The sequence below is a fragment of the Ralstonia sp. 22086 genome, from assembly GCF_052045975.1.
Lineage (GTDB): Bacteria > Pseudomonadota > Gammaproteobacteria > Burkholderiales > Burkholderiaceae > Ralstonia > Ralstonia wenshanensis.
The window spans coordinates 56,072-168,906 of the sequence record NZ_JBQEPZ010000006.1 but is presented as its reverse complement, the minus strand read 5'-3'; the positions used below and the strand labels follow the sequence as shown (position 1 = coordinate 168,906).

The 112,835-nt window shown below is 64.2% G+C and carries 110 protein-coding genes and 1 tRNA gene (2 of these 111 running past the window's edge); 41 read left to right on the top strand and 70 right to left on the bottom strand.

Annotated features, from left to right (window positions below; translation table 11 throughout):
* From rpe to ACTJK6_RS23600, 9 genes are all read left to right on the top strand, one after another.
* Positions 1-562: the 3' portion of a ribulose-phosphate 3-epimerase gene (gene rpe / locus ACTJK6_RS23640; RefSeq protein ID WP_232041111.1), read on the top strand. 164 nt of this gene lie to the left of the window's left edge; the window shows 562 of its 726 coding nt (coding positions 165-726); its start codon lies off the left edge, out of view; it ends in the stop codon at positions 560-562.
* Positions 559-1,290 (top strand): phosphoglycolate phosphatase, encoded by a 732-nt coding sequence (locus ACTJK6_RS23635; RefSeq protein WP_440840290.1) that lies wholly within the window; start codon positions 559-561, stop codon positions 1,288-1,290. Before rpe ends, ACTJK6_RS23635 begins: the two co-directional genes overlap by 4 nt.
* A gap of 401 nt (positions 1,291-1,691) precedes the next feature.
* Positions 1,692-3,224 (top strand): anthranilate synthase component I, encoded by a 1,533-nt coding sequence (trpE, locus tag ACTJK6_RS23630; protein ID WP_316659215.1) that lies wholly within the window; start codon positions 1,692-1,694, stop codon positions 3,222-3,224.
* A 16-nt stretch (positions 3,225-3,240) separates the two neighbouring features.
* Complete coding sequence (locus ACTJK6_RS23625) at positions 3,241-3,810, top strand: aminodeoxychorismate/anthranilate synthase component II (protein WP_232041114.1); 570 nt, start codon at positions 3,241-3,243, stop codon at positions 3,808-3,810.
* Positions 3,810-4,241, top strand: a complete 432-nt coding sequence (locus ACTJK6_RS23620) for a lysozyme inhibitor LprI family protein (protein WP_232041115.1) — start codon at positions 3,810-3,812, stop codon at positions 4,239-4,241. Before ACTJK6_RS23625 ends, ACTJK6_RS23620 begins: the two co-directional genes overlap by 1 nt.
* 13 nt (positions 4,242-4,254) lie before the next feature.
* Entirely contained in the window at positions 4,255-5,292 is a 1,038-nt protein-coding gene (gene trpD, locus ACTJK6_RS23615; protein ID WP_012436495.1) for an anthranilate phosphoribosyltransferase, read from the top strand.
* 1 nt (position 5,293) lies between these two features.
* Complete coding sequence (gene trpC / locus ACTJK6_RS23610) at positions 5,294-6,097, top strand: indole-3-glycerol phosphate synthase TrpC (protein WP_440840289.1); 804 nt, start codon at positions 5,294-5,296, stop codon at positions 6,095-6,097.
* A gap of 10 nt (positions 6,098-6,107) precedes the next feature.
* Positions 6,108-6,767: a CYTH domain-containing protein gene (locus tag ACTJK6_RS23605; protein WP_440840288.1), complete on the top strand. Its 660-nt coding sequence runs from the start codon at positions 6,108-6,110 to the stop codon at positions 6,765-6,767.
* The gene (locus tag ACTJK6_RS23600) at positions 6,764-7,555 is read left to right on the top strand and encodes a uracil-DNA glycosylase (protein WP_440840287.1); all 792 of its coding nucleotides are present in this window, start codon (positions 6,764-6,766) and stop codon (positions 7,553-7,555) included. The genes ACTJK6_RS23605 and ACTJK6_RS23600 overlap by 4 nt, the downstream gene beginning before the upstream one ends.
* 377 nt (positions 7,556-7,932) lie before the next feature.
* On the opposite strand, the gene ACTJK6_RS23595 is transcribed toward ACTJK6_RS23600, so the two are convergent.
* The 5 genes from ACTJK6_RS23595 to ACTJK6_RS23575 all read right to left on the bottom strand — a co-directional run bounded on the left by ACTJK6_RS23595 (position 7,933) and on the right by ACTJK6_RS23575 (position 15,275).
* A complete protein-coding gene (locus tag ACTJK6_RS23595) occupies positions 7,933-10,149 on the bottom strand; it encodes an FUSC family protein (RefSeq protein ID WP_260804130.1) in 2,217 nt (738 codons plus the stop codon).
* Positions 10,150-10,167: 18 nt separating this feature from the next.
* Positions 10,168-12,024, bottom strand: a complete 1,857-nt coding sequence (locus ACTJK6_RS23590; RefSeq protein ID WP_440840293.1) for a M61 family metallopeptidase — start codon at positions 12,022-12,024, stop codon at positions 10,168-10,170.
* A 67-nt stretch (positions 12,025-12,091) separates the two neighbouring features.
* The gene (gene acuI, locus ACTJK6_RS23585; RefSeq protein ID WP_440840286.1) at positions 12,092-13,108 is read right to left on the bottom strand and encodes an acrylyl-CoA reductase (NADPH); all 1,017 of its coding nucleotides are present in this window, start codon (positions 13,106-13,108) and stop codon (positions 12,092-12,094) included.
* Between the two features lie 78 nt (positions 13,109-13,186).
* Positions 13,187-13,933, bottom strand: coding sequence for a DsbC family protein (locus tag ACTJK6_RS23580; RefSeq protein WP_045203090.1), 747 nt, complete (start codon positions 13,931-13,933; stop codon positions 13,187-13,189).
* A gap of 46 nt (positions 13,934-13,979) precedes the next feature.
* Positions 13,980-15,275 carry a UbiH/UbiF family hydroxylase gene (locus tag ACTJK6_RS23575; RefSeq protein WP_260804128.1) on the bottom strand — a complete coding sequence of 432 codons (1,296 nt, stop codon included), beginning with the start codon at positions 15,273-15,275 and terminating at the stop codon, positions 13,980-13,982.
* Between the two features lie 366 nt (positions 15,276-15,641).
* On the opposite strand from ACTJK6_RS23575, the gene ACTJK6_RS23570 reads away from it, so the two are divergent.
* Genes ACTJK6_RS23570 through ACTJK6_RS23560 form a run of 3 tightly spaced genes read left to right on the top strand, consistent with a single transcriptional unit; the run spans position 15,642 to position 16,875 of the window.
* A complete protein-coding gene (locus tag ACTJK6_RS23570; RefSeq protein ID WP_232041122.1) occupies positions 15,642-16,031 on the top strand; it encodes a hypothetical protein in 390 nt (129 codons plus the stop codon).
* A 10-nt stretch (positions 16,032-16,041) separates the two neighbouring features.
* Positions 16,042-16,380 carry a hypothetical protein gene (locus ACTJK6_RS23565; RefSeq protein ID WP_260804127.1) on the top strand — a complete coding sequence of 113 codons (339 nt, stop codon included), beginning with the start codon at positions 16,042-16,044 and terminating at the stop codon, positions 16,378-16,380.
* Between the two features lie 21 nt (positions 16,381-16,401).
* Complete coding sequence (locus ACTJK6_RS23560) at positions 16,402-16,875, top strand: lytic transglycosylase domain-containing protein (RefSeq protein WP_232041124.1); 474 nt, start codon at positions 16,402-16,404, stop codon at positions 16,873-16,875.
* Between the two features lie 31 nt (positions 16,876-16,906).
* Here ACTJK6_RS23560 and ACTJK6_RS23555 read toward each other — a convergent pair whose 3' ends face one another.
* On the bottom strand, positions 16,907-17,284 hold the full coding sequence (locus ACTJK6_RS23555; RefSeq protein ID WP_092975627.1) for a flagellar protein FliT: 378 nt from the start codon (positions 17,282-17,284) through the stop codon (positions 16,907-16,909).
* 357 nt (positions 17,285-17,641) lie between these two features.
* Here ACTJK6_RS23555 and ACTJK6_RS23550 point away from each other — a divergent pair, with 357 nt between their 5' ends.
* The 5 genes from ACTJK6_RS23550 (at position 17,642) to ACTJK6_RS23530 (ending at position 24,861) form a co-directional block, all read left to right on the top strand.
* Complete coding sequence (locus tag ACTJK6_RS23550) at positions 17,642-18,535, top strand: DMT family transporter (protein ID WP_433865418.1); 894 nt, start codon at positions 17,642-17,644, stop codon at positions 18,533-18,535.
* Between the two features lie 118 nt (positions 18,536-18,653).
* Positions 18,654-19,748, top strand: a complete 1,095-nt coding sequence (ychF, locus tag ACTJK6_RS23545; RefSeq protein ID WP_252694972.1) for a redox-regulated ATPase YchF — start codon at positions 18,654-18,656, stop codon at positions 19,746-19,748.
* A 346-nt stretch (positions 19,749-20,094) separates the two neighbouring features.
* Positions 20,095-22,383: an ATP-binding protein gene (locus ACTJK6_RS23540; protein ID WP_440840285.1), complete on the top strand. Its 2,289-nt coding sequence runs from the start codon at positions 20,095-20,097 to the stop codon at positions 22,381-22,383.
* A 26-nt stretch (positions 22,384-22,409) separates the two neighbouring features.
* Positions 22,410-22,877, top strand: coding sequence for a response regulator (locus tag ACTJK6_RS23535; protein WP_009241984.1), 468 nt, complete (start codon positions 22,410-22,412; stop codon positions 22,875-22,877).
* Positions 22,878-22,902: 25 nt separating this feature from the next.
* Entirely contained in the window at positions 22,903-24,861 is a 1,959-nt protein-coding gene (locus ACTJK6_RS23530; protein ID WP_260804124.1) for a hybrid sensor histidine kinase/response regulator, read from the top strand.
* A gap of 32 nt (positions 24,862-24,893) precedes the next feature.
* Here ACTJK6_RS23530 and ACTJK6_RS23525 read toward each other — a convergent pair whose 3' ends face one another.
* Complete coding sequence (locus tag ACTJK6_RS23525; RefSeq protein ID WP_440840284.1) at positions 24,894-25,136, bottom strand: GlsB/YeaQ/YmgE family stress response membrane protein; 243 nt, start codon at positions 25,134-25,136, stop codon at positions 24,894-24,896.
* Positions 25,137-25,359: 223 nt separating this feature from the next.
* On the opposite strand from ACTJK6_RS23525, the gene hemA reads away from it, so the two are divergent.
* From hemA to ACTJK6_RS23495, 6 genes are all read left to right on the top strand, one after another.
* Positions 25,360-26,667, top strand: coding sequence for a glutamyl-tRNA reductase (hemA, locus tag ACTJK6_RS23520; RefSeq protein ID WP_116576406.1), 1,308 nt, complete (start codon positions 25,360-25,362; stop codon positions 26,665-26,667).
* A 109-nt stretch (positions 26,668-26,776) separates the two neighbouring features.
* Entirely contained in the window at positions 26,777-27,859 is a 1,083-nt protein-coding gene (prfA, locus tag ACTJK6_RS23515) for a peptide chain release factor 1 (RefSeq protein WP_260804122.1), read from the top strand.
* Between the two features lie 181 nt (positions 27,860-28,040).
* On the top strand, positions 28,041-28,409 hold the full coding sequence (locus tag ACTJK6_RS23510) for a hypothetical protein (protein WP_232041132.1): 369 nt from the start codon (positions 28,041-28,043) through the stop codon (positions 28,407-28,409).
* A gap of 98 nt (positions 28,410-28,507) precedes the next feature.
* Positions 28,508-29,410 (top strand): peptide chain release factor N(5)-glutamine methyltransferase, encoded by a 903-nt coding sequence (prmC, locus tag ACTJK6_RS23505; RefSeq protein WP_440840283.1) that lies wholly within the window; start codon positions 28,508-28,510, stop codon positions 29,408-29,410.
* A gap of 68 nt (positions 29,411-29,478) precedes the next feature.
* A complete protein-coding gene (gene grxD, locus ACTJK6_RS23500) occupies positions 29,479-29,790 on the top strand; it encodes a Grx4 family monothiol glutaredoxin (protein WP_024977796.1) in 312 nt (103 codons plus the stop codon).
* A gap of 19 nt (positions 29,791-29,809) precedes the next feature.
* Positions 29,810-30,433 carry a UbiX family flavin prenyltransferase gene (locus ACTJK6_RS23495; RefSeq protein ID WP_313903715.1) on the top strand — a complete coding sequence of 208 codons (624 nt, stop codon included), beginning with the start codon at positions 29,810-29,812 and terminating at the stop codon, positions 30,431-30,433.
* A gap of 22 nt (positions 30,434-30,455) precedes the next feature.
* On the opposite strand, the gene ACTJK6_RS23490 is transcribed toward ACTJK6_RS23495, so the two are convergent.
* The gene (locus ACTJK6_RS23490) at positions 30,456-30,626 is read right to left on the bottom strand and encodes a hypothetical protein (RefSeq protein WP_175537192.1); all 171 of its coding nucleotides are present in this window, start codon (positions 30,624-30,626) and stop codon (positions 30,456-30,458) included.
* A gap of 121 nt (positions 30,627-30,747) precedes the next feature.
* Complete coding sequence (locus tag ACTJK6_RS23485) at positions 30,748-31,488, bottom strand: hypothetical protein (RefSeq protein ID WP_440840282.1); 741 nt, start codon at positions 31,486-31,488, stop codon at positions 30,748-30,750.
* Positions 31,489-31,798: 310 nt separating this feature from the next.
* Here ACTJK6_RS23485 and ACTJK6_RS23480 point away from each other — a divergent pair, with 310 nt between their 5' ends.
* From ACTJK6_RS23480 to ACTJK6_RS23460, 5 genes are all read left to right on the top strand, one after another.
* Complete coding sequence (locus ACTJK6_RS23480; RefSeq protein WP_313903717.1) at positions 31,799-33,385, top strand: glucan biosynthesis protein G; 1,587 nt, start codon at positions 31,799-31,801, stop codon at positions 33,383-33,385.
* Positions 33,358-35,946 (top strand): glucans biosynthesis glucosyltransferase MdoH, encoded by a 2,589-nt coding sequence (gene mdoH / locus ACTJK6_RS23475; protein WP_440840281.1) that lies wholly within the window; start codon positions 33,358-33,360, stop codon positions 35,944-35,946. Before ACTJK6_RS23480 ends, mdoH begins: the two co-directional genes overlap by 28 nt.
* Before the next feature lie 191 nt (positions 35,947-36,137).
* Positions 36,138-36,446, top strand: coding sequence for a hypothetical protein (locus ACTJK6_RS23470; protein ID WP_414561142.1), 309 nt, complete (start codon positions 36,138-36,140; stop codon positions 36,444-36,446).
* A 170-nt stretch (positions 36,447-36,616) separates the two neighbouring features.
* Positions 36,617-37,105 carry an aminoacyl-tRNA deacylase gene (locus ACTJK6_RS23465; RefSeq protein ID WP_232041137.1) on the top strand — a complete coding sequence of 163 codons (489 nt, stop codon included), beginning with the start codon at positions 36,617-36,619 and terminating at the stop codon, positions 37,103-37,105.
* Positions 37,106-37,115: 10 nt separating this feature from the next.
* Positions 37,116-37,340: a CDGSH iron-sulfur domain-containing protein gene (locus ACTJK6_RS23460; RefSeq protein WP_232041138.1), complete on the top strand. Its 225-nt coding sequence runs from the start codon at positions 37,116-37,118 to the stop codon at positions 37,338-37,340.
* A gap of 117 nt (positions 37,341-37,457) precedes the next feature.
* Here the strand turns inward: ACTJK6_RS23460 and ettA are convergent, their stop codons facing one another.
* From ettA to ACTJK6_RS23420, 8 genes are all read right to left on the bottom strand, one after another.
* Positions 37,458-39,125 (bottom strand): energy-dependent translational throttle protein EttA, encoded by a 1,668-nt coding sequence (gene ettA, locus ACTJK6_RS23455; protein ID WP_232041139.1) that lies wholly within the window; start codon positions 39,123-39,125, stop codon positions 37,458-37,460.
* A 148-nt stretch (positions 39,126-39,273) separates the two neighbouring features.
* Complete coding sequence (locus ACTJK6_RS23450) at positions 39,274-39,642, bottom strand: cytochrome o ubiquinol oxidase subunit IV (RefSeq protein ID WP_232041140.1); 369 nt, start codon at positions 39,640-39,642, stop codon at positions 39,274-39,276.
* Positions 39,643-40,284 (bottom strand): cytochrome o ubiquinol oxidase subunit III, encoded by a 642-nt coding sequence (cyoC, locus tag ACTJK6_RS23445; protein ID WP_232041141.1) that lies wholly within the window; start codon positions 40,282-40,284, stop codon positions 39,643-39,645. It abuts the gene before it with no gap.
* Between the two features lie 3 nt (positions 40,285-40,287).
* Complete coding sequence (gene cyoB, locus ACTJK6_RS23440) at positions 40,288-42,267, bottom strand: cytochrome o ubiquinol oxidase subunit I (protein ID WP_024542173.1); 1,980 nt, start codon at positions 42,265-42,267, stop codon at positions 40,288-40,290.
* A 9-nt stretch (positions 42,268-42,276) separates the two neighbouring features.
* On the bottom strand, positions 42,277-43,263 hold the full coding sequence (cyoA, locus tag ACTJK6_RS23435; protein ID WP_232041142.1) for a ubiquinol oxidase subunit II: 987 nt from the start codon (positions 43,261-43,263) through the stop codon (positions 42,277-42,279).
* A 632-nt stretch (positions 43,264-43,895) separates the two neighbouring features.
* On the bottom strand, positions 43,896-45,539 hold the full coding sequence (locus tag ACTJK6_RS23430; protein WP_440840280.1) for an Nramp family divalent metal transporter: 1,644 nt from the start codon (positions 45,537-45,539) through the stop codon (positions 43,896-43,898).
* Positions 45,540-45,584: 45 nt separating this feature from the next.
* Positions 45,585-45,791 carry a hypothetical protein gene (locus ACTJK6_RS23425; RefSeq protein ID WP_232041144.1) on the bottom strand — a complete coding sequence of 69 codons (207 nt, stop codon included), beginning with the start codon at positions 45,789-45,791 and terminating at the stop codon, positions 45,585-45,587.
* Positions 45,792-46,015: 224 nt separating this feature from the next.
* Positions 46,016-47,428, bottom strand: a complete 1,413-nt coding sequence (locus ACTJK6_RS23420; protein ID WP_440840279.1) for a carbohydrate porin — start codon at positions 47,426-47,428, stop codon at positions 46,016-46,018.
* Positions 47,429-47,895: 467 nt separating this feature from the next.
* On the opposite strand from ACTJK6_RS23420, the gene ACTJK6_RS23415 reads away from it, so the two are divergent.
* Positions 47,896-48,225, top strand: coding sequence for a hypothetical protein (locus tag ACTJK6_RS23415; RefSeq protein WP_232041146.1), 330 nt, complete (start codon positions 47,896-47,898; stop codon positions 48,223-48,225).
* Between the two features lie 108 nt (positions 48,226-48,333).
* Entirely contained in the window at positions 48,334-48,765 is a 432-nt protein-coding gene (locus ACTJK6_RS23410; RefSeq protein ID WP_440840278.1) for a nuclear transport factor 2 family protein, read from the top strand.
* Between the two features lie 61 nt (positions 48,766-48,826).
* Here ACTJK6_RS23410 and ACTJK6_RS23405 read toward each other — a convergent pair.
* The 6 genes from ACTJK6_RS23405 to petA form a co-directional block, all read right to left on the bottom strand.
* Positions 48,827-48,902, bottom strand: a tRNA-Thr gene (locus ACTJK6_RS23405).
* A 29-nt stretch (positions 48,903-48,931) separates the two neighbouring features.
* Complete coding sequence (locus ACTJK6_RS23400) at positions 48,932-49,429, bottom strand: ClpXP protease specificity-enhancing factor (protein ID WP_232041148.1); 498 nt, start codon at positions 49,427-49,429, stop codon at positions 48,932-48,934.
* Between the two features lie 72 nt (positions 49,430-49,501).
* Positions 49,502-50,113 (bottom strand): glutathione S-transferase N-terminal domain-containing protein, encoded by a 612-nt coding sequence (locus tag ACTJK6_RS23395; protein WP_004634649.1) that lies wholly within the window; start codon positions 50,111-50,113, stop codon positions 49,502-49,504.
* 150 nt (positions 50,114-50,263) lie between these two features.
* Complete coding sequence (locus ACTJK6_RS23390; protein WP_440840277.1) at positions 50,264-51,007, bottom strand: cytochrome c1; 744 nt, start codon at positions 51,005-51,007, stop codon at positions 50,264-50,266.
* 37 nt (positions 51,008-51,044) lie between these two features.
* Complete coding sequence (locus ACTJK6_RS23385) at positions 51,045-52,448, bottom strand: cytochrome b (RefSeq protein ID WP_232043059.1); 1,404 nt, start codon at positions 52,446-52,448, stop codon at positions 51,045-51,047.
* Complete coding sequence (gene petA / locus ACTJK6_RS23380; protein ID WP_009241960.1) at positions 52,448-53,056, bottom strand: ubiquinol-cytochrome c reductase iron-sulfur subunit; 609 nt, start codon at positions 53,054-53,056, stop codon at positions 52,448-52,450. The genes ACTJK6_RS23385 and petA overlap by 1 nt, the downstream gene beginning before the upstream one ends.
* A 245-nt stretch (positions 53,057-53,301) precedes the next feature.
* Here petA and mscL point away from each other — a divergent pair, with 245 nt between their 5' ends.
* Positions 53,302-53,730 (top strand): large conductance mechanosensitive channel protein MscL, encoded by a 429-nt coding sequence (mscL, locus tag ACTJK6_RS23375; protein WP_232041149.1) that lies wholly within the window; start codon positions 53,302-53,304, stop codon positions 53,728-53,730.
* A 12-nt stretch (positions 53,731-53,742) separates the two neighbouring features.
* On the opposite strand, the gene ACTJK6_RS23370 is transcribed toward mscL, so the two are convergent.
* The gene (locus tag ACTJK6_RS23370; RefSeq protein ID WP_440840276.1) at positions 53,743-54,489 is read right to left on the bottom strand and encodes a Nif3-like dinuclear metal center hexameric protein; all 747 of its coding nucleotides are present in this window, start codon (positions 54,487-54,489) and stop codon (positions 53,743-53,745) included.
* A 19-nt stretch (positions 54,490-54,508) separates the two neighbouring features.
* On the opposite strand from ACTJK6_RS23370, the gene ACTJK6_RS23365 reads away from it, so the two are divergent.
* Positions 54,509-55,723, top strand: a complete 1,215-nt coding sequence (locus ACTJK6_RS23365) for a Do family serine endopeptidase (RefSeq protein WP_433865444.1) — start codon at positions 54,509-54,511, stop codon at positions 55,721-55,723.
* A gap of 421 nt (positions 55,724-56,144) precedes the next feature.
* Here the strand turns inward: ACTJK6_RS23365 and ACTJK6_RS23360 are convergent, their stop codons facing one another.
* Entirely contained in the window at positions 56,145-57,251 is a 1,107-nt protein-coding gene (locus ACTJK6_RS23360) for a porin (protein WP_232041152.1), read from the bottom strand.
* Positions 57,252-57,585: 334 nt separating this feature from the next.
* Positions 57,586-58,728 carry an ABC transporter substrate-binding protein gene (locus tag ACTJK6_RS23355; RefSeq protein WP_433865446.1) on the bottom strand — a complete coding sequence of 381 codons (1,143 nt, stop codon included), beginning with the start codon at positions 58,726-58,728 and terminating at the stop codon, positions 57,586-57,588.
* Positions 58,729-58,848: 120 nt separating this feature from the next.
* Here ACTJK6_RS23355 and ACTJK6_RS23350 point away from each other — a divergent pair, with 120 nt between their 5' ends.
* The 5 genes from ACTJK6_RS23350 (at position 58,849) to ACTJK6_RS23330 (ending at position 65,282) form a co-directional block, all read left to right on the top strand.
* Entirely contained in the window at positions 58,849-59,550 is a 702-nt protein-coding gene (locus ACTJK6_RS23350) for a response regulator (protein ID WP_232041154.1), read from the top strand.
* The gene (locus ACTJK6_RS23345; RefSeq protein ID WP_433865448.1) at positions 59,547-61,076 is read left to right on the top strand and encodes a sensor histidine kinase; all 1,530 of its coding nucleotides are present in this window, start codon (positions 59,547-59,549) and stop codon (positions 61,074-61,076) included. The genes ACTJK6_RS23350 and ACTJK6_RS23345 overlap by 4 nt, the downstream gene beginning before the upstream one ends.
* A 122-nt stretch (positions 61,077-61,198) precedes the next feature.
* Positions 61,199-62,305 (top strand): ABC transporter substrate-binding protein, encoded by a 1,107-nt coding sequence (locus tag ACTJK6_RS23340; protein ID WP_440840275.1) that lies wholly within the window; start codon positions 61,199-61,201, stop codon positions 62,303-62,305.
* Positions 62,306-62,392: 87 nt separating this feature from the next.
* The gene (locus ACTJK6_RS23335) at positions 62,393-64,204 is read left to right on the top strand and encodes an ABC transporter permease (protein ID WP_440840274.1); all 1,812 of its coding nucleotides are present in this window, start codon (positions 62,393-62,395) and stop codon (positions 64,202-64,204) included.
* Positions 64,197-65,282 carry an ABC transporter ATP-binding protein gene (locus tag ACTJK6_RS23330; protein WP_252694997.1) on the top strand — a complete coding sequence of 362 codons (1,086 nt, stop codon included), beginning with the start codon at positions 64,197-64,199 and terminating at the stop codon, positions 65,280-65,282. The genes ACTJK6_RS23335 and ACTJK6_RS23330 overlap by 8 nt, the downstream gene beginning before the upstream one ends.
* 88 nt (positions 65,283-65,370) lie before the next feature.
* Here ACTJK6_RS23330 and tatC read toward each other — a convergent pair whose 3' ends face one another.
* The 28 genes from tatC to ACTJK6_RS23190 form a co-directional block, all read right to left on the bottom strand.
* Positions 65,371-66,174, bottom strand: a complete 804-nt coding sequence (tatC, locus tag ACTJK6_RS23325; RefSeq protein WP_045203052.1) for a twin-arginine translocase subunit TatC — start codon at positions 66,172-66,174, stop codon at positions 65,371-65,373.
* A gap of 61 nt (positions 66,175-66,235) precedes the next feature.
* Positions 66,236-66,748: a Sec-independent protein translocase protein TatB gene (gene tatB / locus ACTJK6_RS23320; RefSeq protein WP_004634619.1), complete on the bottom strand. Its 513-nt coding sequence runs from the start codon at positions 66,746-66,748 to the stop codon at positions 66,236-66,238.
* Between the two features lie 18 nt (positions 66,749-66,766).
* Entirely contained in the window at positions 66,767-67,018 is a 252-nt protein-coding gene (gene tatA / locus ACTJK6_RS23315; RefSeq protein WP_232041160.1) for a Sec-independent protein translocase subunit TatA, read from the bottom strand.
* Positions 67,019-67,080: 62 nt separating this feature from the next.
* The gene (locus tag ACTJK6_RS23310; protein ID WP_102067507.1) at positions 67,081-67,455 is read right to left on the bottom strand and encodes a DUF4870 family protein; all 375 of its coding nucleotides are present in this window, start codon (positions 67,453-67,455) and stop codon (positions 67,081-67,083) included.
* Positions 67,456-67,486: 31 nt separating this feature from the next.
* Positions 67,487-67,861: a phosphoribosyl-ATP diphosphatase gene (locus ACTJK6_RS23305; protein WP_232041161.1), complete on the bottom strand. Its 375-nt coding sequence runs from the start codon at positions 67,859-67,861 to the stop codon at positions 67,487-67,489.
* The gene (gene hisI / locus ACTJK6_RS23300) at positions 67,854-68,276 is read right to left on the bottom strand and encodes a phosphoribosyl-AMP cyclohydrolase (RefSeq protein WP_024977832.1); all 423 of its coding nucleotides are present in this window, start codon (positions 68,274-68,276) and stop codon (positions 67,854-67,856) included. Before hisI ends, ACTJK6_RS23305 begins: the two co-directional genes overlap by 8 nt.
* Positions 68,273-69,049, bottom strand: coding sequence for an imidazole glycerol phosphate synthase subunit HisF (hisF, locus tag ACTJK6_RS23295; RefSeq protein WP_232041163.1), 777 nt, complete (start codon positions 69,047-69,049; stop codon positions 68,273-68,275). Before hisF ends, hisI begins: the two co-directional genes overlap by 4 nt.
* Before the next feature lie 47 nt (positions 69,050-69,096).
* On the bottom strand, positions 69,097-69,840 hold the full coding sequence (gene hisA, locus ACTJK6_RS23290; RefSeq protein WP_004634607.1) for a 1-(5-phosphoribosyl)-5-[(5-phosphoribosylamino)methylideneamino]imidazole-4-carboxamide isomerase: 744 nt from the start codon (positions 69,838-69,840) through the stop codon (positions 69,097-69,099).
* A gap of 76 nt (positions 69,841-69,916) precedes the next feature.
* Positions 69,917-70,570 carry an imidazole glycerol phosphate synthase subunit HisH gene (gene hisH / locus ACTJK6_RS23285; protein ID WP_440819017.1) on the bottom strand — a complete coding sequence of 218 codons (654 nt, stop codon included), beginning with the start codon at positions 70,568-70,570 and terminating at the stop codon, positions 69,917-69,919.
* Between the two features lie 8 nt (positions 70,571-70,578).
* Positions 70,579-71,202 (bottom strand): MarC family protein, encoded by a 624-nt coding sequence (locus tag ACTJK6_RS23280; protein ID WP_440819018.1) that lies wholly within the window; start codon positions 71,200-71,202, stop codon positions 70,579-70,581.
* Positions 71,203-71,257: 55 nt separating this feature from the next.
* The gene (gene hisB / locus ACTJK6_RS23275; protein ID WP_004634601.1) at positions 71,258-71,848 is read right to left on the bottom strand and encodes an imidazoleglycerol-phosphate dehydratase HisB; all 591 of its coding nucleotides are present in this window, start codon (positions 71,846-71,848) and stop codon (positions 71,258-71,260) included.
* Positions 71,845-72,969 (bottom strand): histidinol-phosphate transaminase, encoded by a 1,125-nt coding sequence (gene hisC, locus ACTJK6_RS23270; RefSeq protein ID WP_440840273.1) that lies wholly within the window; start codon positions 72,967-72,969, stop codon positions 71,845-71,847. The genes hisB and hisC overlap by 4 nt, the downstream gene beginning before the upstream one ends.
* Positions 72,970-72,985: 16 nt before the next feature.
* Positions 72,986-74,314 carry a histidinol dehydrogenase gene (gene hisD, locus ACTJK6_RS23265; RefSeq protein WP_414561153.1) on the bottom strand — a complete coding sequence of 443 codons (1,329 nt, stop codon included), beginning with the start codon at positions 74,312-74,314 and terminating at the stop codon, positions 72,986-72,988.
* Positions 74,311-75,000 (bottom strand): ATP phosphoribosyltransferase, encoded by a 690-nt coding sequence (gene hisG / locus ACTJK6_RS23260; RefSeq protein ID WP_009241938.1) that lies wholly within the window; start codon positions 74,998-75,000, stop codon positions 74,311-74,313. Before hisG ends, hisD begins: the two co-directional genes overlap by 4 nt.
* A gap of 19 nt (positions 75,001-75,019) precedes the next feature.
* Entirely contained in the window at positions 75,020-76,285 is a 1,266-nt protein-coding gene (gene murA, locus ACTJK6_RS23255; protein ID WP_440840272.1) for a UDP-N-acetylglucosamine 1-carboxyvinyltransferase, read from the bottom strand.
* Between the two features lie 98 nt (positions 76,286-76,383).
* Positions 76,384-76,620 carry a BolA family protein gene (locus ACTJK6_RS23250; protein ID WP_024542178.1) on the bottom strand — a complete coding sequence of 79 codons (237 nt, stop codon included), beginning with the start codon at positions 76,618-76,620 and terminating at the stop codon, positions 76,384-76,386.
* Positions 76,621-76,679: 59 nt separating this feature from the next.
* On the bottom strand, positions 76,680-77,468 hold the full coding sequence (locus ACTJK6_RS23245) for an ABC transporter permease (protein WP_232041168.1): 789 nt from the start codon (positions 77,466-77,468) through the stop codon (positions 76,680-76,682).
* Positions 77,465-78,430 (bottom strand): ABC transporter ATP-binding protein, encoded by a 966-nt coding sequence (locus ACTJK6_RS23240; protein ID WP_232041169.1) that lies wholly within the window; start codon positions 78,428-78,430, stop codon positions 77,465-77,467. The genes ACTJK6_RS23245 and ACTJK6_RS23240 overlap by 4 nt, the downstream gene beginning before the upstream one ends.
* A 250-nt stretch (positions 78,431-78,680) precedes the next feature.
* Entirely contained in the window at positions 78,681-78,992 is a 312-nt protein-coding gene (locus ACTJK6_RS23235) for an STAS domain-containing protein (protein ID WP_260804099.1), read from the bottom strand.
* 74 nt (positions 78,993-79,066) lie between these two features.
* A complete protein-coding gene (locus ACTJK6_RS23230) occupies positions 79,067-79,702 on the bottom strand; it encodes an MlaC/ttg2D family ABC transporter substrate-binding protein (protein WP_232041171.1) in 636 nt (211 codons plus the stop codon).
* 152 nt (positions 79,703-79,854) lie between these two features.
* A complete protein-coding gene (locus ACTJK6_RS23225; protein WP_232041172.1) occupies positions 79,855-80,658 on the bottom strand; it encodes an MlaA family lipoprotein in 804 nt (267 codons plus the stop codon).
* Between the two features lie 3 nt (positions 80,659-80,661).
* Positions 80,662-81,183, bottom strand: a complete 522-nt coding sequence (mlaD, locus tag ACTJK6_RS23220) for an outer membrane lipid asymmetry maintenance protein MlaD (protein ID WP_024977847.1) — start codon at positions 81,181-81,183, stop codon at positions 80,662-80,664.
* 37 nt (positions 81,184-81,220) lie between these two features.
* Positions 81,221-81,988 (bottom strand): lipid asymmetry maintenance ABC transporter permease subunit MlaE, encoded by a 768-nt coding sequence (mlaE, locus tag ACTJK6_RS23215; RefSeq protein WP_045203038.1) that lies wholly within the window; start codon positions 81,986-81,988, stop codon positions 81,221-81,223.
* Positions 81,985-82,818 carry an ABC transporter ATP-binding protein gene (locus ACTJK6_RS23210; protein ID WP_322018743.1) on the bottom strand — a complete coding sequence of 278 codons (834 nt, stop codon included), beginning with the start codon at positions 82,816-82,818 and terminating at the stop codon, positions 81,985-81,987. The genes mlaE and ACTJK6_RS23210 overlap by 4 nt, the downstream gene beginning before the upstream one ends.
* A gap of 268 nt (positions 82,819-83,086) precedes the next feature.
* On the bottom strand, positions 83,087-84,136 hold the full coding sequence (locus ACTJK6_RS23205) for a Bug family tripartite tricarboxylate transporter substrate binding protein (RefSeq protein WP_373407720.1): 1,050 nt from the start codon (positions 84,134-84,136) through the stop codon (positions 83,087-83,089).
* Between the two features lie 177 nt (positions 84,137-84,313).
* A complete protein-coding gene (locus tag ACTJK6_RS23200) occupies positions 84,314-85,777 on the bottom strand; it encodes a glutamate synthase subunit beta (RefSeq protein ID WP_045203035.1) in 1,464 nt (487 codons plus the stop codon).
* 141 nt (positions 85,778-85,918) lie between these two features.
* Positions 85,919-90,631: a glutamate synthase-related protein gene (locus tag ACTJK6_RS23195; RefSeq protein WP_440840271.1), complete on the bottom strand. Its 4,713-nt coding sequence runs from the start codon at positions 90,629-90,631 to the stop codon at positions 85,919-85,921.
* A 261-nt stretch (positions 90,632-90,892) separates the two neighbouring features.
* A complete protein-coding gene (locus tag ACTJK6_RS23190) occupies positions 90,893-91,618 on the bottom strand; it encodes a transposase (protein ID WP_316871600.1) in 726 nt (241 codons plus the stop codon).
* A gap of 251 nt (positions 91,619-91,869) precedes the next feature.
* On the opposite strand from ACTJK6_RS23190, the gene ACTJK6_RS23185 reads away from it, so the two are divergent.
* The gene (locus ACTJK6_RS23185; protein ID WP_232041176.1) at positions 91,870-92,544 is read left to right on the top strand and encodes an OmpW/AlkL family protein; all 675 of its coding nucleotides are present in this window, start codon (positions 91,870-91,872) and stop codon (positions 92,542-92,544) included.
* A 219-nt stretch (positions 92,545-92,763) separates the two neighbouring features.
* Here the strand turns inward: ACTJK6_RS23185 and ACTJK6_RS23180 are convergent, their stop codons facing one another.
* The 8 genes from ACTJK6_RS23180 to pilM all read right to left on the bottom strand — a co-directional run bounded on the left by ACTJK6_RS23180 (position 92,764) and on the right by pilM (position 100,843).
* Positions 92,764-93,930, bottom strand: a complete 1,167-nt coding sequence (locus ACTJK6_RS23180; protein WP_232041177.1) for a deoxyguanosinetriphosphate triphosphohydrolase — start codon at positions 93,928-93,930, stop codon at positions 92,764-92,766.
* A gap of 19 nt (positions 93,931-93,949) precedes the next feature.
* Positions 93,950-95,056, bottom strand: coding sequence for a 3-dehydroquinate synthase (aroB, locus tag ACTJK6_RS23175; RefSeq protein WP_260804094.1), 1,107 nt, complete (start codon positions 95,054-95,056; stop codon positions 93,950-93,952).
* Entirely contained in the window at positions 95,053-95,625 is a 573-nt protein-coding gene (locus ACTJK6_RS23170) for a shikimate kinase (RefSeq protein ID WP_440840270.1), read from the bottom strand. The genes aroB and ACTJK6_RS23170 overlap by 4 nt, the downstream gene beginning before the upstream one ends.
* A gap of 138 nt (positions 95,626-95,763) precedes the next feature.
* Entirely contained in the window at positions 95,764-97,923 is a 2,160-nt protein-coding gene (pilQ, locus tag ACTJK6_RS23165; RefSeq protein ID WP_440840292.1) for a temperature dependent type IV pilus secretin PilQ, read from the bottom strand.
* Between the two features lie 2 nt (positions 97,924-97,925).
* The gene (locus tag ACTJK6_RS23160; protein WP_045203028.1) at positions 97,926-98,471 is read right to left on the bottom strand and encodes a pilus assembly protein PilP; all 546 of its coding nucleotides are present in this window, start codon (positions 98,469-98,471) and stop codon (positions 97,926-97,928) included.
* Positions 98,468-99,127, bottom strand: coding sequence for a type 4a pilus biogenesis protein PilO (locus ACTJK6_RS23155; RefSeq protein ID WP_232041181.1), 660 nt, complete (start codon positions 99,125-99,127; stop codon positions 98,468-98,470). The genes ACTJK6_RS23160 and ACTJK6_RS23155 overlap by 4 nt, the downstream gene beginning before the upstream one ends.
* A gap of 2 nt (positions 99,128-99,129) precedes the next feature.
* Entirely contained in the window at positions 99,130-99,762 is a 633-nt protein-coding gene (locus ACTJK6_RS23150) for a PilN domain-containing protein (protein WP_232041182.1), read from the bottom strand.
* Positions 99,763-99,772: 10 nt separating this feature from the next.
* On the bottom strand, positions 99,773-100,843 hold the full coding sequence (pilM, locus tag ACTJK6_RS23145; protein WP_316871539.1) for a pilus assembly protein PilM: 1,071 nt from the start codon (positions 100,841-100,843) through the stop codon (positions 99,773-99,775).
* A gap of 452 nt (positions 100,844-101,295) precedes the next feature.
* Here pilM and ACTJK6_RS23140 point away from each other — a divergent pair, with 452 nt between their 5' ends.
* Positions 101,296-103,707 carry a penicillin-binding protein 1A gene (locus tag ACTJK6_RS23140; RefSeq protein WP_316871537.1) on the top strand — a complete coding sequence of 804 codons (2,412 nt, stop codon included), beginning with the start codon at positions 101,296-101,298 and terminating at the stop codon, positions 103,705-103,707.
* Positions 103,708-103,776: 69 nt separating this feature from the next.
* Here the strand turns inward: ACTJK6_RS23140 and cyaY are convergent, their stop codons facing one another.
* Positions 103,777-104,121 (bottom strand): iron donor protein CyaY, encoded by a 345-nt coding sequence (gene cyaY, locus ACTJK6_RS23135; RefSeq protein WP_232041184.1) that lies wholly within the window; start codon positions 104,119-104,121, stop codon positions 103,777-103,779.
* A gap of 138 nt (positions 104,122-104,259) precedes the next feature.
* On the opposite strand from cyaY, the gene lptM reads away from it, so the two are divergent.
* Together lptM and lysA are read left to right on the top strand one after the other, a co-directional pair.
* Positions 104,260-104,493 (top strand): LPS translocon maturation chaperone LptM, encoded by a 234-nt coding sequence (lptM, locus tag ACTJK6_RS23130; RefSeq protein WP_004634541.1) that lies wholly within the window; start codon positions 104,260-104,262, stop codon positions 104,491-104,493.
* Between the two features lie 63 nt (positions 104,494-104,556).
* A complete protein-coding gene (lysA, locus tag ACTJK6_RS23125; protein ID WP_440840269.1) occupies positions 104,557-105,816 on the top strand; it encodes a diaminopimelate decarboxylase in 1,260 nt (419 codons plus the stop codon).
* A 63-nt stretch (positions 105,817-105,879) separates the two neighbouring features.
* Here the strand turns inward: lysA and msrQ are convergent, their stop codons facing one another.
* The 7 genes from msrQ to ACTJK6_RS23090 form a co-directional block, all read right to left on the bottom strand.
* Positions 105,880-106,536 (bottom strand): protein-methionine-sulfoxide reductase heme-binding subunit MsrQ, encoded by a 657-nt coding sequence (gene msrQ, locus ACTJK6_RS23120; protein ID WP_440840268.1) that lies wholly within the window; start codon positions 106,534-106,536, stop codon positions 105,880-105,882.
* A gap of 7 nt (positions 106,537-106,543) precedes the next feature.
* Positions 106,544-107,539 (bottom strand): protein-methionine-sulfoxide reductase catalytic subunit MsrP, encoded by a 996-nt coding sequence (gene msrP / locus ACTJK6_RS23115; protein ID WP_260804332.1) that lies wholly within the window; start codon positions 107,537-107,539, stop codon positions 106,544-106,546.
* Between the two features lie 94 nt (positions 107,540-107,633).
* Positions 107,634-108,494 carry an anti-sigma factor family protein gene (locus ACTJK6_RS23110; RefSeq protein WP_440840267.1) on the bottom strand — a complete coding sequence of 287 codons (861 nt, stop codon included), beginning with the start codon at positions 108,492-108,494 and terminating at the stop codon, positions 107,634-107,636.
* Between the two features lie 8 nt (positions 108,495-108,502).
* Positions 108,503-109,075, bottom strand: a complete 573-nt coding sequence (locus ACTJK6_RS23105; RefSeq protein WP_440840266.1) for an RNA polymerase sigma factor — start codon at positions 109,073-109,075, stop codon at positions 108,503-108,505.
* Between the two features lie 26 nt (positions 109,076-109,101).
* A complete protein-coding gene (locus ACTJK6_RS23100; protein ID WP_316881415.1) occupies positions 109,102-109,536 on the bottom strand; it encodes a COG4315 family predicted lipoprotein in 435 nt (144 codons plus the stop codon).
* Between the two features lie 108 nt (positions 109,537-109,644).
* Entirely contained in the window at positions 109,645-110,832 is a 1,188-nt protein-coding gene (ccsB, locus tag ACTJK6_RS23095) for a c-type cytochrome biogenesis protein CcsB (protein ID WP_092975806.1), read from the bottom strand.
* 7 nt (positions 110,833-110,839) lie between these two features.
* A protein-coding gene (locus ACTJK6_RS23090; protein WP_440076306.1) for a cytochrome c biogenesis protein ResB crosses the window boundary here: on the bottom strand, positions 110,840-112,835 show its 3' portion. 209 nt of this gene lie beyond the right edge of the window; only the last 1,996 of its 2,205 coding nucleotides appear in the window; the start codon falls outside the window, past its right edge; it ends in the stop codon at positions 110,840-110,842.

The window sequence follows — 112,835 nt, the reverse complement described above, 5'->3', positions numbered from 1 at the left end:
GCCGCTCGTCTGCGAGGCGATCCGCCCGCACGCACAGAAGGACGGCAAGCCGGTGCCGATCGACGTGCACCTGATGGTCAGCCCCGTCGATCGCATCATCCCGGACTTTGCCAAGGCCGGCGCCGACCTGATCACGTTCCATCCGGAGGCGTCGGAGCACATCGACCGCTCGCTGGCGCTGATTCGCGACCACGGCTGCAAGGCTGGCCTCGTCTTCAACCCGGCCACGCCGCTGCACTACCTGGACCATGTGATGGACCGCCTGGATATGGTGCTGATCATGTCGGTCAACCCGGGCTTTGGCGGCCAATCGTTCATTCCGGAAGCGCTGAACAAGCTGCGCGCCGTGCGCCAGAAGCTCGACGCATACCAGGACAAGACCGGCCGCAAGATCCTGCTTGAGATCGATGGCGGCGTGAAGGCAGACAACATCGCCGAGATTGCCAAAGCCGGCGCCGACACCTTCGTCGCGGGTTCGGCCGTGTTCGGCAAGCCGGATGCGGATGGCGGCTACCGCGGCACCGTGGGCGCGCTGCGCCAAGCGCTGGCACCCCTGGCATGACGACGGGCGCGCTACCCGCCGGCCCCGTCCGCGCTGTCATCATCGACCTGGACGGGACGATGGTGGACACGGCAGGCGACTTCCACGCCGCCATCAACGCAATGCTGGAGGCACTTGGCGGCACGCCTGACATGCCTGCCGAGGAAGTCGTCAGCTACGTCGGCAAAGGTTCGGAAAACCTCGTGCGACGCGTGCTGGATGCGCGCTTGCCACCGGCCCAGGCAAATAGCCGCTTTGCGGAAGGCCTGGAGGCTTACCAGCGCGCCTACATCGCCATCAACGGCCAACACGTGACCGTCTACGGCGGCGTCCTCGAAGGGTTGACCGCACTGCGCGACATGGGCGTCGCCCTCGCGTGTGTGACAAACAAGCCACACGATTTCACGCAGCCGCTGCTCGCGCAGCTCGGCCTGAACACGTATTTCGACCTCGTCTACCCAGGCGACGCTTTCCCATATCGCAAGCCCGATCCGTACCCCATGCTGCGCGTGGCGGAGGCGTTTGGCGTGACACCGGCTGAAATCGTGGCCATTGGCGATTCGGAAAACGACGCCCGGGCCGCGCGTGCGGCCGGCATGCGCGTGCTCGCGGTGCCGTATGGCTACAACCACGGCCAGCCTATACAGGCCGCGGGAGCCGATGCTATAGTCGACACACTTTTTGCGGCAGCCGAGTTGATCCGGCCCCATGCAGAGCCACACAACGCTATCTCTGCCGCTTCCAACTGACGATCCATGTTCCTGAATCGCAAACGCGTCGACGCTGGTGGTGACCGGGGGGCTTGGCCCTGGCGGCCCTGGCACGCCCTCGTCCGGGCGTAAGCGTTTGCACGGCTGCTGATCGTTCTTCCCCGGTTTCGGCACTCTGGCGCGTCACAATCGCGCCGCCCAAACCACCTCGCTTCTCCTGCCCCAAACGCTGACCGCCCGCCGGTCTTCCGCTGGCCCGCTATCGGCTGCGGACGACCCTTGCGGGATCGCACGGTCGCTTTTACGACGTTCGCGCGTTCCCATCCCTGATGTTCTGCTAACGTTCCGACGGCATCATTGACGCTCTTGCGTTTGCCGTGGACCGAACGCATGCCGGTGGGCGCGCAACCGCCCCGCCTGGCGAATCGACCTGACCGCTCATGACCGAACTCGAATTCAAATCGCTGGCCGACCAGGGCTACAACCGCATTCCGCTGATTGCCGAGGCATTGGCCGACCTGGAGACGCCGCTGTCGCTGTACCTGAAGCTGGCGCAATCGCACGACCGCGGCACGCACACGTTCCTGCTGGAATCGGTGGTGGGCGGCGAGCGCTTCGGGCGTTACTCTTTCATCGGCCTGCATGCGCACACGCTGCTGCGCTCCAAGGGCAATCGCACGGAAGTCGTGACCGACGGCAAGGTGGTGGAAACGAACGAAGGCAACCCGCTGGACTTCATCGCTGCGTTCGAGCGCCGCCAGAAAGTGGCGCTCCGCCCGGGCCTGCCGCGCTTCTGCGGCGGCCTGGCCGGCTACTTCGGCTACGACGCCGTGCGCTTCATCGAGCCGCGCCTGGCCGAAACCGCCCCGCCCGACGATCTGCAACTGCCCGACATCCAGCTCATGCTCTGCGAAGAGCTGGCCGTGATCGACAACCTGTCCGGCAAGCTCTACCTGATCGTCTACGCCGACCCGTCCAAGCCCGAAGCTTATTCACGCGCCAAGCAGCGCCTGCGCGCGTTGCGCACCAAGCTGCACCAGCCGGTGGACGTCCCGGTGACGTCGGCGTCCGTGCGTACCGACACCATCCGCGAGTTCGACAAGGCTGACTACATCACTGCCGTGCTCAAGGCCAAGGAATACATCGCCGCCGGGGACATGATGCAGGTGCAGATCGGTCAGCGCCTGGTCAAGCCGTTCCGCGACGCGCCGCTATCGCTGTATCGCGCGCTGCGTTCGCTGAACCCGTCGCCGTACATGTACTTCTACAACTTCGGCGACATGCAGATCGTCGGGGCATCGCCGGAAATCCTGGTGCGCCAGGAAGAGCGCCGTGTGCCGGCTGCTGAAAATAACGGCAACGGCGCAGACGAATCCGCCCGCATCGTCACGATCCGCCCGCTGGCCGGCACGCGCCCGCGCGGCAACACGCCCGAGCGCGACGCAGAACTCGCCACCGAGCTGCTCAACGATCCGAAGGAGATCGCCGAGCACGTCATGCTGATCGACCTGGCGCGCAACGACATCGGCCGCATTGCCGAAATCGGCTCGGTCAAGGTAACCGACCAGATGGTCATCGAGAAGTATTCGCACGTGCAGCACATCGTCAGCTCGGTCGAAGGCCGGCTGAAGCCCGGCATGACCAACATGGACGTGCTGCGCGCGACCTTCCCGGCGGGCACGCTGTCGGGTGCGCCCAAGGTGCGCGCGATGGAGATCATCGACGAGCTGGAACCCGTCAAGCGCGGCATCTACGGCGGCGCGGTGGGCTATCTCTCATTCTCGGGCGAGATGGATCTGGCCATCGCCATCCGCACCGGCATCATCAAGGACGGCAATCTCTACGTGCAGGCTGCCGCCGGCGTCGTAGCCGATTCCGACCCGGATGCCGAATGGAGAGAGACCGAACACAAGGCGCGCGCCGTGCTGCGTGCCGCCGAGCAAGTGCAAGACGGCCTCGACGCCGATTTCTGAGGTTAAGGAGACCACCATGCTGTTGATGCTCGATAACTACGACTCCTTTACCTACAACATCGTCCAGTACTTTGGTGAACTCGGCCAGGACGTGCGCACGTATCGCAACGACGAGATCACGATCGAAGAGATCGAAAAGCTGAACCCGGAGCGCATCTGCCTGTCGCCCGGCCCGTGCACGCCGACCGAAGCCGGCATCCTGGTTCCGGCGCTCAAGCACTTTGCGGGGCGCGTGCCCATCCTGGGCGTATGCCTGGGCCATCAGGCCATTGCCGACGCGTTTGGCGGACGCGTGATCCGCGCGCAGAAGGTGATGCACGGCAAGGTCAGCACCATTGAAAACACCGGCGTAGGCGTGTTCGCCAACCTGCCGCGGCATTTCAAGGTGACGCGCTATCACTCGCTGGCGATCGAGCGCGAAACGCTGCCGGACTGCCTGGAAATCACCGCCTGGACCGAAGACGGCGAGATCATGGGCGTGCGCCACAAGACGCTGCCGGTGGAGGGCGTGCAGTTCCACCCGGAATCGATCCTGTCGGAACACGGCCACGCGCTGCTCGGCAACTTCCTGAAGGAACGCGTCTGATGCGCGGCGCGTGGGCAGTAGCGCTGGCGATGATGGCAAGCCTGCCGGCGATGGCCGGTACGCTGGAAGCCTGCCGCGCCGCCCAGCCCGAAGCCGGGAACGTCGCCCGCTGCGTGCAGGCCGCACGCAAGTCGGCACTGGCCGAACTGACCGCTGTTGAATCGGCACGTCGCAACATGCTGCGCGCCCGCATTGCCGACAACCCCGGCACGGACCGTGGCGCCGCCATGGCATTCGACCGCACCGTACGCGCACACCAACTCTACCGGCAGGCCGAATGCGACCTGCAACGCCGCCTGGCCCGCAATGCGCCCGATGCCGATCTGGCTGAAGCCGCATGCGAGGCCGATCTCTCGCGCGAGCGCATCGGCGCCTTGCGCGACGCCGCACAGCCGGTCACCCCGGCTGCGGCTCCGGCGGCGCCCAACTGAATACGGAACGACCATGTCCATCACTCCGCAAGAAGCGCTGACGCGCTGCATCGAGCACCGGGAAATCTTCCACGACGAAATGCTGCACCTGATGCGGCTCATCATGCGCGGCGAGATGTCGCCCGTCATGGCAGCCGCCCTCACCATGGGGCTGCGCGTCAAAAAAGAGACCATCGGCGAAATCGCGGCCGCTGCCACCGTGATGCGCGAATTCGCCACCAAGGTCGACGTGCCCGCTGAGGTGTCCGATCACTTTGTCGACATCGTCGGCACAGGCGGCGACGGCGCCAACACCTTCAACATCTCCACCGCTTCGATGTTCGTGGCGGCGGCGGCCGGCGCGCGCATCGCCAAGCACGGCGGACGTGGCGTCAGCTCCAAGTCGGGCAGCGCCGATGTGCTCGAAGCGCTGGGCGTGAACATCATGCTCACGCCCGAACAGGTGGCCGAGTCGATCGAGACGGCGGGCATCGGCTTCATGTTTGCGCCCAACCACCACCCCGCCATGAAGAACGTCGCCCCGATCCGCAAGGAGCTGGGCGTGCGCACGATCTTCAACATCCTGGGGCCGCTGACCAACCCGGCCGGCGCGCCCAATATCCTCATGGGCGTGTTCCATCCGGACCTGGTCGGCATTCAGGTGCGCGTGATGCAGCGCCTGGGCGCCAAGCACGCCGTGGTCGTCTACGGCAAGGACGGCATGGACGAGGTGTCGCTGGGTGCTGCCACGCTGGTCGGGGAACTGAAGGACGGCGTGGTGACCGAATACGAAATTCACCCCGAAGACTTCGGGCTGCAGATGGTCTCCAACCGCAGCCTGAAGGTGGCCGACGCTGACGAGTCCAAAGCCATGCTGATCGAAGCGCTCGAGAACAAGCCCGGCACGCCGCGCGAGATCGTCTCGCTCAACGCCGGTGCGGCACTGTACGCGGCCAACATCGCTGGCTCGATCGGCGACGGCATGAAGCTGGCCCGCGAGGCGATCGCCTCCGGCGCGGCACGTGCCAAGCTCGACGAACTCGTGCGCGTCACCAACCAGTTCAAAGCCTGATATGTCCGACATCCTGCAGAAAATCCTGGCCGTGAAGGCCGAAGAAGTGATCACCGCGCGCAAGCACCGCGATCTCGCCAGCGTGCGCGCCGAAGCCGAAGCCAACCGCAACGACAGCACGCTCGGGGCCCGCGGCTTTGCCAAGGCGATGCGCGAGAAGATTGCCGCTGGGAACGCGGCGGTCATCGCTGAAGTGAAAAAGGCATCGCCGTCCAAGGGCGTGCTGCGCCCGAACTTCAAGCCAGCCGACATCGCCCGCAGCTATGCGGAGCACGGCGCCGCCTGCCTGTCGGTGCTGACCGACGAGCAGTTCTTCCAGGGCCACGCCGATTACCTGCGCGAGGCGCGCGCCGCCTGCCCGCTGCCGGTGCTGCGCAAGGATTTCATGGTCGACCTGTACCAGGTGTACGAAGCGCGCTCGTGGGGCGCCGACTGCATCCTGCTGATCGTCGCTGCGCTGGACCAGGGCCTGATGGAAGAACTCGAAGCGTGCGCGCTCGAACTCGGCATGGACGTGCTGGTGGAAGTGCACGACGGCCATGAGCTGGACCGCGCACTGCGTCTGCAAACGCCGCTGGTGGGCGTGAACAACCGCAACCTGCGCACGTTCGAAACGTCGCTCGACAACACGCTCGGCTTGCTCAAGCACATGCCGGACGATCGCATTGTCGTCACGGAATCCGGCATCCTCACGCCGGACGACGTGCGCAAGATGCGCGCCGCCGCCGTCAACGCGTTCCTCGTCGGCGAAGCCTTCATGCGTGCAGACGACCCGGGCGCCGAACTGGCCCGCCTGTTCGCCTGAGCGCCACACAATGGCCCGCGAGATTGAACTGAAGCTGGCCGTATCGGCCGGCACGCACGACGCGCTGGTCGGCTGGCTGGACGCCCATGCGCAGGCCGCCGGCTCGGTGGAATTGGCCAACGTCTACTACGACACACCCGACCAGGCGCTGGCACGCAACCGCGCCGCGCTGCGCGTGCGCCGTCAGGGCAGCCAATGGCTGCAAACGCTGAAAACCGCAGCAGTGAGTACGTCCGGTTTGAGCGCCCGCCATGAATGGGAGGTGCCGCTGCAGAACGACGCACTGTCCGTCGATGCCTTCGTCGCAAACAACGCCGCCGAAGCTGCCGACCATGTCCGGCCACACGCGGCTGCACTCGCCCCGCTGTTCCGCACCGACTTCACGCGCCGCCTGTGGCGTGTCGCAGCGGATGGCGGCGACATCGAGATCGCGCTGGACGCTGGCGCCATCCTCATCCCCGGCACGCAGGCACGCGAGCCGATCGATGAACTGGAACTGGAGTGGAAGCCCGCCGCCGGCAGCACGCTCGCCGAAGATGCGATTGCCGAGCGCCTGCACGCCTGGACGCAGACGCTGCGCGCGGCCGTGACCGGCCTCACGCCACTCGACATCAGCAAGGCGCAACGCGGCTACCAATTGCGCGCTAACGCCACTGGGGGCCAGCCTTGACGCGACGCGCCAATCCGGCGCAAGCCGCCCTCTTCGATGAACCCGCAGCGGACACGATCGCCGTGGGTTTCACCCCGCTGGCCCAGCAGTTCGACGCCCTGCCTGCCGACTGGAAGGCGATCCTCACGCCTTGCATCGCGCAGGCCAACTGGCCCGAGTTGTGCGCCTTTGTCGATGGCGAGCGCGCAGCGGGCAAGCCGATCTTTCCGACGGATGTCTTTCGCGCGCTGCACCTGACCTCGGTGGACGATGTGCGCGTCGTCATCCTCGGCCAGGATCCGTATCACGGCACGGGCACCGTCGATGGCCGCGAGATTCCGCAGGCGCACGGGCTGGCGTTTTCGGTGCCGGCCGGCGTGCGCGTGCCGCCAAGCCTGCGCAATATCTACAAGGAAATCGAAGCGGAATTCGGCTGCAAGCTGCCCGGCGCCTCCGGCAACCTGGAAGGCTGGGCACAACAAGGCGTGCTGCTGCTGAACACGGTGCTCACCGTCGAGCAAGGCCAGGCCGCAAGTCACGCCAAGCGCGGGTGGGAACGCATTACCGATTGCCTGCTGGAGCAGCTCGCGCGCGTCGGTCACAAGCGCGTGTTCATGCTCTGGGGCAGCCACGCGCAGGCCAAGCGCGCGCTGCTGTCGGACGGGCATCTGGTGCTGGAGGCGCCGCACCCGTCGCCGCTGTCAGCGCATCGCGGGTTCTTGGGGTGCGGGCATTTCAAGACGGCCAATGATTGGCTGGCAGCGCAGCATCAACCGACCATCGATTGGCTGAAACCGCAAGCCGCGTGAGCCGCACGCGGACCATGCAGCCCCATCGACGAGCCGCTAAGCGCCGGTCTTGACTGTCTGGCGGCCGAGTCCGACTCTCCAAGGCTCGACTTTGACTCCCCGGGGCCCGAGTCCGACTCTCCGAGACTCGAACTCCACTCTCCGAGACTCGAACTCGACTCTCCGGAGCTCGAGTTCGACTCTCTAAGGCCCGGCTTCGACTCTCCGAGACTCAACTTCGGCCTTCGGAGGGTGACCTTTGACGCCGGGATACCGGATGTCGACTGTCTATAGCTCGTCTTCCGCGCTTTGACCGCCGTCGTCGAGGGTCCGAGGTTCAGAGCAGTCGTGGTGGAAGATCGCCGCGGTGCGAGGGCCTTTCAGCAGCCCGGCCGCACCTAGTCCTTCGAAATACGCAGCGCCCGCCCCAACGCCCCGCAGCGCAGCGCGATCTTGGCCGTATCGGCCCGCAGGGCCTGCAGGCGCCGCTCCAGCAAGTGCATCGCCGATAGCGAGTCCGATTCTGCTGCCGCATCCACCATGCGGGAACGGGCGGATTTGTCGGCGAAGTCGGCAGCGCCCAGTTCTTGCGTATCGCGCGGACGCACGCCCCAACCGCCTTCATGCACGGCCTGGTCGAAACGTTCCTTGGCGCGCGCGAGGCTTTCGAGCGCGGCTTCGGCGGTCTGTTCGACCAACGCGCGGGTGTCGGCTTCGTCCAGTTCCTGCGCGCGCTGACGCATCAGGATGCGCACCGCTGCCACATGCGCGGCCACTAGGTAGTTCTGGACGATGAAGCGGTTGAGGTTGTCGACGGCGCGGTGGCGGCTCTTGGGCTCGTCCAGCATGCGCGCGAAGGCCGAAATCAGCCCCGTGAGCGATTCCATGTACTGCTTGCGCTGCACGCGATAGGCGAAATCGTCCTTGAGCGTGCCGAGCAGCAGCTCACGCGCGGCCTCGATAAAGCGGCGGTTGGTGCGCAGCACGTCGTCCACCAGCTTGGGCAGGTTGCGATATTCCCAGGCGGGCAGGACGTAGCTGAAGGCAGTGGCGATGGCCGCCCCGATCAGCGTATCGACCAGCCGTTCACCAATGGCGCCCTTGCTGCCCGGCAGCAGCAGGTTGATCTGGATGAGCACCTGCACGCAGGCGGCAATGGCCGTGTAGCGGTAGCGCACGGTGACGAACGCCGCGCTGGCGGCGGTGGACAGGTACAGCACGCCCATCAGGATCCACGTCGAATGGGTGAATCGCAGAATCACCGCCGCGATCACGCAGCCGATCAGCGTGCCAAGCACCCGATCAAAGTTGCGCTGGCGCGTCATGCTGAAGGTCGGCTTGAGGATCACGACAATCGTCAGCAACACCCAGTAGCCGTGCGACGCATAGGGCAGGTGGTCGGCAATCCATAAACCGGCAGCCACCGCCATCGAGATGCGCAGCGCAAAGCGCAGCACCGGAGACCGCCAGGTCAGTTCTTCCAGCACCAGGCGCAGTTCGTACTTCTGGCGTGTGAGGAACGGCGTCATATCCGGGCGCAGCAGCACCTGCGACGGCTCGACCTGCGTGTCGGTGGCGGCATGCAACTGCGTCATCAGGCGGATCGCACCGCGCACCGTGGCCACCGATTCCTCCAGCGCTGCGATGGCTTCGATGGGCACGCCATGGTGGTTATGTTGCAGTTCGTGCAGCGCGCCTTCAATGGCGGCCATCTCCTGGTCATACGACATCGGCGTGGGCGATGGCCGATCACGCCCGACGGCATAGGCGACGCCTTCGATGTCCAGGCGCATGCGTTCGATCACGTCGCGCAGCAGGCGCATCACCTCGGCGTCGGCCAGCCACTGGCGCAGCACGGGGTAATCGGTGTTCGACGACAGCAGGTACTCGTAGATGTCGAGCATCCGCATGTGGATCTGCACGAGGCGCCCGTCGCTGGCGGTGCGGTTGTCGCGGAAAACAAAATCGCGCGCCACCTGCTGCTTGTCGGCCACCGAAATCTGCTGGCGCACGAGCGCATTGAACTGTTCGTCGAAATCCTTGGACGCGTCGTAGAAGCCGGCTTTGCGCTCCACGTACACAGCCAGTTCGTAGAGGCATTCGGCCAGCACCTGCTCTTTGATGCGGCGCCGCTGCCCCCACGCCACCGCCATCGCAAAGGCCATATAACCGATGGCGCCGAGGAAGAACTGCAGGGTGTGCTCCACCGCTTCGCGAAAAGCGAATTCCTCGGTAAAGGTGAGCGTCATGACGAAGAGCGCCGCGAACTGCAGCGGCATCGTCTTGTTGCCGTACGCCACCATGAGCCCCGCGAGGAAGCTCACCACCACGATCACCGCCGGCAAGATGGCGTACGGCGTCACCACCGCTACGAGAAACGTGACGGCGGTGGTCAGCAGCACGCACGCCATCATCTCGTTGAACTTGTGCCGCAGCGGGCTGGGCAAGTCCATGAGGCTCGTGCACAGCGCGCCGATCGACACCACCATCGCGCCCTGCAGGTCCATCACCAGCAGCGCGAGCAGCGTCAGGCCGATCACGCCCGTGGCAGTACGGATGCCGCGCGAGACGTAATGGCTGTAAAGGAACGTGCGCGGATCGTGGACGTAATCCATCGGGTCAGGCGACGCGCGTCAGGCCGACTTGCCGCGCGCCACCTTGCGCGCGGCCGCTCGCTTGCCCAGCCACGCCGAGCGCAGCGGCGACGGCTCCGTTGCCAGCGCCAGCGTGAATTGCGGCGTCGCATCGGCGGCGAGCTTCACGTTCAGCGTCATCAGTTCGTCGCGGCGGAACACGTGCACGGGCACGGTATCGCCGGCGCGATGGCGCGTGAGCGTCTTGTCGAGCTGGCCCGCCGGCACGCGCAGGCCGTCCACCGCAACGATCAGATCGCCGGCGGACAAACCACTGCGCTGCGCCGGGCTATCGTCGAAGACCTGCTGCAGCTTGACGAAGCCGTTTTCGGCAGCGGTCTTGACGCCCAGCGCGAGCGCCGTATCGGCGGCCTTGCGCGTGGCGCTCACGCCTATCGCCTTGAACAGCGCGGGCAGCGGCGGGTCGTCGCGGCCTTCGCTCAACTGGCGCACCAGCGTGCGCAGGCGCACACCCGTGGTTTCTTCCATCAGGCTGATCAGCCCCGCTTCGGTCACGCCGCGCTGCGTGTGGCCGGCGGCATAGAAATCACGGCCGTATGTCACCCACAGGGCGCGCATCACGTCGTCGAGCGAACGTTCGCCATGGGTCTGCGTGCGGATCGTCAGGTCCAGCGCCAGCGCAACCAGCGAGCCCTTGGTGTAATAGCTGACGATGGCATTGGGCGCGTTTTCGTCCTGGCGGTAATACTTCGTCCACGCGTCGAACGAGCTTTCTGCCACGCTCTGCTTCAATCGGCCGCTGCCACGCAGCACGCCGTTCCACGTCTTGCTGAGCATCTCCAGATACTGGGCTTCGGAGATCAGGCCCGAGCGCACCAGCATCAGGTCGTCGTAGTAGCTCGTGAAACCTTCAAACAGCCACAGCAGCGGCGTGTGGACCTCGCGGTCGAGTGCGTATGGCACGAAGGTGGCCGGCTTGATGCGCTTGACGTTCCAGGTGTGGAAATACTCGTGGCTGACGAGGCCCAGGAAAGTGCGATAGCCCTCGGTGGTTTCATCGCGCCCGGCCACGGGCAGATCATTGCGCGCGCACATCAGCGCGGTGCTCGCACGGTGTTCCAGGCCGCCGTAGCCGTCGGTGGTGACCATCGTCATGAAGACGTAGCGGCGGTTGCTGTCGACGAACGGCGCCGTGGCGGTGTGGGGCTCGAACAGGCGGATCTGCGCTTCGCAGATGCGCTTGAAGTCGCGGGCGATGCGTTCCAGATCGAGGTTGGGCACGCGGCCGGTAAAGACGGCGTCGTGCTGCGCGCCGCAGGCCTCGAACGACACCAGCTCGAACGTGCCCATCTCGACTGGGTGGTCGATCAGCTCGTCGTAATCCGCCGCTTCGTACCAGCCAAAGCCGTAACGCTTGGCGCCGGCCTTGCCCTGGACGCGGCCGGTGGCCTCGCGCAGCGCGGTGGCCACGCGCCAGCCCCGGTAGGCATCTCCGGCGGGCGGCTGGATGTCGACGAGGCAACGCCGGTCGTCCGCGCCTTCCACGCGCAGGAACACCGACGTGCCGTTGAAGAAGCCGTGCGTGGCGTCCAGATGGGCCGCGCGCACCGACAAGTCCCACGCATAGACGTCGTATGAAACCGTCAGCGGCCCGCTGCAGGGGGCGGCCCACCACGTGTGCTTGTCGACCTTGGTCAGGCGCACCGGCCTGTCAGCCGACGATGCCTCGATCCGCACGATGTTGCGTGCGAACTCTCGGATCATGTAGCTGCCCGGAATCCACGCCGGCAGCGAGAAACGCTGGCCCTGGCTGTCGGGCGCGTCAACCGTGACGGTGACGGTGAAAACGTGCGCCTCGGGCGCGGCGGGGGCGATGGTGTAGCGGATCGGCTTCATGGCGGACATTGTAGCGTTGCCGTCCCACGCTGCCGAAGGCAAATCGTCCGCAAACCCGCCTGCCAGCCTATCGGTTGACGTCCACCACGACGCGCCCGCGCATCTTGCCGGCCATGATGTCGTGGGCGGCGCCGATGGCCTCGGAAAGCGTCACTTCGCGCGTGATGGCGGCCAGGCGATCGGGCAGCAGATCGGCGGCCAGGCGCTGCCACGCGGTCTGGCGCAACGCACGCGGTGCCATCACGCTGTCGATCCCGTACAGCGTCACGCCACGCAGGATGAACGGCGCGACGGTTGCGGGAAAATCCATCCCCTGCGCCAGCCCGCACGCCGTGACCACGCCGCCATAGCGCACCTGTGCGCACGCGTTGACCAGCGTGTGCGAGCCCACCGAATCGACCACCGCCGCCCAGCGCTCCTTCTGCAGCGGCTTGCCCGGGGCGGAAAGCTCGGCGCGATCGATCACCTCCGCCGCGCCCAGCGCCTGCAGGAAATCGGCCTCGCTCGTCTTGCCGGTCGATGCCACCACGCGATAACCCAGCTTGCCGAGCAGCGCGATGGCGATCGAACCCACGCCGCCCGACGCGCCGGTCACCAGGACCGCGCCGTCGCCCGGCTTCACGCCGGCGCGCTCCAGCGCCAGCACCGACAGCATTGCCGTGTAGCCCGCCGTGCCAATCGCCATGGCCTGCCGCGCATCGAGCCCCGCCGGCAATGCCACCAGCCAATCGCCTGAAAGCCGCGCCTGCTGGGCAAGGCAACCCCAGTGCGTCTCGCCGACGCCCCAGCCATTGAGCACGACCGCATCGCCAGTCCGCCAATCCGGGTGCGACGAATCGAGCACGACGCCCGCGCCATCGATACCGGCCACCATCGGCCACTTGCGCACGACGGGGCCTTTGCCGGTGATGGCCAGGCCGTCCTTGTAATTGATGGTCGACCAGTCCACGCGGATCAGCACGTCGCCAGCGGTCACATCGTTGGCAAGCGCTTCGGGCGTGGACAACGCCGCGTCATCAAGGTCGACGATGTGGGCCAGCGGCCCGCCATCCTGCTTTTCCAGCATCAGCGCGCGAAACGACATGCCAAGTCTCCGAAGGTGAATTGAATGCAAGCGCCCAAAGAAAAAGCGCCGGATCGACCGGCGCTTCCTTCGTGCGAATTACGACTTCTTGAGCGCGGCGAACTTGCGCTCCAGCGTGGCCGCGTCGATCAGGCCCGGGGCCCGGGTGCCGTCCGGGAAGATGATGGCCGGCGTGCCGGTCACGTTCAGTTGCTGGCCCAACTTCAGGTTGGCCTCCAGCGGCGTGTCGCAGGTGCCGGCGCCGCCCGGGGCGGTCTTGGCGGTCATCCAGTCGCGCCAGGCCTTGGCCCGGTCGGCCGAGCACCAGATCTGCTTAGCCTTGGTGTTTGAGTCTTCCGACAGAATCGGGAACAGGAAGGTGTAGACCGTGATGTTGTCGACCTGCGTGAGCATCTGCTCCAGCTTGTGGCAGTACGGGCAGTTCGGATCGGAAAACACGGCGATCTTGCGTGCGCCGTTGCCCTTGACCCACTTCACGGCGCGGTCCAGCGGCAGGTCCGACCACTTCACGCGGTTCAGCTCGGCCAGGCGCTCTTGCGTGAGGTTGGTGGCGGTCTGCGTATCGAGCAGGTCGCCGTTGAGCACGTAGCGGCCGGTGGCGTCGCTGTAGACAACCTGGCTGCCGAGGTTGATTTCGTACAGGCCGGCCAGCGGCGACTTGGTGACGCTCTTGATCTCCACGTTCGGGCCCAGGGCCTTCTGTACCGTGGCCTTGACCTTGTCCAAGGCGGGCTCGGCGGCACCGGCGCTCAACACATAGCCTGCGCCAATAGCTGCCACTGCCACCGCAGAGGCGATGGCCGCCACCCGAATACGAAACGACATAACGACTCCTGGAACCCCGAAAAACCACAAACCCGCTGAGACTGCCTCAGCCGAGTGCGTGCTTGATCAACAAGCGTTTGATAAATGGCGTCATGCCCACCATGCGCATCCCCGCGTTGCGTACCGTGCGGGGCAGCGCGCCCGGCAGGGCGAACAGTTTGTGCAGTCCATCAGTGGCGGCCGTGAGCGAAAGCAGATCTTCGCGGCGGGCACGCTCGTAACGGCGCAGCAACCTGAGATCGCCATGATCGCGCATGGTTTCACGTTCCGCCATCACGCGGCCAATTTCCGACACATCCCGCAGCCCGAGGTTCATGCCCTGTCCAGCCAGCGGATGGATCACATGGGCCGCATCGCCCACCAACGCCACGCGCGGCGCGACGGCCCGGCTGGCGTGTTGCAGCACGAGCGGGAAGCCCTGCGCAGGCGTGATGTTCGACAGACGACCAAAGCGCGCGGCGATGGCGCCACCGGCCGCGGCTTCCACCGCGCGGCACAGCGCCTCCGGCGACAGCGCGAGCAGCTCGCGGGCGTGGTCTTCGCTGGCGGACCACACCATCGACACGCGCCGATCGGGCAGCGGCAGCATCGCGAGGATCTCGCCGCGCAACGGGGCAGTGTCATCCGTTGCGGCAGCCTGCTCGGCGGACGCACCCAGGAACCATTGCCACGCGGTGTCCTGATGCCAGCGCTCGGCCTGGAAGTTGGCGACCACGCCAAGCTGGCGATACGGCTTCGCTTCAGCCTGGATGCCAGCCTGCTGACGCACCCACGAATGCTTGCCGTCGGCGCCGATCACGCATTCCGCGCGGATCGTCTGGCCGTCGGCCAGCGTCAGCTTTACGGCATCGGCTTCCATTTCGAAACCGGTGGCGGCGTGCGGGAACGTCTGCACCGTATGGGCGAAGCGCAGCGCGGTTTCCAGTGCGCGTTCGACCAGCGACGATTCAGCAATCCACGCCAGTTGGGGCGTGCCGGCTGCGTAGGCGGAAAAATGGAGGTCGGGGTGGGCATGCTCGCCGCGTGCGGCAGCGTCGTCGCCGAAGATCCGCATGTCGTGCACAGGCTGCACGCGCGTCATGTCGAGCGCTGGCCAGATGCGCAACTGCTCCAGCAACGCTTGGGAGCTGGACGAGAACGCGTAGACACGCGCATCCCAGGCATCCGGCCCGACCGGTGCGGAGGCTGGAGCGGGCGGGGCGATATGCGCGATGCGCAAGCCGATCTGCGCCAGCCGCAGCGCGCAGGCGCGCCCGACGATGCCGCCGCCCACCACGGCCAAGTGGTAAGGCGCTGCCTCCTTGGGCACAGCCTTGGAAGAGGAAAACGCGGGTGTATTCATGGTGCGCCGATTATAGCGGCGAGGGGTGGCCCAGCCTTGTGGCCGCGCAAATGTGTCACGGCCGACACTTGGCGGCGCCGCACCGCTGCTCGGTGTTTACGCCTACCCGCCCTGCGGCGAGACGCGGGCGCCACCCAAACCCATTGCAGCGCGCAGCGCACATATGCGGCGCCAATATGCCGATTGCGCCGCATATGTGCGAGGCAATTCGCCTGGCCGCAAACCCGCGATGTGATGCCGTTTCCACCCAAATTCAGCGACTCAAGCCATCCGTCGGGATGGACGATAAAAGCCGGGTAATTCGACGTTTTGACCCGCGCGACCCGCCGATACAGTGCGGGTCCGATCCACACATTCCTCATCGCCATGTGGACTTTCTCCGAACGCTCCACCCTCTCGCTGACGCTGGCCGCCCTGCTGGCACTGGCCGGCTGTGCGCAAATGCCCGCCCAGACGCCTGCGCCGGTGGCCCGCACCGCGCCCGCCGGCGAAGTCATGACCTTCGCCATCCCGCCTGATGCACTCGGCGCGCACGACCCGCAACTGACCGCCGTGCTGACCAAGGCAGGGGCACTGGCCGCTGCGCAAAAACGCCCCGCGACGATCCAGGTGGCCGCGCTAGCGCAGGATTTCCGCTACCTGAACCAGGCGCTATGGAACGGCGTGCCCGCGCAGCGCGCCGGCTACGTCCGCCTGGAAAACCTGACCGTCAGCGCCAGCCAGCCCTACAGCGTGACGATCCGCACGCAGGATTAAGAGGACCGTCATGCGTATGACCCATCTGTTCTTACCGCTCACCGTTGGCCTGCTGGCGATCCCGACCGTATCGGCCTTTGCCGCGCCACCCGACGCACTGATGCCGACGACAGCCGCGGCGCCCGACCGCGTCTATCCGCCCTTGCCCTCGCTGGCGATGCTGCCACCGGGCGGCGGGGCCGATATCGAAGCCGCGCCCGCCGTCCATACGCGCGGCGGCAAACGCAAGGTCGTGACCACCCAGTGGCGCAAGGCTACCGAGCCGGTGCCGCGCATGGTGGTCTCCGACGCATCGCATACGTATCTGGCCGGTATCGAGCGGCAGCTTGAAGTGGCCCTGCAGAAGTAATCAGAAACCGCCGGAGCCGCCATGCCCCTCGCCCGCCCTCTTCGTTTGAGCTGCAGCCGCGTTGTTGCGGCGCTTGTGCTGGCCGCCTCCAGCGTTGCTGCGCACGCCGCTTCGGGCGATTGCTTCGAGCAGGCCGGCACCTATCAGGGCGTCAACCCGACGGTGCTGCGCGCGATCGTGTGGTTTGAATCGAAGGGCGATGCGGGCGCCATCCACCGAAATGCCGACGGCTCGGTCGACATCGGCCAGGCGCAGATCAACTCGATCCACTTCAGTACGCTGGCCCGCTACGGCGTGCCGCGCCGCGCGCTGACCGACGCCTGCGTCAACGTGTTCGTGGCGGCGTGGCTGCTCAAGCAAAAAATGGTTCGCCATGGAAACACGTGGCGGGCCATCGGCGCGTACCACTCGGAAACGCCTGTCCACCGCGACGCCTATGCGCGCAGCATCCAGCGGGTGCTGATGTCGTGGGGAGAATTGCGGGCCGACCGCTGATTCGGGTCCGGCCCCGGAACCGCTCTGCGGCTCAGTAGTACGAGACGGCGGCGTACGCCTGACGTGCGCCAATGGCGCGGCGCTCGCCGCTGACCAGCCGCATCAACTCATCCTGGCGCGGGCAGACCAGCGCACGCACGCGGGCGTCGTTAGCCAGGATGCGCATCATCAGGTCACGCTTGCGTTGCACTTCTTCGTGCGACAAGGCCGGGCGCAGGCCGTGGCCCAGGCGCTCCATGTGGGCCGCGCATTCGCGCTCGAGCAAGCTCACTTCGTCCCAGTCGCCGCGTTCGGCAGCGTCCACCATGTCTTCGGACAGGCTCGCGATGGCCTCGTAGCAGGCGAACAGGCCGGCGCTGTCGGAAACCGTATGGATCGGGCGGGCGGCGGTGGCGACGGTCCAGGACATGCTGTGCTCCAGAATCAAACGTGTTGTTTGCGGGAAGCCAGTGCAATAGGCATGCCCGGCCGGCGCGCAGCCGTTTCCAACTCGCGCAGAAATGGCACTCAAGCCTTTGCCGGCTTGGCCCCGCAGGATACGGAGGGCATCTGGTGGCAGTCGTCACAGGCCCGAAAAACGGCCGCTTCAAGCGAAGTTGTTACGTTTCTGGAACGTAACGCGTAACGGGGCCCGTAACGCCTCCCCCCCCTCGTCCATGCGGCAGGGAAGCGCCTTGTTTGCCCAAAGCCGCACTCTAGAATGAGGACATCGCGCCACTGGCGGGCCATCGCGCGGAGGCCGATTGCCCACCACATGAGAACTCACATGGACCAGACGAATGTCGGGCACCCCGGCCTGCGCACAGTGCTGCTCACCAGCATCACCATGGTGGCGTTCGCGTCGAACTCGCTGCTGTGCCGGCTGGCGCTTCAACACGCGGCCATCGATGCGGCGAGCTTTTCCAGCATCCGGCTCGTGTCGGGCGCCGTCGTGCTGGCCGTCCTTGCGCGGGCAGGCGCGGGGCGGGCACCGCTAGCCCGTGTTGATTGGGCCGCCGCGACGATGCTCTTCGTCTATGTCGTCTTCTTCTCGTTTGCGTATCTGACGCTGAGCGCAGGCACCGGCGCGCTGATTCTGTTTGGCGCGGTGCAGCTCACCATGCTGGCGGCCGGCCTGCGTGCCGGCGAACGGTTTGAGGCCCTGGGTTGGGCGGGTTTTGCGCTGGCGGCGGGTGGGCTCGTCTATCTCGTATCGCCCGGCGTGACAGCCCCGACGCCACTGGGTGCCGCGTTGATGACGGTGGCGGGCATCGCCTGGGGCGTGTATTCGCTGCGCGGTCGCGGGCTCGACAATCCGCTGGCTGCCACTGCCGGCAACTTCCTGCGCGCCGCGCCCATGGCTCTCGCGCTGAGCATGTTGCTGTATGACCGCGCACACGCCAGCCCGGCCGGTATCCTGCTCGCGCTCGCCTCCGGAGCCCTCACTTCCGGCATCGGCTATGTGATCTGGTACGCCGCGCTCAAAGGGCTGTCGGCGATCCGTGCAGCGGCGGTGCAACTGTCGGTGCCGCCCATTGCGGCGTTCGGCGCCGTGCTGTTCCTGGCTGAGCCGCTGACCCCGCGCCTGGCTGCCGCATCCGCCGCCATCCTCGGCGGCATTGCGCTGGTGCTGGCCAGCCGCACGCAACGCAAGCCCGCCGAAGCCGCATCCCGGGGCTAGACCCGAGCCGGAGCGGTTACAATCACGCCTTTCCGTGAACGACGCGCACAGCCCGGATTCCACTGTGCTGCCGCCTCCCCCGCGTCACGCAACCCCTTGATTTAGAGCCTTTTTCACCATGAGCCTCCAATGCGGCATCGTCGGTCTGCCGAACGTCGGCAAGTCGACCCTGTTCAATGCCCTGACCAAAGCCGGCATCGCTGCCGAGAACTACCCGTTCTGCACGATCGAGCCCAACGTAGGCGTGGTGGAAGTGCCGGACGCCCGCCTGCAAGCGCTGGCCGACATCGTCAAGCCCGAGCGCGTGCTGCCGGCGGTGGTCGAGTTCGTCGACATTGCGGGCCTGGTGGCGGGCGCCTCCAAGGGTGAAGGCCTGGGCAACCAGTTCTTGGCCAATATCCGCGAGACGGATGCCATCACGCACGTGGTGCGCTGTTTCGAAGATGAAAACGTGATCCACGTCGCCGGCAAGGTCGACCCGATCGCCGACATTGAAGTCATCAACACCGAACTCGCCCTCGCTGACCTGGGTACGGTCGAAAAGGCGCTGCAGCGCTACACCAAGGCCGCCAAGTCGGGCAACGACAAGGAAGCCGCCAAGCTGGTCGCCGTGCTGGAGAAAGCCCAGAAGGTGCTGGATGAAGCGAAGCCGGTGCGTGGCCTGAACCTGACCGACGACGAGTGGGCAACCATCAAGCCGCTGTGCCTGATTACCGCCAAGCCGACCATGTACGTGGCCAACGTGCGCGAAGACGGCTTCGAGAACAACCCGCACCTGGACGCCGTGCGCAACTACGCCGCGCAGACGAATTCGCCAGTAGTGGCCGTGTGCGCCGCCATCGAAGCCGAAATCGCCGATCTGGATGACGCCGACAAGGCCGAATTCCTCGCCGACATCGGCATGGAGGAGCCAGGCCTGAACCGCGTGATCCGCGCGGCCTTCAAGCTGCTCGGCTTGCAAACGTACTTCACCGCCGGTGTGAAGGAAGTGCGCGCCTGGACGATCCACATCGGCGACACGGCCCCGCGCGCTGCTGCGGCCATCCACACCGACTTCGAACGCGGCTTCATCCGCGCTCAGACGATTTCGTACGACGATTTCATCCAGTTCAAGGGCGAACAGGGTGCCAAGGAAGCCGGCAAGATGCGCGCCGAAGGCAAGGAATACATCGTCAAGGACGGCGATGTGCTGCACTTCCTGTTCAACGTCTGACCAGCACAAGCGCAACGAAAAAGCCCCGCAATCGCTGCGGGGCTTTTTCATGGGCGACGCGAAAATGCAAGCCTGGGCAACAGGGTATCCCGCGTACCGGCCAGCCTTGTAACGTTGTGGCGATCCTGGATCACTTTTTTACATGCATGAAGGGCCGATAACGCAGCTTCGGTGCTCGACGGGGCGCATCGCCATGCCGTTTTCGCGTGTTGGGCACGTCGCTTGCGTAGGAACCTGGCAAATACGCTGAACCCCCGGCAGGCCGCTTCCGCCCGGGGCAGCCCGCCGCCCTGCCAGGCATTCAGCCAAGGCCATCGCCATCGGGGCGGCGCACTCGCCCGACGCCATGAGTTCGCAATCGCCTCCGCCCTTGTCCGTAGTGGACGACATCGACGACGCCATCGGTATTGGCAGCAACGCCGCCATCCAGTCGCGCGGAGTGTTGTTGTGCCTGTCCGAACCGGATTTACGCATCGATCAGGTGAGCGAAAACCTGGAGGCGGCCCTGGGTACGCCACTGGCCACTGCCCTGCACGCACCCGTCGACCGTGTGATCGGCACCGCCGGCCGCGAAGTGCTGGAGCGCGCCCTGGGCACACACAGCATCGACGGCCATCCGCTGTATATCGGCACGCTGCAGACGCCACACGGCCACGCGCTCGACGCGGTGACGCACCGGCACAAGCGCACGCTGATCCTGGAGCTGGAACCTGCCGCGCGTGCGGCCGACGGCGCGTTTGCATCGATGTATCCCCTGGTGCGCACGTTCGTCGCCAGCCTGCAAGCGGCCAGCACAGTCGATGCGCTGACGGACTTGGCCGCGCGCGAAGTCCGCCGCCTGACCGGCTTTGGCCGCGTCACGATCTACCGCATTGACCGCGATGGTTCCTTGCTGGCACTCGCAGAGGCGCGCGACGCGGCCTATGAGACGCTGGTCGGCACGCACCTGTCCGGCGCAGGCATGACGCCCGAACTGCATAGCCTGTATAGCCACAACCCCTTGCGCCTGGTGGCAGACGTGGACGATACGCCGGTGGGTCTGGTGCCGCCTCTGCATCCATCCACGGGGCGCACGACTGATCTGACGTACGCGGCCCTGCGCGCCGCGTCCGAAGCGCAGCGCGAAAACATGCGCCGCATGGGCGCCAAGGCCTCGCTCACGCTAGCGCTTACGGTGCGAGGCAATCTCTGGGGCCTGATCGCCTGCCACCATGCGACGCCCTGTTCGCTGTCGTTTGAAGTGCGCACGGCATGCGAACACCTGGCGCAGATTCTGTCGCTGCAGGTCGAAGCGAAGGAAGACCGCGCCGAGATCGCCCACCGGCTGGAACTGCGGCGCATCCTGGTGCGTCTGCTGGCGGCAATGGCCGATCGTGACCATTTCCAGGATGGCCTGATCGAACATCCCGCCGACCTGCTGCGCTTTGCCTCGGCCAGCGGCGCCGCCATCGTGCGCCAGGGAGAGTGCGTGCGCATCGGTGCCGCGCCTGACGAAGATGGCATCCTGCGCCTGACCGAATGGCTGGCCGACGAGCACCCCGGCGAGGTCTTCCACACCGACCGCCTGGCCGCCACCTATCCGGACGGCGCCGCGCTGCTACCCCAGGCCGGCGGCGTGCTGGCCGTGCAGGTGTCCCAACTGCATCGTCACTATGTGCTGTGGTTTCGCCCTGAAACCCCGCACACCGTACGCTGGGCAGGCGACGTGCCAGACATGGCCACCGACAGCGATACCGCGCACATGCTTGGCCACACGCGCCATTGGCAAGAACACATCGCCCACACCTCGCGCCCCTGGCGTACGAGCGAAGTGGAAACCGCCGCGGAGTTCCGCTACGCCGTCCTGAACATCGTGCTGCGCCGCGCTGAAGAGGCCGCGGAACTGACGAGCGAACTGCGCCGCGCCAATCACGAACTCGAAGCGTTTTCGTATTCCGTTTCACATGACTTGCGCGCGCCGCTGCGCCATATCGCCGGTTATGCCGAACTGCTCGACGAGATGGAAGGCCAGCATGTCTCGGCGCGTGGACGGCATTTTCTGCAGACGATCTCGGAGTCGTCGCGCTTTGCGGGCAAGCTGGTCGACGACCTGCTCACCTTCTCGCAAATGGGACGCGGCGCACTTCACCTGACCGATGTCGACCTCGCACAACTCGTGCGCGGCGTGGTGCGCGACCTGACGATCGATCAGGGGCGCCGCCATATCGAATGGAACATCGCCGCATTGCCCGTGGTGCGCGCCGACCCGGCATTCCTGCAACTGGCGATGCGCAACCTGCTCTCCAACGCCATCAAATACACGCGTGACCGTGATCCGGCACGCATCCATATCGACGCCGAACAGACCGACGCCGAAACCATCGTGCGCATTGCCGACAACGGCGTGGGCTTCTCGATGGAATACGTGGCCAAGCTGTTCGGTGTGTTCCAGCGGCTGCATCGCATGGACGAGTTCGAGGGCACCGGCATTGGTCTGGCCAATGTGCGGCGCATCATCGACCGCCATGGCGGCCGCACCTGGGCCGAGGGCGAACTCGACCGCGGCGCGACGTTCTACTTCGCGCTGCCGCGCGCGCCCGACCCGCAGGCGGCATCGGAGGCGGGCCTCCGCACACCCATGACTCGCGATGCCTGATCGTTCTTTCCACGTTCATTGTCACCATGCTCAAACCCATCCTGCTCGTCGAAGACAACCCAAACGACCTCGAGCTGACCCTGCTGGCGCTGGAGCGCAGCCAGCTTGCCAACGATGTGGTCGTCACCCGCGACGGCGCCGAAGCGCTGGATTACCTGCACGCGCGCAACCTGTACGCGCAACGCGTGCCCGGCAACCCGGCCGTGGTGCTGCTCGACTTGAAGCTGCCAAAGGTCGACGGTCTGGAAGTGCTGGCCGAGATTCGCGCCACGCCCGTGCTCAAGAGCCTGCCGGTGGTCATGCTCACCTCGTCGCGCGAAGAAACCGACCTCCTGCGCAGCTACGAACTGGGCGTCAATGCCTATGTGGTGAAACCGGTGGAGTTCCGCGCGTTTGTCGATGCGATTGCCGACCTCGGCGTATTCTGGGCGGTGCTCAACGAACCGCCTCCCGGCTCCACCCGGGCACGCCGCACGTTGCTGCCGGCGAGCTAGCCGCCAATCCGGAGCATTCGCCGCCATGCCCAATCTGCAACTGCTGCTGGTCGAAGACAATCCGCTCGACGCAGAACTGACGCGCGCGCGGCTGGAAACCGCCAACCTGCAGGCCGACACCACGCTGGTCGACAACGAGACCGACTTCATCGCCCAGCTCAGCGAACGGACCTTCGACGCCATCCTGGCCGACTACATGCTGCCGCAGTTCACGGGGGCGGAGGCGCTCGATATTGCGCGCCGCATGGCGCCGCAAACGCCGTTCATCTTCGTATCGGGTGCGCTCGGCGAGGAGCACGCGGTGGACATGCTCAAGCGCGGCGCCACCGATTACGTCATCAAGCAGCGCCTGCAGCGCCTGCCCGTGGTGCTGCTGCGGGCGCTGGCCGAAGCGGCCGAACGCCGCCAGCGCATCGCCGCAGAAGCCGCCCTGCGGGAAGCGGAAACGCATTTCCGCCTGCTGATCAACGCGCTCAAGGAGCACGCCGTGCTCTCGCTCGACCCCCAGGGCATCGTGCGCACCTGGAATGCGGCATCGCGCGGCATTCTCGGGTATGCGCGCGAAGACATCCTGGGCAAGTCAGCCGAGATTCTGTATCCGCAGGCCGCGCGCGAGGCGGGGGAATTCCAGCGCAAGCTCGAACGCGTGCGCCGCGAAGGCAGCCTCACCGACGACCGCTGGATGCTGCGCAAGGACGGCACGCCGTTCTACGCATCAAGCGTGGTCACCGCCATCCACAACGAGACGGGGCAACTGGTCGGCTTCTCCAAGATCATCCGCGACTCCACCGAAGAGCGCATCGCTGCCGACGCCCTGCGCCGTGCAAAGGAAGAAGCCGAGACGGCCAACCACGCCAAGGACCACTTCCTGGCCGTGCTGTCGCACGAGTTGCGCACGCCGCTCACGCCCATCCTGACCGCCGTGCATCTGCTGGAACTGCGCCAGGATCTGCCGGCGTATGTGGTCGCGCAGCTCGAAGTCGTGCGCCGCAATGCCGAGCTGGAAGCGCGCCTGATCGACGACCTGCTCGACATCACCGGCATTGCACGCGGCAAGCTGGCGGTGAGCTTTGCGCTGGTCGATCTGTATCCGCTGCTGGAGAGCACGCTGGAGATGTCGCGCAACGACATGCAGGCCAAGCGACTGTCGCTCAAGACGCGCTTCGAGGCGGGCCGCAGCCGGCTGTATGCCGACGGTGCGCGCATCCAGCAGGTGATCTGGAACCTGGTGCGCAACGCCGTCAAGTTCACACCCGAAGGCGGCGCCATTGAGGTGCGCGTCTGGAACCCATCGCCCTCCACCGTGGCCGTGGCCGTGAAGGACAATGGCATCGGCATCGAGCTCGACGCACTGCCGCGTATCTTCTCGGCGTTCGAACAGGCCGATGCATCGATCACCCAACGCTTTGGCGGGCTGGGCCTGGGCCTGGCGATTGCCTACGCGCTGGTGCAGAAGCACGAGGGCTCATTGATTGCCGAGAGCGCCGGCCGCCACGAGGGCGCTACGTTCACGCTTACGCTGCCCCTCGCGACCGAGAGGGTGCAGCCCGAGACACCGCCCTCGCCGCCCATGCCACGCGCCCAGCCGACGCGCGGCTTGCATGTGCTGCTGGTGGAAGACAACGCCGATACGGCCGAAGCCATGTCGCAGATGCTGGAGATCCTCGGCCACAGCGTCGCCGTGGCCAACGGCGCGCGCACGGCCATGCAGGCTGCTGAATCTGGCACGTTTGATCTGCTGATCAGCGATATTGGCCTGCCGGACGGCAGCGGCCTGGATGTGGTGCGCGTTTTTGCCGAGCGGCAAGCCGCACCATCGATTGCAATTACGGGCTACGGCATGGAAGAAGACATCGCCCGGTGCCGCGACGCGGGCTTTACGGATCACCTGACCAAACCGGTGGACTTCAAGCGCCTGGAAACGTTGATGGCCGGCTACCTGGCCGCGCGCGATGCGCGCACTGCCGGCGTGGGGGCGGGCTGAACCGCGCCAGAACGCCGCAGTCCACTTGCCACCTAGCGGCGCAATAGGCCCCACGCCGCGGGCAGCAGCATGGCGCCCACTACGGCGGCCGTCCAGGCCATGATCTGCCCGTCGGCATAGAGGTGGGCGAACTGGCCGCTGTAGTAACCAAACAACGCGCCAAGCGCACCCGTCACCAGCGCAGCCGCCCACCCCAGGCGTTTGCCTGCGGGATGCAGCCAACGTGCCGCCACGCCCACCGCCAGCCCGATCCATAGCGGCCCGATCCACCCCATGCCTGTTCTCCGTCTTGCCCTTGAGCGATTCAACTGGACGCGTACCTTAGCGCAGGACGCTGCAGAAGGCCACGGTGGCCCCACCACGCGGCGCGTGACGAATAATCGACATTCGTCCACACATGCCACGAGATTTGACCTGGGTCCTGCTCATCCGGGGGCCGGGCGTTATAATCCAAAGTGCTCAAAATTCGTGCCGTCCCCATTTAACCGGCCGCCCCACATGCAGTTGCTGACGCTTGGAATCAACCACCACACTGCGCCGCTTTCCCTGCGCGAGAAGGTGGCGTTTCCGCTCGAGCAGCTCAAGCCCGCGCTGGGCACGCTGCGCCAGCACCTGCCGCACCTCAGAAGCACGGCCGAAGCCGCCATCCTCTCCACCTGCAATCGCACCGAAATCTACTGCGCGACCGACGGCAACCTGCCCGAGCAGACCGCGCACGAGCATGCGATTCGCTGGCTGGCACAGCACCACAACATCGACCCCGGCGAACTTGCGCCCCATGTGTATTCGCTCGGGCAATCGCTGGCGGTACGCCATGCGTTCCGCGTGGCCAGCGGGCTCGATTCGATGGTGCTGGGTGAGACGCAGATCCTCGGCCAGATGAAAGACGCCGTGCGCACCGCCACCGAAGCGGGCGCCCTGGGCACGTACCTGAATCAGCTATTCCAGCGCACCTTTGCGGTGGCCAAGGAAGTGCGCGGCACGACAGAGATCGGCGCGCATTCCGTGTCGATGGCCGCCGCCGCCGTGCGCCTGGCGCAGCGCATCTTCGAGTCGATCGCGGATCAGCGCGTCCTGTTTATTGGCGCCGGCGAGATGATCGAGCTCTGCGCTACGCACTTCGCCGCGCAGACGCCGCGTGAGGTGGTGATCGCCAACCGCACGCTGGAACGCGGCGAGAAGCTCGCCGAATCGCTGTCGAACCAGGGCCTGAACGCGCGCGCCGTGCGCCTGGCCGAACTGCCAACCAAGCTTGCCGAGTTCGACATCGTTGTTTCATGCACGGCCAGCACCCTGCCCATCATCGGTCTGGGCGCCGTGGAGCGCGCCATCAAGCAGCGCCGCCACCGCCCGATGTTCATGGTCGACCTGGCCGTGCCGCGCGACATCGAACCTGAGGTCGCACGCCTGTCCGACGTGTTCCTCTACACCGTGGATGACCTGGGCGCCATCGTGCGCGAGGGCAACGCGCTGCGGCAGGCCGCCGTGGCGCAGGCCGAGGCCATCATCGAAACGCGCGTGCTGAACTTCATGCACTGGCTCGATGCGCGCAGCGTGGTGCCCGTCATCCGGGATCTGCACGCGCAGGCCGAAACGCTGCGCCAGGGTGAGCTGGAACGCGCCCAGCGCATGCTCGCGCGCGGCGATGACCCGGCGCTTGTGCTTGAAGCGCTGTCTCAGGCGCTGACCAAGAAATTCCTCCACGGCCCCACGCATGCGCTCAACCACGCGCAGGGCGAAGGCCGCGAACAGCTCATCGACCTGCTGCCGGCGCTGTTCCGTCAGTCCAGCCACTCCGAGCGCTAGCGGCCAGCGCATCGCCCGCGCGCCGCATGGTTTCACTCTCGGCGCGCAACTTCTGGCGCGGTATCATGCGCCGCCTTCGCTTCCAGCGTTTCCCTCCGCGACTGCCCGAATGAAGCCCAGCATGCTGTCCAAGCTCGACCAACTGGCCGAGCGCATCGTCGAAATCAACGCGCTGCTTGCGCGTGAAGACGCCACCGCCAATCTCGACCAATACCGCAAGCTCACGCGCGAACATGCCGAGCTGGAGCCCGTGGTCGCGCAATTTGCCGCGTGGAAGCAGGCGGAGGAAGACATCGCCACTGCGCAGGAGCTGGCGACCGATCCGGACATGAAGGCGTTTGCCGAGGACGAACTCCGCGCGGCGCGTGAGCGGATGGAATCCCTCGAAGGCGAGCTGCAACGCCTGCTGCTGCCAAAAGACCCGAACGACCATCGCAACATCTTCGTGGAAATCCGCGCTGGCGCGGGCGGCGATGAATCCGCGCTCTTTGCCGGCGACCTGCTGCGCATGTACACGCGTTACGCCGAACGGCAGCGCTGGCAGGTGGAGATCGTCAGCGAATCGCCGTCGGACCTGGGCGGCTACAAGGAAGTGATTGCGCGGCTGGTGGGCGAAGGTGCGTACTCGCGCCTGAAATTCGAATCGGGCGGCCACCGCGTGCAGCGCGTGCCGGCCACCGAGGCGCAGGGGCGCATCCATACGTCGGCCTGCACCGTGGCGATCATGCCCGAGGCCGATGCGCTGGCCGACATCCAGATCAATCCGGCCGACCTGCGCATCGATACGTTCCGCGCGTCCGGTGCGGGCGGCCAGCACATCAACAAGACGGATTCGGCCGTGCGCATTACCCACCTGCCGACCGGCTTGGTGGTGGAGTGCCAGGACGACCGCAGCCAGCACCGCAACAAGGACCGTGCCATGCAAGTGCTGGCTGCGCGCCTGAAGGATCGCCAGGAGCGCGAAGCGCAAGCCAAGGAAGCCAGCGCCCGCAAGAGCCTGATCGGCTCGGGCGACCGCTCCGACCGCATCCGCACGTACAACTTCCCGCAGGGCCGCGTGACCGATCATCGCATCAACCTGACGCTGTACAAGATCGACGCGATCATGGACGGCGACCTCGATGAACTGGTCGGTGCGTTGGCGGCTGAGCACCAAGCGGAGCAGCTTGCGGCGCTCGGGGAAGAGGCCTGAGCGCTCAATCGTTAAAAAGCGCGCCCTCCGTAACATCCGCTTGCGTTTGATACAGGTTTGCGCGATGGCGCGCCGGTCTTGCGTTCCTATAATCGATCTCGATCACGCCGAGTGCATCGCCGGTCGCATCCGGCGCGCACTCACCAACAAGCGCGGCAACATCACGATTAGGAGAATCGCAATGCGTACCCAACTGCTGGCCATCACTGTCGCTACCTCCCTCGCACTGGGCCTGGCCGCCTGCGGCAAGAAAGACGACGCCACCGACCAGGCCGCCAAGAGCGCGATGGAGCAATCGAAAGACGCCGCCAAACAGGCGCTCGACAACGCCGGCACCGCCGTGACCAAGGCTGCAGACGCCGCCAAGGTGGAACTCTCGCAGGCCGCTTCGGATGCGCAAGTCTCCGCGTCGGGCGCACTGGCGCAGGCCAAGGATGCCGCCAAGATTGCGGCCGACAAGACGGCCGACGCGGCCAAGGCTGCAGCAGACAAGACCGCAGACGCCACGAAGGAAGCGGCCGACAAGGTCAAGGACGCGACCAAGCAATAAGCGCTGCTTAACCGCACCGACCCGCTCGCGGGCCCGCGCCACATTGGCCGGGCCCGTGTTATTTTGTGCGCCCCGATCTTCGCTGCTGGTCTGTTGCCGTGTCGTCTGTTCCCGTCATTTCGCCCGAAACCCTGGCTTGCGTGTCCGATGCGCTGACGGCGCTGGCACGCGCCGGCTTGCCTGCGTTGGAAGCGCGCATGCTGGTCTCGCACGTGACGGGCCTGTCGCGCGTGCAACTCATCACGCAAGACACCAGCGCTATCGACGTCGCCGCGCGCGCGCGAATCAGCCAACTCGCCACACGCCGCCTGGCCGGCGAGCCGATGGCCTATCTGCTGGGTGAACGTGAATTCTTCGACCGCACGTTCAAGGTCACGCCGGCCGTGCTCATTCCCCGTCCCGATACGGAATTGCTGGTCGAGCAGGCGCTGGACCGCCTGGAAGAACGCGATGCACCGGCCGTGCTCGACATGGGCACGGGCAGCGGCATCATTGCCATCACAATTGCCCTGGCGCGACGCGACGCGCGCGTGTGGGCCACCGATGCCTCCGCCGATGCGCTGGCCGTGGCGATCGACAACGCCAAGGCGCTGGGCGCAACCAATTTCCGGGCTGCGGTGGGCGACTGGTATGGCGCGCTGGCCAATGCCGATGCGCCCCCCGCCTTCGATCTCATCGCCAGCAACCCACCTTACATAGCGGCCACCGACGCGCATCTCGATCAGGGCGATCTGCGCTTCGAACCCGCCAACGCCCTCACCGACCACGATGACGGCCTGCGACACCTGCGCAGCATCGTCGCAGGGGCGCCTGCGCGGCTTGCCTCGGGCGGCTGGCTACTGCTCGAACACGGCTACGATCAGGGTGAACCCGTGCGCGCGCTGCTGCACGGCGCCGGCTTCGCCAACGTATTCACTTCGCAAGACCTGGCCGGCCATGACCGCTGCAGCGGCGGGCAGTGGCTGGATCAAAACGCCGGTGCGCGTTCCTCGCTAAAATAGTCAGGTTTTCCAATGTGGATGTCAGCCCAAAAACCCGGCTGCCGCCCCTCACCCAATCGAGTCTCCCCATGAGCACCACGCACGAAAAAATCGACCAGATCGTCAAAGGCCACCCCGTCGTCCTCTTCATGAAGGGCACGGCGCAATTTCCGATGTGCGGCTTTTCGGGCCGCGCCATCCAGATCCTGAAGGCCTGCGGCGTGGATCGGCCGCACACCGTCAACGTGCTGGAAGACGACGAAATCCGCCAGGGCATCAAGGACTACGCCAATTGGCCGACCATTCCGCAGCTCTACGTCAAGGGTGAATTCATCGGCGGCTCGGACATCATGATGGAGATGTACCAGAGCGGCGAGCTGCAGCCGCTGCTGGCTGCTTGAGCTGCGTTCTCGTTTCAGCGTGACCTTGCCCGTGAACGCCACAGTCCAGACGCCACCTGTGCGCCGCATCATCGTGGCCATCACGGGGGCGTCCGGGGCAATCTACGGCGTGCGGCTGCTGCAGATTCTGCAGGGCCTGCGCGAATCGGCGGGGGTGGAATCGCACCTGCTGATGTCGCCCGCAGGGCTGATGAACGTGCAGCACGAGCTGCACATGGCACGCGAAGAAGTGGAAGCGCTGGCGCACGTCGTGCATAACGTGCGCGATATCGGCGCAACCATTGCCAGCGGCTCGTTTGCGGCGGAAGCGATGGTGGTGGCGCCCTGCTCGATGAAGACGTTGGCGGCCGTGGCGCACGGCCTGTCGGACAATCTCATTGCGCGCGCGGCCGACGTCACGCTCAAGGAGCGTCGTCGCCTCATCCTGATGGTGCGCGAAACGCCGTTGAATCTGGCGCACCTGCGCAACATGACGGCCGTCACAGAGATGGGCGGAATCGTGTTTCCGCCCGTGCCGGGCTTCTACCAGCGCCCCAAGACGATCGACGACCTCGTCGACCACACGGTCGGGCGCGTGCTGGACCTGCTTGGCTTGCCGCAGACGTTGGCGCCCGGCTGGCCGGGCCTGCGTTCAGCAGACTAGACGCTGATCAGCCAACGGCCGATCAGCGGTGGTGGTAATTGAAGTACACCGAAGGACCACCCCAATAGCCGCCGTAATAGGCCGGATAAGCCGGTGCAACATAGACCGGCGCAGGTGCCACGGCCACCGGTGCCGGATACACCGCGCAACCCCCAAGCGTCGCGGCCAACAAGGCCAGAGCCACGATTTTCATGATTAGCGTCCTTCGGCCCCGCTAGTGGAGCCACGTGGACGTTATAAGCCGACGCGAGCGACGCCGGCGTCATGCGGGTGTAAGCGGTGTAACCGAAAACTACGAACGTGTGTTCGTAAGTTCACTGCTTAGGCGCCGGTTTGCCTGCAGAGGGCTTGGCCATCGCTGCAGGTGCCGAGGCCGCCACACCGGACGCAGGAGCCGGCTTGGGTGCATTCGGATCGACTTCCGCACGCATCTGATCCATGACCGCCCCGGCGCGCGGTGCCCAAAGGAATTCCACCGTGCCGTTCTGCGGCTCTTCGGGAATCGCGTACATCGTGATGATGGTCTGATGGCCTGCCCAGCGCGCACGAAGCGAATCGACCGTCTTGCCAGACTTGAGCTTGAGCGGCGCCTTGCCTTCCTGCGCAGGCTTACCGTAACGATCGGACAGCGCCTGGAAGACGCGCTGCTCGGTATCGACGCCGCGCGTCGGCACGAACATGCCGGCGATGTTGCCATCCTGGTCAATCAGGAGCACGGCCTGCGGCCCATCCATCAACTCGGGGCGCAATGCCTGCGGCACGCCCAGCGAGCGCGTTCGGCCATGCGATTCAAGCGCATCGGAGCAGTATTCGGCGACATCCTTGCCACCATTCGCGCGTACGTCTTCGCACGAAGGCAGCTTGCGCAGCGGCTTGCCCAGCGGGAAGGCATCGAGCAGCACCGCCACGTCGCCGGGATCGCGCACAGCCTTGGCTGGCGCCGCAGACTTGGGAGCCGCCTTGGCTGCGGGTGCTGCAAACGCCACGGGCGCGAGCAACGAGGTCGAAAGGGCAAGCGCGGCAGTTGCCGTGGCGCGTCGCGTCCAGCAGGTCATGCGAACTCCATGGAGGAAAGAGCCGAGAGTGTGCCACGCGGGAATCTCAGCACGCGGCGAAGCGATTCTGACTGCCGGGCGGCGGTGTGCGTTCCCCTCAACCGAACGGTTGACCCGCCACAGACCGCCTGATTACACGCCATTTGACGCGGATCTCGGCCCGATGCGGTCAGAAACATTATCAAAATGTTGCCGGTTTTGATCTCGCAAAGGTACGGCGGGTAAAATCTTGGCGGCACAGACGAATGACCGGCAGGACCGAAGCGTCACGTTCCTCGGCCCGCCGCATAGACGCGATCTCATTTTGAACATTCCCTCCGCTGTTTCCTCCCGCACGCCGGGGGCCGCTCGCGCGGCACGCACCCGTTCGGTAACCGGCTATGCGCGGTTGGCCGTGGGCCTGCTGGCGCTGGCTTCGGCGCATGCTGCGTTGGCCTTCGGTTTCAACGATGTGGCCGTACGCGCCAAGCAACTGGCCTCCAAGCCCTACCAGGCGCCCGCCGACACCCTGCCCCGCGAACTCCGCGAGCTGCGCTACGACCAGTACCGCGAAATCCGCTTCAAGTCCGATCAGGCTTACTGGCGTCGCGACAAGCTGCCATTCGAACTCGGTTTCTTCCACGAGGGGTCCTACTACGACCAGCCCGTGAAGATCAACGAGGTGTCGCCCGCCGGCGTGCGCGAAATCCGCTTCGATCCGCGCCTGTTCGATTACGGTCCGGTCAAGCTCGACCCGAAGCAGTTGCAGAAGCTCGGCTTTGCCGGCTTCCGCGTGCACTATCCGATGAACACGCCCAAATACAAGGACGAGGTCATCGTGTTCCTGGGCGCGTCGTACTTCCGCGGTATCGGCAAGGGGCAGGTCTACGGCCTGTCCGCGCGTGGGCTGGCCATCGACACCGCGCTCAATTCGGGCGAGGAATTCCCCCGCTTCACCGATTTCTGGATCGAACGGCCTGCCGCCAACGCGAAAGAGCTGACGATCTACGCGCTGCTCAACTCGCGCCGCGCCACGGGTGCCTACCGCTTTGTCATCAAGCCGGGCAGCGACACGGCGGTCGACGTCAAGGCGCAGCTGTACATGCGCGAGAACGTGAGCAAGCTGGCCATCGCGCCGCTCACCAGCATGTTCTTCTTTGGCGAGAACCAGCCGGCACCGGCGCTGGATTTCCGCCCCGAAGTGCATGACTCCGACGGCCTGTCGGTGCTTTCCGGCACAGGCGAATGGATCTGGCGTCCGCTGACGAACCCCAAGCGCCTGCTGGTCAGCTCGTTCGGGACGACCAACCCCGGCGGCTTCGGCCTGATGCAGCGTGACCGCGCGTTCTCCAGCTACCAGGAAATCGGCGACCGCTATGAACTGCGCCCGAGCGCGTGGGTCGAGCCCGTCGGCAAATGGGGCGCGGGCCGCGTGGAGCTGGTGCAGATTCCGACGCCAGACGAGACGAACGACAACGTGGTCGCTTACTGGGTACCCGAAAACCCGCCCAAGCCGCATCAGCCGTTCAATCTCGAATACCGCCTGCTGTGGCAGAAGGACGCCGACAAGAAGCCAGCGCTGGCGTGGGTGACGCAGACGCGCCGTTCGCACGGCTGGACAACCAAGCGCCCCGACGAGCGCAAGCCCGACGATACGATCGCTTTCGTGGTCGACTTTGAAGGCCCCGCGCTGGCGAAGCTTCCGCCCAATGCGCCGGTCGAGCCCGTATTCTCGGCAGATGCCAACGGCAAGATCGAATCGATCTTCGGCCAACCCAACACCGCGACCGGCGGATGGCGCGTGACTGTGCGCCTGAAGCGGGTCGACGACGATAAACCCGTCGAAATGCGCGGCTACCTGCGCAGCGGCGGCACCGGACTTTCTGAGACGTGGAGCTACCTGTTACCTCCGGGCTGAATGTGACGACAGCCCAGACTGACGGTGCCGCTGGCACCGCCCCCTCCACCCCCCCTGCCACAGCGCAGTCTGTGGCCGACCATTACCTTGGGGCGCTGCCGCTGGCGGCCGATGCGCGTGCTGCGCTCCTGCGCAACGCGGGCATCACAGCCGCCGACGACGATGCAGCGGCGCTCGCCAAGCTGCATCGTGCGCTGGCGAGGCTCGACCCGGCCCAGACGACCTCGCTCGACGCCGATGCACCGGCCTACGCCTCCGTAGGCTCGCGTCTGGATGCGGCCTATGGCGCCACGCGCGCCGATGCCGCATCGACGGAGCCCTCTGCCGAGCCGGCGCCGCCGCTTGAGCGCGACAGCCAAGGCCGCATCCACCTGGATACCGGGCCCACGCCCGCGCGTCGCTCGATGGTGCCTTGGCCATGGGTGCTCGGGCCGATCTGGCGCACCCGCCAGGCCATCGACCGCTGGATGCATGGCGGCAAGAAGCCGGTGCCGTACGAGGCACCCGACTCGCCGGACCCGAAAGGCATCTGGCGCTTCGTCGGCTCGCGCCGCCGCCTGACGCTGCTGGCGCTGATGATCGCGCAGACCATCGCTGCCACCTGGGCGATGAGCACGGTGCTGCCGTACCACGGCGCCGACTGGCTCGAAGCCATCATCATCGTGCTGTTTGCGGTGCTGTTCTGTTGGGTGTCGGCGGGATTCTGGACGGCCATCACGGGCTTCCTGCTGCTGGCCTTCCACGGCGACCGCTTCGTCATCTCGCGCCGGGCCACGCCGGACGCCACGATTCCGGACGATGCGCGCACGGCCATCGTCATGCCGATCTGCAATGAAGATGTGCAGCGCGTGTTTGCAGGGCTGCGCGCGACGTACGAATCATTGCAGCGCACGGGACATCTGGAGCACTTCGACTTCTTCGTGCTGTCGGACTCCGGCGATCCGGACATCCGCACCGCAGAAGCCGATGCATGGCTGCATATCTGCCGCGCGCTCGATGGTTTCGGTCGCATCTTCTACCGCTGGCGCCGCCACCGCGTGAAGCGCAAGAGCGGCAACATCGACGATTTCTGCCGGCGCTGGGGCGGCAAATACCGCTACATGATCGTGCTTGACGCCGACAGCGTGATGAGCGGCGACTGCCTGACGCGCCTCGTGCAGTTGATGGAAGGTGCGCCCAGCGCGGGCATCATCCAGACCGCGCCGCGCGCCGCCGGCCGCGACACGCTGTATGCGCGTATCCAGCAGTTCGCCACGCGTGTGTACGGGCCGCTGTTCACCGCTGGCCTGCACTACTGGCAGCTCGGCGAATCGCACTACTGGGGCCACAACGCCATCATCCGGCTGGACCCGTTCATCAAGCACTGCGCGCTGGCGCCGATTCCGGGCAAGGGCTCGCTTTCCGGAGAGATCATGTCGCACGACTTTGTCGAAGCCGCGCTGATGCGCCGTGCCGGCTGGGCCGTGTGGATCGCCTACGACCTGGACGGCAGCTACGAAGAAATGCCGCCCAACCTGCTCGACGAGCTGGGCCGCGACCGCCGCTGGTGCCACGGCAATCTGATGAACTTCCGCCTGTTCGGCGCACCAGGCTTCCACCGTGTGCACCGCGCGGTGTTCATCACCGGGGTGATGGCGTATCTGTCTGCGCCGCTGTGGTTCCTGTTCCTGATCCTGTCGACTGCCCTGCTGGCCAAGCACACGCTGATCGCGCCGGAATACTTTACGCAGCCGCGCCAGCTCTTCCCGATCTGGCCGGAGTGGCATCCGGAGAAGGCCGCCGCGCTGTTTTCCGCCACGGCCACCGTGCTGTTCCTGCCGAAGATCCTCAGCGTGCTTGTGCTGTGGGCACAGGGGCCGAAGCGCTTTGGCGGGGCGATCCACCTGGCATTGTCGATGGCGATCGAGGCGGCGTTCTCGGTGCTGGCCGCGCCGGTGCGCATGTTGTTCCACACACGCTTCGTGACGGCCGCCTTCCTCGGCTGGAAGGTGCACTGGAAGTCACCGCCGCGCGAAGACGCGCAGACGCATTGGGGCGACGCTGTACGCCGCCACGGCCTGCACACCGTGATCGGCATCGTCTGGGCCGCCATCGTCTATTGGCTGAACCCGAGCTTCCTGTGGTGGCTTTCTCCAGTGGTGGGCGCGCTGATCGTGTCGATTCCGCTGTCGGTATTCTCCAGCCGTGTGAGCCTGGGCCGCCGCATGCGACGGCTGCGCCTGTTCATGATCCCCGAGGAAGTGCGCCCGCCGCGCGAGCTCCGCGCCACACGCAAGCACCTGCGCAATGCGCCGCCGATGCCTGACTTCCGCCAAGCCGTGGTCGACCCCGTCACCAATGCGCTGATGTGCGCGATCGGCACGGCCCGCTTTCCGCACGACCGGCGGCTGATTGCCGTGCGGGAGGCACACGTGCGCCACGCACTGGAGGTGGGTCCGGACAAGCTCACAGGCAAGCAAAAGCTGGTATTGCTGTCAGATCCGTTCGCGCTGTCGGCGCTGCACCTGGCGGTGTGGTCGTCACCGGAACAGCGAGTGGCCTGGGAGGCTGCACAAGGCTGAACGAGGCGTGCCCGCGTGGAAACCCCGCGCCCCACCAGCGTCTTGCCGGTGGGGCGTTTTACTTCCCGTTACATCCGTAGGATTTGCGTATCACCTGAAGCGCCCGGTGGTTCATAGAATGGCATCACGAACTTGATACACGAAGTCGACGGCACATCGGCCCCGGCCTCGCAACCGTAAGGAGAAGCATCATGAAACGCACACTGCTCGCATTCGTTCTGGGTGGCGCCGCGCTGTGCGCCTCGACGGCGGCGCTGGCGCATGTGGACGTTGGCGTGTCGATCGGCGTCCCTGCGCCGGTGTACGTGGCCCCGGCCCCTGTCTATGCGCCCCCGCCCGTGGTGTATCGCCCGGCGCCGGTCTATGCCCCTGCCCCGGTGGTCTATGGCGGCTACTATCGCGACCGCGACGACTGGCGTGAACGCGAATGGCGCCGTCACGAGTGGCGCGAGCGCGAATGGCGCCACGATAACGGCTGGCACCGCGGCTGGGACCGCTAACCCCTGACGCCTGGCGCGAACAGAAAGCTACATCGCCACACGGGCCGCTCACATTGAGTGGCCCGTTGCTTTTGTACGCTCGAATGCCTGCGCAATCCGCAAACCGACCTATGCTGACGTAGCGGCCACAGCAATCCCGCCGCCGGCCGCACAGCACACGGGAGGACGCCATGTCGATCTCCAGCACCCTCGACGGCTGCCTGCGCAGCAAGGGCTGCCTGTACGAGGTGATTCGCCATCCGCATACCCACACGAGCACCGAAACCGCGCAAGCTGCACATGTCCCCGGCGACCGTTTGGCCAAGACGCTCCTGCTAGAAGACAAGCTTGGCTATGTCGCGGCCGTGTTGCCGTCGACGTATCACCTGCATCTGTCCGAGTTGCAAAAGGAATCGGGCCGCATGGACCTCACGCTGGCCGATGAATCGGAGTTGCGCGAAGTCTTCCGGGACTGTGATGCAGGGGCCGTTCCGCCCGTGGGCATGGCCTACGGCATGCCAACCTACATCGACAGCAGCCTGATGACCCACGGCGACGTCTACTTCGAAGCTGGCGACCACGAAAACGTCGTGCATATGGACATGGATCAATTCATGGCTTTGATGCGCGACGCCAAGCCCGGTCACTTCGCGTATCGCATGCAGGGCATCCTCTTCTGAGGAGGCCAACATGGCCGACGATGTCGTCATCACGGTCCGCAACGACGGGCCGTATCACATCAAGGGAAGCTTCCGGATCGTCACCCAGGGCGGACGCGAATTACCGGTGGAGGAAGGCCAGGCGTGGCTGTGCCGCTGCGGGCACTCGTTGAACAAGCCGTTCTGTGACGGCTCGCACAAGCGCGTCGAGTTTGACAGCAACCTCGACGCGCCTGCGGCTGAAGAAGCGCCATAGGATGGTTCGAGGGCCGTAGCGAGCGGCCCGAAATCGGTCTGAGAAGCGCAGCCGTACATCAGTACGGCGAGCATCGGAGCACCGAGATCGGGTCGCACAGTAGGCCGGCGAGCCGTCCTAGCGCGTAACGGGCTTGTAGCGGATGCGCTTGGGCTTGGCGCCTTCTTCGCCCAGACGCTTCTTCTTGTCGGCTTCGTATTCCTGGTAGTTGCCCGGGAAGAATTCGACGTGCGAATCGCCTTCGAAGGCAATGATGTGCGTGGCGATGCGGTCGAGGAACCAGCGGTCGTGGGAGATCACCATCACGCAGCCCGCGAACTCGAGCAGCGCATCTTCGAGCGCACGCAGCGTTTCCACGTCGAGGTCGTTCGACGGTTCATCCAGCAGCAGCACGTTGCCGCCCGAGATGAGCGTCTTGGCCAGATGCAGGCGCCCACGCTCGCCACCCGACAGCGTGCCGACGTGCTTCTGCTGATCGCCACCCTTGAAGTTGAAGCGGCCGATGTAGGCGCGCGATGGCGTCTCATACCGGCCCACCGTGAGGATGTCCGAGCCATTCGAGATTTCTTCGAAGACTGTCTTGTCTGCGGAAAGCGCATCGCGGCTCTGGTCAACGTAAGCCAGCTTGACGGTCGGGCCGATCTTGATGGTGCCCGAATCCGGCTGCTCCTTGCCCGTGATCATGCGGAACAGCGTCGACTTACCGGCGCCGTTCGGGCCAATGATGCCGACGATCGCGCCCGGCGGAATCGTAAAGCTCAGGTTGTCGATCAGCAGGCGATCGCCATAGCTCTTGCTGACGTTGGTGAACTCGATCACTTCATTGCCCAGACGCTCGCCGGCCGGGATGAAGATTTCCTGCGTTTCGTTGCGCTTCTGGTATTCCTGGCTGTTCAACTCGTCAAAGCGAGCCAGACGCGCCTTCGATTTGGCCTGGCGGCCCTTCGGGTTCTGGCGCACCCATTCCAGTTCTTTCTTCAGCGCCTTTTGGCGCGCAGATTCGCTGGACTCTTCCTGCTTCAGGCGCGTCTCTTTCTGATCAAGCCACGAGCTGTAATTGCCCTTCCAGGGGATGCCGTGTCCACGGTCGAGTTCGAGAATCCACTCGGCGGCGTTATCGAGGAAGTAGCGATCGTGCGTCACGGCCACCACGGTGCCCGGGAAGCGCGTGAGGAACTGCTCGAGCCAGTCCACCGATTCCGCATCCAGGTGGTTGGTCGGCTCGTCGAGCAGCAGCATGTCGGGGCGCGAGAGCAGCAGCTTGCACAGCGCGACACGACGCTTTTCACCGCCCGAGAGGTGCTCGATCTTGGCGTCCCACGGCGGCAGGCGCAGTGCATCGGCGGCAATTTCCAGCTGCAGTTCGACGTTGTCACCGGAGCCGGCGGCGATGATGGCTTCCAGACGCGCCTGTTCTTCGGCCAGCTTGTCGAAGTCAGCGCCTTCCTCGGCGTACGCGGCGTAGATGGCTTCGAGCTGCTTTTGCGCATCCATCACTTCGCCCAGGCCGCTCTCCACTTCTTCACGCACAGTCTTGGCGGGATCGAGCTGCGGCTCCTGCGGCAGGTAACCGATGTTCAGGTTGGGCATCGGCGTGGCTTCGCCCTCGATGTCCTTGTCCAGGCCGGCCATGATCTTCAGCACGGTCGACTTGCCGGAGCCGTTCAGGCCCAGCACGCCAATCTTGGCGCCCGGGAAAAACGACAGTGAGATGTCCTTGAGAATCTGGCGCTTGGGCGGAACGATCTTGCCCACGCGGTTCATGGTGAAAACGTACTGTGACATGGCGGAATTGCGGGGGGAAACGCAGAAATGGGGAACCCGGCGAGTTTAACAAAGCCGGGGCGTGGCAAACCCAGGGCTCAAGGCCGCACGAGCAAAAGAAAAGGCGCCCACCAGGGCGCCCTTCCAATGCAACAGAGGCCAGGCCTCGTTACATCGTCATCATGTTGGCGTTCATGTTATGCATGACCCACAGCGAGCCGACAACGACGATCGCCAGGATCAGCAGCGTGAACAGGAAGGCCATCACATTCCAGCGCTGGGCGGACGAGCCGTCGAGGTGCAGGAAATAGATCAGGTGCACGACGATCTGCACGACCGCCAGGGCCATCACCGTCACCAGCACCGTCTGGTGCGAGTAGCCGCCGTCCATCACCATCTTGAACGGGATGGCGGTCAGGATCACCGCCAGCACGAAGCCGATCAGGTAGCCCTTGACGGTGGCATGGCCGGCGCCGCCAGCCGAATGACCGTGGGCATCATCGTGGGAAATGCCCGTCGAAACGTTGGTCTGTTCCATTTACATCGCTCCCAGCAGATACACGACGGTAAACACGCCGATCCACACCACGTCCAAGAAGTGCCAGAACAGGCTCAGGCACGACAGGCGTGTCGATTGGGTCGGGGTCAGGCCCTTGGCAGCGATCTGCCACATCAGGACGATGATCCACAGCATGCCGCTCGCCACGTGCAGGCCGTGCGTGCCGACCAGCAGGAAGAACGACGACAGGAATGCGCTGCGGCTCGGACCCGCGCCTTCGGCGATCAGATGGTGGAACTCGTTGATTTCCATACCAACGAACGCGGCGCCCAGCAGCAGCGTGATGCCCAGCCACAGCATCACTTGATCCTTGCGGCCGTTCTGCAGGCTGATCATCACCATGCCGTAGGTGATCGACGACACCAGCAGGATGCCGGTTTCGATTGCCACATACGACAGATCGAAGAGTTCCTTGCCCGTCGGGCCGCCTGCCGTCGCGCCGCGCAGGACGCAGAACGTGGCAAACAGCGACGCGAAGATGATCAAGTCGCTCATCAGGTACACCCAGAAGCCGAAGACCTTGGTGTCTGCGGCGTCGTGGTGGTGCGCATGGTCATGCGCGTGGTCGTGGCCGTGCGCGTGACCGTGCGCGGCGTGACCGTCTAGAACATTGGAAGCCATGGTTTATGCCTGCGAACCGATACGTTGGAAGTAGGCCGACTCGGTCTCGTGAACCTCGTGAGCGGGCACGTAGTAATCGATGTCGTCGTTGTTGCTGCGGAGGATGAAGCTGCCGATCATGCCGACCAGACCCAGCACGGCCATCCACCAGATGTGCCAGATCAGCGCGAAGCCCATCACGATCGAGAACATGCCGATGAAGAAGCCGGCGCCGGTGTTCTTCGGCATGTGGATCTTCTCGTAGCTCGGTGCGACCTGCGTCAGCACTTCACCGCGCGCCTTCATGTCGGCAAAGGCGTCGATGTCACGGATGACCGGCACGCGGGCGAAGTTGTAGTGCGCCGGCGGCGACGACGTCGCCCACTCCAGCGTACGGCCGCCCCACGGGTCGCCCGTCAGATCCGCCAGCGCATGACGGTTGCGGACGCTCACAAAGATCTGGATGAGCTGCGAAGCGATACCGCAGGCAATGATCGCGGCGCCGATCACGGCAACGATCAGCCACGGCTGCCATGCCGGGTTGTCGGTATGGTTCAGACGACGCGTCATGCCCATGAAGCCCAGCACGTACAGCGGCATGAATGCGGTGTAGAAACCCACGAACCAGCACCAGAAAGCGCGCTTGCCCCACTTTTCGTCCAGCTTGAAGCCGAAGGCCTTCGGGAACCAGTACGTGATACCGGCCAGGTAACCGAACACCACACCACCGATGATGGTGTTGTGGAAGTGGGCGATCAGGAACAGGCTGTTGTGCAGCAGGAAGTCGGCGCCCGGCACGGCCAGCAGCACGCCGGTCATACCGCCGATCACGAAGGTGATCATGAAGCCGATCGTCCACAGCATCATCGAGTTCAGCTCGACGCGGCCGCGGTACATCGTGAACAGCCAGTTGAAGATCTTCACGCCCGTCGGGATCGAGATGATCATCGTCGCGATACCGAAGAACGCGTTGACGTTCGCACCCGAGCCCATGGTGAAGAAGTGGTGCAGCCACACCAGGAACGACAGCACGGTAATGCCGGCGGTCGCCCACACCATCGACGTGTAGCCGAAGAGCTTCTTGCGCGAGAACGTCGAGACGATTTCCGAGAACATGCCGAAGGCCGGCAGGATCAGGATGTACACCTCGGGGTGGCCCCAGATCCAGATCAGGTTCACATACAGCATGGCGTTGCCGCCGCCGCCGTTCGTGAAGAAGTGCATGTCGAGATAGCGGTCGGCGCCCAGCAGCGCCAGCGCCACGGTCAGCACCGGGAACGCCGCCACGATCAGGATGTTGGCGCACAGGGCGGTCCAAGTGAAGATCGGCATGCGCATCAGCGTCATGCCCGGCGCGCGCATCTTGAAGATGGTCGCGACGAAGTTCACGCCGGTCAGCAATGTCCCGAGGCCTGATATCTGCAACGCCCAGATGTAGTAATCGACCCCCACGCCCGGGCTGTACGCCAGCTCCGACAGCGGCGGGTACGCCAGCCAGCCGGTGCGAGCAAATTCACCCACGCCGAGCGACACGTTGATCAGCACCACACCTGCGGCAGCCAGCCAGAACGACAGCGTGTTCAGGAACGGGAATGCCACGTCGCGCGCGCCGATCTGCAGCGGCACGATCAGGTTGATCAGGCCCGTCATCAGCGGCATGGCCATGAAGAAAATCATGATCACGCCGTGCGCGGTAAAGATCTGGTCATAGTGCTCAGGCGGCAGATAGCCGGCACCGCCGCCCGAGGCGACCGCCAGTTGCGAGCGCATCATGATGGCGTCGGCAAAGCCGCGCAGCAGCATCACGATGGCCAGAATGCAGTACATCACGCCGATCTTCTTGTGATCGACCGAGGTGATCCACTCATTCCAGAGGTAGGTCCACTTCTTGAGATAGGTGATCAGGCCGAACAGGCCAGCGCCACCCAACAGAATGGCCGACACCGTCACGACCACGATGGGCTCGTGCAGCGGAATGGCCTCCAGACTCAACTTGCCAAACATCGTCAACTCCTAGGAATTCTTGGCCGCGCTCTTCGGCGCAGGCAGGGCGGACTGCACCGGCAGCGGACGCGTTGCCGCCTCAGCCGTGGCCGTCGTGCAGTTGGCGCCTTCGAGCGCCTCGTCGAGCGTCAGGACCTTGTCGCCCTCGCCCATCTTGTCCATGTATTTGTGCAGGATGCTGTGATACAGGGTCGGGTCGACCGATGCGTACACCGCCGGCGGCACCTTCTCGCTCGGCTTGGACAGCTCGGCGTAGCCTTCCTTGGTCAGGTTCTGCGACGACTCACGGACCTGCTTGACCCAGGCATCGAACTCTTCGTTCGTCATGGCCGTGGCCTTGAACTTCATGCCCGTGAAGCCCGAGCCGCTGTAGTTCGATGACATGCCGTCGAACACGCCGGTCTCATTGGCGATCAGGTGCAGCTTGGTCTGCATGCCCGCCATGGCATACACCTGGCTGCCCAGCTGCGGGATGAAGAACGCGTTCATCACCGTGTCGGACGTGATCTTGAAGTTGATCGGGGTGTTGGCCGGGAATGCGAGCTGATTGACCGTTGCGATCTTGAGTTCCGGATAGATGAACAGCCACTTCCAATCCAGCGAAACAGCCTCGACCGTGATGGGCTTCACATCCGATTCGATCGGCTTGTACGGATCGAGCGCGTGCGTGGACTTGTAGGTGATCACGCCCAGCACGATGATGATCAGGCAGGGGATCAGCCACACCACAGCCTCGATGGCGTTGGAGTGCGACCAGTCCGGCTCATAGCGGGCGCGGGTGTTGGACGCGCGGTACTTCCACGCAAACACCAGCGTCAGCACGATCACGGGGATGACCACCAGCAGCATCAGGCCGGTCGCCACCAGGATCAGCGTCTTTTCTTCAGCCGCAATCATCCCCTTCGGGTCCAGGACCGTCAGGTTGCAGCCCGCCAGCAGGAGCGGGAGGCTTGCGGCGAGGAGCCGCTTCATATGTGGAACGAGTGTGTTCTTCATGTCTTGCACAATTGCGCCGGCGATGCTTCCGGACATCACGGGAGCCCAGCAGCCCAGACAGCGGCCACAGGCGGAAAAACGCGGGAAATGAGAGAAGACCGAACTACCGGCGCCCCGAGTACAACTGAGGTGCGGCAGCGGATCTTCGATCACATCAGGCGCCGGTCAGGGAGAAGCTGAACCCAACGCCCTCAGTTGGCGAGGCGGGCTTCGCTCATGCCGGGCATGGGCGAAGTCGAGCGCCGCCGCGTCGCACAAGGCGGCGGACGACAGATCGGGGGCGTAAAAGGTCGGAGCAGGCACTACGTCATGCGCCCGTTGGGGGAGCGCGGTTGGAAGTGGAATGCGGGCGCGATCTTACCGCCAGATGGCGCTCCGGATCGCGCTATGTGCTCAGGCAACTAGAAAACGGCGTCGATTGACAAGTGATGCCCTCGCCGTACGGCTAGGGTTTACGTGGCTTTGCGGGTAAGCAAATCGAAAGTGCCTGTTGTTGCACTGCGACAATCAGCCACAGTGGCGCGCACCCGACGTTATCCCCAGATGTGCGCCCAAATAGGCAGCGAATAATAAGAACAATTCTCATCCTGGGGAGCCACCCAGGTGGCTCCCCTCGCCCTCACAGGACTGCGTCACTGGATGAGGAGCCCAACAATCCTCACCAGAACCAGCCCTGCCGCCACCACGAGGTAACCGCGCAGCACAAACATCCAGGTGCGTTTGAGTGGCGTCCAGCGCGCAGGCGGAAGCTGCTCAAGCGATGGCATGGTCCAGTGGTCGCGGTCCAGCACACTCACGCGCCGCGGATGGTGCGGCCGATGGGTACGTCGCTCGATACGCCACAGCACGAGCGACATCACCCCCGCGATCAGCGTGCCGCCGATCAGGATGGCGCCCATCTCGAATTCGCCAATGCCCGGGAACAGCACAGCGGCAGTGAGGATGACCGACAACATCACCAGCACAGCCACCACACCGCCGGTGAAGATGTTCATCGCCCGGCCGTTCGTCCAAGGCCCCAGCACGGCCTTGTCGTTGCACAACAGCAGCAGGAACACCGTGGCGCTTGGCAACAGCACCCCTGCCAGCGATTGCACGGCATTGGTCAGCAGACCGAGCGGCACGCCCGGCGTCAGCACCAGCCCTGCGGCTAGCAACGTCAGGCCGAAGTACACGGCATAGAAACCCTTGGCCTCCGTCGGCTTGCGATGCAGCGAATGCCGGACGGCGAACACATCGCCAATCGCATACGCAGTCGACAACGAGACCGCACAGGCGCCGATGATGCTGGCGTCCAGCAACGCAATCGCAAACAGCACGCCGGCCCAGCGGCCCGAGTGGCGCTCCAGGCCGTGCGCGGTGCCAAGCGCATCGGTGTAATTGCCGAACTCCGGCGTGCCGTGGAAGGCCTGGGCACTGAAAGCGATCATCGCGACCGCACCGGCGATCACGAGGACGATGCCGAGCCAAAGGTCCGCACGCTCGTAGCGGATGAAGCGCGCCGTGATGCGCTTGTCGATCACGTAGCTTTGCTGGAAGAACAACTGCCACGGCGCCACCGTCGTCCCCACGATGGCGATGATCAGGAGCATCACCTCGGCAAGCGGCGCACCGGCGGGCAGCGCCGGCACGAAGAAGTCGCGCGCCACCTGCCCCATCGGCGGATGCACCATCACGAACACCGGGATCAGCGTGAGGCTGCCCGCCACCAGCACCAGCGCAAAGCGCTCGAAGCGGCGGAAGTCGCCGGTGGATGCCGCCAGCATGACCAGCGCTGCGGCAGCGCACACGCCCCAATGCCGCGGGATTCCGAGGTACTCGAGCGCGAGGCTGATGCCGATGAACTCCGTCACGAGCGTCAGCGCGTTCACCAGGAACAGATCGATGACGGAGAAGCTGCCCCAGAACCTGCCGAAGCGCGCAAAGATCAACCGCGCGTGGCCAACGCGCGTGACGGCGCCCAGGCGCAGCACCATCTCCTGGTTCACGTACAGCACGGGGATGAGCAGCAATAGCGTCCACAGCAGCGTGGTGCCGTAGTTCTGCCCGGCCTGTGCGTACGTGCCAAAGGCGCCGGCGTCGTTGTCGCCGACCATCACGATCAGGCCAGGCCCGAGGATGGCGAGCAGCGTTCGCAAGCGCGCGCGCCAGCTGTTACGGGCGCCCGTATCGTGATGCGCGATGGTGCCGAGCGCGCCGCGAATATCGCCCACGTGAGCATCGTCGAGCGCGGCGTGACGTGGTGGTGCGTCGATGCCCGAAGCGAATTGGGTCATATCGAACTCCGTTTGTGTTGTGTTATCGGATTACCCGCCGTTGAACTACCAATAGGTGCGCGAGAGCCGGATGGCCGCCGCCGCATAGCCTTGGTTGGAAAGCGCTTGGCCGCCGTCACCGGCACGCCGGTTGGACGTGGTCGACGCAGCGTCGGCACGCCCGGGCGCACCGGCCCGGGCCTGCACAAACGGCGAACTGAACGGCAGTGCGATCGCCGAGAAACGACGCGCGGGAATATTGAATTTGCGCATGACACTCTCCTCACCGCGTGCGCACACGCAGGGCACGCGGCCATCGCCGCACGCGTTGCATACGCGCAGCGGCAAAGTCGAAACGATCAAGGAGCGATGCAGACACCGCTGCCTTGCCAGGGCGGCAAGTCAGCAGCAAGGAACAACCGTGCGGCGGACTCGCCTAGTGAAAAGAAGACGTTCGGTAAGGTCGACTCGGACTGTCCATATGGGTCCTCCTACGGTTAGAACTCGGCGTGGACGCGAACGCCCACGAACTTGGCCGCACCGCGATCGCGGTTGTAGCCCGGGTTCTGGATGAGCTGGAAGTCGGGGCTGATCGCCAGGACTTTGGTTACCTGCAGGCTGTAGAACAGTTCCAGCACGCGCTCGTGGCCATAGTTCAAGCCGCCATCGCCAAGGAACGCGCCGCTGCCGCCTGCGGCCAGATAGGCGCGGTGATCCGGCCCCAGCATGTTCACCGCGACGGCCACGCCCAGCACATCGTTCGCACGGCGCCAAGCGGCACCCTTGAGCAATCCACCAAACGACACGCTCCGGCCAGCTTCGGTAAAGGCGTACGTCTCGGTCTTGTCGTCCGAGCAATTCAGGCGCGCGAACAGGCCGAGGTTGTCACCGGCTTTCTGTTCGAACGAGATGCCAACGCCCAGCTTTGCATGCGCCTTGCGCACCAGTCCGACGTCGGGCGCCGCACCTGTGGCAGCGCCAAGCGCCATCGCATCGTCGAATCGGCCCATGCGCGCCTGGTTTCGCCAACCGAGCAACCGCGCCGTGCCTTCCTGACCGAACAGCGTGTAGCGCTTCTCCAGCTCGAGGATGTCGCCGTAGTGCTTGAGGAACCGCGTGTCGAGCGGCAAACCGTTCGATTGTTCCGGCTGCAGGAAGCGACCAGCGCGCACGGCCCAACCGTTCTCGCTGTCGACGTACTCAAGCGCCACGCCCCAGTTGTAGCCACGCGCATCGGCGGGATAGTCGAACGACGGATGCGCCATGAACGACCAGTTCAAGAACTGGGTGCGCGGGTCTTGCGCATACGACACCGCATCGAAGACATCAGGCACCGCGAAGTTGCCGGCTGTCAGCACCACACGGCGCTTGTCGACGACGTTGGCGAACTGGTTGAAATCGGCGTCGACCTTTTCCGTGTCGCCACCCAGGCCCCAAGTCTGGCGCAGGAAAGTGCGGGCGCGGTACAGCGTTGGATTCGTCCCGGCCGTCTTGGCCAGTTCCCCGTTGGGCAAGCCGCCAAGGCCATGCAGCTCTGAGAACGCCACGCCCTGCGCGACCTCGGGGTTGAAGTGGAACTCGGCGCCCTTCCATAAGCGCATGCCCAGGTCGAGCGTGGCCGTGAAGGAATAGCTCTTGGCGCTCGCGGCGCCAAGGCTGTTGCCGCCACTGTATGCAGCGTTGAAGGCAGGCTTGCGTTGCCACACGTAGGTGGTTTGGCCATGGAAACCGAAACGGTCGTCCAGTTCGCCGCTGGCGATGCGTGGGACGTCAACCGCTGAAGCGGGTACGTCCGCCGCATGCGCCATCGACTTCACCGACACAATGGCTGCCACGCCCATCAGCACGCGAACCCAGACCAGCGGACGCACCGCCACCCAAACGTACTCCAGCATCGAGAGAAACAGCATGAGACCTCCCCCGCCCGTTTCTCTGACAGGCGTAGGCGAACGCCGGCCACGCCGCGTCATGGCGCGCGCAAACGCACGCAGCCATGCGGCTGTGCCGGATACAACAATCGAATTCAGGAAGGGACTTGCGCAGAGAACCTACGCAAGCGCCACCGCCTGCCGTGCGATACGGCTAGGCAGTGGTGAGGCGCGAGGCGATGCGCCGAGACTGTCTAGCCGTTCAATGTGCGATCGAGGATCGACTAGAACAACTGTCCATGGAGATAGTCTCCGTAGCTGTGACGGGGCGCAGAGTAACAAAGTCTCGTTGACGGCGGCAAGCGTTTTCTTGGAGGTGTCACGAAGCCCATTGCGCGGCGGCAACAACGCGATGAGAGGCGCCTCGCAAGTCGGCATCGGTACACTGCAATCACGATCGAGCGCATCACGAGGGGGCGCTCGCCACAGCGATATCAGACGGAGGTTGTATGACGCGCTTAGCAACGCTGCTCACTACGATTGCTGCAATAGCAGGCATGGTCGGCTGCTCAACGGCAGGCTCAGAACAGACCAGGAGCGGGGCCGAATCCAAGGTGACCGAACACACACCGGCCACGGCCACTTGCCAGGCGGCCGCAGGTCCTGACAACGCCCTGATCGGCAAATCCGAACAGGACGCCGCTGCCCTGCTCAACGGCTGCCTCTGGCGCATTAGCGAGCGCGATGGCAGAGCCCTGCCCGGCACCATGGATTACCGCGAAGAACGACGCAATCTGGGCATTCAGGGTGGCAAAGTGACCTGGGTGCGGCGCGGTTGAGGCTCGCGGAGCTGGATCGCAGGCGAACAGGGAGTGGTCCGAAACTGGCGCGCCAGCAAGGTTTGCAGACATTAGGATCGACGGAAATCCTGCTCTTCCATGCCGCACATGACGACTCGAACCAGCAAAGACATCGTCATAGATGCGTGGCGTGCATTCGCGTCACGCGATGCCGCCCGCATTGCCGACTGCTTCACGCCAGACGCGCAATGGCTCGCTCCCGAGGGTAACGCCACCGCCATTGCGCTCGACTGCACGCATCACATGATCGGGCGCGACGCCATCGTGCACTTCCTCACGGTCACGTTCCCGAAGCTTTTCGTCGCCGATGTCTTGGTAGAAGTCAGCGCGATCCACGCCAATGACGAAACGGTGATCGTGGAGGAACGCATGCGGGCCACGCTGGCGAACGGCCGACGCTACGACAACACCTATTGCTTCGTCTTCGTGCTGGAGGGCGAGCGGATCGCCCGCGTGCGCGAGTACATGGACACGATGCGTGGCTGGACGTGCATCTTTGGGAAAGAAGTGCGCGTTTAGCAGACTAAACCGGCCGGACAAAAGAAAACGGCCTCCGCAAGGGAGACCGTTTTCGTGATGCTGGTGCCGGCTGCAGGACTCGAACCCGCCACCTGATGATTACAAATCAACTGCTCTACCAGATGAGCTAAGCCGGCAAAGAAACGCGATTCTAACCTAACACGCGTTACTTGACGACCTTTAGCGCAGGCTTGCCCCCAATGCGAGGCACATTCGGCGGCGTCGGGTCGTCTTCCGGGCCGGTTTCGGCTTCGACAGGGACCGGCGCAGGCACCGATTCGGAGTCCACCGCGGCCAGCTTGGGCGGCGGATTGTTCTCACGTTCGGTTGCGGCCTGTGTCGTCGGCGTGCTGCGCTCTACCGGGAATGCCATACCCTGCCCGTTCTCGCGCGCATACACGGCAAGGACGTTTTCGATCGGCACTTCGATCTTGCGCGACACGCCCGAGAACCGCGCGTGGAACGTGATCCACTCGTTGCCCATGTCGAGCTGGCTGGTCGCGTCAAAGCTCACATTCAGCACGATTTCGTCGTTCTTGACGAACTCGCGCGGCACGTTGGTGCTCTTGTCGACGAAGACAGCGATGTACGGCGTGAAGCCGTTATCCGTGCACCATTCATAGATGGCACGGATCAGATAGGGCTTGGTGGAGGTTTCCGACATGATGAAATCAGTGACCGTTGGGCGCGGCCACGCACAGGAGCAACCCGAGCGAGACTGGCGACCCGGCGGCAATCAGCGGCGCATGACCTTTTCCGACGGCGTCAGCGCTTCAATATACGCCGGACGGCTGAAGATACGCTCAGCGTATTTCATCAGCGGGGCCGCGTTCTTGGAGACCTCAATGCCGTAGTGGTCCAGACGCCACAGCAGCGGCGCAATCGCCACGTCAAGCATCGAGAACTCTTCGCCCAGCATGTACTTGTTCTTCAGGAAGATCGGAGCCAGCTGCGTAAGGCGGTCGCGGATGGCCGCACGTGCCTTCTCGTGATTCTTCTCGGCGGCCTTGCCCTTTTCGTTCTCGAGCACGGAGACGTGCGTGAACAGTTCCTTCTCGAAGTTGAACAGGAACAGGCGGGCGCGGGCGCGCTGTACCGGATCGGCCGGCATCAGCTGCGGGTGCGGGAAGCGCTCGTCGATGTACTCGTTGATGATGTTCGACTCGTACAGAATCAGGTCGCGCTCAACCAGGATGGGCACCTGGCCGTACGGGTTCATCACCGCGATATCTTCCGGCTTGTTGAAGAGATCGACGTCGCGAATCTCGAAATCCATGCCCTTCTCGAACAGGACGAGGCGGCAACGCTGCGAGAACGGGCAAGTGGTGCCCGAGTACAAGACCATCATGGTTGTAGTTCCTTGGCGCATGGGCCGGGGGCGGCCCTATGACGGTACAACCGTGACGACAAATGACATCGCCACGGCACAAAAAGCGAAAAGGCAAAGGGCTAGAGCCAGTTCTCCACCGGCCTAGCCCTTGCCCGGAAAACACGGATTTTACTTGATGTCCTTCCAATAGGCCGCATTCAGGCGCCAGGCCAGCACGAAGAACACGCCAATGAACAACAACACCCACACACCGAGACGCTTGCGCAGGTTGCCAGCGGGCTCAGCCATCCAGTCCAAATAACTGACCAGATCGGCGACTGCCTGGTCATATTCGACCTTGTTCATCTTGCCCGGAAGCGTCACTTCAAGGCCGACGAGCTTCTTCTCGGCCTCGCCGTGCTCAGACTTCACTTCGGCGTACTTGGGCACTTGCTGGCCTTGCAGCTCCCACAGCACATGCGGCATGCCGACCTTGTCGAAAACCAGGTTGTTCCAGCCGGTCGGACGCGTGTCGTCACGGTAGAACGTACGAAGGTAGGTGTAGAGCCAGTCGCTGCCGCGCGCGCGGGCAATGACAGACAGGTCCGGCGGTACGGCACCAAACCACTTCTTCGCGTCCTCACGGTCCATGGCGATGTGCATCGTGTCGCCAACCTTGTCTGACGAGAACAGCAGGTTTTGCTTGATCTGCTCCTCGCTCAAACCGATGTCGCGCAGGCGGTTGTAGCGCATGGCGCTGGCGCCGTGGCAGTTCAGGCAGTAGTTGACGAACAGCTTGGCGCCGCGCTGCAACGCAGACGTGTCGCTGGACTGGTTGGGCGCCGGATCGAGCGGCACGCCGCCCTCATTGGCCATCACGGGCGCGGCAAACACGAGACCGGCCAAGGCGAAAATCGCAAGCAGCTTTTTCATTCTTGTGTCCTTCATGGGTCCTTGTGCGCGGGCTCTATCAGTGCGGCGTGAACGTGACGCGCTCAGGCACTGGCTTGAACGTCCCGATCTGGCTCCAGATCGGCATCGCGAGGAAGAACGCGAAGTACAGAATGGTGCCGATCTGCGAGATGATCGAACCGACCGGGCTCGGCGGCTGGATACCCAGATAGCCCAGCACCGCAAAGGCAATCACGAAGACAATCAGCAGCGTCTTGTGGAAGCCCGGGCGATAGCGGATCGACTTGACCGGCGACTGGTCCAGCCACGGCAGGAAGAAGAAGATCACCACCGAGCCGCCCATCACCACCACACCCCAGAACTTCGCGTCGATGAAGGCGAAGCCAAGCGCCAGGATCACGGCCACAGCCACCGCGACACCCTTGACCTTCATGCTCTTGGAGCGCACGAACAGCAGCCCCAGCATGATCGCGATGAAACCCCACAGCCACGGCAGGAAGTCCGACGTGGTCGCGCGCAGCATCGAGTAGAACGGCGTGAAGTACCAGACCGGTGCAATGTGCGGCGGTGTCTTCAGCGAGTCTGCCGGGATGAAGTTGTTGGCTTCCAGGAAGTAGCCGCCCATTTCCGGCGCGAAGAACACGATCGCGCTGAAGATGAACAGGAAGACCGCGACGCCGACGACGTCGTGCACCGAGTAATACGGGTGGAACGGAATGCCGTCGAGCGGAATGCCGCGCTCGTCCTTCTTGGCCTTGATCTCGACGCCGTCCGGGTTGTTCGAGCCCACTTCGTGCAGCGCGATGATATGCGCCACCACCAGGCCCAGCAGCACCAGCGGCACCGCGATAACGTGGAACGAAAAGAAGCGGTTCAGCGTCGCGTCAGACACCACGTAGTCGCCGCGAATCCAGAGAGACAGGTCCGGGCCGATCAGCGGGATGGCGGAGAACAGGTTCACGATGACCTGCGCGCCCCAGTACGACATCTGGCCCCATGGGAGCAGATAGCCCATGAAGGCTTCGGCCATCAGGCACAGGAAGATCAGGCAGCCGAAGATCCAGACCAGCTCACGCGGCTTACGGTACGAGCCGTACAGCATGCCGCGGAACATGTGCATATACACGACGATGAAGAACGCCGAAGCGCCGGTCGAGTGCATATAGCGCACCAGCCAGCCCCACGGCACCTCGCGCATGATGAACTCCACGCTCGCATAGGCGACGGGGATGCCGGCGGCGTTGAGCGTACCGTCAGGCTTGTAGTTCATCACCAGGAAGATGCCGGTGACGATCTGGATCACCAGCACCAGCAGCGCCAGCGATCCGAAGAAATACCAGAAGTTGAAATTCTTCGGCGCGTAGTACTCCGACAGATGCGCCTTCCACAGCTCCGATGCCGGGAAGCGTGCATCGATCCAGCCCAGCAGCCCGGTTGTCTCCACCTTCTTCTCGGCCATGATCAAGCCTCTCCTTTCTCGTCTTTACCGATCACCAGTTTCGTGTCGGACAGGAACATGTACGGCGGAACGTCGAGGTTTTGCGGCGCGGGCTTGTTCTTGAACACGCGGCCAGCCAGGTCGAACGTGGAGCCGTGGCACGGGCAGACGAAGCCGGGGTCTCCGGCGAGCTGCACGTTGGCACCCGCGGGAAACGGACCAGACGGGGAGCAGCCAAGATGGGAGCAGATGCCGACCACGACCAGGAGGTCTTTATGCTCGGCACGGGAGCGGGTTTCGTTCTTGCAGTAGTCCGGCGTCTTCATGGTGAAGGGCACGTCGGACTTGGGGTCGGCGACTTCGTTATCGGTCTTCTTGAGCGATTCCAGCATGTCGGGCGTGCGTTTGAGCAGCCAGACCGGCTTGCCGCGCCATTCCACCACCTTCATCTGGCCGGGGGCCAGGTCACTCACGTCGGCCTCTACGGGCGCGCCCGCTGCACGGGCTTTTTCAGATGGTGCGAATGTGCAAACGAAAGGGGCCGCAACTGCAACCCCTCCCACACCACCAGCCACGGACGTCGCAATCAATAGATTACGGCGACCTTTGTCCACGTTTTGCTGGTCACTCATTCAAGACCCCAGGATGAGAAATCAAGATAGATTCGCGTCAACAAAAAATTATACCCGAGCGTACCGAGCGAACGATAGCGGTCGCCGGGCGCAGCGGTTACGGATATAGTGAACACGCCGATCGCCCGCCAGCCCAATGCTGACAAGGCTTTGGCATGGCTCTTGCAGCCTCGCTTTCAACAATTCAGGTCAACCGTTCGTTAGCTTGACCGTTTGTCTCGAATCAAACAATCCGGAGAAAACCGATGGCACTGATGCAAGACTTCAAGAAATTCGCGATGCGCGGCAACGTGATCGACCTGGCAGTGGGTGTGATCATCGGTGCGGCGTTCGGCAAAATCGTGGATTCGCTCGTCAATGATCTGATCATGCCGTTGATCGGCCGTATCGTTGGCAAGCTCGATTTCTCGAACCTGTTCATCCAGTTGGCAGAGGCGCCGGCGGGAGTGCCGCACACCCTTGTCGATCTGAAGAAGGCAGGCGTGCCGGTCTTCGCCTACGGCAACTTCATCACCGTGGCGGTCAACTTTCTGATTCTGGCGTTCATCGTCTTTCTGATGGTGCGCGCCATCACGCGCGTAATCGACGCCAACCCGCCGGCAGCGCCCGCCGAAACGCCCGAAAACATCCTCCTGCTGCGCGAGATTCGCGACAGCCTGAAGAACAAGCCGTAATCGGAAGTCGAATCACACCGGATTCGGGATATCGATGAAGGTGTGACCCACGCCAAAGCGCTCGGCCAGATGATTGCCGAGCGCTTGAACGCCACCGCGCTCGGTAGCGTGGTGCCCCGCACCGATATAGGCAACCCCCGACTCGCGCGCGAGATGCGTGGTCTGCTCCGACGCTTCACCGCTTAAATACACGTCCACACCGGCAGCCACGGCAGCATCAAACCAGCCTTGGGCACCGCCCGTGCACCAACCCACTGTGCGCACCGGGCGATCCTCCTCGCCGATCACCAGCGGAGCCCGGTTCAACTTTGCTGACACCGTGCGCGCGAAAGCGCCCAGCGTTGTCGTTGCGGCAAGCGTACCAACCCAGCCAAGTTCATCGTCGCCAAACCGACCCTGGGGCGACATGCCCAGCAACGCACCCAACTGCGCGTTGTTGCCCAGCTCAGGATGCGCATCGAGCGGCAGATGATATGCAAACAGGTTGAGATCGTGCGCCAGAAGTTGCTTCAGGCGCGCATGCTTCTGACCCACAACACGGCCGTCCTCCCCCTTCCAGAAGTAACCGTGATGCACGAGGATGGCATCGGCGCCCACATCAATGGCAGCCTCGATCAGCGCAAGGCTTGCGGTCACCCCCGTCACGATATGGGTAACGGTGTTGCACCCTTGCACCTGCAGACCGTTGGGGCAATAGTCCCGAAAACGGGCCGCCTGCAACAGGTCGTTCAAGTACAATTCAAGTTCTTTTCGATCCATTTGGACTCAATTTCGCTCTATGTTGCGCCGCTTTTGGCTGTTTTTCGCGCAAGCCGTCACGGTCGTCCTGGCCGTCTGGTTTGTGATCGCCACGCTCAAGCCTGATTGGCTGCAGCGTGGCAAGGTCGCAGTGCAATCCGGCTCGCCCATCGTCGCGCTGAAGGAAGTCGCGCCGATCGGCCACGGCGGCACCTCCAGCAACTCCTACGCGGAAGCCGCCAAGGTGGCGATGCCGGCGGTGGTCAACATCTTCAGCAGCAAGAATGCGCCAAAGCGTGGCAACAACCCGCAAGCCAGCGCTGATCCGTGGTTCCGGTTCTTCTTCGGCGACCGCGCTCCTGAGCAGCGCCAAGAACCCACGGCCAGCCTCGGCTCAGGCGTGATCGTCAGTCCGGAAGGCTACATTCTAACGAACCACCACGTGGTGGACGGCGCCGACGAGATCGAAGTCGCCCTGACCGACGGCCGCAAGGCCAACGCCAAAGTGGTCGGCTCCGATCCGGAAACCGACCTGGCCGTCCTCAAGATCAATCTGCCCAATCTGCCCGCGATCACCCTGGGCCGACTGGAGAATGTGCGCGTTGGCGATGTGGTGCTCGCCATCGGCAATCCGTTCGGCGTGGGCCAGACGGTGACGATGGGGATCGTGTCCGCCCTGGGTCGCAGCCATCTGGGCATCAACACCTTCGAAAACTTCATCCAGACCGACGCCGCGATCAACCCCGGCAATTCGGGTGGCGCGCTGGTCGATGCCGACGGTAACCTCCTCGGGATCAACACGGCGATCTACTCGCGCTCGGGCGGCTCGCTTGGCATCGGCTTTGCGATTCCGGTGTCGCTGGCCAAGCAGGTGATGGAATCGATCATCTCGACCGGTAGCGTGGTGCGCGGCTGGATCGGTGTAGAGCCGCAGGATGTGACGCCGGAGATCGCCGAGTCGTTTGGCTTGTCGCGCAAGGATGGTGCGCTGATTGCTGCCGTGGTTCAAGGCGGCCCCGCAGACAAGGCGGGCCTGCGCCCGGGAGACATTCTCACCAGCGTCAACGGTGAGCCGATCCTGGATACGACGGCGCTGCTCAACAACATCGCTCAGTTGCAACCCGGCGCGGACGCTAAGGTGACGGTTTCACGCAAAGGCAAGGCAGTAGAACTGACCATCGTTGTCGGTAAGCGTCCCCCGCCGACGCGTCGCAACGTACCGATGCCTTCGCAGGACGACGAAGAACCACAGTAAGCAGCAGATTTCGTAATACACGAACGGCGGCCATATGTGCCGCCGTTTTTTATGCACGCACGCTTGACCATCGAGCCTGCACGTTGAGGGGGTAAGCCACCTTGACCCGGACGCGCCCGCTCAACAAGCGATCAGACCAATAGCTGCGCGAGATTGCTGCGAACTGCCTTCGTCACGCTCCGCTGGGGCAGCGTCGGCTCACCCGGGCGGGCGCCGCCATAAGACGGAAAGCGAGACGGCCTACCTCCCCTCGCCTCCGCTCGCGTCATCGACCAAAGCTTGCACACCAGCCGAGCCATCCCTCGGCAGAGTTTCAAGCATGGAGGCGCGCTACGGATCGTTCGCACAAAGAAAAACGCCGACTCCTTTCGGAATCGGCGTTTAACCGTTTAATTCGATGCGCCCTTACGAGCGCGTCAAATTAGAACTTGTGACGCACGCCAACCGTAGCGCCGAACTGGTTGTTGCTGTTGTTCGGGCCCGAGAACACTTGGTTGCCGCCCGTCAAGGTCGTACCAGCGTAGCTGGCGTCGTTCAGGCCCATCACGCCCAGACCCGAGCCGCCGCTGTTCTTAGCATAGGCCACGTTGAAGTAGGCGTCGGTGCGCTTCGACAGAGCGTAGTCGGTGCCGACCACGAACAGCCACGGGTTGCCCGTACCGCTGTTCTTGAACTGTTGGTAGTAAGCCGTACCCGTCAGCGACAGAGCCGGAGTAGCTTGGTAACCCAGGCCAGCCCAGTACAGGTTCGAACGCAGGTTGCCGTTGCCAGCAACAGTTGCGTAGTTAGCCTTGTACCAACGGTAGCCAGCGTACAGCTTGGCCGGGCCGAAAGCGTACGTGCCAGCGATCGTGGCGCGTTGTTCGCGGTTGTCGCTACCAACGGTCGTCGAGTTGGTCTGGTCGTACACTGCGCCGATACCCAGCGGGCCGCCAGCGTAGTTAGCACCCAGGCTCCACTCGCGGCCGGTCTTGTTGCTGCCAGCCACTTCGTTGCCGTTGTAGTTGAACGAGTACAGACCGGAGACGCTCAGGCCACCGAACGTGCCAACGTACTTGACGGCGTTGTCAGCACGGCCAGCGAAGAACTGGTCTTGCGAGGCCAGCGAGTAACGCGTGGCGATTGCCATCGGGTCATACATCAGCGAGAAGTCGTACAGCAGGTTTTGCTGACGACCCAGGGTCAGCTGACCCCACTGGCCTTGCAGACCGACGTAAGCGTTACGACCGAACAGACGGCCACCTTGAGCCGACGTGCCGGTGTCCAGGTTGAAGCCGCTTTCCAGGTTGAAGATACCCTTCAGGCCACCGCCCAGGTCTTCAACGCCACGCAGGCCCCAACGCGAGCCCGACAGGCCGCCCGAATCCAGGCCAAAACGCGAGCCGCTGGAACCAGCGGTTGCGCCCGGCACCTTGTTTGCGTAGGTCAGACCAGCGTCGACCACGCCGTACAGGGTCACGGAGGATTGTGCATAGGCGCCACCGGCGGCCAGAGCTGCAACAGCAGCTGCAAACAGTTTCATCTTCATATCGACACTTTCCTTGTCAACTGATTGGGAAATCTTGACTGTCCTTATGGACGACGCAGATACCTCACGTCTGACCGCATTATGTGCCAGCGTTGACTGATTCCGGAAACCCTTTCTGGCTCTGGGCCGCGATTTGCGGCCAAGTTGTTGCTCATGGGCAACACGCGCCGGACCCCATTGAGAGGGGGGCGCGACCCGCTTTTTGCGCGATGGCACTGGGGTTGGCGGGCGATTGTCACCCTCTTCCCGCCGAACAAATTTGGGGAGTCTGTGACCGTTCTGAATTGTCGCCTTCGCACCACGTTACAGAAAAAAGTGGTCTTTTATTCTCTTTTTATCGACCGAGTGCGGCGTGCCATCGCTTTAGGAAATCGGCACGGCGGAGCTGATCTTGATGGGCGAGTAAACCCGGGCCGACGGGGATGGGCCGGTGCGTATTTCCAAGCTCGGCGAGCAGGCGCTTGGCAGTAAGGCCGGTCTCAACGTCCTGGCGCAGCGAAAACAGGAATGCGCGATCCGCCATCACGCTCTGGCCATCGCGCGAGAGCATGAAGTCGAGCCACAGGCGCGCGGCATTCGGGCGGGCAGCGCGCCGCGCGATGAAGGCGACACGCGTGGCCACCAGGGTGTAGTCGGTCGGCATCTTGATGGCGAGGGCCGGATTGCGATCGACGTAGCGCGCGGCGTATGAGCCGATCACGTTGTAGGCGAGCAGGCTTTCGCCGGAGGCGACGCGCTCCAGCATCGCGGCCGTCGTGATGTACAAGTTGACGTTGACGCCACCCAATGCCTTGGCAACATCCCAGAACACCGGTGTGGTGCGTGCGTCTTCGGCGGCAAAGAGGAAGGCCGAGCCGGAGTGCTCGATGTCGTACGAGGCGACGCGGCCGCGCAGCAAGTCACGATGGCCATTCAGAATGCGGGCGAAGTCGGCGTGGGTGGAAGGAATCAACTCCGCCGGCAGCTGTCGCGTGTTGTAGACGAAGACGACCGGCTCGTAGCTCGTGCCGTAGGCCTCGTTCTTCCAGATGGCCCATGACGGCAGGTACGGCCTTTCGGGCGATGCGTACGAGAGTGCGTGGCCGTCGTTCACCAGCTTGAACTGCTCGGGCATGGCCGAACTCCAGACCACATCGGCGCCCGGCGATTTGGCAGCGAATTCAGCGAGAAATCGGCGGTAAATGTCGTCGCTGTTTTGCTCGCGGTAGTCGACGGTGATGCCGGGGTAGCGCGTTTCGAAGGCGCGGATCAGCGGGTACGCGGCGGAGAAATCTGTCGTGGAATACACCGTGACACGGCCTTCGCGGCGCGCGGCGTCGACCATCGCGCCGTAATCGCGCGGGTAGTACGACGGCAGCTCCGGCGCCGGGCGGGCCAGCCACTGCGCCTGCGCCCCACGCGCGACGACGCCGCTTGCAGCCAGCAATGCGGCGGTCTGACAAAGCCAGCGGCGACGGGAATTGAGGATGGACGACATGCCTGTTGAAGCGCAACTGTGCTGCGCATCAGGTGGACGGTGTGATCGGCGATGTGGCCGAGATCAGGGCGCCACGCATTATCATGAAAAAGTAGCCAGAACGATATTGAGAGACACCCGATGCGGATTTTGCTGGTGGAGGATGAGGAAGAATTGGCCGCATGGCTGGCGCGCGCGCTGGCGCAAAGCGGCTTCGTGATCGAGCGCGCCGCGGATGGCGTCATCGCGGAGGCGTTCCTCGGCTCGGGAGAATTTGATGCGGTGGTGCTGGACCTGCGCTTGCCGCGCAAGGATGGCTTTGCCGTGTTGGCCGACATGCGCGCGCGCGACGACCGCACGCCGGTATTGATCCTCACCGCGCAGGGCGCGCTGGATGAGCGCGTGCGCGGCCTCAATGCCGGCGCTGATGATTTCCTCACCAAGCCGTTTGCGTTGTCCGAGCTGGAGGCGCGGTTGATGGCGCTCATCCGCCGCAGCCGCGGCCGGGCGTTCCCACGTCTGCGTTGCGGGCCGCTGGAGTTCGACACCGGACGCAAGGCGTTTCTGCTGTCAGGCGAGCCGCTATCGCTCACGCCGCGCGAGCACGCCGCGCTGTCGGCGCTGCTGCACAAGACCGGCCAGCCGATCAGCAAAGTGCATCTGTTCGACAAAGTCTTCAACCTGGACAGCGATTCCAGCCCCGACGCAGTGGAGGTGGTCGTGCACCGCTTGCGCAAAAAGCTGGCGGGCACGGGCGTGCAGATCGTCACCGTCCGCGGGCTGGGCTACCTGCTCGAAACCGGCAATGGTGAAGCGCCCGCCGCCGGCGATAGCAGCGCATGATGCAGCGGCTCACTTGGCTGCGGCTGCCGCGCAGCCTGAAACTCACGCTGCTCTGGTTGCTGCTGCCGGGGCTGGTGGGTGTGCTGGCCATCGACATCGTCTCGGCGTACCAAGCGCTGCGTAGCGCGACCGATCGCGCGTACGACCGCGCCCTGCTCGGCTCGGTACGCGCCATCGAGAACGGCGTGACGATCGAGCGCGGGCAGGTGCAGGTCAACGTGCCGTATGTGGCGCTGTCAATGTTCGAATCGACCGCACAGAGCAATGTCTATTACCGCGTCGCTTTCGAGCCCTTACCCGGTAAGGCACCTGAAGCCGCGCTGACCGGGTACGACGATCTGCCGCTGCCCGTCACGCGACTGGAAAATGACACCCCGCTCTTCTACGACGCGATGTACCACGACGAGCCCGTGCGCGTGGCCGCCGTGGCCAAGCCGCTCTACCAGCCGGGGCTGCCGGCGCGCATCGTCATTCAGGTGGCGGAAACCATCGAGACGCGGCGCGCGCTGCAACAGGCGGTGTGGCACGGTACGCTGCTGCGCGACGCGGCGCTGGTGGCGGTAAGCGCCGCGCTGTTGTGGCTCGGCGTGACCGTTGCGCTGCGCCCGCTCAATCGCCTGGCACGCAGCATCGGCGTGCGGGCGTCAGATGACCTGCGTCCGCTCGACGCCACGGATGTGCCCGCCGAAGTGCGGCCGCTGGTCGACGCGATCAATCACCACATTCATCGCTACGCCGAACTTGCAGAGGCGCAAAGCCAGTTCCTTGCCGATGCGTCCCACCAGTTGCGCACGCCGCTGGCCGTGCTGCTCACGCAAGCCGAATACGCGCTGCGCGAAACCGACCCGGCGCGCGTGCGCGAAAGCCTGTCCGCGATCATCGCGCGCCTGCAGTCGACGAACCGGCTGACCACGCAATTGCTCGCCCTCGCCCGCGCACGACATGCGGGACAGGATGCGCCGGCCGAAACCTTCGATCTTGGTGAATTGGCACGCGACGTGGTGGTCGACGCGCTGCCGCTGGCGCGCGAAAAACAGCAAGACCTCGGGTGGGACGACGGCGGCCTCGTCATGGCGCTGCCCGTCATTGGCTATCCGGCCTTCCTGCGCGAAGCGCTCTCCAACCTCGTGCACAACGCCATTCGCTACACGCCGGCCGGCGGACGCATCACCGTACGCGCCATGGCCGAAGGCGATGCCGCACTGGTCTGCGTGGACGACACCGGGCCCGGCATGAACGCCGACGAGCGCGCGCACGCGTTCCAGCGCTTTCGCCGTGCGCACGAGGGTGGAAGTCGCTCGGGTAAACCCAAAGCGGCGCCCAAAGATGCTCGCTATGCCGCCGAAGGTTCCGGCCTCGGTCTGGCCATCGCGCGGGCCTATGCTGCGCGTAGCGGCGGACACATCGAGCTGGCCGACGGCGAGCCGAACGAGCACGGCGGCGTCGGTTTGTCGGCGCGGATTCGCGTGCCGCTGGCGACGGCGGCCTTCCCCTCTGAACATGCTGCGATGCAGCAGCCGCAATGAAAGCGTGGCGAAAGCGCGCGATTTCTATAATCCGCCGCACCTGGGGCCATCCGTCCGAGCTACGAGCAACAAGCCATAAGTAGCCGGCCCCACGCCATCACAAGCAAACAGGAGACAAACTCATGCTTCGTGGACGCTTTACGCCTGCGCACGCCGCTCTCGCTTCGATTGCAGCAGCCGCACTGACCCTCAGCGCCGCCGCCTTCGCGCAAGTTCCGGCCGGCTACCCCGCCAGCTACGCCGACACCATCGCCGCCGCCAAGAAGGAAGGGAAGGTAGTGGTGTATGCGACAACCGACACCAAAGCTGCAGATCCGCTGATCAAGGATTTCGAGTCGCTCTACCCGGGTGTGAAGGTCGAGTACAACGACATGAACAGCAGCGAGCTGTACAACCGCTTCATCAGCGAGCAGGCTGCCGGTGGCGCCTCGGCCGACATGATGTGGAACTCGTCGATGGACTCGCAGCTCAAGCTCGCGCAGACCTACGCGATGAAGTACGACTCGCCCGAAGTGCCGAACCTGCCGAAGTGGGCCGTCCACAAGGGCATCGCATACGGCACGACGTATGAGCCGGCCGTGTTCCTGTACAACAAGCGCCTGATCAAGGATTCGGAAGTGCCGCAAACGCACGCCGATTTCGCCAAGCTGGTCGCCGGCCAGCCCGAGCGCTTCAAGAACAAGGTCACGACCTACGACATCGAGAAGTCGGCCGTGGGCTTCATGATGGCAGCGCAAGACAACCTGGATTCGCCGCAGTACTTCGACTTCGTCAAGGCAGTGGGCCCGAACCTGGTGCTGCAGTCCTCCACCGGCACGATGATGGAACGTGTGGCCTCGGGTGAAAACCTGGTGGCGTACAACATCCTCGGTTCGTACGCGATTGCACGCGCCAAGAAGGATCCGTCGATCGGCATCGTCTATCCGAAGGACTACACGCTGGTGGTGTCGCGCGTGGCGATGATCGCCAAGAAGGCGAAGAACCCGAACGCGGCCAAGCTGTGGCTGGACTACATCCTGTCCAAGCGCGGCCAGGAAATCCTCGCCAACAAGTCGGATCTGCACTCGCTGCGTGAAGACGTGACGGGCGAAGCCACCGCCGCCGGCCTGAAGAAGATTCTCGGCAACAGCATCAAGCCGATTCCCGTTGACGAATCGATCCTGGCGTTCCTGGAACCCAAGAAGCGCCTGGACTTCATCAAGCAATGGCGCACCGCCGCCGGCCGTTGATCTGATCCGCTGATCATCGGCACCCCTCTCATCTGACCGACCCGCCGGCGCCAGCCGTACCTGGCGCCGGTTCCTCCTGGAGGCACCATGCGTTCTCTAGCGCAAGACCGTGCCGCCGCTCGCCAAGTCACCCTCAAGCGCTCGCCCTGGACGCGTGTGGGACAGGCTTTGCCGCGCGGCGTGGTCATTCTGCTTACCGCGCTGGCGATTTTCACGCCGCTGGCGCTGATCTTCTACCAGAGCTTTCTGTCTGCGCCGTTCTTCATGCCCGACGCGCTGGCGGGGCTGGATGCGTATCGCTTCATCTTTACGGATTCCGATTTCTGGCAGGCCTTTGAGAAATCCACCGCGCTCGCTTTCGGCCTGGCGGTGATCTCGGTGCCGCTTGGCGGCATCCTGGCGTTCCTGATGGTGCGCTCGGACTTGCCCGGCCGCCGCGTTCTCGAACCGCTGCTGATGATTCCGGTATTCGTCTCGCCGATGGTGCTGGCGTTCGGCTACGTGGTGTCCGCCGGCCCGGTGGGTTTCTACACCGTGTGGTTCAAGAGCCTGTTTGGCGGTGCGCCTTGGAACGTGTATTCGTTCACGAGCATCATCATCATTGCCGGCCTGACGCACGTGCCGCACGTGTATCTGTATGTCTCGTCGGCGCTGCGCAGCCTGGGTTCGGACGTGGAAGAAGCGGCGCGTATCGCGGGGGCATCGCCGCTGTCGGTGGCGCTGAACGTGAGCCTGCCGATGGTGCGCCCTGCCTTGCTGTACGCAGCCGTGCTGGTGACGTTCCTGGGCTTCGAGGTGTTCGGCCTGGTGCTCGTGCTGGGCGATCCGGAAGGCCACCTGGTGCTGGCGACGTATCTATACAAGCTGACAAACAAGCTCGGCACGCCGGCGTATCACCTGATGGCCGCCGTGGCGGTCTGCCTCGTGATGGTGACGTTCCCGCTGGTGCTGCTGCAACGCTACATGCTCAAGTCGGCCAACCGCTTTGTCACCGTCAAAGGCAAGGTCACGCGCAGCCGTCCGCTGCCGCTGGGCAGCTGGCGCTGGCCGGCGTGGGCGGTGGTAGTGCTGTGGTTCTTCGTGACGGTGGTGGTGCCGCTCTCGGGTATCGCGCTGCGCGCCTTCGTGTCGAACTGGGGTGAAGGCGTGTCGCTGGCCGAGGCGTTCTCGACCACGGCATTCCAGCAGATCTTCGAGCAACCGCAGTTCCTGCGGGCGATGGTGAACACGGTGCTGATCGGCGTGATCGGCGGCGCGCTGGCGGTGGGCTGCTACACATGTATCGGCCTGGCCATGCACCGGAAGCCGGATGGCTGGACGCGCTTCCTCGATTACAGCGTGCTGGTGCCTCGTGCCATTCCCGGTCTGCTGGCTGGCCTGGCCTTCCTGTGGGTGTTCCTGTTCGTACCGAACTGGATCGAGACCGGCCTGACCGACAGCGGCTTGCCGTTTGCCAACTGGATCATCGAAAACGTCGTGCCGAGCCTGCGCGACCTGCGCAGCACGATCTTCAGCGTGTGGATCGCCTACACGGTGGTGTGGCTGGCCTATGGCCTGCGCTTGATCTCGGCCGCGCTGCTGCAAGTCGGCCCGGAGCTGGAAGAAGCCGCACGCTCGGTGGGCGCCACCCGCGCCCGCACCACGCGCGATGTGACCGTGCCGCTCACGCGCTACGGCCTGCTCGGTGCTTGGCTGCTGATCTTCCTGATTTTCGAGCGCGAGTACTCGACCGGTGTGTATTTGCTGTCGCCGGGCACCGAGACGATCGGCTCGATGCTGGTTTCCCTGTGGGCGGGCGGCGCCATCGATATCGTTGCCGCACTGTCCTTCGTCAATATCGTGCTGGTGGCCGTCGGCCTCGGCATCGCACTGCGTTTCGGAGTGAAGCTCCATGATTGAACTCACTGTCAACGACCTGCACCTGCAATACGGTAACAACCCGGTTCTCAAGGGTGTCTCGATGCAGCTGCAGAAGGGCGAGGTCGTCTCGCTGCTGGGCCCATCTGGTTCGGGCAAGACCACGCTGCTGCGTGCTGTCGCCGGCCTCGAACAGGCCAGCCAGGGCACCGTCAAGATCGGCGATCGGGTCATGTTCGACGGCGCCAAGAAGCTCGACGTGCCGGCCGAAGGGCGCAACCTGGGCCTGGTGTTCCAGTCCTACGCCTTGTGGCCGCACAAGACCGTGGCCGAGAACGTCGCCTACCCGCTCAAGCTGCGCAAGACGCCTGCCGCGCAGATCAAGGAACGCGTGCAGGCGGTGCTGCAGCAACTGGGCCTCGGCCATCTGGGCGAGCGTTTCCCGAGCCAGCTCTCCGGTGGCCAGCAGCAGCGCGTGGCCATCGCCCGTGCGCTGGTCTACAACCCGCCCGTGATCCTGCTCGATGAGCCGCTCTCGAACCTCGACGCCAAACTGCGCGAAGAAGCCCGCGCCTTCCTGCGCGAGCTGATCGTCCGCCTGGGCCTTTCGGCCCTCATGGTCACACACGACCAGAGCGAAGCAATGGCCATGTCCGACCGCATCCTGCTGCTGAACAACGGCGTGATCGAACAGCAAGGCACGCCCGAGCAGATGTACGGCGCGCCCGAAACGCTCTTCACCGCCGAGTTCATGGGCAGCAACAACCGCATCAACGGCAAGATCGCCGAGGTGCGTGACGGCATGGCCCGCCTGGTGGACGAGACCGGCGGCTGGTCGCTGTGGGGTGTTGCGCGCGGTGATTTGAAGCCGGGTGCCTCAGCGCACGGAGTGATCCGCCTCGAGCAGGTGCGCGTGGGTGTCGACAACGCCGACAACACCATCCACCTGCCGCTCGCAACGCGCATGTACCTGGGCGACCGTTGGGAATGCCTGTTCCGTGCCACCGACGACAGCGGCGCGACCGGTACAGGGCTGCGCGCCTACTCCGCCAGCGCCCCGAGCGACGGCAAGTACGCACTGACCTTCCCGCGCGAACAGTTCTGGCTGTACGCTGCCTGAAGCAACAGCAGCAACTGCAGATTCATCGGCAACAAAAAAAGGCAGCTTCGGCTGCCTTTTTTCTTTGGCTCACGCTGGGGTCGGCCTGTCAGTCCTTCACCACCGGCAAGTGCTCGGGATTGTTCTCCGCAGCCGTGGCCTGACGCAGGAAAATTGCCGCCAAAATCAGCCCCAGCTCGTACAGCAACCACAGCGGCACAGCCAACAGTAGCTGCGACATCACGTCCGGGGGCGTCACCACCGCGGCAATCACGAACGCCCCCACCACCACGTATGGCCGCGCCTGCCGCAGCTTATCCAGGCTCACAATGCCAAAGCGCACAAGCACCATCACGACCACCGGCACCTCGAAGGTGATGCCGAAGGCAAGGAACGTGGTCATGGCGAAACTCAAGTACTTGTCGATGTCGGTGGACATCTCGGCACCCAGCGGCGCGTTGTAGTGCGCCATCACCTTGAACACCGTCGGGAACACCAGGAAATACGCAAACGCCACACCGCACAGGAACAGCACGTAGGTGCTTACCACCAGCGGCATGATCATCCGCTTCTCGTGCGTATACAGCCCTGGCGCCACAAAGCGCCAGATTTGGTACAGCACCCACGGCAGAGCAATCAGGAAGGCGGCCAGCAGCGTCACCTTCATCGGCACGAAGAACGAGCCGGTGACGTCCGTCACGATCATGTGACCGTTCTTGGGCAACGCCTGGATCAGCGGCCGCGAGAACAGGTTGAAGATATCCGGCGCCCAGTAGACCAGGCCCAGAAAGACCAGCAGCACGCCTGCACCTGCCTTGACGATGCGCTCGCGCAACTCGACCAAGTGCGAAATGAAGGTTTCCTGCGCGCCGTCCTCGGGCGACTCTTGCGGATCGAGCGGAGCGGCACTCATGTCGGATGGGAGAGAGGGAAGTCAGGACGCGGCACCGCAGACACGGCACGCGCCCGAAAGATCATTCGAAGAAGGAGCGCGCACGCGACTGTGCTGCAACGATGGGCGGACGATGACGCTTGACGCGTGCCGCACCCGATTGGGCCCACATGCGCACGCCCTGCTTCTGGCGGTACCACTTGGGCATCGAAAGTTGCTTGTTGCGCCAGCTGTTGCGGCCATTGCGCGACTTGCCCGGTGCCGGGCGCCAGTCTGGAGCGGAGGTTGCCGTGTGCGCAGGATCACCAAGCGCCTCGTTCAGGCGTTCGTTGATTTCGGTCGTGTGCTTGCTGACCTCCTGGTGGATGGTCTGCTCGACATTGCGCGCGGCCTGCTCGAAGTCGGTGCGCATCTTGCGCAACTCCTCAAGCTCGATTTCGCGACTGACCTCGGCCTTCACGTCGGCGATGTAGCGCTGCGCGCGGCCAAGCAAGGCGCCAGCGGTGCGCGCCACCTTGGGCAGACGCTCCGGCCCGATAACGACGAGCGCTACCATGCCAATCAGCGCCAGCTTGGAAATGCCGAGATCGATCATCGGTCAGCGCGCGTCGGTTCAGCCTTGCTTGGACTTGTCGCGCGCTTCGACGTCGATCGTCGTCGAATCGTGCAGCTCGCGCGGCGGCTGGCCGGCGGTCTGTTGCGGCGAGCCTGCTGGCTTGTCTTCCTGACCTTCGCGCATGCCGTCCTTGAAGCCCTTCACGGCGCTGCCCAGATCCGAACCGATATTGCGCAGCTTCTTCGTGCCGAACACCATCATGATGATGACCAGCACGATCAGCCAATGCCAAATGCTAAAGGAACCCATGTCCTACTCCCACGTAAATACGGCTGGTGGCGTCGCAACGGTGGCGACGCCATTGGTTGATTTTACGGATTTGCGTACATCGGCTTGCTGTCGTTCAGATACAGCCAACCTTTCACAATACGATACAGCATCCAGATGCCCAGAGCCCACAGGACGGCAAAGCCGATGAAGGCCACGGGAATGAGCAGCACGCCGATCACACCCCACAGTACGCACCACCAGAACGAACGGATCTGCCAACGAAAGTGCGACTCATACAGCGTGCCGCGCACATCGTCGCGCTTAACATACCCGACGATGATGGCAATCAATGCAGTGATACCGCCGGTCAGCCAAAAAATGGCGTAGAGCGCATACAGGATATGCGTCAGACGACGCAGCCCTGCCAGGCGCTCCGCGTCATCCGTCACCACCACTGCTGCTCCGTATTTGTCCACGCTGCCTCCCTGCGACGATTCGCCACCGTAGTCAGTCACCCGCCGCGTCGCGCGCCTGCGACTTGCGCAGCGCCTTTTCTTCCAGGCCGGAAAGCCCTTCGCGGCGCGCCAGTTCGTTCACCACGTCATCTGGCGTGAGGTCGAAATGCGACAGCAACACCATGGTGTGGAACCAGAGGTCCGCCACTTCGTACACCACCTTGCTGCGCGCCTCGTCGGTCATGCCTGCGGCGCGGGCGTCCTTGGCGGCCATGACCGTCTCGGTGGCCTCTTCGCCGATCTTCTTGAGGATGGCATCGTCGCCCTTGTTGAACAGACGGGCGATGTAGCTCTTTTCCGGGTCGCCGCCATTGGCAAGCTTGCGGGATTCGAGCACCTCGCCCAGGCGGCGCAGGGTGTCACTCATGATTGTGGCCGGGCTTGCCGGCGTAGATGTCGTCAGGGTCCTTCAGCACCGGCTCGACGGTGTGCCAATCGCCGTCTTCCACATTGCCTTCGAACTTCTGGAAGAAGCACGCGTGGCGCCCAGTATGGCAGGCGATGCCGCCGATTTGTGTGACGCGGAGCAAGACTACGTCTTCATCGCAGTCGAGGCGGATTTCGTGCACCTTCTGGATGTGGCCGGACTCCTCGCCCTTGTGCCACAAGCGCTTGCGCGAGCGCGACCAGAACACGGCCTCGCCGGTTTCGACAGTCTTCTGCAGCGCCTCGCGGTTCATGAAGGCGAACATCAGGACGTCGTTGCTGCCCTGCTCCTGCACGATCACCGGCACCAGGCCGTTGTCGTCCCAGTGGACCTTGTTCAGCCACTTCTTGCTCATAGTCCGATCCGTACTGGAATGCCATGCTCCGCCATGAATTGCTTGGCCTGGCCGACGGTGTATTCGCCGTAATGGAAGATGCTGGCGGCCAGCACCGCATCGGCGTGACCTTGCTGGATGCCGTCTGCCAGATGCTGCAGGTTGCCCACGCCGCCCGAGGCGATGACGGGCACAGGCACGGCGTCCGACACAGCGCGCGTCAGTTCCAGATCAAAGCCAGCCTTGGTGCCATCCCGATCCATGCTGGTAAGCAGGATTTCGCCGGCGCCACGCTGCGCCATTTCACGTGCCCATGCCACCGCGTCCAGGCCCGTGCCCTTGCGGCCACCGTGCGTGAAAACTTCCCAGCGCGGAGCCTCGCCTTCAGCCGACACCTTCTTGGCGTCGATGGCCACGACAATGCATTGCGCGCCGTGGCGGGCGCTGGCGTCAGAAACCAGTTGCGGATTCGCCACCGCCGACGAGTTCATGCTGATCTTGTCCGCACCCGCATTGAGCAGCCGGCGCACATCTTCCAGCGCGCGCACACCGCCGCCCACCGTCAGCGGAATGAACACCTGCGAAGCCACCGCTTCGATGATGCCGAGCATCAGGTCACGCCCGTCCGACGTGGCCGTGATGTCGAGGAAGGTGATTTCGTCGGCGCCCTGCTCGTCGTAGCGACGTGCGATTTCGACGGGGTCGCCGGCGTCGCGCAATTCGACGAAGTTGACGCCCTTGACCACCCGGCCGTTGGTCACGTCCAGGCAGGGGATGATTCGTTTGGCTAGCATGATGAGTCGGGCGCCGGAGCGCCCGTTGTGCACGGCTGGATCAACAATCAGGCCGCGCCGAGTTTGTCCGCAAGGGCTTGAGCTTCCTTGAAGTTCAGGTCGCCGGAATAGATCGCGCGACCACAGATCACGCCCTCCACGCCATGCTCTTCGACCGCGCACAGGTGGTCGATGTCCTTCAGGTTCGACAGGCCGCCACTGGCAATGACGGGAATCTTCACCGACTGTGCCAACTTGACGGTGGCATCGATGTTGATGCCTTGCAGCATGCCGTCGCGGCCGATATCCGTGTAGATGATGCCTTCGACGCCGTAGTCTTCGTACTTCTTGGCGAGGTCAACGACTTCGTGGCCGGAGAGCTTGCTCCAGCCGTCGGTCGCCACCTTACCGTCCTTGGCATCGAGCCCGACGATGATGTGACCGCCGAACGCCGTGCATGCGTCCCGCAGAAAACCCGGGTCCTTGACCGCCGCCGTGCCGATGATTACGTACGACAAGCCATCGTCGAGCCAGCGCTCGATGGTGCCCAGATCGCGGATGCCGCCGCCGAGTTGCACGGGAATCTCATCGCCCACCTCGGCGAGGATGGCCTTTACAGCCGCCTCGTTACGCGGCTTGCCCGCGAAAGCGCCATTCAGATCGACAAGGTGCAAGCGGCGCGCACCCTGCTCGACCCAATGCCGCGCCATGGCTGCAGGGTCTTCCGAGAATACGGTGGCTTGATCCATATCGCCTTGTTTGAGGCGCACACACTGACCGTCCTTCAGGTCGATGGCCGGGATGAGCAACATAAGCGTGACGACAGAGTTGAGGGGAAAAGATTAAAAAGGGCGAAAAATGGATTCGATTGCGACGCCACGGCGGGCGTCACGGATTCCAGTGCACAAAGTTCCGGTAGATCTGCAGGCCGGCTTGCGCACTTTTTTCCGGGTGAAACTGTGTTGCAAAAATATTATCCCGGGCGATGGCGGAGGTAAACCGCACGCCGTATTCGGTCTCTCCGACCGATTCGTCGGCGTTGGCAGGCCGGGCGTAGTAGCTGTGCACGAAATAGAAGTAGCTCTGATCCGCCACACCTTCCCAGAGGGCGTGGGCCCGACTCTGGTGCACGCGGTTCCAGCCCATCTGAGGCACTTTGTACCGTGAGCCGTCCGGCTGCAACTGGCCGTCCAGGTCAAAGCGGACCACATCGCCTTTGATGAGGCCCAACCCCTCGGTGAACTGCTGGCCCGGGCGCGCCTCGGTGCTGCGCTCGAGCAGCATCTGCTCACCCACGCACACGCCAAGCATCGGCTTGCTGCGCGATGCCTCCAGCACAGCGTCGCGCAGGCCCGACTGGTCGAACGCGGCCATGCAATCGGGCATGGCGCCCTGCCCCGGCAGCACCACGCGGTCGGCCGAACGAATTTCATCCGCTTGCGCACTGATGCGCACATCGGCCTCTGGAGCAACGGCCATCAGGGCTTGCGCTACCGAGCGCAGATTGCCCATGCCGTAATCGACGATTGCGATCTTAGTCATGACTTAACTTAGGCCCTCAGTACGGGCAACAGGGTTTTCAGCCCATCAACAATGAATTCCACGGCCAGCGCCGCCAGGATCAAGCCCATCAACCGCGTACCGACATTGATGCCGGTGCGACCGATCACGCGGGCGATCGGCTCGGCCGCGCGCAACACGATCCAGACCACAACTGCGATCGCAACACCGACCCCCGCCAGGAGCAACAGGTCCCACCAATGCTTGGTCTTGCCGGCATAGACGATGACCGTACTGATTGAGCCTGGGCCCGTGAGCAGCGGAATCGCCAGCGGCACAACGGCAATGCTGGCCTTGGCGCCGGCCTCGTCCTCTTCTTCGGGCGTGGCCTTGGTGCGGCTGGTCTGCGCATTGAGCATGTTCAGCGCGATCATGATCATGATGATCCCGCCGCCAACCTGGAGCGAGCCAACCGAGAACCCGAAAAAGCTGATGATCTGCTCGCCGAGCAACGCCGACAGGCCGATCACGATCGCCACCGAAATCGACGCGACCTTGATGGTGCGGCGCTTCTCTTCGTCTGTCTGGCTCTCGGTCAGGCTGATGAAGAACGGGATCGCCCCGATCGGGTTGATCAGGGCGAGCAGCGAGAAAAAGCTTTTTGTCAGATCCATCGGATCGGCGGCCGGTTTGGGAGTCGGGTAGGCGCGGCCAGGCCGACGCAGTGATTTACAGTGCGCCCTTGGTCGACGGAATCGTGCCGGCAGCGCGCGGGTCGATCTCGACCGCCATGCGCAGCGCACGGCCGAAGGCCTTGAACACGGTTTCGATCTGGTGGTGCGCGTTGACGCCGCGCAGGTTGTCGATATGCAGCGTCACGCCGGCATGGTTGACGAACCCGCGGAAGAATTCGATGGACAGGTCCACGTCAAAGTTGCCGACGCGTGCGCGCGTGAACGGCACGTGGAACTCCAGGCCCGGACGGCCGGAGAAGTCGATGACCACCCGCGACAGCGCTTCGTCCAGCGGCACATAGCTGTGGCCGTAGCGCACGATGCCCTTCTTGTCGCCGATGGCTTTGGCGACGGCTTGGCCCAGCGTGATGCCGACGTCTTCCACGGTGTGGTGGTCGTCGATATGGGTGTCGCCGGTGGCCGAAACGTCCAGATCGACCATGCCGTGACGGGCGATCTGGTCGAGCATGTGGTCGAGGAAGGGGACGCCGGTGTTCAGCGTCTGCTTGCCCGTGCCGTCCAAATCAAGGGCGACGCGGATCTGCGTTTCAGAGGTGTTGCGAGTGACCTCGGCACGGCGGCTCATGGGGCTTCCTGCATCGATGCGGCAAAGGCATCGATAAATTGCGCGTTTTCTTCGGGATTGCTGACCGTCACGCGCAGACAGTTGGTCAACAACGGGTGCATTTTACTGACGTTTTTAATCAGAATCCGCCGATTGAGCAGGCGCTCGAACAAAGCGGCGGCATCGGGCACGCGCAGCAGGATGAAATTTGCCGCGCTCGGGAAGACCGTCACGCCGGGCTGGGCCGACAGTGCATCGATCAGCTTGGTGCGCTCGGCGCGCAGGGTCGCTGCCTGGGCATCCAGCACGTCCACGTGTTCAAGCATGAACTGGGCGGTGGCCTCGGTCAGCACATTCACGTTGTACGGCGGGCGCACCTTGTCCAACTCGGCGATCCACTTCGGGTGGCCTGCCACGTAGCCGAGGCGGATACCGGCCAGGCCCAGCTTCGAGACGGTGCGCATCACCAGAAGGTGATCGAAATCGCGCAGGCGCGGCATCCAGCTGTGTTGCGCGAACGGCTGGTAGGCCTCGTCGACCACCACCAGGCTCTGGCACACCGGGCCGCGAGCCGCGCGGATGATCGCGTCCATGTCGGCCGCGTCGAACAGGTTACCGGTCGGGTTGTTCGGATACGCCAGGTAGATGACGGCAGGCTGGTGCTCGGTCATGGCGGCCAGCATGGCTTCACGGTCGAGTGTCAGGTCTGCCTTGAGCGGCACGCCGACGAAGTTCAGGCCCAGCAACTGCGCCGACATCGCGTACATCACGAAGCCCGGCACTGGCGCCAGCACGGTCGCGCCCGGCTTGGCCGCGGCAATGGCGATCAGGCTGATGATCTCGTCCGAACCGTTGCCCAGCAGCACCTCGGCGCCAGCCGGCACGTGCATCACCTGCTTGAGCTGTGCCCTGAGCGTGTCGGCGGTCGGCACCGGGTAGCGATTGAGTGCGACTTCGGCCAGGCGCTTGCCCAATGCGTCGCGCAGCATTGCCGGCAGCGGATACGGGTTCTCCATCGCGTCCAGCTTGACCATGCCAGTCGCGTCGGGCACGTGGTACGCACCCATGGCGCGAACGTCGTCGCGCACGATGCGGGCGAGCAGGTCATCCAGAGAGGCTTGGGCCGGAGCGGTGGCGGTCATCGTTGTGCGGCGGGCGTTATTCGGACGTGGGACGTTGCAGGCGATATTCGGCGCTGCGGGCATGCGCCTGCAGGCCTTCGCCGTAGGCCAGCTCGGCCGCAATCTCGCCCAGCATCTGCGCGCCGGCTTCGCTCACCTCGATCAGGCTGGAACGCTTGATGAAGTCGTACACACCCAGCGGCGACGAGAAGCGTGCCGTGCGCGACGTCGGCAGCACGTGGTTCGGGCCCGCGCAGTAATCGCCCAGCGATTCGCTGGTGTACTTGCCGAGAAAGATCGCACCGGCGTGGCGGATGCGCTCAGCCCACTGGCGCGGGTTCTCTGCCGAAATTTCCAGATGCTCGGGCGCGATGTCGTTGGCGATGTCGCACGCCTCTTCCATGTCACGCACCTTGATGAGCGCACCACGGCCCGACAGCGACTCGGCAATCACGCTCCGGCGCGGCATGTCTTCAAGCTGGCGGTTGATGCTGGCTTCCACCTGCGCGATGAACTCGGCGTTCGGGCACAGCAGGATCGACTGGGCCAGCTCGTCGTGCTCGGCTTGCGAAAACAAGTCCATCGCCACCCAGTCCGGATCGGTCGTGCCATCGCAGATGACAAGGATTTCCGACGGACCGGCAATCATGTCGATGCCAACCGTGCCGAACACGCGACGCTTGGCAGCGGCCACATAGGCGTTGCCGGGGCCGACGATCTTGTCGACGGCGGGGACGGTGTCCGTGCCATAAGCGAGCGCACCTACGGCCTGCGCGCCGCCAATGGTGAACACGCGGTCCACGCCGGCGATGCAAGCCGCAGCCAGCACCAGCTCATTGCGCACGCCGCCGGGCGTGGGCACCACCATGATGATTTCCTTGACGCCGGCCACGCGCGCCGGAATCGCGTTCATCAACACTGATGACGGATACGCCGCCTTGCCGCCCGGCACGTAAATGCCCACGCGGTCGAGCGGCGTCACCTTCTGGCCAAGCACCGTGCCGTCAGCTTCGGCGTATTCCCAGCTGTGCGTCCCGCACTCGATCTTCTGCTTCTCGTGATACGCACGTACGCGGGCGGCAGCGGCTTCAAGTGCCGCGCGGCGCTTGGGCTCCAGGCCATCGAGCGCGGCTTGCAGGGTGGCCGGCGACAGTTCCAGCGCGGCCACGCTGTCGGCTTCGATGCGGTCGAAGCGGCGCGTGGCTTCCAGCACGGCGGCATCGCCGCGCGCCTTCACGTCGGCCAGGATCTGCGCGGCGGCGCGGTCAATGGCTTCGTCTTCGCTCGCTTCAAAAGCAAGCACCTGGCGCAGTTGCGCCGCGAATCCGGCTTCAGCCGAATCCAGCTTACGGATGGTCAGGCTCATGCGGCTTCCCCAACGCGCGCGTCCGTCGCAGAGGCGCGCTCGAAAGCGTCGAGGATGGGCGCCAGCCGGTCGCGCTTGAGTTTCAGCGCAGCCTGGTTGACGACGAGTCGGGACGAGATCTGCACGATCTCTTCCACCTCGACGAGGTTGTTCGCGCGCAGCGTGCCGCCCGTGCTGACCAGGTCGACGATGGCGTCAGCCAGGCCCACCAGCGGGCCCAGCTCCATCGAGCCATACAGCTTGATCAGGTCGACGTGCACGCCCTTCTTGGCGAAGTGCTCGCGCGCGGTATTCAGATACTTCGTCGCCACCGACAGGCGCGCACCCTGGCGTACCGCGTTGGCGTAATCGAAGCCCTTGGGCACCGCCACCGACATGCGGCAGCGGGCAATGTTCAAATCGATGGGCGCATACAGGCCCGCCATGCCGTGCTCCATCAGCACGTCGCGGCCGGCCACGCCGAAGTCCGCCGCGCCGTATTGCACGTAGGTCGGCACGTCGGAAGCGCGCACGATGATCACGCGCAACGCCGGGTCAGAGGTCGGCAGAATCAGCTTGCGCGAGGTTTCCGGATCTTCGGTCACCTCGATGCCGGCAGCCTTCAGCAGCGGCAGCGTCTCTTCAAAGATGCGCCCTTTGGACAGCGCCAGCGTGAGCTGGTTGGAGGCGGACTGGAATGCGTTCATGGCCGGCGGGTTCCTTACCTTACGCTTGAATGCGGCGGATCTTGGCGCCGACAGCGGACAGCTTGTCTTCGATGCGGTCGTAGCCGCGATCAAGGTGATAGATGCGGTCGACCAGCGTCTCGCCCTGCGCGATCAAACCGGCAATGACGAGGCTGGCCGAGGCGCGCAGGTCGGTCGCCATGACGGTCGCGCCCGACAATTGCTCGACGCCCGTCACCACGGCCGTCTTGCCGTCGATGACGATATTGGCGCCCAGGCGGTTCAGTTCCTGCACGTGCATGAAGCGGTTTTCGAAGATGGTCTCCGTTACCGTGGCAGAGCCTTCGGCAATGGCGTTGAGCATCATGAACTGCGCCTGCATGTCGGTCGGGAACGCCGGGTATTCCGACGTGCGGAAGCTCACGGCCTTGGGGCGGCCCGTCATCTGCACACGGATCCAGTCGTCGCCCGTGGTGAGCGTCACGCCGGCTTCGCGCAGCTTGTCGAGCACGGCGTCCAAAATGCCGGGCGGCACGCCGCGCAGCGTCACGTCGCCGCCGGCTGCAGCCACGGCGCACAGGAACGTGCCAGCTTCAATGCGATCGGCAATCACCGTGTGCGCGGCGCCGTGCAACGCTTCCACGCCCTGGATCACCAGACGGTCGGTGCCGATGCCTTCGATGCGCGCGCCCATCTTCACGAGCAGATTGGCGAGGTCGGTCACCTCGGGCTCGCGCGCGGCGTTTTCCAGCACCGTTTCGCCGTCGGCCAGTGCAGCGGCCATCAGCAGGTTTTCGGTGCCCGTCACCGTCACCATGTCGGTGACGATGCGCGCGCCACGCAACCGCTTGGCGCCTTCGGGCAGCTTGGCTTCGATGTAACCGTGCTCGATGACGATCTCGGCGCCCATCAGCTGCAGGCCCTTGATGTGCTGATCGACCGGACGCGCACCGATGCCGCAACCGCCCGGCAGCGACACACGCGCATGGCCGAAACGCGCCAGCAGCGGGCCCAGTACCAGGATCGACGCACGCATCGTCTTCACCAAATCGTACGAAGCTTCCGGCGTGTGGATGGTCGCCGCGTCGAGCGTGAGGTTGTTACCGTCGAGCACGCCTTCCACGCCCATCTGGCGCAGCAGCTTGAGCATCGTGCGCACGTCCTGCAGGTTCGGCACGTTGCTCAGCGCCAGCGGCTCGGCCGTCAGCAGCGCGGCGCACATGATGGGCAGCGCGGCGTTCTTGGCGCCAGACACGCGGATTTCGCCCGACAACGGGCCATTGCCTTCGATCAGCAGTTTGTCCATGAGCGAGACGTCTCGTCGATCACTTTGGGAGGGGCGCTCGGCGAGCGCAAGGTCGGAATCGGTTGAAACGGTAACCGGGGTGGGATCAAGCTCGGCCATCAGGACTGCCACTCCGCCGGGGTGAGCGTCTTCATGGACAGCGCGTGGATTTCCGCGCGCATCCGCTCACCCAGCGCTGCATAAACGAGCTGGTGACGCTGGATCAACCGCTTGCCTTCAAATTGGGCGCTGACGATGGTGGCAAAAAAGTGCTGACCGTCGCCCTCGACTTCGAGGTGCTCGCACGGCAGGCCAGTTTCGATGTACTGCTTGACTTGTTCGGGTGTGGGCAACATAGCCGTCCCTTCTCCTGCAAAACGTTAGGGTGAGCGTCGTTCGTTTTGTTATCGACGCATCAATGGCGCAGCTTGTAGCCCGTGCGCAGCATCTGCAGGGCCAATCCCCCCACCACGACCAACGCGATCAGCATCACGCCGAGGCTCGTCGTCACCGGCACATCGGACACGCCGAAGAAGCCGTAGCGGAAGCCGTCGATCATGTAGAAGAACGGGTTGGCGTGGGACACCGCCTGCCAGAACGGCGGCAGTGAATGAATCGAATAGAACACGCCCGCCAGGAAGGTGGCCGGCACGATCAGAAAGTTCTGGAACGCCGCAAGCTGATCGAACTTTTCAGCCCAGATACCGGCAATCAGCCCCAGCGTGCCGAGCACGCTCGCGCCCAGCACAGCAAACACGATGATCCACAGCGGCTGCGCGAAGTGGAGATGCGCAAACAAGGTCGTCACGACCAGCACGCCCGTACCCACCGCCAGACCGCGAATGACGGACGCGCACACGTACGCACCGAACATCTCCCAGTGCGACAGGGGCGGCAGCATGATGAACACCAGGTTGCCGGTGATCTTCGACTGGATGAGCGACGAAGAGCTGTTCGCAAAGGCGTTCTGCAGCACGCTCATCATCACCAGACCAGGCACCAGGAAAGCGGTGTAGCTCAACTGGTCGAACACCTTCACGCGGTCTTCCAGCACATGCCCGAAGATCAGGAGATACAGCAGCGCGGTCAGCACCGGCGCGGCCACGGTCTGGAAGCTCACCTTCCAGAAGCGCAGCACTTCCTTGTACAGCAGCGTGCGGAAACCGACCCAGCGGCCCGGCAAGCTCTCGGGAATGGCGTTCATGCAGCGGGCTCCAGCGCAGAATCGGGAATGGCGGGCGTCTGAGGCCCCACGGGCAAGCCACCTTCGCGGCGCATGATCTGCACGAACACGTCTTCCAGATCCGCCTTGGCGACTTCCATGTCGTCGATCTCACAGCCGGCGAGGCGGCACGTAGCGAGAATCTGTTCGACCTCGCCATAGCCCGACAAGCGCAGGCGCACGCCACGCTCGCCGTGGTTGCCCGGCAAGCGCAGGCCTTCCAGCGACGCGGGCAGCGCTCCCTTCGAAAAGCTCAGCACCAGTTGCAGCCCGGCAAATTGCGACAGCAGATTCGCCGTGCGATCGAGCGCCACCACTTCGCCAAACTTGAGCATGGCGATGCGGTCGCACAGGGATTCGGCTTCTTCCAGGTAATGCGTGGTCAACACGACGGTATGGCCTTCCCGATTCAGGCGCGAGATGAATTTCCACAGCGTCTGGCGCAACTCGACGTCCACGCCGGCAGTCGGTTCGTCCAGCACGATCACGGGAGGGCGGTGTACCAGCGCCTGCGCAACAAGCACGCGGCGCTTCATGCCGCCCGAGAGCGCGCGCATGTTGGCGTCCGCCTTGTTGGTGAGGTCCAGGTTGGCCATGACCTCATCGATCCAGTCGTCGTTCTTGGTCAGGCCGAAGTAGCCCGACTGCAGGCGGAGCGTTTCGCGCACCGTGAAGAACGGATCGAACACCAGTTCCTGCGGCACCACGCCGAGCTTGCGGCGGGCCATGCGGTAGTCGGTGACAACGTCGTGACCAAGCACGCGCACGTGGCCGGAATCGGCACGATTCAGGCCAGCGAGGATGGAGATCAGCGTGGTCTTGCCCGCGCCGTTGGGGCCCAGCAGGCCGAAAAACTCGCCCTGCTCGACAGACAGGCTCACGCCCTTTAGCGCTTGCAACGACTTGTAGCGCTTGCGGACGTCAGCGATTTCGATGGCTTTCATGGCCGACAAAGTGAACTACTCTGCGCATATCGAGGCCGTGGATCGACACGATCATGACGGCCGCGGATGCCGCACATGGCAGCGGCAGAGCGACAAACCCAGAATTATAGGGGAACTGCACCAACTCACGGCGCCGCACCCTGCGACGCCAAACCGCGAATGCCAGGGCGCGCGCGACGCCTCGGCCGGAGCGCGGCATCGCGATGACGGGTTCGGGGGCATCACCCCGCGCCCCGCACCGGACGCCGCGTCAATGTCGAGCGTGATGGGGAGCAGCAGGGGCTGGCGCGACGGCCAGCAGAGACTCCACGCCGTAAAGCGTGGCGAGGTTGGACAGCGCCTGCGGAGCGCCTGCGATATCGAGCACGATACCGGCGCTCTGTGCCGTGCGCTGCCACGACAGCAGCACCGCCAGCGCAGAAGAATCGACCTGCGACAAGCCAGCGCAATCGACGTGCAGCGCGGCATTGCCGGCTTCGCGCGCTTGGCCGAGCTGAGCCTCGCCCTCGCGCAGAACGCGCGGCGCTTCGCGGTGAGTCAGCGGGCCGGACAAGGTCAACATGGTGGAAATGGATACGTCAGAAAAAGAAACAGCGGCCAGAGTTGACCGCTGCATCGATTCTACCGGAAGGCTGCTTACTTTGCCGGGCCCTTCTCGAGCTGCGAGTTGCGCTCGTTCAGGAAGCTCACCAGGCCGGCCACGCCGCCACGCTTGCTGATGACATCGGCAAACTGGTTCTTGTACGTTTCCGACAGCCACAGGCCGCTGATGTTGATGTCGTACACCTTCCAGCCACCGGCCGTCTTTTCCAGGCGGTAGTCCAGGGCCACCGGCTCGCCGTTGTTGTTCACGGTCGAGCGCACCACCACGTCGGTGTCATCCGCTGCTGCACGGAACGGCTTGTACGAAACGGTCTGGTTCTTCACGTTCGACAGCGCGCCGGCGTAAGTGCGGATGAGCAACGTCTTGAAGCCTTCCTGGATCTGCTGTTGCTGCTCCGGCGATGCCTGGTTCCAGAATCGGCCCATGGCGATTTGCGTGGTGCGCTTGAAATCGGCACGCGGCACGATCTTCTGGTCGACGAGCTGGAACACCTTGCTCATGTTGCCGCCGCGCAGTTCCGGATCGCTCTTGATGGTGGTGAGCACGTCGTCCACTGCCGTCTTGACGGTGGTCTGTGCATCAGCTTCTTGGGCGTGGACCGGCGCGGCTGCAACGGCAGCCGTCAGGGTGAGTCCGGCAAACAGGGAGCGGAGGAGCTTGTTCAACATATCGCGTCCTTATAGTGTGATTTTCGGGTCGCTTGCAGCGCGTTCGCCACAATCTTGTTGGCGATTAGAACAGACCGCCCGCAGGCAAGTTCGTGCGGGCCGGCCAGTTTTACGCCTTGTCACCTTTGAGGCGACCTTGTTACGTGTGTCGATCAGCGACGGAACACCGGCCAGTTGGGGGTAAAGCGCTGGTACGGCGAGACCGTGGCGTCACCGGTATCCGGCGAGGTCTTGTTGTCCTGATCTTCCGGCAGGTTGCCGTCATAGATCAGGTAGCGACGGCGCTGCAGGTAGGCATCGCGCAGGAACGTGTACTTGTCGACAGCGGCCTGTTCGAGCACATTGCTGGCCCCAAGCAGGTTCGCGCGCACGTCCACCACGCGCAGCGCGGCCAGCGAGTAGGTGACTGCGCTGTCGTGCCAGTACGTGAGCGGATCCATCTGCCAGTCGACCAGGAACCCCACGGTGTCACGCGCGGTGCTGGGCCCGAGCAGCGGCCAAACGACGTACGGGCCCGACGGCACGCCCCACACACCCAGCGTCTGGCCGAAGTCTTCCTTGTGCTTGGGCAGGCCGGCGTCCGACGCAATGTCGATCAGGCCACCCAGACCCAGCACGGTATTGATCGCCACGCGCATGGTGTCTTCCAGCGCGGCCGTGCCCTTCAACTGCAGCAGATTGTTGACGGCCGAATAGACATCGCCCGCGTTCGAGAAGAAATTCGACACTGCCGTGCGCGCCGGAGACGGCACCACATCGACATACGTTTGCGCGACCGGCTTCAGTACGCCCTTGTCGAGGTCCTCGTTGATACGGAAGACTTCGCGGTTGAACGGCTCGATCGGATCGGCCGGATTAGCATTCGGCCCCGTCGCACAGCCAGCCAGCAGCGTGGCGCCTGCCGCCACAGCCAGCGCAAAGCTGCGCAGCGTACGGATGGATGTCGTTGTTTTCATGGTTTATTTGCTCCCACTGCCCTCAGCCGGCTTGGCTCCGCCGGCGCTGCCATTTGCGCTGCCGGCACCGGCATCCGCAGCCTTGCTGTACAGGAACTGGCTGATCAGGTTTTCCAGCACCACCGCCGACTGCGTCATCGTGATCTTGCTGCCGCTGGCAAGCATGGCCGAGTCGCCGCCCGGTTCGATACCGATGTATTGCTCGCCCAGCAGACCCGAGGTCAGGACCTTGGCCGAACTGTCTTTCGGAAACTGATAGCGCTGATCCATGTCGAGCACCGCGATGGCCTGGTAGCTCTTGTCGTCGAAGAGGATCTGCGACACGCGGCCGACCACCACCCCGGAACTCTTGACCGGAGCCCGCACCTTCAACCCGCCGATGTTGTCGAAGGCGGCCTTCACCTGGTAAGTCTTGGCAAACGAGAACGAACTCATATTGCCCGCTTTGAGCGCCAGGAATAGCAGCGCAATGATGCCCACCAGTACGAACAGGCCGACCCAGAAATCGAGGACGCTTTTACGCATGATCTTTTCTCGTTGAACGCTAACGACAACCGGCGGCTCAACTGAACATCAGTGCCGTGAGCACGAAATCCAGCGCCAGCACGGTGAGCGACGCGATCACCACCGTCCGGGTAGTCGCGCGCGAGACGCCTTCCGGCGTGGCCTTGGCCTCATAGCCCTGATACAGCGCAATGAAGGTAACCGCCACACCAAACACGACACTCTTGATGACGCCGTTCAGCACGTCGTCCATGACATCCACGCCGGCCTGCATCTGCGACCAGAACGCCCCGGGGTCTACGCCAATCAACCCGACCCCGACGAAGTATCCGCCCAGAATACCGACCGCACTGAAAATCGCCGCCAGCAGCGGCATGGCAATGAAGCCCGCCCAGAAGCGCGGCGCCAGCACGCGGGCCAGCGGATCGACGGCCATCATTTCCATGGCGATCAGTTGCTCGCCGGCTTTCATCAGGCCAATCTCGGCCGTGAGCGAGGTACCGGCGCGACCAGCAAAGAGCAGCGCCGTCACCACCGGCCCCAGTTCGCGCACCAGCGACAGCGCCACCAGCAGGCCCAGCGCCTGCTCGGAGCCGTAGCGGTTGAGCGTGTTGTATCCCTGCAAGCCAAGCACGAAGCCAACGAACAGCCCCGATACGGCAATGATGATGAACGAATCATTGCCGACAAAGCGCAGTTGCTCGATCACCAGGCGCGGGCGGCGCAGCACGTCGCCGGAAGCACCGATGAGCGAAATCAACGTGCGCGCCGCATAGCCGAAGCGGCTGATCAGCACCAGAACGAAGCGACCGATGGCGGAAATCATTGCGCGCCTCCGCTCTTTCCCAGACCGAAGTCATCGGCCAGCGGCGCCCCAGGATAGTGGAACGGCACGGGGCCGTCCGCCTCGCCGTGCACGAACTGGCGGACGAACGGATCGGTCGACGCGGTCAGCTCTGCCGGCGTGCCCTGGGCGGCAATACCGCCGTTGGCAATGAAATAGACGTAATCGGCGATGTGGAACGTCTCCTGCACGTCGTGCGAGACGATGATGCTGGTCGCGCCCAGCGCGTCGTTCAACTTGCGGATGAGCGACGCGGTCAAACCCAGCGAGATCGGATCCAGCCCCGCGAACGGCTCGTCGTAGAGGATGAGCGACGGATCGAGCGCAATCGCCCGCGCCAACGCCACGCGCCGCGCCATGCCGCCGGAAATCTCCGAGGGCATCAGGTCGCGCGCACCGCGCAGGCCGACCGCGTTGAGTTTCATCAGCACCAGATCGCGGATGAGGGCTTCGGGCAGCTCGGTATGTTCGCGCAGTGGAAATGCCACATTGTCGAAGACGGACAAATCCGTAAACAGTGCCCCGAACTGGAACAGCATGCCCATCTGGCGGCGCGCCGCGTACAGCGCACGCTTGTCCATGGCGCCGATGTCCTGGCCATGCACGCGCACAGTACCGGCAGCAGCGGCCACTTGGCCGCCAATCAACCGAAGAATCGTCGTCTTGCCGCAACCCGAGCCGCCCATGACGGCCACCACCCTGCCCTTGGGCACGCGCATGCACAGGCCGGACAGGATGCGCCGCGCGCCTGGCTGATAGGCGAAATCGACCTGATCGAGTTCGACAACGGCGTTGGAAGGCTGGGTGGACACGGTGGAGGTCGGTGCAGAGGGCTCGGCAGGTTGGCGGCTTCATGCTGCCGCATCTCGTTGTCTTGACGACCGCAGACCCGCCAACAAGGGCGGCTTCGCGCGGCCCGCCATTATAGGTGGAAACCCGCGTAGCCCGTCAGTCACGCCTTTCTTACCGACAGTTTGTGTGGCTTGTTCGCCGCGCCATGGGTTTTCGGGTCTTGCGGGATGCTGAAAGTGGTGCGCCTGCGAAGTCGGTCTTGGCAGCGCGGGCAGAAACGAAAGTGCCCTATTCGCCGCTATCCAGGCGTAGGTCGGCTTGGCGAATCACCCCTTGCCAATGCGTGGCATCACGGCGCACGGCCTGGGCGAACGTGTCGGGGGCATCCCATTCCGGCTCGAAGCCGCCTGCGCGCAACGTAGCGTGGACATCTCCGGAAGCGACGGCGCGACGCAGTTCTGCCGCCGCGCGCATCGACAGAAGCCGGGGAGTGCGCGCCGGCATGAAGGTGCCGATCCAGGCGCTGCGATCAAATCCGGCGAGACCGCCTTCGCGCAGCGTCGGCACGGCGGGCGCGAAACGCGAGCGAGCCCCGCCCGTCACCCCGAGCAACCGTAGCTGGCCATTGGCCGCGGCAGCCGCCACGCTCGGATAGCAGGCGAAACACGCCGTCATGCGCCCCGCCAGGATCTGTTGCACGAGCCCCGCTTCACCGCGAACGGCCACATGCGGCGCATGGAAAGCGTAGTCGCGCACAAACTGCTCGGCGACGAGATGCGACCACGTGCCGACGATATCCGAGCCGCAATTGACCGTGACGGACTCGCCGCGCGCCTGCGCAAGCAGATCGGTGATGGAGTAGATCGGCAGGCGCGCATCGACGGCGAGAAACAGCGGCAGCGTAGCCACCATCGCTACCGGTTGAAAATCGCGCAGCGGGTCATACGATGCCGGTTCCAGCGCGGGCTGGGCGACGAACGTGGTCTGTTGAAGCAGAAGCGTATGGCCATCGGACGGCGCGCGGGCGACGGCCTCGCCGGCGGCCATGCCATTGGCTGCCGGGCGATCTTCGACGCCCACCTCGCGGCCGACCTGCTGCTGCAGTTGCGTCGCCAGTGCCCGGGCCAGCGCATCAAACGCGCTGCCTTCCGCCGCTGGCACGACCAGGCGCAGCGGTTGCGAGGGATACCCCTGCAGCAACGCATGCGCGGGCGAGGTCAGCATTGCCGGCAGCACGCCCAGCCACGCAAGCGTGCGCCGCCGCTGCCGGTCCGGCATATGCGGCACATCCGGCGCGTGGGGCACATCTGCACGCACATTGCGGGCACGAGGTCGCATGAGGCGGTCGGGGATCACGGGGAGATCTCATTCTAGAAATCCGCCCGTCCGCCCTGCACTCATGTAAACCATGTCGACGTAAACCATGAGGCATGACGCTGCCGCCACAACACGCGTGTCACAAACAAAAAAGCCCGCCGAGGCAGGCGGGCCTGAGTCAGACGGTCAACCGCGTGGTCAGCGCGGCAGTTCCGAATGGCCCATGAGAAACGCGTCAACCGAGCGAGCAGCCTGGCGGCCTTCCCGGATGGCCCACACCACGAGCGACTGGCCACGGCGCACATCGCCGGCGGCGAAGACCTTCGGCACGTTGGTCGCGTAGGCGTTGTCGCCCTCGGTGGCGGCACGCGCGTTGTTGCGCGCGTCCTTCGTCACGCCAAAGGCATCCAGCACGCCGCCGACCGGGTTGGTAAAGCCCATCGCGAGCAGCACGAGATCGGCCTTGAGCGTGAACTCGCTGCCTGCAACCTCGGCCATCTTGCCGTCCTTCCACTCCAGGCGCACGGCGGTGAGGCCCGTCACGCGGCCGTTCTCGCCGATGAGCGCTTTGGTAGCGACCGACCAGTCGCGCTCGCAGCCTTCGTCATGCGACGACGACGTGCGCAGCTTGATCGGCCAGTACGGCCACACCAGCGGCTTGTTCTCTTCTTCGGGCGGACGCGGCAGCAGTTCGAATTGCGTGACCGATGCGGCGCCATGGCGGTTGGACGTGCCAACGCAGTCCGAACCCGTGTCGCCGCCACCGATGACGATGACGTGCTTGCCGTCGGCGCGGATCGGGTTCGGCGCATCGCCGGCCACTTCCTTGTTCTGCGGAATCAGGAATTCCAGCGCGTAATGCACGCCGTCCAGATCACGGCCCGGCACCGGCAGATCGCGCGGCACTTCCGAACCGCCCGTCAGCACGACAGCGTCGAATTGCTTGAGGATGTCGTCGGCAGAGATCATCTCCCGCGCGTCGTTGGTGATGCCGGCCGGCACCGTCTTGTCGCCCACCATCACGCCGGTGCGGAAGGTCACGCCTTCGGCTTCCATCTGCTGCATGCGGCGGTCGATCTGTGCCTTTTCCAGCTTGAAGTCGGGGATGCCGTAGCGCAGCAGGCCGCCAATGCGGTCGTTCTTTTCGAACAGCGTCACATCGTGACCGGCGCGCGCCAGTTGCTGCGCTGCAGCCATGCCTGCAGGGCCGGAGCCGACCACGGCCACGGTCTTGCCAGTCTTGTGCTTCGGCACTTGCGGCGCGACCCAGCCTTCTTTCCACGCCTTGTCGATGATGGCGTGCTCGATCGACTTGATGCCGACCGGCAGTTCGTTGATGCCCAACGTGCAAGCCGCTTCGCACGGTGCCGGGCAGATACGGCCCGTGAACTCGGGAAAGTTGTTGGTCGAGTGCAGCACTTCAATCGCCGTCTTCCAGTCCTGGCGATACACCAGGTCGTTGAAGTCCGGGATGATGTTGTTGACGGGGCAGCCGTTGTTGCAGAACGGAATGCCGCAATCCATGCAGCGCGCGCCCTGGATCTTGGCTTCGTTGTCCGCCAGCGCGAACACGAACTCCTTGTAATGCTTCACGCGCGCTTCGGGCGCTTCGTATGCCTCGTTCTGGCGGGGAAATTCGAGAAAACCGGTCGCCTTGCCCATGGTGTCCTTCCTAACCCGATGCTGCTCTGCCGGCACAGTCGCGCCAGCCAGGCAGTCGAGCCTGTCTTGTGAGGTTGCGTTGTATTCGGTGGCGGCGAATGGCCAATCGCGCGGATCAACCATTCGCCAAATCGACGGAAATCAGGCTGCGATCTGTTCGCGGCCGGCTTCCTGTTCGCGTTCGTACATCTCGGCCAGCGCGCGCTTGTACTCGGTCGGGAAGACCTTGACGAAGCGGCGACGGGCGTTGTTCCAGTCGGCCAGCAGCTCCTTGGCACGCTCGGAGCCGGTGTAGCGGAAGTGCTTTTCCACCAGCGCCTTGAGCAGTTGCTCGTCGAGCACGCGCTCGCCGTTCACCTTGTGCCAGGTCGACGGGGTATGCGCCTTCTCCTGGTCAGCTGCCGAAAGCACGGATTCCAGTGCGACCTGCGCCGTGTTGCAGCGCTTGTCGAACAGGCCGTCTTCGTCATAGACGTAGGCAACGCCGCCCGACATGCCTGCCGCGAAGTTACGGCCGGTGGTACCCAACACGACGACGGTACCGCCGGTCATGTACTCGCACCCGTGATCGCCCGTGCCTTCCACCACCGTGGTGGCCCCGGAATTGCGCACCGCAAAGCGCTCGCCGGCCACGCCGTTGAAGAACGCCTCACCGGCTAGCGCGCCGTACAGCACGGTGTTGCCGACGATGATGTTGTTGGTCGGCTCACCGCGGAACTCGTGCGGCGGGCGCACGATCACGCGGCCGCCCGACAGGCCCTTGCCCACGTAGTCGTTGCCGTCGCCCACCAGGTCCAGCGTCACGCCATGCGCCAGGAACGCGCCAAACGACTGGCCAGCCGTGCCCTGCATCTGCACGTGGATCGAGTCATCAGGCAAACCTTCATGGCCGTAGCGCTTGGCCACTTCGCCCGAGAGCATCGCGCCGACAGTGCGGTTGACGTTGCGCACCGGCTGGATGAACGACACGCGCTCACCCTTTTCCAGTGCAGCCTTGGCCTTCTCGATGAGCTGGTGATCCAGCGCGCGATCGAGACCGTGGTCTTGCACATCGACCTGGTAGCACGGCTCGCCTTCCTTCTTGGCCGGCTGATAGAAAATGCGCGCGAAGTCCAGGCCGCGGGCCTTCCAGTGTTCGATGCCGGACTTCGTGTCGAGCAGGTCCGCGCGGCCGATCAGTTCGTTGAACGTGCGGATGCCCAACTGCGCCATGATTTCGCGCACTTCTTCGGCCACGAAGAAGAAGTAATTCACCACGTGCTCGGGCTTGCCCGAGAACTTCTTGCGCAGCACCGGATCCTGCGTCGCCACGCCCACCGGGCAGGTGTTCAGGTGGCACTTGCGCATCATGATGCAGCCCTCGACCACCAGCGGTGCGGTGGCGAAGCCGAACTCGTCCGCGCCCAGCAGCGCACCGATCGCGACGTCGCGGCCGGTCTTCATCTGGCCGTCGGCTTGCACGCGGATGCGGTTGCGCAGGCCGTTGAGCATCAGCGTCTGCTGCGTCTCGGCCAGACCCAGCTCCCACGGCGTGCCGGCATGCTTGATCGACGACCACGGCGAGGCACCGGTACCGCCGTCATGACCGGCGATCACCACGTGGTCTGCCTTGGCCTTGGCGACACCTGCTGCCACCGTGCCGACGCCCACTTCCGACACCAGCTTGACCGACACGTCCGAACGCGGGTTCACGTTCTTCAGGTCGTGAATGAGCTGTGCCAGATCTTCGATCGAGTAAATGTCGTGGTGCGGCGGCGGCGAGATCAGGCCAACACCCGGCACTGCGTAACGCAACTTGCCGATGTAATCCGTCACCTTGTGGCCGGGCAGCTGACCGCCTTCACCAGGCTTTGCACCCTGCGCCATCTTGATCTGGATCTGATCAGCCGAGGCCAGGTACTCGGCCGTCACGCCAAAACGGCCCGACGCCACCTGCTTGATCTTCGAGCGCAGCGAATCACCTTCTTGCAGTTCCAGATCGCGCTCGACCACTTCGCGGCCGATCACGTCCGACAGCTTCGTGCCCTGCTTGATGGGAATGCCGCGCAGTTCGTTGCGGTAGCGGCGCTCATCTTCGCCGCCTTCGCCGGTGTTCGACTTGCCGCCGATGCGGTTCATCGCCACGGCCAGCGTGGTGTGCGCTTCCGTGCTGATCGAACCGAGCGACATGGCGCCGGTCGCAAAGCGCTTGACGATTTCCTTGGCCGGCTCGACTTCCTCCAGCGGAATCGCGCGCGCCGGGTCCACCTTGAACTCGAACAGACCGCGCAGCGTCATGTGGCGCTTGCTCTGATCGTTGATGAGGTTCGCGTATTCCTTGTACGTCTGGTACGAATTCGCGCGCGTCGCATGTTGCAGCTTGGCGATCGAATCCGGCGTCCACATGTGCTCTTCGCCGCGGACGCGGTAGGCGTATTCGCCGCCGGCGTCCAGCATGTTGGCCAGCACCGGCGCATCGCCAAAGGCGTCGCGGTGCAGGCGCAGCGCTTCCTCGGCCACCTCGAAGATGCCAATGCCGCCGACGTTCGATGCGGTGCCCTGGAAGTACTTGTCGACCAGTTCACGCGACAGACCGATCGCTTCGAAGATCTGCGCGCCGGTGTACGACATGTACGTCGAGATGCCCATCTTGGACATCACCTTGTGCAGGCCCTTGCCGATCGCCTTGGTGAAGTTGTAGATGGCTTTCTCGGCGGTCAGGCCCAGGCCCGGCGCCAATTCGGCCAGCGTCTCCATCGCCAGATACGGGTGCACGGCTTCTGCGCCATAGCCGGCAAGCAGGGCGAAGTGGTGCACTTCGCGGGCCGAGCCCGTTTCGACGACCAGCCCCGTGCTCGTGCGCAGGCCCTTGTCCACCAGGTGATGGTGGATGGCAGACGTGGCCAGCAGCGCCGGAATCGCGGCCTGCTTCTCGTCGACCGCGCGGTCCGACACGATCAGGATGTTGTAGCCCGACTTGACCGCATCGACGGCCTCTGCGCACAGCGAGGCCAGGCGCGCTTCGATGCCTTCCTTGCCCCACGCCACCGGATAGCAGATGTCCAGCTCGTAAGCCATGAACTTGCCGCCGGTGTAGTGCTCGATGTTGCGGATCTTCGCCATGTCCTTGAAGTCCAGCACGGGCTGGCTCACTTCAAGACGCATCGGCGGGTTGATGTTGTTCAGCTCCAGCAGGTTCGGCTTCGGGCCGATGAACGAGACGAGCGACATCACCACGTTTTCGCGGATGGGGTCGATCGGCGGGTTCGTGACCTGCGCGAACAGTTGCTTGAAGTAGTTGTACAGCGTCTTGTTCTTGGACGACAGCACGGCCAGCGGGCTGTCGTTGCCCATGGAGCCCGCGGCTTCTTCGCCGTTGGCGGCCATCGGGGTCATCAGGAACTTGACGTCTTCCTGCGTGTAGGCGAAAGCCTGCTGACGATCCAGCAGCTTCGCGGCCGGCTTGGTTTCGGCGGCCACGTCTTCGGGCTTCGCGTCCAGCTCGTCGAGCTTGATGCGCACGGCATCGATCCAGCTCTTGTACGGCTTGGCGTTCGCCAGGTTGTCCTTGAGTTCCTTGTCGTCGATGATGCGGCCCTGCTCCATGTCGATCAGGAACATCTTGCCCGGCTGCAGACGCCACTTCTTGACGATGCGCGACTCGGGAATCGGCAGCACGCCCGCTTCGGACGCCATCACGACCATGTCGTCGTCGGTGACGTAATAGCGCGCCGGACGCAGGCCGTTACGGTCGAGCGTCGCGCCGATCTGGCGGCCGTCGGTAAAGCAGATGGCGGCGGGGCCGTCCCACGGCTCCATCATCGCGGCGTGGTATTCGTAGAAGGCGCGACGGTTGTCGTCCATCAGCGTGTGCTGTTCCCACGCTTCCGGAATCATCATCATCATCGCCTGGGCCAGCGGGTAGCCGGCCATCGTCAGCAGTTCGAGGCAGTTGTCGAACGATGCCGTATCGGATTGACCCGGATAGATCAGCGGCCACAGCTTGGGCAGATCATCGCCCAGCACCGGCGACGAGATGCCGCCCGTACGCGCGTTGATCCAGTTGACGTTGCCCTTGACGGTGTTGATTTCGCCGTTGTGCGCAACCATGCGGTATGGGTGCGCCAGTTCCCATGCGGGGAACGTGTTGGTCGAAAAACGCTGGTGCACCAGCGCCAGCGCCGACACCGTGCGCGGGTCTGCCAGGTCCTGGTAGTAGCGGCCGACCTGTTCGCACAGCAGCAGGCCCTTGTAGACGATCGTGCGCGCCGACATCGACGGCACGAAATATTCCTTGCCGTGCTTGAGCTTGAGCGCCTGGATCGCGTGGCTTGCCGTCTTGCGGATCACGTACAGCTTCCGCTCCAGCGCATCGGTGGTCATGATGTCGCGACCGCGCCCGATGAAGATCTGGCGGATCACCGGCTCGGTCTTCTGCACCGTGGGCGACATCGGCATGGTCTTGTCGACCGGCACATCGCGCCAGCCCAGCACGACCTGGCCTTCCAGGCGCACGGTGCGCTCAAGTTCCTGTTCGCAGGCCAGGCGCGACGCGTGTTCCTTCGGCAGGAAGATCATGCCGACGCCGTATTCGCCGGCCGGCGGCAGGTTGATGCCCTGCTTCGCCATCTCTTCGCGGAAGAACTGGTCGGGAATCTGCAGCAGGATGCCCGCGCCGTCGCCCATCAGCGGATCGGCACCGACGGCGCCCCGGTGGTCGAGGTTGTGCAGGATGCGCAAGCCTTGCTGGACGATCTCGTGGCTCTTCTTGCCCTTGATGTGAGCGACAAAGCCGACGCCGCAAGCGTCATGTTCATTGGTCGGGTCGTACAGACCCTGGGCCGACGGTGCGGCGGGGAAGGAATGTTGTTCCACGGCGATCTTCCGAGGTTGTCGGTACTGCGCACCGTGGAAGGCCCTCGCGATCGTGCGGATGCGGTGGCAGACAAGCAATGGCGCGCCGCACCATGAATGCGGGGTGGAACGAATATAAAAGAGCAGCCTGTAACAGGCAAAAGTTTTTAAATGGGGTCGGAGTAAATTAATAAATGCACGACAACAGTGCGGGTTTATTATTGGGGACAGATTAAATTCGTCCGCATCGAAGCACCTGGGCACGACGGCGCCGCCACCTCGCTATTCGGTACGCACGCCGCCCTCCACGACCGCTTCTGCGGGTTGGCGAGGCGGTCGCCCTTTGGGCAATGGGGCAACGCGGCGGCCTCCGGCGCGCGCCAGTGTCGCGAGAAACGCCTCGTTGCCAAGTGGCCAACCGCTGTGCACATGCTGGCGAATCTGCGCCAGCTGGTCAGAGCCCAAACCTTCATGCCACAACGTTCGATAGCGAGATTGACGCTCGAAAGGCGTATTACCAAGCCGCCAATAGCAATAGTGGTCACTCACCCACGGGATGGATTGGATGCCCACATGGTGCCGATACGTGCTCCATCGGTCGTCTTCCGGTGTGCTGACGAGACCCGCGCGCACGGCGTTGGACTCCACATACAGCAGCATCGGCAACACCCATTCGGCCGGGTCCAGCACGGTCGAGCGGAAACGCCCTTCCCACAGCGTTCCGCTGCGATCGGCCGCGGCGTTGAAGTACCGCGTATAGCGCCGCCCGACCGCCTGCAGCGTGCGCGAAAGGCTGTCCGCCACCTTGGGCGTTCCCACCAGGTGGACGTGATTCGGCATCAGTGAGAAGCCATGGACGGCAAAGTCGTGCTCGCGCGCGGCCATGCGCAACGTATCGAGATAAAACGCGTAGTCGTCGTCACCGCGAAAAACGACCTGGCGATTGTTGCCGCGCTGCAACACGTGCACAGGGACATCGGTGGGACTGAGGCGAGGCAGGCGGGCCATGGAAAAAGACAGTGCGGCGAAAAGCGCCATCGTAGCGTGAAGCCGGCGAACCTGTCCCCAATTTTTGGCAGGCAAACGCTTGCATCCCGACTGTCGTCGAGGGGCGACGGCAGAGTTTGCGTGCCGTCAAATTGGCGGCCGTACGCGTCATCGACGACGGGGTGAACTTGATCCCGAGCAAATCGGCCAAGCGACTTCCCCGCGAGACTGGCTCCCATCACATCACGAGACGACAAGAGAGGGAGCGATTCATGGCTTTTCACCGCCTAGCCACCGTAGCTGTTGCCGCCGGAATGCTTGCCGCCGGATTCAGCCAGACCGCCTTTGCGCAGAGCACGGATTTGGCGCCGGCCACCGGCAACTGGATGGTGCGTCTGCGCGCCGTCAACCTGACAGCGGCCAACAAATCCGACGCGGTGCCCGCACTGGCCATTCCGGCTGATGCCATTCAGATCAACAACAAGGTCCTGCCTGAGCTGGACATCTCGTACTTCTTTACGCCGCACCTCGCGGCCGAGCTGATCCTGACTTACCCGCAACAACAGGACGTCACGGTCATGCAAAGCGCGCTGGGCGGCCCGACCAAGATCGGCAGCTTCCGCCACTTGCCCCCCATCCTGACGATGCAATACCACTTCACGCCCGAGTCGCGCTTCAAGCCGTACGTGGGTGCGGGCATCAACTACACGCGCATCTCGAATGTGAATCTGCAGGTGCCGGGCGTTGGCTCGCTGGACCTCAGCAAGAACAGCTTCGGCCCCGCGCTGCAGGCCGGCTTCGACTATCGCCTGACCGAACGCCTCTACTTCAACGTCGACCTGAAGAAGACCTGGATCAGCGCCGACGTGAAGATGGCCGGCCAGACCATCAGCAAGGTCAAGGTTGACCCATGGCTGCTGGGCGTCGGCCTGGGTTATCGCTTTTAAGGGAGGACGATCAGCGAACTGACACTGTCCTGATCGACTTTTACCGACGTGCCGCAGGGGCCGTCGACGGCGGGGGCGCTCGTCGGCGGTGGTTGGCGCGTTCGGCCCGGCATGCGTTGGGGCGGCCGGGCATTTTTTTTGGGCGTTTGCTTTTGACCTGGTTTCAGATCGCTTGGGAGCCAGGCGATCGGATAGCGGCTCGACCGTTACTGCCGTTAGTCAAACCGCATCCACGGCAAAGATGCGGCGGTGCTCCTTGATGGCGTAGCGATCCGTCATGCCAGCGATGTAATGCGCAATCCAGCGCGGCTGCTCTTCGGGGGTGGCTTTCGCTTGGTACTGCGGCGGCAGCAGGCGCGGGTCGTCCATGAAGACGCAGAACAGATCGTCGATGATGCGGCGCGCCTTCGCGGCCATGCGCATCACGAGGTAATGCCGATACAGGTTATCGAACAGGAAGCGCTTGAGCGCGCGCGCCTCTTCGCGCATCGGATCTGAGAACGCGACGAGCGCTGGCGCGGCGCGCACATCGTCGATACATCGCGGCGCAACGTCGGCAATGCCGGCACGCGTGGTGCCGATCAGATCGACGATCAGCGCGTTGATGATGCGGCGAATGGTTTCGTTGATCAGGCGCCGGCCGCTGACATTCGGGAACGCGGCCTCGGCTTCGCGCCGGTGAATGGCCCACAGCGGCACGCCTTCGAGTTGCTCTAGCGTAATCAGGCCGGAGCGCAGGCCATCGTCGATATCATGGTTGTTGTATGCAACCTCATCGGCAAGATTGGCCAGCTGTGCTTCCAAAGAAGGCTGTTGCCCTTCGAGAAAGCGCCGGCCCAGGTCACCTAGCGTGGCCGCGTTATTTCGCGAGCAATGTTTGAGAATGCCCTCGCGCGTTTCGAACGTCAGGTTCAAGCCATCGAAACCACCGTAGCGCTCTTCCAGCCGATCGACGACCAACAAGCTCTGCAGGTTGTGTTCGAAGCCGCCATACGGCTTCATGCAATCGTTGAGCGCGTCCTGGCCAGCGTGGCCGAAGGGCGTGTGGCCCAGGTCGTGTGCCAGCGAAACCGCTTCGACCAGGTCTTCGTTCAGACGCAGGCTGCGCGCAATCGACCGGCCAATCTGCGCGACCTCCAGGCTGTGTGTGAGCCTGGTCCGGAACAGATCGCCTTCGTGATTCACAAAGACCTGCGTCTTGTATTCAAGCCGGCGGAACGCGGTGCTGTGGATGATGCGATCGCGGTCGCGCTGGAACTCTGTGCGCGACGTGGATGGCGGCTCGGCGTGGACGCGGCCGCGCGTCTGCGCAGAATGCGCGGCGTAGGGGGCGAGATGGCCTTCGAGATCGAACGGGGCGGACGGCAAATCAAATCGGTCGTTCATCAGGCCATCTCATCTTGTCTCAGGCGACGGGCGCTTCGGTCGGTGGTCGCAGCACGGCGTGCTGCAAGGTGGCGCGCAAGTCGGCATCGGGCACCGTGGTCACAAACGCCTGGCCCAGCTTGCGCAGCAACACGAACTTGATCTCGCCCGCTTCGGCTTTCTTGTCGACGCGCATCAGCTCGATGAACCGATCGACGCCCAGGTCCGGCGCCACCGTCGGCAGGTCGGCCGCACGCGTGAGCGCGGTGATTCGGTTGCGCGTATCGATGTCGATAAAGCCCAGGCGATGCGACAAGTCCGCCGCCATCACCATGCCGCAGCCGACGGCCTCGCCGTGCAGCCATTCGCCGTAGCCCAGGCCGGCCTCGATGGCGTGGCCGAAGGTATGGCCGAAGTTGAGGGTGGCTCGCAGCCCGGTCTCGCGTTCGTCCTGCGCCACGACAGCCGCCTTGATACGGACCGAGCCCTGCACGGCTTCGGCCATCAGGTCGGTATCGCAATCGTTGAGGCCCTTGATGTTCTGCTCGATCCAGGCGAAGTAATCGGCATCGGCAATTGCGCCGTGCTTGATGACCTCGGCCATGCCGGCAGCCAGTTCACGCGCGGGCAAGGTGCGCAGCGTATCGATATCGGCCAGCACCGCCTGCGGCTGGTGGAACGCGCCGATCATGTTCTTGCCCAGCGGGTGGTTGATGCCCGTTTTGCCGCCCACCGAGGAATCGACCTGCGACAGCAGCGTCGTCGGCACCTGGATGAAGGGCACGCCGCGCATGTAGCAGGCAGCGGCAAAGCCGGTCATGTCGCCGATCACGCCGCCGCCCAGCGCGATCAGCGTGGTCTTGCGGTCTGCGCCCGCCGTCAACAGCGCATCAAAGATGCGGTTGAGCGTGTCCCACTTCTTGAACGATTCGCCATCGGGCAGCACGACGGTGTCGACAGCCTTGCCGAGCGAACGAATGGCCTCCTCGACCTTGGCTGCATAGAGCGGAGCGACGGTCTCGTTGGTGACGATCACGGCACGCGCGCCGCGAATGTGGGGGGCAAACAACTCGGCCTTGGAAAGTAGCCCAGAGCCGATATGGATCGGATAGGCGCGATCGCCAAGGTCAACATCAACGGTAATCATGACTGAGGGGAGACTTGCGAGGAGGTGGAGGTGCCCACCGGCGGCGCCACAATGCCGGCCACCTCCAGTTGCATCAGCACCATATTAACAAGCTGCGCCACCGTGGGCTTGCCCGTTTCGATGACAAAGTGCGCCACGTCACGGTATAGCGGATCACGGATCGCATGCAGTTCTTCAAGCTTGGCACGCGGGTTCTCGGTCTGCAGAAGTGGCCGGTTCTTGTCGTGACGCGTGCGCAGATACAGGTCATGCGGATTGGCGCGCAGGTAGATCACGGTGCCTCGCTCGCGCAGGAAAGCGCGATTCTCGGGCCGGAGGACGGCGCCGCCGCCGGTGGCGAGGACCACGCCATCGCGCGAGGTGAGTTCGTCGATCATGTGGGTTTCGCGATCACGGAAGCCCACTTCGCCCTCGTGCTCGAAAATGACCGGCACACGCACGCCGCAGCGCGCTTCGATCTCATGGTCGGAATCGAAGAACGGCAGGTCGAGCCGACGCGCCACCGCCCGGCCGACCGTGGTCTTGCCCGCGCCCATCAAGCCGACGAAAAAAACGTTGGAAACAGACAAAATCGCGTGAAATCAGGAATTTGAGCTTGATTGTAGTGGCATTTGGTCACCATCCAGCACAAACCCGGCAGCAGGACACAAAAAAGCCCGGCGCTCCACGCAGGAGGCCGGGCTTTCAGATCGCGAGACTACAGCCGATTACTTCAGTGACAGTTGATCGGACAGCACTCGCGGCGTCAGGAAGACGAGGAGCTCGGTGCGGTTGTTGATCTTGTTCGTGCTCTTGAACAGGTTACCCAGCACCGGAATGTCACCCAGCAGCGGCACCTTGTTGATGTCGGTCCGCTCGTTCTGCGTGTAGATACCGCCGATCACGACCGTGCCGCCGTTCTCTACCAGCACCTGCGTCTGTACGTGCTTGGTGTCGATGGCAAAACCGTTGGTCGTTTGGATACCCACGCTGTCCTTGTTGACGTCCACATCCAGGAAGATGTTGCCGTCGGGCGTGATCTTGGGCGTCACTTCCAGCTTCAGGTTGGCCTTCTTGAACGACACCGAAGTCGCGCCGGAAGAGGTCGCCTGCTGGTACGGAATCTCAGTACCCTGCTCGATCAGTGCCTTGATGTTGTCGGCAGTGACCACGCGCGGGCTGGAGACGATCTTGCCGCGGCCGTCAGCTTCCAGCGCGGACAGCTCCAGGGCCAGGAAACGGCCAGCACCGGCGTTGAACAGGCTCACGGCAACGCTGGCTGCGTTCACACCATTAATGCCGTTGGCGGGAAAGCTGAGCGCCGGGCTGTTGTCCCACGTAGCGTCTTTGGTCACAGGCGACACCACGTTGGTGTAGGTGTTGCCGTAACCCGCGCCATTCGTCTTTGACGCGAAGCCCAGTTTGGCACCCAGGTTGCGACTGAACGTGTCGTCAGCCTCAACGATGCGCGCCTCGATCATCACCTGGCGAACAGGGATGTCGATTTTCTGGAGGAAGGCCTGCACCTCTTCGAGCTTGCTCGGAATATCGGAGACGAACAGCTGATTCGTACGCGTATCCGCCGTGAGCGAGCCTCGCTTGGACAGAATCCGTGAAGTCGCGGCGCCACCAGCAGCACCAGCCGCACCACCTGCCGCCCCGGTACCCAGCAGCATGTTGCGCACGTCCCCGGCGCTTTGGTAGTTCAGGCGGAACACCTGGCTGCGCAACGGCTCCAGCTCGGTCACTTGCTGCTGCGACTCAAGCTCAGCCTTCTCCTTCGTGGCCAGCTCACCGCGCGGGGCAACCCACAGCACGTTGCCGTTGCGGCGCGACGCCAAGCCCTTCGAATCCAGCACGATCTGCAGTGCCTGATCCCAAGGCACATCCTTCAGACGCAGCGAAAGGGTGCCCGTCACGCTGTCGCTGGTCACGATGTTGAGGTTCGTGAAGTCGGCGAAGACTTGCAGCAACGAACGCACATCGATGTTCTGGAAGTTCAGCGACAGGCGCTCGCCACGGTAACCCGGGCCGGAAATCAGCTTGTTCGGGTCTTCCTTGGTAGGGCGCACTTCCACGACGAACTGCGTGTCGGTCTGGTACGAGCTGTACTGCCAGTTGCCACGCGGCTCGATGATCAGGCGTGCGCCAGTGCCGTTGTCGGTGGCCCGCATGGCCTGCACGGGCGTACCGAAATCGCTCACGTCATAGCGGCGACGCAGCGACTGCGGAAGCGTCGCACCGACGAAGTCGACCACGAGGTTCTGGCCTTGCTGCGCGATGTTGATCGCCGAGTTGGCAGTCGACAAATCGACCACCACGCGGCCGGCGAGGTCCTCGCCGCGGCGGAAATCAACGTTGCGCACGGCCGGACGCTCAGCACCTGCAGCGGGTGTCGGAGCCGAGAAGGTCGGCGCCGAGACAGCCGCTGCCACCGGTGCGGCTTCCAGCGTCAGTACGTACTGGTTACCGCGCACTTCGGACTTGTACTGCGTCTGACGCGACAAATCGAGCACGACGCGGGTGCGATCGCCGATCTGCACGACGTTCGCCGAACGCAGCAGCTTGCCGCCGTATTGGTAGTTGGCTCGGCCTTGCGCAAAGGTCGCCCCGAAGAAGTCGATGGCGATGCGCGCGGGCTGCTGCGTGCTGAACTCCACCGGCTTTTGGGTCGGCGCGTTCTTGAGCGTGACCGTCACCACAGTGGATTCACCGGCCGAAGCCTGCTCCACCTTTTCGATCGTGTTGCCGGAGACTGCCGCCGCAGGCGCTGCCTGCTGAGCGACAGCCTGACCGGCCATCATGAACAGGCACAGCGAAAGCCATGCCACCGCGCCCCCCCGGGCCACTCGGGTTGCCTGCGACAGGCCGCCCTTCACAAGACGCATCGTCATTGCGCGCTCTCCTGAACTTTCAGGGTCGTCATTTTTTCTTTCCATTCGGTCGTGCCTTCGCGCACCAGCTCACGCAGGGTGAGTTCCTGGTCTCCGATGCGGACGATGCGACCATAGTTTTGTCCGATGTACTGCCCCACATGCACATGCTGCGTCTTGTCCCCGACAGACAGGACGGCTTCCGTCTCGCCATTGCGCTTCATCGTCCCGACCAGCTTGAAGGCTTCCAGCGGATAGTCTTCCAGCGGCTCGCGACGGCGATTCGGTTCCGGCGATTCGTTCTGCGCGCGCGAGAGTTCTGCCACCTTCTGCACGCTGAACGGATCAGTCTGCTTGGTGGTCGTGTATTCGCGCGGCGCGTAAGGCTTGGGCTCGGGCAGCGGCGGCACGGTCGTACTGACGCTCTGGCGCGCTTGCTGCATCCATTGCTGCAATTCATCGTCTTCGCTCGCGCCGCAGGCCGTCAGCACGACGGCCAGGCACAGGGGCGACAGACGCAGAACGTGCGACATGCGGCGACGGCTCATGGTGCGGCCCCTCATTTGGCGCCTCCCTTGGCGGCGGCATTCGCCTTGCGCTGAGCCGCCTGCTCGTCGGCGTCAAGCGCCCGGTAGGCTTCAGCGCGGGTTTCCATCACCATGCCGCCATCCTTGGTACCCGTCAGCGAGATGTTCTGCAGCGTGACGATGCGTGACAGCGCCGCCACGTCTGCAGCGAACAGCGCCATGTCGTGATAGCGGCCATTCACCTTCACGGCCACCGGGATCTCGGCGTAGTAAGGCTTGAGTACGGCGGCAGCGGGACGGAACAGGTCGAAAGTCAGGCCACGCGCGATACCGGCATGGTTGACGTCGGCCAGCAGCGCATCCATTTCGGTCTTGTTGGGCAATTGCAGCTCGAGCTTCGCGACACGCTGCTCCACCTCGGCCTTCTGCTTGCGCAGCGCTTCGAGGTTCACCACCTGCGCGAGCTTGCTCTGGTATGCCGACTTGAGGTTGTTCTGCTCGGTGCGCTTGGCGTCCCGCTCGTCAAACTTGCCGCTCCAATAGAACTGCCAACCCAGTCCGATCACCAGCACGGCGGACAGAATCATGAACAGGATGCGCGGCGCCATCGGCCACGTTTCCGGCTCATTCAGGTTCAGGCCACGGAACTGGCTGACCAGGTCTTCCAGCGAAATTTCGGTCGAGAGCGCCATGGTTATTTCCTCGCCGTGGCCGCACCCGGCTTGGCCGGCGCTGCCGGCTCGGCCTTCCATTGGAAGCGGATCGTGAAGTTGAACAGACGGCGCTGTTCCTTCAGGTTGTTGGTCATGGTGGTGGCCACCGATTCACCCAGCTCGGCGTGATCCAGCCAGGGCACCGCACCCAGGTTGCGCAGCAGGTCCGACACGCGTTCGTTGGACTGGGCCACACCCGATACGGTGTAACGCTCGCCATCCTGCTTGAGCGAGGTGAGATAGATGCCGTCCGGCACCTGGCGCACCAGTTCTTCGAGCAACTGCACCGGGCGGTTGCGTTGGTTCTGCAGGCTTTCCACCGCTTGCTGACGTTGCAGCAGGTCGTCGATGTCCTTCTTGAGGGTGTTGACCTCGGCGATCTGCTTGTCCATCTCCGCGTTCTTCTGCGTGAGGATGTCGTTGATGCGTTGCGCTTCTTCGGTCTGGTGATCGATCACCATGCCGCCCAGGAACACCACCACTGCGCCCGCAACGGCAGCGCCGCCCAGGCTCATGAAGACTTTCTTGCGCTTACCGGCACGTCGCTCTGCGTGATACGGCAGCAGATTGACGTTCGGTAGCGCATTCACGGCATTCGCGCTTTCATTGGCCATCGTCAGCTCCTTATTGCAGCCCGCGCAGGGCAAGGCCCGCGCTGACGATGTAGGCCGGCAGATCGCGCTGCAGATAGCGCGCGTTGACGTTCTTGGCCGCGCCCATGTTGGCGAACGGATTGGCCAGCGTCGTATTGATCTGCGTCTGTTGCTGGATCGCGGTCTGCACGCCCAGCAACGATGCGTGACCGCCCGAGAGCACGATCTCGTCCACGCGGCCGACGCTCGAAGTCGACAGGAAATTCTGGATCGCCTGCCCCACTTCCATGGCCAGCGTCTCGAGCGAGGGCTTGAGCAGCTGGCTACGGTATTCGTCGGGCAACGTGTTCTTGCGCTTCTTCACCTCGGCCTTGAGCAGATCGAGTGAGAACAGACGCGAGATGCTTTGCGTGAGCTGGTCGCCCGAGCCGGACATCGGCTGGTCATACAACTCCTTCCAGCCTTGGTAGAACAGTGCGTGCGAGCGCGCCCCGCCCAGGTGGAACATCGCCACGACGGGCATGTCGCGCGTCTCGGTTTCGGTGGCGTCCGGCTTGACGGCCAGCATGTGCGTCATGGCGCGCTGGATGGCGTTCTCTTCCACATCCATGACGATCGCTTTCAGACCGGCCATCTCGGCGGCGGTCACGCGCTCGGTCACGCGCTCGGAAACCGTTGCCGTGACACGCACGCCGATCCCGCCTTCGGTTTCGGACGGGCCGATCACGACATAGTCGAAATTGACGTTCTGCGAGGGCGGAAACAGCCGATTGGCTTCGCTCTCGACCTGCACGAAAAGCTCGTCTTCGGTCAGGTTGTCGGGCAGGCTGACGGTTTGCGATTCCGTCAGGCTTGCGGGAATGGCAAGCACGGCTTCCTTGCCGCGAATGCCTGCCTTGGCGATGGCACGCTTGAGCGCATTGCCCACCGCATCGATATTCACCAGATTGCCGTCGGCGACGGCACTGCGTTCAATCAGCTCGCTGGCGCATTTTTCGAGACGGAAATCTCCCTGCTTGCCGTTGGCGGACAACTCCACCACCTTGACGCTGGAAGACCCGATATCTATCCCGACGATATTGCGGCGCAGCAGGCCGGACAACAAACCCCGTCGCACAGAGACACCCCACCGTTTATAGTTTTTTGAACCCTGGCGCCCGTCGCAAATCCAACGTGCGCCATAGCCTGCTTAGATTTGCTGCTGGATTCTCACAAAATCCTTTAGAACAGGCAAACGCTCAGGCAGACCGCGATGCATTTCGCGCCACGCCCTTCGGAAAGCGTTGTCAAAACCCCACGGTCGGGGGATACCCCTTTCGTCTGACTTGATTTCCGCTCCGTCTACTTCTATCGGCTGATTCTTAGCCGTCTTGAATCAAGGTACGGCGGGCGCACAATTCGCGCGCCCAGTGAGCATGACGCGGCGCACAAGTGCAGTCTCGTGCGCTGAGGTGACACTGGTTACGTGCTGTTACGTCCGATGCCGTCAGACCCTTGAAGCCTCGACGATATAATCGCCGCCACGCTGACTGACACCCCCGGTGCCCACCTGTAATGGCTACTGCCCAAACCACCCCAGCTTCGCCCAAGCCGCCCAAAGCCCGCCGCCCGTTGTGGGTGCGACTGCTTCTCTGGATGCTCGGCCTGTTCGTTGCCATGGGGGTCGTCGGAGCGCTGCTGCTGGGCTATGCCCTGCTCGTCGCCGCGCCCAACCTCCCGTCGCTCGACGCGATCACCGATTACCGCCCGAAGATTCCGCTGCGCGTGTACACCGCCGACAACGTCCTCATCGGGGAATTCGGGGAGGAGCGCCGCAGCTTCGTGCCGATCACGCAGATGCCCGAGGTGATGAAGCGCGCGGTGCTGGCCATCGAGGATGACCGCTTCTACGAGCACGGCGGTGTCGACTTCATCGGCGTGCTGCGCGCGGGCCTGGCGAACCTGCACGGCGGTCTGTCGCAAGGCGCGTCGACCATCACGATGCAGGTGGCGCGCAACTTCTTCCTGTCGAGCGAGAAAACGTACACGCGCAAGATCTACGAGATGCTGCTCTCGTACAAGATCGAGGCGAGCCTGACAAAGGATCAGATCCTCGAGCTGTACATGAACCAGATTTACCTGGGTCAGCGCGCGTACGGCTTTGCCAGCGCCGAGCAGATCTACTTCGGCAAGAACATCAAGGACATCACCCTGGCCGAAGCGGCCATGCTAGCCGGCCTGCCCAAGGCGCCGTCGGCGTACAACCCGGTGGTGAACCCGAAGCGCGCCAAGGTGCGTCAGGAATACATCCTGCAGCGCATGCGCGACCTGCACTACATCACGCCGGAGCAGTACACCCAGGCCATCAACGAGCAACTGCCGGTGCGCGGCGAAGGCCATGAGTTTGACGTGCACGCCGAGTACGTCGCCGAAATGGTGCGTCAGCTCATGTACGCGCAATACCGTGAAGAAACGTACACGCGCGGCCTGAATGTCTACACAACGCTGCGCAAGGCCGACCAGGACGTCGCGTATCAATCCGTGCGCCGCGGCATTCTCGACTACGAGCGCCGTCATGGCTATCGCGGCCCGGAAGCATTCATCGATCTGCCCTCCGATGCCGAGGAGCGCGAACAGGCCATCGACGACGCCCTGCTCGAACATCCGAACAGCGACGATCTGCAATCGGCCGTGGTGGTGAGCGTGACGCCCAAGCTGGTGCGCGCGACGATGCTGACCGGTGAGACGATCGACCTGGCGGGCGACGGCCTGCGCTTTGCGCAAGCCGCGCTGTCGAACAACGCGCAGCCGAAGATCAAGCTGCGCCCGGGTGCGGTGATCCGTGTGATTCAGGACACGAAGACGCAGAAGTGGTCGATCACCCAGTTGCCGGAAGTCGCCTCGGGCTTCATCTCCCTTGACCCGCAGACGGGCGCGATCTATTCGATGGTCGGCGGCTTCGATTTCAACCGCAGCAAGTTCAACCACGTCACGCAGGCCTGGCGCCAGCCGGGTTCGAGCTTCAAGCCGTTCATCTATTCGGCGGCGGTGGACAAGGGCTTCTCGCCGTCCACGGTCATCAACGACGCGCCGCTCTCCATCCCGACCGGCGACACCGGTGGCCAAGTGTGGGAGCCGAAGAACTACGGCGGCGGCTACGACGGCCCGATGACGATGCGCCGCGCGCTGCAGAAGTCGAAGAACCTCGTGTCGGTGCGCATCCTGCGGGCGATCGGTACGCAGTACGCGCAGCAGTACATCACGCGCTTCGGGTTCGACGCCGATCGGCACCCGGCCTACCTGCCGATGGCGTTGGGCGCAGGCTCGGTGACGATGCTGCAGATGGCGAGCGGCTACTCGGTGTTCGCCAACGGCGGCTACCGCGTGAACCCGTACATCATCGACCGCGTGGTGGATGCGCGCGGCACGGTCGTGCAGCAGAGCCATCCAATGACCGCCGGCAAGGACGCTGTGCGCGTGATCGACCCGCGCAACGACTTCATCATGGATTCGCTGCTGCGCAGCGTTGTGTCTGGCGGCACGGGCTACCAGGCCAAGGTCAAGCTGGGCCGCAACGACATGGCCGGCAAGACCGGCACCACCAACGACTCGTTCGACGCCTGGTTCTGCGGCTACACGCCCAAGGTGGTCGGCGTGGCCTGGATGGGCTACGACAACCCGCGCAGCCTGGGCGATCGCGAAACCGGTGGTGGCCTGGCCTTGCCGATCTGGATCAACTACATGAGCTACGCGCTCAAGGGTGAACCGCAGACCGAGCGTCAGCCGCCCGAAGGCGTCGTGCAGATGGCCGGCGACTGGGCCTACGAGGAATACGCCAACGGTCAGGGCGTGGCTTCGGTGGGCCTGGGCGATGCCATGCCGGGAGCATCCGCACCGGCCGGCGACCAACCGCAGCCTGGCGTCAACCTGGCACCGACGCAGGAACAGGAGAAGCAGAAGATTCTCGACATGTTCCGCGGCAACTGAACTTCGCGCCCACGAAAAAGCCGCCCTTCGGGGCGGCTTTTCTTTTGGCATCTGACAAGAACGTTGCGCTCAACCGGCGGCCAATGTCACATCCACATCGCTTTGCTGGCTGACATAGCGTGACAGCGCGACGTACAGCTCTTCCTTGCTGCGCGTGTCGACCCAGCGGCCGTCGTCACCACGGCGGAAGTGGAAACCGCCGGCACGCGCAGCCACCCACAGTTCCTGCATCGGCGCCTGGCTGTTGATGATGATCTTGGAGCCATCGTCGAATTCAAGCGTGAGCACGTTGCCGGTACGGTTGATCTCGATGTCGGCATCGGCCTCCTCTGCAGCCGTTTCGACAATGCTTTCGATGCGGGTGAGTTCCGCTTCAGCCAGCGCCAGGAACTCCGATTCGCTCAGGGGGGGCATGCTACACTCCAAAATCTTGCGCGGACGTTGCGTGGCGGCCCTTTCCGGCCCGTCCTGACCAGCAGGCGCCTCGTCCCATATGACTCCGATCGCCGCAAGGGCCTGACCCCTGGGGCATCCTTTCTGCACCATCATCCGATGATACGAACCGCCGCCATTGTAGCCACTGTCGGCCTGACCCTGACGGTCGCAGGCCTTTCCGGCTGCGGGATTCGCGGGCCGCTGTACATGCCCAAGGTGCCGCCGGCGCCAACCGCGCCGCAAACCACCGACCCTGGCATCGCCGGCCCGAACGCCGTGCCGCAGCCCCCGGTGCCGGGCGCAAAACCCGCAGCCGCCGATGCCGCCAGCGCGGTACCCGCGAACCGCTGATCCCGTCTTTTTTGCTCAACCGGCGTCGCCCTATCCAGGGCTGCGCCCAGAATGTTCCCACTCATGTCCGAGTCCCTGATCCGCCAGGAAGGCGCGCTGATGATCGAAGGCGTCGCGCTGGACGCGATTGCCGCGCAGTTCGGCACGCCCACCTACGTGTACTCGCGCGCCGCGCTCACGGCCAACTATCGGGCCTACGCCGCCGCATGCGAAGGTCGCAACGCGCATGTGCAGTACGCCATGAAAGCCAACTCGAACCTGGCCGTGCTGCAGGTGTTCGCGCAGCTTGGCGCAGGCTTTGACATTGTGTCCGCCGGAGAACTCAAGCGCGTGCTGGCCGCCGGTGCGCCGGCCGCGAAGGTGGTGTTCTCGGGCGTAGGCAAGAGCGCAGACGAAATGCGCTTCGCGCTGGAGGTCGGCGTGGCGTGCTTCAACGTGGAGTCGATTCCCGAGCTGCACCGCCTGAACGACGTGGCCGCCTCGATGGGCAAGGTCGCGCCCGTGTCGCTGCGCATCAACCCGGACGTCGACGCCAAGACGCACCCGTACATCTCGACGGGCCTGAAGGGCAACAAGTTCGGCGTGGCGTTTGACGAAGTGCTGCCGACCTACCGCGCGGCGGCTGCGATGCCGAACCTGCGCGTGGTCGGCATCGACTGCCATATCGGCTCGCAGATCACCGAGGTGTCGCCGTATTTGGATGCGCTGGACAAGGTGCTCGACGTGGTGACGCAGCTCGACACCGAGGGCATTCGCCTCGCACACATTGATGTGGGCGGTGGCCTAGGCATCACTTACACAGACGAGACGCCGCCGGACATCACAGCCTTCGCGCGCACGCTGTTGGACCGCGTCGAGCAGCGCGGCTTTGGCGATCGCACCGTGCTGTTCGAGCCGGGCCGCTCGTTGGTCGGCAACGCGGGCCTGCTGCTCACGCGCGTCGAATACCTCAAGCCAGGCGCGAGCAAAAACTTCTGCATCGTCGATGCGGCCATGAATGATCTCGCCCGCCCCGCGATGTACGAGGCGTATCACCACATCGTGCCGGTGCGCGAAGGCCAGAGCGCGCCGGTGGTCTACGACGTCGTGGGCCCGGTGTGCGAATCCGGGGACTGGCTCGGCCGCGACCGTTCGCTGGCGGTGCAGCCCGGCGACGTGCTGGCGATCCTGTCAGCCGGCGCGTACGGCTTCACGATGAGTTCCAACTACAACACACGCAATCGCGCCGCCGAAGTCATCGTCGACGGCGACAAGATGCACCTCGCACGCGAGCGCGAGTGCTTTGAAGACCTGATCCGCGGCGAGCACCTGTTCCCGGCGTAAGCCTGCATCGCAAAGAAAAAGCCGACGCGCAAACGTCGGCTTTTTTCATGGGCGCGACCAGTGTCAATCGCGCGCCGGCATCGCGCCTCCGGCCATCGCACTGCGTGGCGAGCGCCAAGCCCACCACACCCGCAGCCCCAACAGCACGGCCATCACCGCGGCGTAGATCGACACCTCGGCAAAGTCGTGCTTGCCGGCCTTGTGCCACCAGTAGTGCAAGATGCCGAGCACGCCGGTCACATAGACAAGCCGGTGCAGCCACTGCCAACGCTTGCCGCCAAGCCTGCGCACCATCGCGTTGGTCGACGTGGCGGCCAGGGGAATCATCAGCACGAACGCCGCAAAGCCCACGGTAATGAAGGGCCGCTTGACGATGTCCTTGAGCATCGACGCTGGGTCGAGCCCGCGATCGACCAGCAACCAGATCAGGAAATGGATTGATCCGTAAAAGAACGTGTACAGCCCGAGCATGCGGCGAAGCCGGATCAGCCAGTTCATGCTCGTGATGCGGCGCAGCGGCGTGATGGCCAGCGTGCAGCACAGCAGCACCAGCGTCCATGTGCCGGTCGAGCGCGTGACGAACTCCAGCGGGTTCGGCCCGAACTGGTCCGTCGCGCCCAGGAAGACGATGCGCAGGAAGGGCACGAGCGCGACCACCCACGCGATCGCCTTCACCACACGCAACTGCTTGGACGGCAACATCGGCGGCAGCAGTGTCATGTCGGCCTCAGAAGTTCTTGCGCAGGTCCATACCCGCGTACAGCGGCGCGACCTGCTCATAGCCGTTGAACATCAGCGTCTTGCGCTTGGGTGCGAAGAGGCCGCCAAAGCCGCCCTTGTCTTCGCCGATGCGGCGCTCGGTGGCCTGGCTCCATCGCGGGTGGTCCACGGTCGGGTTCACATTGGAATAGAAGCCATATTCGTTGGCCGCAGCAATGTTCCAACTCGTCGGCGGCTGCTTGTCGACAAACCGGATCTTGACGATGGACTTGGCGCTCTTGAAGCCGTACTTCCACGGCACGATCACGCGCACGGGCGCACCGTTCTGATTCGGCAGCACCTGGCCGTAGAGCCCGAAGGTGAGGAGCGCCAAGGGATGCATCGCCTCGTCCAGGCGCAGGCCTTCGCTGTACGGCCACTCCAGCACGGGGCTGCTGATGCCGGGCATCTGGCGCTTGTCGGCCAGCGAGATGAATTGGATGTACTTGGCGCTGCCCTGGGGCTCCACCCGCTTGATCAGCTCGGCCAGCGGAAAGCCCACCCACGGAATCACCATCGACCAGCCCTCGACGCAACGCAGGCGGTAGACGCGCTCTTCCATCGGCGCGAGCTTCATCAGGTCGTCCAGATCGTAAGTTCTGGGCGTCTTCACCAAGCCCTCCACGCTGACTTGCCAGGGGTGCGGGCGCAGCGTGCCGGCATAGCGCGCCGGGTCGGCTTTGTCGGTGCCGAACTCGTAAAAGTTGTTGTACGTGGTGACCTGGTCGTACGGGGTCGCTTTCTCCACGGTTGTGTACGCCGGATTCGGCTTGCCGGCCAGCTTGGCCAGCGACGGGTTGGCGGCAAAGGCCTCGCGTGAGGCCCACGGCGCCAGCGTTGCGCCGGCAGCGCCCATGGCGGCAGCGGCCAAAAAGCGACGGCGCTGCTCGAAGATGTGCTGCGGCGTGATCTCGCTGGCGGGGATGTCGTCGCCACGCAGCCAGCGGTCAGTCTTGATCAACATGATTCGTGGTCCTCGTTGTGCGGGAGCGCTGTCCCATGTGCGTTGGTCGTGCCCGCGCCGCCAACCTGACAGCGTGCGGGAAAAAAAGTTAGTGCTATTCCTTGCGGGGCGCAGGCCCGGTGAATTCGCTGTACTGCCGATAGACCATCTGGGCCACCTCCAGCAACTGCGTCCGCGCCAGCGGGCCGGCGACCGCAAACCCCAGACCGCGATCCGCCCAATAGAACGCCATCGGTGGCGGGTGATCCACCGCAGGATGAATCGCCTGCAGCACGCGGTTGTCGGGCGCGAGCGTCTCAAGCCGGAAGCCGGTATCGCGATTGTTCGGCATGCGCCGCAACTGCACGGAGATCCGCGTGCCGCCCGGCCCCTCGTACATCAGCATGGCCGTCGGCGCATCCGCCACGACCGTCTGGCGCCCCCCGATGAGCCGGTAGCCGAGCGACGTCAGGTCTGGAATACGCAACTGCGCATCAAGCCGCCGCGACAACCATGTGACGAGATGCGCCTCTTCGCCAGCCGGCACCTCCACCATGTGTTTGGACTCGGGAGAAAAGACGACGTGCGATACGAGTGCATCGTTCGCGAAACGTTGCATGGGCATGGTGCGCTCGACGGCACCTCGGCCGAGCCAACCGGCACCTGAGCCGATGGCCAGGCAGGCGACGCTCAGCGCCACCACACTCCAGCCGCGCATCGCGCCAAAGCCGCCGGCCGTCGGGCGACGTGCTGCCGCCAAGATTGCCGCCGGAATGCGGCGCTGCGGCACCGGTTCGTTGAGCAGCGGATCGAGCGCGTGGTGCAATTGCGCGTCCGTCCTGCGCCAGCCCGCGACCTCGGCGGCTGCGTGCGGGTGCGCAGCAAGATAAGCCTCCACGACGGCGCGCCGTGCCGCGGGCAAGCGGCCGTCAGCATAGGCGTGAAGTTCGTCGATATGAATGGAATTGGAGGACATGGCGAGCCTCACTTCACGCGGTGCAGCGCTGCGCTGCTCCCGTCGCCAGACACCGCCGTTGCACGGGACGCGGCGGGCGAGCCATCCAGCGCCACGCGCATCCGCTCACGCGCCCGCGACAGCCGCGACATCACCGTGCCCACCGGCACGCCCAGCACGTCGGCGGCTTCCTTGTAGGCGAACTGCTCCAGACCGACGAGCAGCAGTACCGCCCGCTGGTCTTCGGGCAGCGTCGCCAGCGCACGCAGCAAGTCGCGGCGCAAACCGGGGTCGTCGTCGACGGGGATCTCGGGAGGTGAGTCGCTCAGCTCGATCCGATCCGGCCGGCGCACGGCGTTCAGGTGCAGCCGATGCATGATGGTGAGCAGCCAGGCAAACAACCCGTCGCCCTCGCCCTTTGCGCCAATCTGCCCGATCGGCCCAAGCCTGGGCCGCAGCTGGAACCGCCAGCGATAACGCCAGGCGCGTTCCAGCGTGTCCTGGACAAGATCATCGGCACGGCTGGCATCCCGCATCAGGCCGCGCGCGTGTCGGCGCAGGCGTGGCGTGAGCGCAATCAGCCGGCTGGCCAGGTCGGACATGTGGGCGAGAGCGAAGGCGGGGGGGCTTACGGCTTGGCGATGTGCCAAACGTTCATGAAGCCGTCTCCGGTCTGATCACCGGGCATCTTGTCCTTGGTCCAGAGGTAGAGCGGCTTGCCGCGATAGGCCCACTGCTTCTTGCCGTCGTCGCGCGTGATGATGGTGTAATCGCCGGACGGCTTGTCGGCGTCATTGGCAGCCAGCGGCGGCCAGTTCTCGGCGCACTTGCCGTTGCAGGCACTCTTGCCGGCCGTGGCGTCACGGTCGAACGTGTAGAGCGCCATGCCGTGCTGATCCGTAAGCGTGCCGTTGGTCACCTTGACGGCCGATGGCGTGGACGACCCGCCCATGCCCATACCCATGCCGCTGCAGCCTGCCAAACCGAATGCGGCAAGCAGCGCGGCGCCGGCCAATGCGGCGCGCGGATTGAACAACTTCTGGGAAGCTGCGGACTGGCTCATCTTGTTCTCCTGGGATGGAGGGGCGCGCCGATCGCGCCCTCACTGAGCAGTAAACACGCTAGGCGCGTCTTTATTCCAGTCCGCCGAGATTTTTTTGTGACTGACGGCTTACAGCTCGCCGTAGCTGTGCAGGCCTGAGAGGAACATGTTCACGCCCAGGAAGGCGAACGTCGTCACCAACAGGCCAATCAGCGCCCACCAGGCCGCCATGCGGCCACGCAGGCCCTTCATCAGGCGCATGTGCAGCCACGCCGCGTAGTTCAGCCAAACGATCAGCGCCCAGGTTTCCTTCGGATCCCAGCTCCAGTAGCCGCCCCAGGCGTCAGCCGCCCACAGCGCACCGAGAATCGTGGCGATGGTGAAGAACGCAAACCCGACGGTGATGGCCTTGTACATCACGTCGTCCAGCACTTCGAGCGACGGAAGGCGATCGGCGAGCACGCCGCGCTCCTTCAGCAGATAAGCCGCGCCCACCATGGCCGACAGCGCGAACGTGCCGTACCCGATGAAATTGGCCGGTACGTGGATCTTCATCCACCAGCTTTGCAGTGCCGGCACCAGCGGCTGGATCTCCTGCGCGCTGCGCGACACCGTGTACCACAGCAGAAAACCCACCGCTGCCGACACCACCAGCATCACGAACGGCCCCAGCGCGCGCGTCTTGTAACGCTGCTCGTAGTACAGATAGAACAGCGAGGTGATCAGCGTAAAGAGGATGAACACCTCGTACAGATTCGAGATGGGGATGTGGCCAATGTCTGCGCCCACCAGGTACGACTCATACCACCGCACCAGCATGCCGGTCAGGCCGAGCACCACGGCCGCCCAGCACAGCTTGCTGCCGATCGATCCACCCGCTTCCCAGCGCAGCAGAAAACCCGTCCAGAAAAACAGCGTGGACAGGAAGATCAGTGCGCTCATCCACAGGATGGCCGACTGGCTCGCAAGGAAATACTTGAGGAAGAAGGCGTGTTCAGCGCGGGCGAGATCCGGGCCATTGGCGCCGGCATATTGCGAGATACCGAACAGCGCCAGCACGGCGATGCCGATCATCAGCACGCGCACCGGCTTCCATGTCCAGCCCAGCCATGCGAAGGCGGGCACGGCGGCGACGAGAATGCCGCGCTCGTAGCCATCCATATAAGCGCCATAGCGGGAAAAGGCATAACCAGCGCCGGCCGCCAGCATTGCAGCAAACAGCCAGTCAAACCAGCCTAGGCGGCGGAAATACGATGGGCGTTGCAACGCGCCCAGATCGGCGCTCGCCATGGTCGTTTGGGGATTGCTCGCTTCCATCACCGGCTCACTTCGTTGGTTTGGGGTCGACGCTCGCTGCACCGGCGGCATCGGGGGCGCTCGGGGCTCCTGCCGCGGCGCGAATATCGTGCTTGAGGCGCTCGAACTCGCGGTCAAAGTCGAGCGTGCGGCGCATGGTCGACATGGCTGTGAGCACATGTGCGCCGGAGACGCTTTCGTTGGCCTGACCGGATTGCGGCCGGATCCACAGCCACCAGCGGCGCTCTCGCACGTAAAACATCGAGAACACGCCCAGCACCAGCAGCAACGACCCAAGATACACGATGTTTTTGCCCGGCGCACGTGTGAGCTGGAACACGCTGGCCTGCACTTGCTGGAAGTCGGTCAGTTGCAGATACACCGGTGCACCGTAGAAGGCATTGTCCGACAGCGCGTTGATGGCGCTCTGCAACCACTGACTGCTGGCGGCATCCACAATGGGGGCCGGTTGGCCGTCCTGCGCGCGGGCCAGTTGCCACAGCTCCCACATCGAGCTGTTGATGATCTTCATCAGCACATCGGCGGCCTTCTCGCGCTCGCCTTCAGGCACCGATTTCTGCAGGAAGGTAGCGACTGCGGCAAAGCCGCCCTGCGCACCCGCGGAGCCGTCCTTTACATCGGCAGCGCCAGCAAAGAGGTCGAGCGCGCGACGGGCGCTTTCCATCAACTGGTTGCGCAGTTCCGCACGCTGCTCGCCAGGCATGGAGAGCAGCGCAAACCGGCGCGCCGCTTCGCCCCGCATCGCCGGATTTTGCAGCGCAGCGCGCAGGCGCATCCAGTCGCGAACGGTGCCTTGTGCGTCCGCAGGAATGCGCAGGTAGCGGAACGGCTCGTCGGGCTGTGAACGCATGCCGGCGAGGAACACCGACTGCCCGTCCAGCGTGACCGGCTGCATGTAATTGCTGAACTCGTGCGCCTGCCCGTTGGCGTCGCGCAGCTTGTACTGCACCGAGGGGCCGACGTTGCGCAGGTCGCGGTCGCGCGTCATCTTGGTCACGTTGCCAAGCTCCGCGCGCAGACCACTTTCCGCACCGCCCTTCTTGCCGACCCCGCGAGCGTCCTGCTTGCCGGAGGCGTCCGTCACCGTTTCGACATTCATCAGGCGGAAGTCGGAGAACTCGACCGTGTAATCGCCGCCCTTGCCGGTGAGCTTGGAGCTTTCGCCCACGACGCCCGACATGTCGAACGTCTTGGCGTTATCACCTTGCATCGGGAAGCCGGTCAGCTTGAGTTTCGAGCCGCCATCTTCGAAGCTCGACTGGTAGATCGCCACGCCGTCATACACGAACGGCTTGTTCACCTCCACGCGTGCGGCGGTCTGCTTGCCGGTACGACGGTCGGTCACGACGATGTCGCTGGCGAACAGCTTTGGCATGCCGGTCGAATAATGCTCAACCGTGAACTTCTTGAGCGTGATCATGAACGGCAGGTCCTGGATCAGCGCGCCATCGGCGATGTTCAGGATCGCCGTGCTGACGCTCGAACCTTCCGGCACGAACGCATTGCCGCGAAAGCCGGGGTTCGAGGTCGAGAGCCGATGTTCCGGGCCGATGTCGCTGATGACCGCATTGCCCTTGATGGGCGACTTGCCGCCAAACCACATCTGCGCGCGGATCATCATGTCGCCGTCCAGCAGCCCGCCGATGCAGATCACGACGATGGCCGTGTGCGCAAGGATGTAGCCGATCTTGTTGCCCGCCCCAGCCTTTGCGGTGATCAGCGTCGCACCACCCTCTCGCGCGAACGCCTTGATGCGGAAGCCGCGGTTCTGCGCAAGTGCGGCCAGGCGAGCGATGACGGTTGCGGTAGCGACGGGCGAATCAAATTCGTCGCGGTGATGGAACGCGCGCAGGCTGCCTTCACGCACGTTCTCGCGCCAGGTGCGCATGTCGGCCAGCATCTTGGGGGCGTTGCGCACGATGCACAGCGAGGTCGACACCACCAAAAACGCCAGGATCAGCAGAAACCACCAGGCGCTATAGACGGTGGGCAGCGTCAGCGAG

Bases quoted from the DNA above. Each gene is read 5' to 3' on its own strand.
- cyoC (WP_232041141.1), bottom strand. From the start codon at position 40,284: ATGGCTTCCAATGTTCTAGACGGTCACGCCGCGCACGGTCACGCGCAC.
- hisB (WP_004634601.1), bottom strand. From the start codon at position 71,848: ATGAGCCGCCGTGCCGAGGTCACTCGCAACACCTCTGAAACGCAGATC.
- hisD (WP_414561153.1), bottom strand. From the start codon at position 74,314: ATGAGCCTGACCATCCGTAAGCTGGATTCGGCTGAAGCCGGATTCGCG.
- ACTJK6_RS23470 (WP_414561142.1), top strand. From the start codon at position 36,138: ATGAAACGCACACTGCTCGCATTCGTTCTGGGTGGCGCCGCGCTGTGC.
- ACTJK6_RS23365 (WP_433865444.1), top strand. From the start codon at position 54,509: ATGTTGCGCCGCTTTTGGCTGTTTTTCGCGCAAGCCGTCACGGTCGTC.
- ACTJK6_RS23460 (WP_232041138.1), top strand. From the start codon at position 37,116: ATGGCCGACGATGTCGTCATCACGGTCCGCAACGACGGGCCGTATCAC.
- ACTJK6_RS23280 (WP_440819018.1), bottom strand. From the start codon at position 71,202: ATGGATCTGACAAAAAGCTTTTTCTCGCTGCTCGCCCTGATCAACCCG.
- ACTJK6_RS23510 (WP_232041132.1), top strand. From the start codon at position 28,041: ATGCGTACCCAACTGCTGGCCATCACTGTCGCTACCTCCCTCGCACTG.
- ychF (WP_252694972.1), top strand. From the start codon at position 18,654: ATGAGCCTCCAATGCGGCATCGTCGGTCTGCCGAACGTCGGCAAGTCG.
- trpD (WP_012436495.1), top strand. From the start codon at position 4,255: ATGTCCATCACTCCGCAAGAAGCGCTGACGCGCTGCATCGAGCACCGG.
- petA (WP_009241960.1), bottom strand. From the start codon at position 53,056: ATGAGTGACCAGCAAAACGTGGACAAAGGTCGCCGTAATCTATTGATT.
- trpC (WP_440840289.1), top strand. From the start codon at position 5,294: ATGTCCGACATCCTGCAGAAAATCCTGGCCGTGAAGGCCGAAGAAGTG.
- ACTJK6_RS23370 (WP_440840276.1), bottom strand. From the start codon at position 54,489: ATGGATCGAAAAGAACTTGAATTGTACTTGAACGACCTGTTGCAGGCG.
- ACTJK6_RS23350 (WP_232041154.1), top strand. From the start codon at position 58,849: ATGCGGATTTTGCTGGTGGAGGATGAGGAAGAATTGGCCGCATGGCTG.
- hisG (WP_009241938.1), bottom strand. From the start codon at position 75,000: ATGAACGCATTCCAGTCCGCCTCCAACCAGCTCACGCTGGCGCTGTCC.
- hemA (WP_116576406.1), top strand. From the start codon at position 25,360: ATGCAGTTGCTGACGCTTGGAATCAACCACCACACTGCGCCGCTTTCC.
- ACTJK6_RS23595 (WP_260804130.1), bottom strand. From the start codon at position 10,149: ATGGATTACGTCCACGATCCGCGCACGTTCCTTTACAGCCATTACGTC.
- mlaE (WP_045203038.1), bottom strand. From the start codon at position 81,988: ATGATTTCCGCCATCGGTCGCTTCGTTCTGGTGCTGATCAGCCGCTTC.
- ACTJK6_RS23160 (WP_045203028.1), bottom strand. From the start codon at position 98,471: ATGAGGGGCCGCACCATGAGCCGTCGCCGCATGTCGCACGTTCTGCGT.
- cyaY (WP_232041184.1), bottom strand. From the start codon at position 104,121: ATGCCCCCCCTGAGCGAATCGGAGTTCCTGGCGCTGGCTGAAGCGGAA.
- prfA (WP_260804122.1), top strand. From the start codon at position 26,777: ATGAAGCCCAGCATGCTGTCCAAGCTCGACCAACTGGCCGAGCGCATC.
- ACTJK6_RS23250 (WP_024542178.1), bottom strand. From the start codon at position 76,620: ATGTTGCCCACACCCGAACAAGTCAAGCAGTACATCGAAACTGGCCTG.
- ACTJK6_RS23485 (WP_440840282.1), bottom strand. From the start codon at position 31,488: ATGACCTGCTGGACGCGACGCGCCACGGCAACTGCCGCGCTTGCCCTT.
- ACTJK6_RS23245 (WP_232041168.1), bottom strand. From the start codon at position 77,468: ATGAACGCCATTCCCGAGAGCTTGCCGGGCCGCTGGGTCGGTTTCCGC.
- ACTJK6_RS23575 (WP_260804128.1), bottom strand. From the start codon at position 15,275: ATGAATACACCCGCGTTTTCCTCTTCCAAGGCTGTGCCCAAGGAGGCA.
- ACTJK6_RS23570 (WP_232041122.1), top strand. From the start codon at position 15,642: ATGTGGACTTTCTCCGAACGCTCCACCCTCTCGCTGACGCTGGCCGCC.
- ACTJK6_RS23200 (WP_045203035.1), bottom strand. From the start codon at position 85,777: ATGGGCAAGGCGACCGGTTTTCTCGAATTTCCCCGCCAGAACGAGGCA.
- ACTJK6_RS23395 (WP_004634649.1), bottom strand. From the start codon at position 50,113: ATGATGGTCTTGTACTCGGGCACCACTTGCCCGTTCTCGCAGCGTTGC.
- ACTJK6_RS23555 (WP_092975627.1), bottom strand. From the start codon at position 17,284: ATGTCCTGGACCGTCGCCACCGCCGCCCGCCCGATCCATACGGTTTCC.
- mscL (WP_232041149.1), top strand. From the start codon at position 53,302: ATGGCACTGATGCAAGACTTCAAGAAATTCGCGATGCGCGGCAACGTG.
- ACTJK6_RS23180 (WP_232041177.1), bottom strand. From the start codon at position 93,930: ATGAACGACCGATTTGATTTGCCGTCCGCCCCGTTCGATCTCGAAGGC.
- ACTJK6_RS23360 (WP_232041152.1), bottom strand. From the start codon at position 57,251: ATGAAGATGAAACTGTTTGCAGCTGCTGTTGCAGCTCTGGCCGCCGGT.
- ACTJK6_RS23415 (WP_232041146.1), top strand. From the start codon at position 47,896: ATGACGCGCTTAGCAACGCTGCTCACTACGATTGCTGCAATAGCAGGC.
- ACTJK6_RS23450 (WP_232041140.1), bottom strand. From the start codon at position 39,642: ATGGAACAGACCAACGTTTCGACGGGCATTTCCCACGATGATGCCCAC.
- ACTJK6_RS23550 (WP_433865418.1), top strand. From the start codon at position 17,642: ATGGACCAGACGAATGTCGGGCACCCCGGCCTGCGCACAGTGCTGCTC.
- ACTJK6_RS23590 (WP_440840293.1), bottom strand. From the start codon at position 12,024: ATGAAGCCGATCCGCTACACCATCGCCCCCGCCGCGCCCGAGGCGCAC.
- grxD (WP_024977796.1), top strand. From the start codon at position 29,479: ATGAGCACCACGCACGAAAAAATCGACCAGATCGTCAAAGGCCACCCC.
- ACTJK6_RS23140 (WP_316871537.1), top strand. From the start codon at position 101,296: ATGGCTACTGCCCAAACCACCCCAGCTTCGCCCAAGCCGCCCAAAGCC.
- ACTJK6_RS23580 (WP_045203090.1), bottom strand. From the start codon at position 13,933: ATGTCGTTTCGTATTCGGGTGGCGGCCATCGCCTCTGCGGTGGCAGTG.
- cyoA (WP_232041142.1), bottom strand. From the start codon at position 43,263: ATGAAGAACACACTCGTTCCACATATGAAGCGGCTCCTCGCCGCAAGC.
- hisF (WP_232041163.1), bottom strand. From the start codon at position 69,049: ATGCTAGCCAAACGAATCATCCCCTGCCTGGACGTGACCAACGGCCGG.
- ACTJK6_RS23535 (WP_009241984.1), top strand. From the start codon at position 22,410: ATGCTCAAACCCATCCTGCTCGTCGAAGACAACCCAAACGACCTCGAG.
- ACTJK6_RS23240 (WP_232041169.1), bottom strand. From the start codon at position 78,430: ATGAAAGCCATCGAAATCGCTGACGTCCGCAAGCGCTACAAGTCGTTG.
- ACTJK6_RS23190 (WP_316871600.1), bottom strand. From the start codon at position 91,618: ATGGCCCGCCTGCCTCGCCTCAGTCCCACCGATGTCCCTGTGCACGTG.
- ACTJK6_RS23225 (WP_232041172.1), bottom strand. From the start codon at position 80,658: ATGAAAACAACGACATCCATCCGTACGCTGCGCAGCTTTGCGCTGGCT.
- ACTJK6_RS23605 (WP_440840288.1), top strand. From the start codon at position 6,108: ATGGCCCGCGAGATTGAACTGAAGCTGGCCGTATCGGCCGGCACGCAC.
- ACTJK6_RS23205 (WP_373407720.1), bottom strand. From the start codon at position 84,136: ATGCGACCTCGTGCCCGCAATGTGCGTGCAGATGTGCCCCACGCGCCG.
- ACTJK6_RS23420 (WP_440840279.1), bottom strand. From the start codon at position 47,428: ATGCTGTTTCTCTCGATGCTGGAGTACGTTTGGGTGGCGGTGCGTCCG.
- ACTJK6_RS23185 (WP_232041176.1), top strand. From the start codon at position 91,870: ATGGCTTTTCACCGCCTAGCCACCGTAGCTGTTGCCGCCGGAATGCTT.
- ACTJK6_RS23235 (WP_260804099.1), bottom strand. From the start codon at position 78,992: ATGTTGACCTTGTCCGGCCCGCTGACTCACCGCGAAGCGCCGCGCGTT.
- ACTJK6_RS23410 (WP_440840278.1), top strand. From the start codon at position 48,334: ATGACGACTCGAACCAGCAAAGACATCGTCATAGATGCGTGGCGTGCA.
- mlaD (WP_024977847.1), bottom strand. From the start codon at position 81,183: ATGCGTAAAAGCGTCCTCGATTTCTGGGTCGGCCTGTTCGTACTGGTG.
- ACTJK6_RS23465 (WP_232041137.1), top strand. From the start codon at position 36,617: ATGTCGATCTCCAGCACCCTCGACGGCTGCCTGCGCAGCAAGGGCTGC.
- tatC (WP_045203052.1), bottom strand. From the start codon at position 66,174: ATGAGTGCCGCTCCGCTCGATCCGCAAGAGTCGCCCGAGGACGGCGCG.
- ACTJK6_RS23565 (WP_260804127.1), top strand. From the start codon at position 16,042: ATGCGTATGACCCATCTGTTCTTACCGCTCACCGTTGGCCTGCTGGCG.
- ACTJK6_RS23105 (WP_440840266.1), bottom strand. From the start codon at position 109,075: ATGTCCGACCTGGCCAGCCGGCTGATTGCGCTCACGCCACGCCTGCGC.
- ACTJK6_RS23150 (WP_232041182.1), bottom strand. From the start codon at position 99,762: ATGGCCAATGAAAGCGCGAATGCCGTGAATGCGCTACCGAACGTCAAT.
- ACTJK6_RS23620 (WP_232041115.1), top strand. From the start codon at position 3,810: ATGCGCGGCGCGTGGGCAGTAGCGCTGGCGATGATGGCAAGCCTGCCG.
- tatB (WP_004634619.1), bottom strand. From the start codon at position 66,748: ATGATCGATCTCGGCATTTCCAAGCTGGCGCTGATTGGCATGGTAGCG.
- msrQ (WP_440840268.1), bottom strand. From the start codon at position 106,536: ATGACACTGCTGCCGCCGATGTTGCCGTCCAAGCAGTTGCGTGTGGTG.
- ACTJK6_RS23100 (WP_316881415.1), bottom strand. From the start codon at position 109,536: ATGAGCCAGTCCGCAGCTTCCCAGAAGTTGTTCAATCCGCGCGCCGCA.
- ACTJK6_RS23625 (WP_232041114.1), top strand. From the start codon at position 3,241: ATGCTGTTGATGCTCGATAACTACGACTCCTTTACCTACAACATCGTC.
- ACTJK6_RS23340 (WP_440840275.1), top strand. From the start codon at position 61,199: ATGCTTCGTGGACGCTTTACGCCTGCGCACGCCGCTCTCGCTTCGATT.
- ACTJK6_RS23110 (WP_440840267.1), bottom strand. From the start codon at position 108,494: ATGTCCTCCAATTCCATTCATATCGACGAACTTCACGCCTATGCTGAC.
- cyoB (WP_024542173.1), bottom strand. From the start codon at position 42,267: ATGTTTGGCAAGTTGAGTCTGGAGGCCATTCCGCTGCACGAGCCCATC.
- msrP (WP_260804332.1), bottom strand. From the start codon at position 107,539: ATGTTGATCAAGACTGACCGCTGGCTGCGTGGCGACGACATCCCCGCC.
- ACTJK6_RS23155 (WP_232041181.1), bottom strand. From the start codon at position 99,127: ATGGCGCTCTCGACCGAAATTTCGCTGGAAGACCTGGTCAGCCAGTTC.
- ACTJK6_RS23390 (WP_440840277.1), bottom strand. From the start codon at position 51,007: ATGAAAAAGCTGCTTGCGATTTTCGCCTTGGCCGGTCTCGTGTTTGCC.
- trpE (WP_316659215.1), top strand. From the start codon at position 1,692: ATGACCGAACTCGAATTCAAATCGCTGGCCGACCAGGGCTACAACCGC.
- murA (WP_440840272.1), bottom strand. From the start codon at position 76,285: ATGGACAAACTGCTGATCGAAGGCAATGGCCCGTTGTCGGGCGAAATC.
- ACTJK6_RS23345 (WP_433865448.1), top strand. From the start codon at position 59,547: ATGATGCAGCGGCTCACTTGGCTGCGGCTGCCGCGCAGCCTGAAACTC.
- ACTJK6_RS23400 (WP_232041148.1), bottom strand. From the start codon at position 49,429: ATGTCGGAAACCTCCACCAAGCCCTATCTGATCCGTGCCATCTATGAA.
- ACTJK6_RS23305 (WP_232041161.1), bottom strand. From the start codon at position 67,861: ATGAGTGACACCCTGCGCCGCCTGGGCGAGGTGCTCGAATCCCGCAAG.
- ccsB (WP_092975806.1), bottom strand. From the start codon at position 110,832: ATGGAAGCGAGCAATCCCCAAACGACCATGGCGAGCGCCGATCTGGGC.
- hisC (WP_440840273.1), bottom strand. From the start codon at position 72,969: ATGACCGCCACCGCTCCGGCCCAAGCCTCTCTGGATGACCTGCTCGCC.
- ACTJK6_RS23525 (WP_440840284.1), bottom strand. From the start codon at position 25,136: ATGGGGTGGATCGGGCCGCTATGGATCGGGCTGGCGGTGGGCGTGGCG.
- pilQ (WP_440840292.1), bottom strand. From the start codon at position 97,923: ATGCGTCTTGTGAAGGGCGGCCTGTCGCAGGCAACCCGAGTGGCCCGG.
- hisI (WP_024977832.1), bottom strand. From the start codon at position 68,276: ATGAGCAAGAAGTGGCTGAACAAGGTCCACTGGGACGACAACGGCCTG.
- ettA (WP_232041139.1), bottom strand. From the start codon at position 39,125: ATGTCACAGTACGTTTTCACCATGAACCGCGTGGGCAAGATCGTTCCG.
- ACTJK6_RS23560 (WP_232041124.1), top strand. From the start codon at position 16,402: ATGCCCCTCGCCCGCCCTCTTCGTTTGAGCTGCAGCCGCGTTGTTGCG.
- ACTJK6_RS23230 (WP_232041171.1), bottom strand. From the start codon at position 79,702: ATGTTGAACAAGCTCCTCCGCTCCCTGTTTGCCGGACTCACCCTGACG.
- lysA (WP_440840269.1), top strand. From the start codon at position 104,557: ATGTCCGAGTCCCTGATCCGCCAGGAAGGCGCGCTGATGATCGAAGGC.
- lptM (WP_004634541.1), top strand. From the start codon at position 104,260: ATGATACGAACCGCCGCCATTGTAGCCACTGTCGGCCTGACCCTGACG.
- ACTJK6_RS23335 (WP_440840274.1), top strand. From the start codon at position 62,393: ATGCGTTCTCTAGCGCAAGACCGTGCCGCCGCTCGCCAAGTCACCCTC.
- ACTJK6_RS23530 (WP_260804124.1), top strand. From the start codon at position 22,903: ATGCCCAATCTGCAACTGCTGCTGGTCGAAGACAATCCGCTCGACGCA.
- ACTJK6_RS23635 (WP_440840290.1), top strand. From the start codon at position 559: ATGACGACGGGCGCGCTACCCGCCGGCCCCGTCCGCGCTGTCATCATC.
- ACTJK6_RS23490 (WP_175537192.1), bottom strand. From the start codon at position 30,626: ATGAAAATCGTGGCTCTGGCCTTGTTGGCCGCGACGCTTGGGGGTTGC.
- ACTJK6_RS23430 (WP_440840280.1), bottom strand. From the start codon at position 45,539: ATGACCCAATTCGCTTCGGGCATCGACGCACCACCACGTCACGCCGCG.
- ACTJK6_RS23540 (WP_440840285.1), top strand. From the start codon at position 20,095: ATGAGTTCGCAATCGCCTCCGCCCTTGTCCGTAGTGGACGACATCGAC.
- acuI (WP_440840286.1), bottom strand. From the start codon at position 13,108: ATGTCGTTTCGCGCGCTGATGCTGGAAAAGCAGGATGGCGGGCCGCTG.
- hisH (WP_440819017.1), bottom strand. From the start codon at position 70,570: ATGACTAAGATCGCAATCGTCGATTACGGCATGGGCAATCTGCGCTCG.
- ACTJK6_RS23355 (WP_433865446.1), bottom strand. From the start codon at position 58,728: ATGTCGTCCATCCTCAATTCCCGTCGCCGCTGGCTTTGTCAGACCGCC.
- tatA (WP_232041160.1), bottom strand. From the start codon at position 67,018: ATGGGTTCCTTTAGCATTTGGCATTGGCTGATCGTGCTGGTCATCATC.
- ACTJK6_RS23425 (WP_232041144.1), bottom strand. From the start codon at position 45,791: ATGCGCAAATTCAATATTCCCGCGCGTCGTTTCTCGGCGATCGCACTG.
- hisA (WP_004634607.1), bottom strand. From the start codon at position 69,840: ATGTTGCTCATCCCGGCCATCGACCTGAAGGACGGTCAGTGTGTGCGC.
- ACTJK6_RS23330 (WP_252694997.1), top strand. From the start codon at position 64,197: ATGATTGAACTCACTGTCAACGACCTGCACCTGCAATACGGTAACAAC.
- aroB (WP_260804094.1), bottom strand. From the start codon at position 95,056: ATGATTACCGTTGATGTTGACCTTGGCGATCGCGCCTATCCGATCCAT.